Source organism: Methylobacterium sp. Leaf99, assembly GCF_001422375.1.
Taxonomy (GTDB): domain Bacteria; phylum Pseudomonadota; class Alphaproteobacteria; order Rhizobiales; family Beijerinckiaceae; genus Methylobacterium.
The window spans coordinates 54,830-166,644 of record NZ_LMMU01000001.1 but is presented as its reverse complement, the minus strand read 5'-3'; the positions used below and the strand labels follow the sequence as shown (position 1 = coordinate 166,644).

Genomic DNA, 111,815 nt, shown 5'->3' with positions numbered 1-111,815 from the left:
GTGGCGAGGCGGGCCGAAGTTACGGCAGGCGACGTGCGGTCGCACACGAGCCGGTTCGCCGACCGGGGCACCCGGGGACGATGCGGCGCCCGGCGCCGTGCTGTATGCCGGACGGAAAGACCGGTCCCCGTCGCAAAGCAGCCCGCATGCCCGCATCGAAGCCGTCCACCGACTCCCTCGACAGTCTCACGGCCGAGCGTGCCCGGGCCGAACACGCGGCGCTCTCCAAAAGGATCGCCGAGGCCGACCGGCTCTATCATCAGGAGGACGCGCCCGAGATCTCGGACGGCGAGTACGACGCCCTGCGCCGCCGCCTGGAGGATATCGAGGCCCAATTCCCCGACCTCGCCGGTACGGGTGCGGCGAGCGCATCGGTCGGCGCCAAACCCTCCGAGAAGTTCGCCAAGGTCCGGCACGCGGTACCGATGCTGTCCCTGGGCAATGCCTTCGCGGACGAGGAGGTAGAGGAGTTCGTCGCCCGCGTGCGCCGGTTCCTGAACTGGCCGGAGGCGGAGCCGCTGGCCTTCACCGCCGAGCCGAAGATCGACGGACTGTCCCTGTCCCTGCGTTACGAGGGGGGGCGCCTCGTCACGGCCGCGACCCGGGGCGACGGCGAGACCGGCGAAGACGTCACCCGCAACGCTCGCACGGTGGACGACATCCCCGAAACCCTAACCGGCGACGACGTGCCCGAGGTGTGCGAGGTGCGCGGCGAGGTCTACCTGTCGCACGCGGATTTCGCAGCCATCAATGCGCGCCAGGAGACCGCCGGCAAGGCCCTCTTCGCCAACCCGCGCAACGCGGCGGCCGGATCGCTGCGCCAGCTCGATCCCGAGATCACCCGTTCGCGGCCACTCAAGTTCTTCGCCTACGCCTGGGGCGAGTTTTCGCATGTTCCCGAGGCGACCCAGCACGGGATGATGGAGGCGTTCCGGCGCTGGGGTTTTCCAGTCAACGCACTCACCATCCGCTGCACCGAGGCAGCCGAGATGATCGCGCATTACCGGCGCATCGAGGCCGAGCGGGCGAATCTCGGCTACGACATCGACGGCGTCGTCTACAAGGTCGACGACCTCGCCCTCCAGCGGCGCCTCGGTTTCGTCTCGCGCTCGCCGCGCTGGGCGCTGGCCCACAAGTTCGCCGCCCAGAAGGCCCTGACGGTGGTGGAGGGGATCGAGATCAATGTCGGCCGCACGGGCTCGCTCAATCCCCTGGCGAAGCTCCGTCCCGTGACGGTGGGCGGCGTCGTGGTCTCGAACGCCACGCTCCACAACGAGGGCTACGTGCAGGGCGTCGGCGGTGACGGAGAGCCGATCCGCGACGGCCGCGACATCCGCGTCGGCGACACGGTGGTGGTGCAGCGGGCCGGCGACGTGATCCCGAAGGTCATGGACGTGGTGCTCGACAAGCGCCCGACGGACGCGAAGCCGTTCGTCTTCCCCGATCATTGCCCCGCCTGCGGCAGCCGGGCGCTGCGCGAGATCAACCCGCGCACGGGCAAGCCCGACGCCGTTCGGCGCTGCACCGGCGGGCTGATCTGTCCGGCGCAGGGGGTCGAGCGCCTGAAGCACTTCGTCTCGCGCAACGGCTTCGATCTCGAAGGCTTCGGGCAGACCTACATCGAGGTCCTGTTCGAGGCCGGGGTGATCAAGCAGCCGGCCGACCTGTTCCGCCTCGATTTCGACGAGCTGAAATCCGCTATCGTCGCCCGCCGCGAGGCCCTGTCCGCCGAGCGCCGGGCCGAGGGCGTGCCGGCACCGAAGAAGCCGACGAAGAAGAAGGGCGAGGAAGAGGACAAGGCGATCCACAACCTGATCTCCGCCGTCGAGGACCGCCGCCGTCTGCCCCTCAACCGTTTCCTGTTCGCCCTGGGGATTCCCGACATCGGCGAATCGACGGCAAAAGCCCTGGCCAAGCGCTTTCCGGACATGGCTGCCCTCATGGCCGGGGTCGCCGCCGCCGCCGGGGCCAAGGCCGGGCCGGACTGGATCGAACTTTCGTCCCTCCCGCGCATCGGCCCGACGACCCGCGATCGCCTGCTGGAGGTCGGCTACCCGCGCGAAGTCTCCGAAGCGGAGGAGGGCGAGGCAGAAGCCGAGCCCACCGAGCCGCCCGGCCGCATCCGCCTGTCGGCGCCGCAGCGCGCGAGCCTGCTCGCCCATTACGGTGATGCCGATGCGGCCGCCGCCGGGATCGCGCGGGCCGCGTCCCAGCGCCCCGGCGATGCCTACCGTCACTTCGCCGACGACGGCGAGATCGGGCCGGTCGCCACGGATTCGCTGATCGCGTTCTTCAACGAGCCCCACAACGACGCGGCCGTGCGGGCACTTCTCGATGCGGTCACCACGGAGCCCATGGCCGCGCCCATGGCGGCGACGGCGTTCGCCGGCAAGACCGTGGTGTTCACCGGCTCCCTGGAGCGCATGACCCGCTCCGAGGCCAAGGCCACGGCCGAGCGGCTCGGGGCCAAGGTCTCGGGTTCGGTCTCGGCCAAGACCGATCTCGTCGTGGCTGGCCCGGGCGCCGGATCGAAGCTCAAGGACGCCGAGAAGCACGGCGTCGAAGTCGTGAGCGAGGACACCTGGCTTGCCCTCGTGGCCAGCGCTTGAGCTGTCTTTTCGTCGGGGGTAGTTGAAGCGGGCCGCGCGCGGAGACCCATGCAGCAGATCATCGCCCTCGACTTCGAGACCGCCAACGAGCGGCGCGACAGTGCCTGCGCCGTCGGTTTGGCCTGGATCGCGGACGGCGCCGTGGTGCGTCGGGAATCGCGGCTGATCCGGCCGCCGGAGCTGCGGTTCTCGCCCGGCAACATCCGGGTCCACGGCATCGTGCCGGCGGATGTGCGGACGCAGCCGACGTTTCCGGAGGTGATAGCCGAGTTCCTGCCCGACCTCGCGAGCGGCCTGGTGCTGGCCCACAATGCCGGCTTCGACATGGGGGTCCTGCGCGCGTCGCTCTCCGCCTACGGCCTGCGCCCGCCGGCCTTCTCCTATCTCTGCACCCTCCAGATCGCGCGACGGGTGTTTCCGGCGGAAGAAGGCTGCGGACTCGGCAAGGTCGCGGCGCGCCTCGGCATCCGCTTCGAGCACCATGACGCCGGCGAGGATGCCTATGCGTGCGCCGAGATCGCCCTGGCGGCCGTGCGCCGGACGGGGGCGCCCGATGTCTTCGGTCTGTCCCGCGCCATCCGTCTGCCGGTCACGACAGTGCCGGAGGGACCGGACCGTGCCATGCCGCCGCGCGCCGTTCCAGGGGGGGTGCCGGACCGTACCGGCTCGGCGGCGCGACGGGTGCAGGCGCTCAGTTTTGCCGTGAAGGGCCGGCGCGGCGACCGCTACGCCGTCACCCTGGAGGACCGGGCGACGGGTCTGCGCCTGCGCTGCACCTGCATGGCGGGGCGCTACGGCACCAACTGCCGTCACGTCGCGGCCCTGCTCGACGGCGACATCACCGATCTGTTGTCCGGCAACCACGATGACGTCGAGCGCCTGCGCCTGCGGATGCAAGCGGCCGCCGAGTCCTGACGCTCAGGACCGCTCGAGGCGGGCCGTCAGCCGGCGCACCGCCACCCGCCGGACGAAGCGCGGGCCGGCGAGCAGGCGTTCGCGGCGGACGAGGTCGCCCGGACGGGGCGCGCCGACGCCGATGACGCCCTCGCCCCGGGCGGCGAGGCGGGCCGGCAAACCCGTATGCGGGCGGCGCAGGCGGGCCAGGGTCACGTCGGGCCGGGCGGTCCCGATGAAGCGGTCCAGGATGCGGATCCAGCCCTCGGCCGGCACGTCGCCGGCCTCCAGGCACAGGACCCATTCGCGCCGTGCCGCCTTGGCGCCGGCCGACCACGCCGAGCCGCCGCGCGGGTGCAGGACCAGCTTGGCACCCGTGGCCTCCGCGACGGTGTCGATGGCCGCGCTGTGGCTCGATGCGACGATGACCGCGTCGCCGACGAGCCCGGCGGCGACGCCGGCCACGAGGGCGCCGAGGGTGTCGGCGAGCCGGTCGACCACATCGGGATCGGCCGGCCGCGCCACATGGATCAGAGCGGAGATCATGCCCGCGCATACCGTATTTTCGCGCCGACTGAAGCTGTCGGCGGGGCCGGTTTGCTGGCGGAAGCGCGCAGGCCGGGACTCAAACCGGTCTTTGCCTGGATTATGTGCAGCCCCTCCGAGCTGTGTTCATGATATGTTCCTTGCGTGACGTGACGGAGGACTGGCAGGGTGCGGGGATCGGCGGGTCAAGGGGCATCGGACGCCGCGCGCCGCCTCGCCGGCACGACGCGTCCGGGCGAGGCGCGGCGCGGGCGCGGTGCCACGGCCAATCCGGATGGGCGGTTCGAGGCGACGCGGCGCGAAAGCTTCGACGACGGCTGGGAGACCGAGGCCCCGGTCCCGTTGCGGACGGTGGTGACGGCCGAGCACGCCCGCACGATCATCAGCCGCAACACCTCCCCCGACATTTCCTTCGACCGCTCGATCAACCCCTATCGCGGCTGCGAGCACGGCTGCGTCTATTGTTTCGCCCGGCCCAATCACGCCTATGTCGGCCTTTCGCCCGGCCTCGATTTCGAGACGCGGCTGTTTCACAAGCCGGAGGCGGCCAAACTCCTGACGGCCGAATTGTCTGCGCCGGGCTACCGGCCTGCCACCATCGCGCTGGGAACGGCGACGGACCCGTACCAGCCCATCGAGCGCGAGCATCGCCTCACCCGGAGCGTCCTCGAAGTGCTCGCGCGGTTCCGGCACCCCGTGGGAATCGTCACCAAGTCGAACCTCGTGGTGCGCGACCTCGATCTTCTCACCGACCTCGCCCGGGACGATCTCGTGAAGGTCGCCGTTTCGGTCACCACCCTCGATCCCGACCTCGCCCGCCGCCTGGAGCCGCGCGCGCCGCATCCGAAGAAGCGCCTCGAGGCCATCGAGCGCCTGAGTGCGGCGGGAATTCCCGTCATGGTCATCGCCGCCCCGGTGATCCCGTCGCTGAACGACCATGAGATCGAGGCGATCCTGACCGCCGCCCGCGAGCGCGGCGCGCGGGAAGCGAACCACGTGCTGCTGCGCCTGCCCCTGGAACTCGACGCCCTCGTGGACGACTGGTTCGCCGAGCATTATCCGGGGCGCCGCGCGCACGTGATGTCCCTGGTGCGCCAAGCCCGCGGCGGGCGTGCCTACGATGCGGAGTACGGCCGCCGCATGGTCGGGGCCGGGCCCTACGCCGACCTCATCGTCCGCCGCATGCGCCTCGCCCGGCGTCGCCTCGGCTACCCCGAGGAGCGCTTGAAGCTCAGGACCGACCTGTTCGCCCGGCCGACGGCGCAGCTGTCGCTGTTCTGAGGGCGGACTCGGGCCCGTGGATGCGGGCCTCCGGCGCGTGGGCGCGGGTTTCGGGTGCGTAGGCGCGGGTGAAGCTGCAGCGGTGATGCGCCGAGCGTCCGAGGGTCGCCAAGCCGGCGAGGTGGGTCTTGGTGCCGTAGCCGACGTTGCTGTCCCAGCCATAGGCCGGGTGGCGCCGGGCGAGCGATCGCATCACCGCGTCCCGCACGGTCTTGGCGACGATGGAGGCGGCGGCGATCTGCGGCACGATGCGGTCGCCGCCGATGACGGGACGGCAGAGGGCGAGGCCGGGGATCGCGTCGCGGCCATCGACCAGCACCGGGGCATCGAGGCCGAGGCGGCGGACGGCGCGCGCCATGGCGTCGAGGGTGGCGCCGCGCACGTTGATCCGATCGACGAGGGCCCGCGACCCGGCCGCCAGGGCTACCCGGGCATGGGCGCGGATGAGGGGGGTCAGACGCTCGCGCTCCGCCCGCTTCAGGCGCTTCGAATCGTCGAGCGCCGCCAGGATCTCCCCCGGAATCGCCCGGGGGTCGAACCACACCGCCGCGACGACCACGGGTCCGCACAGCGCCCCGCGCCCGACCTCGTCGCACCCGATCACGGCCGGATAATTGTTCGCCTGAGCGGCATCGAACGGAAGCATACGGGGGACACGCGGCGTCGGGGCTGGGGGCGGACCCTGCCAGTCCGGCCCGGCCGAGTCACCACGCCGGGGCGCTGCGTCCCGTGTTCACACCGAGACGATCGCCGCGGGGGCCGGGGCGCGTGCGGGGGCCGGGCGTGCCATGGGCCTCGGCGATGTTGCCGTAGAATTGCCGCGCGCTCTCGGCCCAGGTGTAGCGCAGGGCCTGCGCCCGGCACCGGTCGCGCGGGACGTTCAGGGCCGCGAGGGCCGCCCTGCGGAGATCGTGGTCGAGCACCCCCGCATCCGTGCCGCCGATGACGTCGAGGGGACCGGTGACCGGATAGGCCGCCACGGGCACGCCGCAGGCGAGCGCCTCCAGGAGGACGATGCCGAACGTGTCGGTGAGACTCGGGAACACGAAGACATCGGCGGCGGCATAGACCGCCGCCAGGGCCGCCCCCGTGCGGGTGCCGAGGAAATGTGCGTCGGGGGCGAGGGAAGCGAGGCGCGCCCGGTCCGGCCCGTCGCCCACCACCACCTTTGAGCCGGGCAGGTCGAGGCTGAGGAAGGCGGCGATGTTCTTCTCGACGGCCAGGCGCCCGACGAACAGGAAGACCGGCCTGGGCAGGCCGGCGAGGGGATCGACGTCGCCGGATTTGGGTTGGAAAACGTCGGTATCGACGCCGCGCGTCCACCGCATGAGGTTGGTGAAGCCGCGCGCCGAAAGGTCCCGCTCCAAGGACGGCGTGCTGACCATGGTCCCGTTGGCCGCCCCGTGGAACCGGCGCAGCCAGGCGTAGCTCCAGGATTCCGGCACCGGCGCGCGGGCGGCGAGGTATTCGGGGAAGCGGGTGTGGTAGCTCGTGGTGAACGGCCGGCGATGGCTCAGGCAGTAGCGGCGGGTGGCGTAGCCGACGGTGCCCTCCGTGGCGATGTGGACGTGCGTGGGGCGTAGACCTTCCCAGCGCCGGGCCACCGCCCCGCGCGTCGCGCAGGACAGGCGGATCTCGGGGTAGCCCGGCAGGGGCACCGAGGCGAAGTCCTTGTGGGTAAGGAACACCGTGTCGATCCCGAGGCCCACGCCGGCGGCCGCCATGTGCTCCAGGGAGCGCACGACGCCGTTGACCTGCGGGTGCCAGGCATCCGTGGCGATGAGGAGCCTCACGCGACCGCCCGCGCGCCGTCGGGCCGCCGTCCGGCGAGGGCGTCGTCCCGGGCATCCCGGGCGCGCACGATGCTCGGATAATGCAGCACCTCCATGGTGCCGTCGTAGTGTTCGACGATGGCGGTACAGGATTCCACCCAGTCGCCGGTGTTGAGGTAGGTGAGACCGCCGATGGTCCGGTTGGCGGCGTGATGGATATGGCCGCAGATCACCCCGTCGGCCCCGACGCGCTTGGCTTCCGCCGCGAGCAATTCCTCGAACTTGCCGATGAAGTTGACGGCGTTCTTCACCCGCAGCTTGGCCCAGGCCGAGAGCGACCAGTAGGCGAGCCCGAGGCGCCGGCGCAGGGTGTTGAGGTGGGTGTTGACGAAGAGGGCCGCCGTGTAGGCGCCGTCGCCGAGATAGGCGAGCCAGCGGGCGTGGCGCACCACCATGTCGAACTGATCGCCGTGGATCACGAGGTAGCGCTTGCCGTCCGCCGCCACGTGGAGGCGCTGGTCGGCGACCTCGATGCCCCCGAAGGTCATGCCGATGTAGTCGCGCAGGAACTCGTCGTGATTGCCCGGCACGTAGATCAGGGTCGACCCCTTGCGCACCTTGCGCAGGAGTTTCTGGACCACGTCGTTGTGGCTCTGCGGCCAGTACCAGCCGGACTTGAGCTGCCAGCCATCGACGATGTCGCCGACGAGGTAGATTTCGTCGGCATCGTAATCGCGCAGAAATTCGAGCAGCAACGCCGCCTGGCAACCCTTGGTCCCGAGGTGCATGTCCGACAGGAACAGGGTTCGGACGCGGATGGTCTTCTCCGAATCTTCGCCCATGGTGGTCTCCGAACGCATCTGCATCGGACCGAGCCAAACCGGATTCCCGTATCACTTTGATGACGCCGGCCGGCCGCCGGGAAGCGTCGTCGCGCCGTGCGGCACCGCATCGCGAGCCTTGCGCGGCTATAAAATTATTTGACGTTTCGCGAAGTTTTTCGGGTTTTCCTTCCTGCGCGAAGGAAGGCATAGTCGCCTCCAAGGTGCCCCACCGGACCGCGCGGGAAATCGCGCGTCCGGAGCCCTGCGAGGTGAAGAAGGGCAGCGACATACGGGGCAGCATGGCGCCTGCACGGCCTGGGGCGGCGCGGTTCTTCGAGCGCGCCCCGGCCTGGAGAACGGCTTGAGATCGTCGGACCCGTCCACGGACGTCCGCGCGCTTCGATGCGTCCGCGCATCGCGGCGTGGGTCTCGAACGCCCTGCAGCCCATCGACAGCACGGCGCCTCGCTCCCGATGGGATCGGGGTTTCCGCCGTAGGGCGAGGCCGTCGAATTCCCTCGGGCAATATTGCCTGAGGGCAAGTGGAGCGGGCCGGGTATCCGGCCGATCCGCAAGCGCGTAGGAGCCTGCCCACCCGAGAGGGCGGCCCGACCGGGCCGACGTCTCGTCATCGATCCCACCCGGAAGGGCGGCCCCATGGGGCAGACCTTCCGCCACTGAACCATCGCGTCGCACGTGTCGCGCGCACTTACTTTGAGAACCGGAGACATCATCATGGCGGCAACGAAACGGCCGGGTCGCAACCACCTCTTCGTTCCTGGCCCGACGAACATCCCCGATCGCGTCCTGCGATCGATGGTGGTGCAGTCCGAGGACCATCGCTCGGTGGACTTCCCCGCCCTGACCAAGCCCCTGTTCGAGGACACCAAGGCGGTGTTCGGCTCGACCAAGGGCACGATCTTCCTGTTCCCGGCCTCCGGCACGGGCATCTGGGAATCGGCGCTCACCAACACCCTGGCCCGCGGCGACAAGGTGCTGACCTCGCGCTTCGGCCAGTTCAGCCTGCTCTGGGTCGACATGGCCGAGCGCCTCGGCCTCGACGTCATCGTGCAGGACGAGGAGTGGGGCACGGGCGCAGACCCGGAGAAGATCGGCGAGGCCCTGCGCGCCGACAAGAACCACGAGATCAAGGCCGTCATGGTCGTCCATAACGAGACCGCCACCGGCGTCACCTCGGATATCGGCGCCGTGCGCAAGGCCATCGACGCCGCCGGCCACCCGGCCCTGCTGTTCGTCGACGGCGTGTCGTCGGTGGGCTCGCTCCCCTACAAGATGGACGAGTGGGGCGTCGATTGCGCCATCGCCGGCTCCCAGAAGGGCCTGATGCTGCCCGCCGGCCTCGGCGTGATCTGCGTCAGCGAGAAGGCCCTCAAGGCCGCCGAGGCGTCCGCCGGCAAGAACGACCGTCTCGCCCACGTCTACTTCGACTGGGCCGACCACCAGAAGCAGAACCCGGCCGGCTACTTCCCCTACACCCCGTCGCTGCCGCTGCTCTACGGCCTGCGCGAGGCGCTCGCCTGCCTCAACGAGGAAGGCCTCGAGAACGTCTACCACCGCCACCACGTCCTCGGCGAGGCGACCCGCCAGGCCGTGGCGGCCTGGGGTCTCAAGACCTGCGCCAAGGAGCCCAAGTGGAACTCCGACACGGTCACCACCATCGTGGTGCCCGAGGGGATCGACGGCGCGGCGATCATCAAGCACGCCTACGTCCGCTACAACCTCGCCCTCGGCGCCGGCCTGAACAAGCTCGCCGGCAAGGTGTTCCGCATCGGCCACGTCGGCGACCTCAACGAGCTGTCGCTGCTGGGCGCCATCGCGGGTGCCGAGATGGCCATGCTCGACCACGGCGTGAAGGTCACGCCCGGCTCGGGTGTCGCCGCCGCGTCGAGCTACCTGCGCGAGAATCCCCTGGCCAAGGCCTGACCTGACGACCGCCGGGGCGATCCTTCGCCCCGGCGACCCCATCGACCACCGTGCTGCCGGCGGTTCGGCCGGATCGACCTGAGGGATTCCATGACGAAGACAATCGTGTTCCTCGACCGCGAGTCCCTCGACGCCGAGGTCCGGGAGTTCAATTTTCCGCACGACTACGTCGAGTACGATTCGACCTGGACGCCCGAGGAGATCGTCGAGCGCCTGAAGGGCGCCGAGATCGCCCTCATCAATAAGGTGCCCATGCGCGCCGACGTGTTGAAGCAGCTCCCCGACCTCAAGCTCATCGCCGTGGCCGCCACCGGCACGGACGTGGTCGACAAGGCAGCCGCCAAGGAACTCGGCATCACCGTCGTCAACATCCGCAACTACGCCTTCAACACCGTGCCCGAGCACGTGATCGGCCTGATCTTCGCTCTGCGCCGGGCCATCGTGCCCTACGCCAATTCCGTGCGCCGGGGCGATTGGGCGAAATCCACCCAGTTCTGCTACTTCGACTACCCGATCCACGACATCGCCGGCTCGACGCTGGGCATCGTCGGCTACGGGGCGCTAGGCAAGTCCATCGCCAAGCGGGCGGAAGCGCTCGGCATGAAGGTCATCGCCTACGACGTGTTCCCCCAGGAGGGACTGGTCGACTTCGAGACCATCCTGACCCAGTCCGACGTCATCACCCTGCACGCGCCGCTGACGCCCGAGACCCGCAACATGATCGGCCGCGCCGAGCTGGCGAAGATGAAGAAGCACGCGCTTCTCATCAACACCGCGCGCGGCGGCCTCGTCGACGAGGAGGCCCTGGCCGAGGCGCTCCAGAACGGCACCATCGGGGGTGCGGGCTTCGACGTGGTCGTGACCGAGCCGCCGAAGAACGGCAACATCCTGTGCGAGCTCGACCTGCCCAACCTCATCGTCACGCCGCACGTGGCCTGGGCAAGCAAGGAGGCCATGCAGATCCTGGCCGACCAGCTCGTGGACAACGTCGAGGCCTTCGTCGCGGGCAAGCCGCAGAACGTGGTGTGACGGGCTTTCCCTCGCCGCACAGGGGAGGGATCGCGTCACGCCCCGCAGCGAGGCTGCGACCGGGAACTCAAAAATAAACGCCAGCCGCGCCAAGCGTGGAAACGACAGGGATCAAGAACAATGAAAAAACTGCTGTTCCAATTCGACACCGACGCCGTGCCGAGCGTGTTCGACGTGGTGGTGGGCTACGACGGCGGCGCCGACCACATCACCGGCTACGGCAACGTGACGCCCGAGAACGTCGGCGCCCTGGTGGATGGCACGATCTACACCCGCGGCGGCTCCGAGAAGAAGTCCACGGCGATCTTCGTCGGCGGCGGCAGCATGGCGGCCGGCGAGGCGGTGCTGAGCGCGGTGAAGAAGCGCTTCTTCGGCCCGTTCCGCGTCTCGGTGATGCTCGATTCCAACGGCTCCAACACCACCGCCGCCGCCGGCGTCGCCCTGGTGCAGAAGGCCGCCGGCTCGCTCCAGGGCAAGAAGGCCGTGGTGCTGGCCGGCACCGGCCCCGTCGGCATGCGCTCGGCCGCCCTCCTCGCCCAGGAAGGCGCCACCGTGATCCTGTGCGGCCGCTCCCTCGACAAGGCCCAGGCCGCCGCCGACCAGATCAACAAGCGCTTCAAGGTCGAGATCTCGGCCGCCGCGACGCCGGACGCCGCCTCCCGCGCCGCCATCGTCAAGGGCCAGAACCTCGTGTTCTCTGCCGGCGCCATCGGCATCGAGCTCCTGTCGGAAGCCGACTGGAAGGACGAGGCCAGCATCGAGTTCGTCGCCGATTACAACGCCCAGCCCCCCCTCGGCTTCGGCGGCATCGACGCCATGGACAAGGGCAAGGACCGCCACGGCAAGAAGGTGTTCGGCGCGCTCGGCATCGGCGGCCTGAAGCTGAAGCTCCACCGCGCCTGCGTCGGCCAGCTCTTCGACAGCACCGAGCAGGTGCTCGACGCCGAGGAGATCTACGCCCTCGCCAAGAAGATGGCCTGAGTTATGGCCGCCGACGCGACCATCCAGACCTTCCTCGACGGGCTCGCCAGCTCGGCCCCGACCCCCGGTGGCGGCGGCGCCGCCGCCATCCACGGCGCCATGGGGGCGGCGCTGCTCAGCATGGTGTGCAACCTCACCATCGGGAAGAAGAAGTACGTCGAGGTCGAGGGCGAGCTGAAGGAGATCCTTTCGCAATCCGAGGCGCTCCGGGCCGAGCTCACCGGCATGATCGCCGACGACGTCGCGGCCTTCGACGCGGTGATGGGCGCCTACGGGCTTCCCAAGACCACGGACGAGGAAAAGGCTGCCCGGGCGGAGAAGATCCAGGCGGCCCTCAAGGTCGCCACGGACGTGCCCCTCGAATGCTGCCGGGCCTGCCGCAAGGTCATCGACCTCGCCCAGCCCGTCGCCGACAAGGGCAACCTCAACGTCATCTCCGATGCCGGTGTCGCGGTGCTCTCCGCCCATGCGGGTCTGCGCAGCGCCGCGCTGAATGTCTACGTCAACGCCAAGGGCCTGGACGACCGCGCCTTCGCCGACGCGCGTCTCGCCGAGCTCGAGACCCTGCTCGGCTCGGCCGGTCCGCTCAACGAGTCGATCTACGAGATCGTCAAGGCCAAGGTGAACTGATGTTTTGCGATGCGGGACGGCTCTCGTTCCGCATCGCAAACAAGACCGGCGGGAAAGTCCTCGTTCGCAGCCTAACGCCAAGGTCAGCTGCCGAATCGGGTTGAATACGAAAAGCATTCCGACTGCCTTCAAGGCAGACTCAACGAGAATGTAAAAAAATATAAACGGCAGAGCCCTTTTCGCGAAGTGAAATTTACGAGAAGGTTCGCCCAAGGAAACGTCGAGGAGATCGCACATGGACGTTCACGAGTACCAAGCCAAGGAGTTGCTTGCGGGCTTCGGCGTGGCGGTTCCCAAGGGCGCGGTGGCCTTCAGCCCCGATCAGGCGGTCTACGCCGCCACCGAGCTCGGCGGCTCGTTCTGGGCCGTGAAGGCGCAGATCCACGCCGGCGCCCGCGGCAAGGCCGGCGGGATCAAGCTGTGCCGGACCTACAACGAGGTCCGCGACGCCGCCAAGGACCTGCTCGGCAAGCGCCTCGTCACCCTGCAGACCGGCCCCGAGGGCAAGCCGGTACAGCGGGTCTACGTCGAGACCGCCGATCCGTTCGAGCGTGAACTCTACCTCGGCTACGTGCTGGACCGGAAGGCCGAGCGCGTGCGCGTCATCGCCTCCCAGCGCGGCGGCATGGACATCGAGGAGATCGCCGCCAACGAGCCCGAGGCCCTGATCCAGGTGGTGGTCGAGCCGGCGGTGGGCCTGCAGCAGTTCCAGGCCCGCGAGATCGCGTTCCAGCTCGGACTGAACATCCGCCAGGTCTCGGCCGCCGTGAAAACCATCATGAACGCCTACCGGGCGTTCCGCGATTGCGATGGCACCATGCTGGAGATCAACCCGCTGGTGGTCACCAAGGACGACCGCGTCCTGGCCCTCGATGCCAAGATGTCGTTCGACGACAACGCCATGTTCCGCCGCCGCAACATCGCCGACATGCACGATCCCTCGCAGGGTGATCCGCGCGAGGCCCAGGCCGCCGAGCACAACCTGTCCTACATCGGTCTCGAGGGCGAGATCGGCTGCATCGTCAACGGCGCCGGTCTGGCCATGGCCACCATGGACATGATCAAGCACGCGGGCGGCGAGCCGGCCAACTTCCTCGATGTCGGCGGCGGCGCCTCGCCCGACCGTGTCGCGACGGCGTTCCGGCTGGTGCTGTCCGACCGCAACGTCAAGGCGATCCTCGTCAACATCTTCGCCGGCATCAACCGCTGCGACTGGGTCGCCCAGGGCGTGATTCAGGCGGCCAAGGAAGTGAAGATCGACGTGCCGCTCATCGTCCGGCTCGCCGGCACGAACGTCGAGGCGGGCCAGAAGATTCTGGCCGAGAGCGGCCTCGACCTTATCACCGCCAACAGCCTGTCCGACGCCGCCGCCAAGGCCGTCGAGGCCTGTGCCGCCGCCAAGTCCGCCACGGCCACGCGCGCCAACTGAGAACGGGGAGGATACGTCATGAGCATTCTGATCGACGAGAAGACCCCGATCATCATTCAGGGCATCACGGGCGACAAGGGCACGTTCCACGCCCGTGAGATGATGGAGTACGGCTCCAACGTCGTCGGCGGCGTCACCCCCGGTAAGGGCGGCAAGACCCATCTCGGCGTGCCGGTGTTCAACACCGTCAAGGAAGCGGTGGAGGCCACGGGTGCCACCACCTCCATCACCTTCGTCGCCCCGCCCTTCGCGGCCGACGCCATCATGGAAGGCGCCGATGCGGGCCTCGCCCTGATCTGCTCGATCACCGACGGCATCCCGGCCCAGGACATGATGCGGGTGAAGCGGTATCTCCGCCGCTACCCCAAGGACAAGCGCACCATGGTGGTGGGCCCGAACTGCGCCGGCATCATTTCGCCCGGCAAGTCGATGCTCGGCATCATGCCCGGCCACATCTACCTCAAGGGCAATGTCGGCGTGATCTCGCGCTCTGGCACCCTCGGGTACGAGGCCGCCGCGCAGATGAAGGAAGAGGGCATCGGCATCACCACCTCGGTGGGCATCGGCGGCGACCCCATCAACGGTTCGTCCTTCCTCGATCACCTCGCCCTGTTCGAGCAGGACCCCGAGACCAAGGCCGTGCTCATGATCGGCGAGATCGGCGGCCCGCAAGAAGCGGAAGCTTCCGCCTGGATCAAGGAGAACATGACCAAGCCCGTTATCGGCTTCGTCGCCGGTCTCACCGCTCCGAAGGGCCGCCGCATGGGGCATGCCGGCGCCATCATCTCGGCTACGGGCGACAGCGCCGCCGAGAAGGCCGAGATCATGCGTTCGTATGGTCTGACCGTGGCCCCGAGCCCCGGCGAGTTCGGCTCGACGGTGGCGCAGGTGATGCGCAAGCTGGCGGCGTGAGTGCATGAACCCTCCCCACTCTGCGGGGGAGGGTGCCCACGCAGTGGGTGGGGGGTGGACCTCTCCGGACCGGGCGCAGCCCCTCATCCGACCCGCTTCGCGGGCCACCTTCTCCCGCAGAGGGGAGAAGGAACCCGCGCCGGCGGTCATGCCCGAGAAAATCCGACCCTTGATCGTTCCGGCGGCGGTCCCATGCTACCGGGGCGGCCGCCCTCCCGTTGACCGCCTCCGTCGCGGTCGATCGGCACAAATTCCTTTCGAGGTGGCCTTGTCCATGACGGATACCCTTCACGCTCCGGTCGCAGCCATCGACCATACCTTCGCGCCGCCGGTCATCACCGGCACGTCGTCGAAGGAAGCCCTCGACATCCTGTTCCGCGCCCTCGTCGAGGTGGCGCGCCGGCACGAGCCCGAGTTGGAAGAGGTGCTGCATGGCCGCGCCAACATCTCGGCATTCTCGCCCGAGCTCCTTGCCCGTGCCCTTCAGGTGCAGGGCATCTGGTTCCAGCTGCTCTCCATCGCCGAGCAGAACGCCGCCATGCGCCGGCGCCGGCAGGTGGAGCGCACCAAGGGCCGCGAGGCCCTGAGCGGCAGCTTCAGCGCCGTCCTGGCCGAGGCCGCCCAGAGCGGCATCAAGGCGCCGGAGATCCACGCGCTGCTGAAGGATCTGCGCATCCGGCCGACCATCACGGCGCACCCCACCGAGGGCAAGCGCGTCACCGTGCTGGAAAAATTCCGCCGCATCTACCTCGTGCTGCGCGAGCTGGAGCTGCCGCGCTGGACCGAGCGCGAGCGCAACGGCCTGATGAACGAGCTGCGCGACCAGATCGAACTCGTGTGGATGACGGGCGAGCTCCATCTGGAGAAGGCCACCGTCGAGCGCGAGGTCGCCTGGGGCCTGCACTTCTTCGACGAGACCCTGTTCGAAATGCTGCCCGAGGTGCTGTATTCCCTCGAGGAAAGCCTCGCCCAGTACTACCCCGACGAGAAGTTCGAGGTGCCGCCGTTCTTCCAGTTCGGCTCGTGGATCGGCGGAGACCGGGACGGCAACCCCTACGTGACCTCGTCGGTCACCCGCGCCACCCTGCAGCGCAACGCGCTGGCGTCCCTCCGGCGCTATCGCGAAGGCGTCACCGCCCTCGGCCGCACCCTGTCGCTCACCGAGCGCTCCCTGCCGGTGCCGGCGACGTTCAAGGCCGAACTCGCGCAGCTCCTGGCCGAGAGCGGCGACGGCCGCGCCATCGCCAGCCGCAATCCCGGCGAGGCCTACCGCCAGTTCCTCACCTGCATCCTGCGCAAGCTCGAGGCCACCATCCGGCGCAACGAGGGCCAGCGCTCCACCGGCCCGGATTATCCGAGCGCCGACAATCTGATCAACGATCTGCGCACCCTGGAGCAGGGGCTGGCCGACGCGAAATGTCCGTCGCTCGCCACCGACCTCGTGCGCCCCGTCCGCCGCATGGTCGAGATCTTCCGCTTCTCCACCGTCCGCCTCGATCTGCGTGAGAACACCACGCGCACGACCAAGACGCTGCACGCCCTCTGGGCCGAGGCCAACGGCCAGAACAAGACGCCGCCCGACCTTGATTCGCCCGAGTGGAAGAAGTGGCTGCTGGACGAACTCGCGAAACCCCGCAAGGGCGAGCGCTCGTTCGAGAACCTGCCCGACGATGCCCGGGAGACCCTGGAGACCTTCGCCCTGGTGGGCGAGATGCGCGAGCAGCTCGACCGCGAGGCCTTCGGCTCGTTCGTCCTGTCGATGACCCGCTCGGTGCAGGACATCCTCGGCGCCTACCTGCTGGCCAAGGAGGCCGGCAACTTCCTCGACGCCACCGGCACCGAGATCTGCTGCCTACCCATCGTGCCCCTGTTCGAGACCATCGACGACCTGCGCGCGGCGCCGGCCATCATGAAGGAGCTGTTCTCCATCCCCGTGGTGCGCCGGTCCACCCGGTGGCAGGGCGGCGTGCAGGAGGTGATGATCGGCTACTCGGATTCGAACAAGGACGGCGGCTTCGTCGCCTCGAACTGGGAGCTCTACAAGGCGCAGGGCAAGCTGACCGACCTCGGCAACGCCTCGGGCGTGCCCATCGCGTTCTTCCACGGGCGCGGCGGCTCCGTCAGCCGGGGCGGGGCGCCCACGGCGCGGGCCATCGCGGCGCAGCCGCCGGGCTCGATCAACGGGCGTTACCGCACCACGGAGCAGGGCGAGGTCGTCTCGTTTAAGTACGCCAACCGGGGCACCGCCGCCTATCAGATGGAATTGCTCGCCTCCTCGGTGTTCGAGCATGCCCTGAAGTCGGAGCGGGAAGCCGCCAAGATTCCCCGCAACGAGTTCGACGATTGCCTGGAGGCCCTGTCCGGGGCCTCGCGCGCGGCCTACGTCAACCTGATCCAGCATCAAGACTTGGTCACCTATTTCGGCGCGGCCAGCCCCCTGGACGAGATCGCGCTCCTCAACATCGGTTCGCGCCCGGCCCGGCGCTTCGGCGCACGCTCGCTGTCCGACCTGCGGGCGATCCCGTGGGTGTTCGCCTGGTCGCAGAACCGCCACGTCATCACCGGCTGGTACGGCGTCGGCTCGGGGCTGAAAAGCTTCCTCGACGTCCGCGGGGCGCAGGGCGAGGCGCAGCTGAAGCGGCTCTTCGCCGAATCGAAGGCCTTCCGCCTGATTCTCGACGAGGTCGAGAAGACCCTGCTCATGGTCGATCTCGAGATCGCCCGCGACTACGCCGGCCTCGTCCACGACGAGGGCGCGCGCAACAGCATCTTCCCGCTGATCGAGGCCGAGTACGCCCTGACCCGGGAGATGTGTCTGCGGGTCAGCGGCGATTCCGAACTCGCCGCGCGCTTCCCCCTGTTCCGCGACCGCCTCAACGGGCGCCTGCCGACCATCAATCAGGTCAGCCGCGAGCAGGTGGAACTGCTGCGCCGCTTCCGCGCGGAGGAGGACGAGGACAAGCGCGAGGCGGTCAAATCCGCCCTGCTGCTGTCCATCAACTGCATCGCCGTCGGCTTCGGCGCAACGGGCTGAGAGATTTCATCAGGATCCCGGAGGCCGGCCACGGCCCTCGGACCGCGCGCGAGCGCACACCCCTCCGTCTGGTGCCCCGCGTCCGAGCGTTGCATCATCGGCCAGAACACCAACCCCACAGGAAGGAAACACCCATGAGCTTCACCCTGATCCAGCAGGCGACGCCGCGCCTCCACCGCTCGGAACTCGCCGTTCCCGGCTCCAACCCGACCTTCATGGAGAAGTCGGCATCCTCGAAGGCCGACGTGATCTTCCTCGACCTCGAGGACGCCGTGGCGCCCGACGACAAGGAGCAGGCCCGCAAGAACATCATCCAGGCGCTCAATGAGATCGACTGGGGCACCAAGACCATGATGATCCGCATCAACGGTCTCGACACCCACTACATGTACCGCGACGTGGTCGACATCGTGGAGGCCTGTCCGCGCCTCGACATGATCCTCATCCCCAAGGTCGGCGTCGCCGCCGACGTCTACGCCATCGACGTGCTCACCACGCAGATCGAGCAGGCCAAGAAGCGCGAGAAAAAGATCGGCTTCGAGGTGCTCATCGAGACGGCCCTCGGCATGGCCAACGTCGAGGCCATCGCCCAGTCCTCGCCGCGCCTGGAGGCCATGTCGTTCGGTGTCGCCGACTACGCCGCCTCGACCCGCGCCCGCGCCCAGGTGATCGGCGGCGTGAACCCCGACTTCTCCGTGCTCACCGACAAGGACGAGGCCGGAAACCGCCAGACCCATTGGCAGGACCCGTGGCTGTTCGCCCAGAACCGCATGCTCGTCGCCTGCCGCGCCTACGGCCTGCGCCCCATCGACGGCCCGTTCGGCGACTTCTCCGATCCCGATGGCTACGTCTCGGCGGCCAAGCGCTGCGCGGCCCTCGGCTTCGAGGGCAAGTGGGCGATCCACCCGAGCCAGATCGACCTCGCCAACGACGTCTTCACCCCGTCCGAGGCCGAAGTCACCAAGGCGCGCCGCATCCTCGTCGCCATGGAAGAGGCCGCCAAGGCCGGCCGCGGCGCCGTCTCCCTCGACGGTCGCCTCATCGACATCGCCTCGATCCGCATGGCCGAGGCGCTGATCGAGAAGGCCAACGCGATGGCGTCGAACTGATCCCATTCGGCTCGCGAAAGTCGAGAGACAGGACGGCCGCCCGGAGGGGCGGCCGTTTTGCCATCCGGCACGGAATGCCGCAGCATTCGCCGGCGGCGCCCGCGGACGCATCGCCGACGCGGCTCCGCGTCACGAACGACGAGAACGGAGAGAAACCACCATGCACGTGACCATCGAAGACGCCCACAAGGCCATCGAGGCGGCCCGCGCCAAGGCCGTCGAACTCGACACCCAGATGTGCATCGCCGTCGTCGATTCCGGCGGAAACCTCAAGGCGTTCTACCGGATGGACGGGGCCTGGGTCGGCTCCATCGACATCGCGCAGAAGAAGGCCAAGACCTCGGTATTCTTCGGCATGACGACCGGGCAGATCGGTGCGCTGTCGCAGCCGGGCGGCCCGCTCTACGGCATCGAGCATTCCAACGACGGGTTGATCACCTTCCCGGGTGGCATCCCCATCGTCGACAAGGACGGCGAGATGTCCGGCGCCATCGGCGTCAGCGGCTCGACGGTCGAGAACGATCACGCCGTGGCGCTCGCGGGTGCCAGCACCATCGGGGCGACGGAGCTGCCGGCCCACCCCTGGCGGACCTGACCGTCCCGTCCCATTCGGTCCCTGAAAGCAAGAAAGCCCCGCTCGTGAGAGCGGGGCTTTCTTTTGCGTCGAGTTCGGCGGTCCGGAAGGACCGCCGAACAATGGGGCTCAGAGGCCGCCGAACTTGTAGTTGAAGCCGGCCTTGACGATGCTGCCTTCGGTGTTGAAGCGCGAGGTGTACGAGCCGGTGGCGGCGGTGAGGCCGGTGGTGTTCACCGTGATGTTGCGGCTGCCGAGGTCGTAGCGCAGGTACTCGGCCTTCAGGGTCACGGCGCTGGCGCCGAGGAGACCGCCGAGGAAGTTGAAGCGGTTGAGGAAGCTGTCCGTGGGGATCGCGTACTCGATGCCGCCGCCGTAGACGTAGCCCGTCTCCATGCCGTTGAACTTGCCGGCATAGGCCAGGGTGCCGGCCGGGTTCAGGAAGCCGGCGCTGTAGTTGACGTTGCCGTAGGCGAAGCCGCCGGTCCCGTAGACGAGGAACCGGTCGAAGGCGTAGCCGAGGCGGCCCGTGACGGTGCCGAGGTAGTCGAGGCGTTGGCGCAGGTTGCTCGGATCGGCGGCGACGTTCACGCCGGGGATGACCGGGCCGAAGTAGGAATAGCTCTTGCTGATGTCGGTCCAGGTCACCTCAGTGGCGGCGCCGACGACCAAGCCCGAGCCCGGGGTGAACTGGTAGTTGTAACCGATGCCGCCACCGACGTTGCCGATGCCGTCCTGCTCGGAGCGGAAGTTGCCGGCGCGACGGCCCTGGGCAACGTTGAGCTGGGTGTTGGTGATGCCACCGAGGCCATTGTTGTTGCCGGTGGTGCGGATCGTCTGACGGTCGCTGAAGGCGTAGGAGCTGTGCGTGCCGAGGTAGAAGCCCGTCCAGGTGAACACCGGCACGGCGGTGAAGACGGGCGGCGGCGCAGCGCGACGCGGCAGGTCGGCGGCGGAAGCGCTCGACACGGCGAGGATTGCAGCGGTGCCGGCCAGGAGGAGCTTGGCGAACATGGGATTGGGTTCTCGACGAAGGGCTGAAGGCTGCGCCGAGCTTAATGTGGGGGTAGACGGTCACGCTATGCCCGCAGCGCAACACCTACGGTTGGAATGCGGTCGGACCCTCGGAATCGCTGCTCAAGCCTGTTTCCCCGATCACGAAACCGCTATCGACGGGACCGGCCTATCGCACCGCGACAACGCCCGGTTAAGCACGCCGCGCTATCAGGAGGCGGACACCCGGAGCGTGACAGGAGCGACGATGACACGGGACAAACTCGCCGCCGAACTGAAGCGTATCGTGACCGAGCAAGTCAGCGACATCGAGCGCGCGGTCAAGGACGGCCACAAGACCATCGCCCTCAACGAGATCGCCGCCCTCAATCGCCATCTCAAGGCCCTGGCGACGGCCGTGAAGGCCAAGCCGGCCCTGCGCGCCTAAGCGGTCGCGCCGTCGCGGAGGCGTCTCACCAGGGCTTCGACGTCGACCCGCGCCGCGTCGAGGGCCTGCGCATCCTTGCCCCGCACGACGATTCGGTTGGCGAAACCCGTCTGGGTCATCGACGGATAGGAGCCGATGGACACGCCCGGATGGGTCTTGGCCAGCTCCGAGAGATCGCCCGCATAGGTCCCCTCGGGGAGGTTCCCGGCCTCGATGGTGTGGGAGACAACGCGAACGCCCGTCTCGAGGGTCGGACCGATGGCGTCGAGCATCGCCTGCATGATCGTCGGGACGCCGGCCATGACGAAGACGTTGCCGAGGCGGAAGCCCGGCGCCTTCGAGACCGGGTTGGCGATGAGATCCGCGCCGGCGGGAATGCGGGCCATGCGCAGGCGCGCTTCGTTGAGATCCTCCGGCTTGTGCCGCTCCAGCAGCATCGCCTTGGCGCGCGGATCGACGTCAATGGACACCCCGAAGGCGGCGGCCACACTGTCGGCGGTGATGTCGTCGTGGGTCGGACCGATGCCGCCGGTGGTGAAGAGGTAGGTGTGGCCGGTACGAAGGGCGTTGACGGCCGCGACGATCCGATCCTGCTCGTCGGGGACGATTCGAACCTCGCGCAGGTCGATCCCGACGGCCGTGCAGTAATCGGCGATGGTGCCGATGTTCCTGTCCTTGGTCCGGCCGGACAGAATCTCGTCGCCGATGACGAGGATGGCGGCGGTGATGGGAGCGGTCATGGCGGTCCGGATGCGCGGATGGGCGGTACCGGATCGACCTAGGGCAGGGGAGGGCGAAGCACCACTCACGACAAAGGGGACGCCGTCGCCGGCGTCCCCTCGATCCCGTGCGCGACGGCCTACTTGTGGAAGTAGCTCGTGAGGGTCGAGATGCGCGAACCGACGATGTGCACCGCCTTGCGCAGACGGTCCTCGGACACGCCGAGACGGGCGGCCATGCTCGAGCGGGCGTGGGTGTCGTAGACGTCGAGGTGGGTCTTCTGGGCGGACTTGGCGGAGATCTGGTCGGCGATCATGGTCAAACCCTCGGGAAGGAAAAGCCGGCTCCGGTCTCTCGGAGATTGCAGTCTGAACGTGGGCCGAAGGGTTTTGTTTCCAGGACGTGACGGCGCGGCGCGGGTTTTTCCACAGGGGGGCCGGAGTTCAGACGAGGACGCCGGATTGGGCCGGCCCTGCGGCCAGGGACGCGTCCGTCGTCGTCCGCGTCGCCTCCGGTTCCGGTGCCGGGAGGGCGGCGGCACGGGCCTCCAAGGTCGAGACCGTGCGCAGGGCGAGGACGATGCCGGCGAGGCCGAAGAGGATCGCGCCGAGGCCGACCCCGGCGATGACCCCCTTGGGACCGTAGAGATGCGCGCCGAGCAGGGCCGGCGGCACGGTGCCGACGGTGGCCCGGCCCCAGTTCAAGACCGTCGAGTAGAACGGGAAGCCGAGATTGTTGAACGAGGCGTTCGAGAGGAACAGCAGCCCGGTGAAGAACCACACCCCGCCGCTGACGAGGCAGAAGAACCCGAACAGGTCGGCGGCCACCCCCTGGAGCTCGAACAGCCGCGTCAGCGGCTCGCGGGCGAGGACGAGGGCGATCCAGACCACGACGACGTAGGCGCCCGTGACCAGGGCGCCGTCACGCAGGACCCCGCGCATGCGGTCGAACCGGCCCGCGCCCCAGTTCTGGCCGAGGATCGGCCCGATGGAACCGGACAGGGCGAACAGGCCGCCGAAGGCCACGGGGGTGAGGCGGTCGATGACCACGTTGCCGGCGATGGCGACGGCGCCGAACTTCGCCAGGGCGTAGGCGATGAAGGCGCTGGCGACGGAGGGGGCGAGGTTGGTGAGCACCGCCGGCAGGGCGATGCGGAACACGATGGGCGCATCCGCGACGATGTCGGCCACGCGCGGCCGGGCGAGCATGCGGTGGCGCCGCACGCCCCACAGGCCGACGAGGGCGAAGGTGCCTCGCGCCACGCAGGTGGTGATGGCGGCCCCATCGACCCCGAGGCCGGCGCCAAAGATGAGGAGGGGATCGAGGCCGGCGGTGACGAGGGCGCCGGCGAGCGTCACCAGCATGGCCTGGCGCGCCGCGCCGACGGCGCGCAACAGTCCGGAGAACATCATGCCGGGCCCCATGAGGAGGTTCGACGGCAGGGTGATCCAGAGGAAGCGCGTCGCCACCGGAAGGGTGTCGGTATCGGCGCCGATGGCCGTGAGGAAGACCGGCAGGAACGGCAGCATCGCCACGACGAGGACGGCCGACACGATGATGCCGTGGATGGTGCCCGAGGTGGCGAGACGCCGGGCGCCCGCCTCGTCGCCCGCCCCGATGGCGCGCGAGACCAGGGCGCCGGCCGCGATCATCAGGCCGATATTGATGGCGATGGCGAAGAACTGGACGATGGTGGCGAAGCCCACGGCCGCCGTGAGCATGGGGTCGCCGAGCTTCGACACGTAGAGGAGCGACAGGAGATCGACGACGAACAGCGCCATCAGGCCGACGGAGCCCGTGGCGCTCATCACCACGACGTGGCGCAGGATCGACCCGTTGACGAAGCGCGCCGCCGCCGGATTCGAATCGGAGCCCCTCACGAAACTCCCATTCACCGGACCTTCCTGTTCGGGCTCGACAAGGCCTTTGGCGTTTCGTGAGGAAAGCTCAGGCATCGGAGGGAAGATCCCGGGCTTCGAGGGTGTGGGTGGCGGCTTCGCGCGCCCTGGTGCCGATGATGTCGCGGGTCTCGGCGTTGAGGGCACGCGAGGGGCGCTGGGGCTCGGTGAGGGGTTCGGGCTTGATCTGCGCGGCGCCGCGCATCCAGGCGGCGGCATCGGGGAGCGCCCCGGCCTGCTGCAGGACGAGGCGGGCGACATCGCGCTTGCGCACGTCCTCGGCGACGGCGGCGGCCACCTCCGGGGCGACGCCCAGACCCTCCAAGGTGGCGCGGCCGAAGCCGAGGGCGGAATCCACCGTCTCGCGCAGCTGGAAATCCACGTCGCGGTTCATGAGTTCGACGGCGTGCATGCGGTCGTAGGCCCGCACGTAGGTCCGCACGCTCGCGAACTCCTCGTGGACGATGTCGACGATCTTGAGGGCGGATTCGGGCTCGTCGACGCAGATGCAGAGCAGTTCGGCCCGGCCGATGCCGGCGGCGCGCAGGACGTCGAGGCGGGTGCCGTCGCCGTAGAAGATGCGGAAGCCGAAGCGCGAGGCGGAGCGGATCTGCTCCACGTCCTTGTCGATGACGGTCACGCTGATGCCCTCGGCGAGCAGCACCTGGGTCAGGATCTGACCGAAGCGGCCGAAGCCGACGACGAGGACGCGGGCTTCCGTGTTCTCCACCGTGTCGGGGGCGAGGTCGGGTTCGCCGCGGCGGCGCGCGAGGGCGCTGTCGAGGGCTTTCGCCGCCACCGGGCCGACCAGCATGGTCAGGGCCGCGAGGGCGATGGCGAAGCGACCGCTCGGCCCGTCGATGAGGCCGAGCTCCCCGCCGACGGGCAGGAGCACGAAGGCGAATTCGCCCGCCGGCGCCAGGATGGCGCCGCCGCGCACGGCGTCGAGCCAGGTCGAGCCGAACAGGCGGAACAGGCCGGCGACGAGGCCGACCTTGATGAGGATGGCGCCGGCGGTGGCGCCGAGGAGCCACGGCCACTCGGCCTTCAGCAGGCCGCCGTCGATGGACATCCCGACGCTCATGAAGAACAGGCCGAGGAGCATGCCGCGGAACGGCTCGATATCGGCCTCGAGCTGGTGGCGGAAGTTCGACTCGGCGAGCAGCACGCCGGCCAGGAACGCCCCCATGGCCATGGACAGGCCGACATGCTCCATGAGCATGGCCGTGCCGAGCACCACGAGAAGGGCGGCCGCCGTCATTACCTCGCGGGCGCCGCTGGCCGCGAGCAGGCCGAAGAACGGGTTGAGGCCGTAGCGCCCCACCAGCACCACGGCGAGGATGGCCGCGCCCACGGTGCCCGTCGATTGCAGGGCGGACACGAGCCAGCCATCCCCGCCGACGCCGCCCGTCGAGGCGAAGAGCGGCATCAGGGCGAGGATCGCCACCACGGAGATGTCCTGAAACAGCAGCACCGCGAAGGCGCGCCCGCCATAGGGCGTGCCGAGGTCGCCGCGCTCCTCCAGGAGCTGCAGGGCGACGGCGGTCGCCGACAGGGCGAGGGCGATGCCGATGACGAAGGCGGCCGATGGCTTCAGGCCGAACAGGAAGCCGATGCCGGCGAGGACCGCGGTGCAGACGAGGAGCTGCGCCGTGCCGAGGCCGAAGATATCGCGCCGCATGGAGACGAGGCGGGAGATCTGGAGTTCGAGGCCGACGATGAAGAGCAGCAGCACCACGCCGAGCTCGGCCACACTCGCCGCCGTCTCGGGCTCGGCGATGAGGGAGAAGCCGAATGGGCCGATGATCACGCCGGCGACGAGGTAGCCGAGGACGGCGCTCTGGCCGATGAGCCGGAAGATCGGCACGCCGATCACCGCCGCCGACAGGAACGTCAGCACGGGCGGCAGGAAGCTGACGTGGGTCGCGGCGCTCGCCATGAGAATCCTGGCTGGAGTGGAATCCTGGCGGGAGATGGCCGGTCGCGATCGCGGTGCTCACAGCGACCAGGGATGTCGGGACCGCGCCGTCTTAGACCACCTCCGCCTGGATCGCCATTCGGACCCCGGCCTCGAATGCAGGCCCCGGGCCGTCTCCGTGCGAATCAGCACCCGCGCGCCGGGCTCACCGATGCCGCGCGGGCTCACCGATGCCGCGCGGCCTTGCGCTCGTCGCGGCGGGACAGAAGCAGGCTCGTCGCATCACCGTCGAGCCGCAGGGCGGCCGCATCGAACAGATCCTGGCGGATGAGGCCGATATCCTTCAGTTCGCGTTCCGACATGCCCCCGAGTTGGCGCAGGACGCGGGCATTGATGGCGGCGCGAGACAGGCCGGCGGCCACGGGGGCGAGAAGTCCCGCCAGGATGCCGCGCGCCCTGCGCAGGCGGTTGCGCAGACGGCTGAAGGGGAGGGGAAGCGCTGCGCCCCCGGTGTCGCGGATCGTCGTGCCGGTCATGACCGTGCTCCTTGTCGATGACGCGACCATCGCCGCGATGGACTGGCCTCGACAGGGACAGTGCCGTACGGTTTCATTGAATTGTCCGGACGGCCGGACCGTACAGAGACAGGGACTGAAGCGATGAAGGCCCGCGCGCCGGCGATGCCGACCCTGGTCGAGACGGTGACGCAGGCCATCGCCGAGCGGATCGCCAGCCGGACCCTCGCCCCCGGCGCCCGGCTGCCCTCGGTGCGAAGCTTCGCCGAATCCATGGGCGTGTCGAAATCCACCGTGGTGGAGGCCTACGACCGGCTCGGCGCGGAGGGCGCCATCGTGGCGCGGCGGGGCTCGGGCTTCTACGTCGCCGGCAAGACCCGGCCACTCTGCCTCAAGACCGTGGGGCCGGAACTCGACCGGGCCGTCGATCCCCTCTGGATCACCCGCCAGTCGATGCAGTCCGGCCCGAGTCTGCTGAAACCCGGTTCCGGCTGGCTGCCCACGGACTGGATGCCCGGCGACGCCATCCGCCGGGGCCTGCGCCACCTGTCGCGGGAGGGGACCCGTGATCTCGTCTGCTACGACCAGCCCCTGGGGCTGGCCGCGCTCCGCGCCCAGATCGCGCGCCGCATGGAGGAGAAGGGCGTGGCGGCCGATGCCGACCAGATCCTGCTCGTCGATTCGGCGACGCAGGCCGTCGACCTCCTGTGCCGCTTCCTCCTGGCGCCCGGCGACACCGTGGTGGTGGATGACCCCTGCTACTTCAACTATCACGCGCTCCTGCGCGCCCACCGGGTGCAGGTGATCGGTGTGCCGTTCACCCCATCGGGGCCGGATCTGGCGGCCCTGGAGACGCTTCTGGCCGCGCACCATCCCCGATTCTACCTGACCAATTCGGCCCTCCATAACCCCACGGGCGCGACGCTCGCCCCGGCGACGGTCCACCGGGTGCTGAAGCTCGCGGAGGCGCACGACACCCTGATCATCGAGGACGACATCTTCGGCGACCTCGAACCGGAGCCGGCCCCGCGTCTCGCCGGATTCGACGGACTCCAGCGGGTGATCCAGGTCGGCAGCTTCTCGAAGACCCTGTCGGCCTCCGTGCGCTGCGGCTTCCTCGCCGTGCGGGCCGACTGGATCGAACCGCTCATCGACCTCAAGCTCGCCATGAGCCTCGGCAACGGGCACCTCGCCGCCGTGCTGATGCACCGCCTCATCACGGACGGGACCTACCGCCGGCACCTGTCCGAGATCCGCGAAAAACTCGCGCGCGACCGTGGCCTCGCGGCCCGGCGCCTGGAGGCGTGCGGGCTGAAACTGTGGACGGAGCCGCGCGGCGGCCTGTTCCTCTGGATGAGCCTGCCGGACGGCCTCGATTCGGGCGATGTCGCCCGCCGGGCGCTGGCCGAAGGGGTGGTGCTGGCGCCGGGCGCGGCGTTCAGCACCTCGGGCGCCGGCACGCGATTCCTGCGCTTCAACGTCGCCCATTGCGCCGATCCGCGCATCTTCTCGGTGCTGGAGGGGGCGATGGCGGGTGGGCCGACATGACGCGCCGACGGAGTTTGATACGCCGGCCCGTGCCTTTCCGACGGTTTTGGGCTATGACCGGTTGACAGGGGCGGCCCAGCCTCGCCACATCCCGGCTATCATGAGCGATGCACTCCCGACGACCCAGACCGCCCCCGTGGACGCTGAGAAGCCTCCCCTGGAGATTCTGCTGTGTGCCCCGCGCGGCTTCTGCGCCGGCGTGGTGCGGGCCATCGACGTGGTCGAACGGGCGCTGGCCATCTACGGACCCCCGGTCTACGTGCGCCACGAGATCGTCCACAACAAATACGTGGTCGAGAGCCTGAAGCGGAAAGGCGCCGTGTTCGTGCGCGAACTCGACGAGGTGCCGGACGGCTCGGCCCCGGTGATCTTCTCCGCCCACGGCGTGGCGAAGACGGTTCCCAACAACGCCGATTCGCGCGGGCTCACCACCATCGACGCCACCTGCCCCCTGGTGACCAAGGTTCACCGTGAAGCCGAGATCCACCACAAGCGCGGCCGCCACGTCCTCCTCGTCGGCCATTCCGGCCACCCGGAAGTGGTCGGCACCATGGGCCAGCTCCCCGCCGGCTCCATCACCCTGGTGGAGGATCTCGAGCAGATCGCCGCCCTCGAGCCCGAGAGCCGCGACAACCTCGCCTGGGTGACGCAGACGACCCTGTCGGTGGACGACACTCGGCACATCGTCGCGGCGCTGAAGGCGAAGTTCCCGACCATCACCGGTCCGCACAAGGACGACATCTGCTACGCCACCACGAACCGTCAGGAAGCGGTGAAGCAGGTGGCACCGCTCGTCGATGCCGTGATCGTCGTGGGGTCCTCGAACTCCTCGAACTCGCAGCGCCTGCGCGAGGTCGCCGAGCGCGTCGGCTGCCCGATCACCCGCCTCGTGCTCCGCGCCGAGGAGATCGACTGGGAGGCGTTCAAGGATGTACGCCGCCTCGGCCTCACCGCCGGCGCCTCGGCTCCGGAAGTGCTGGTGGAAGAGATCATCGATGCATTCGCGGCCCGCTACACCGTCACGGTGGACACGGTCTCGACGGTGGTGGAGGACATGTCCTTCCCGCTGCCGCGCGAACTGCGCAGCGAAGCCGCCGAATAGGCATCGGCTCCAAGCCCGGTTCGATCAGCAGGGGCGCCCATCGGCGCCCTTGCGCATTTTGACCCTCTCAACTGTTCGAGCGAAACGCCCGTGGCCGTCTACACCGAGGTTTCCGACGAGGCGCTGACCGACTTCCTCGGCGCCTACGACATCGGCACCCTGCTCTCCTACAAGGGCATCGCCGAGGGCGTCGAGAACACCAACTTCTTCGTCCACACCACGGCGGGCTCCTATATCCTCACCCTCTACGAGAAGCGGGTGCGGGCGGACGATCTGCCGTTCTTCCTCAACCTCATGGAGCATCTCGCCGCGCGGGGACTCGCCTGTCCGCAGCCGATCCGGAACCGGGCCGGCGTGAGCCTGGGCGAACTGTGCGGCCGGCCGGCTGTGATCGTCAGCTTTCTGGAGGGTGTCTCGGTCAAGCGGCCGACCCCCGACCATTGCCGGGCCCTCGGTCGGGCCCTCGCCGGTCTCCACGCCGCCGGCGGCGATTTCGGCATGCGCCGCGACAACAACCTCTCGGTTGAGGCGTGGGGCCCGCTGTTTCGAAGTGCGGACGCCCAGGCCGACACCGTCGCGCCGGGGCTGGCCGCGCGCGTGCGCGAAGACCTCACCGTCCTCGAAGCGGGCTGGCCGCGCGGCCTGCCCTCGGGCGTGATCCACGCCGATCTCTTCACCGACAACGTCTTCTTCATCGGCGACGACCTGTCCGGCCTCATCGACTTCTATTTCGCCTGCACCGACGCCTTCGCCTACGATCTCGCCATCTGCCTCAACGCCTGGTGCTTCGAGGCCGACGGCACCTTCCACCGCGACCGGGGCACGGCTCTTTTCGCGGGCTACGAGTCCGTCCGAGCCCTGACCGCCGAGGAAGTCGCGGCCCTGCCGATCCTGTGCCGCGGCGCGGCCCTGCGCTTCCTGCTCACCCGCCTCGTCGATTGGCTGAACGTGCCGCCGGGCGCCCTGGTCCAGCCCAAGGACCCCCTGGAATACGATCGCAGGCTGGCCTTCCACCGCACGGTGACACGGGCCGAGGATTACGGACGCGGTGCCTGATCGGGGCTGCCCGTCAGTTCCAGGTGTGCAGCACCGTCCGCCAGCCGTCGCCCTGGCGCTCCAGGACGTTGACCCAGTTTCCGCTGAACACCTTCCGGGCGCCACCGTCCCCCGGTCCACTGGCCTCCCAGCGTCCACTGGCGATGAGGAGGTCGCCCTTCGCCTTCGCCGACTGGACCGTGACCTTGTGGTCGGCGAACCCTTTCGACTTCAGGTTAGCAAAGTAGGTCTGGATGCCGGGGCCGTCCGCAAGCGGCGCGCCCTTGGTGACGACCTCCGCGTCGGGGCCGTACAGCCTGCTCAAGGCGTCCATGTCGCCGGCATTGAAGCTCTGATCCCAACGGTCGGCGGCCGCCTGCGCTGTAACCTTCGCGTCCTCCGCGATGGCGGGTGTCGTCACCGCCAGGGCAGCCACGAAGATGAGGACACGGGTGTGGGAACGAAAGGACATGACGTTCTCCCGGGCGAAATCTCGGATGATTCCCGAGGCGGCAATATCCACCAGAATTCGGTCCGATGAAAGCTTGATGAAGCGTTCGCCCGAATGTTTCGAAACTTCCGAATTCGGAGGGACTCACGAAAAAGCCCGGGGTTTTGCCCCGGGCTCGCAACGTCTCGACCGAAATGGGCGGTTCAGATGACCTTCAGCAGCGCGTCGACACCGGAAATCTCGGTCTTGGCCGGCGAATCCTCGATGTTGAGCACCCGCACCACGCCATCTTCCACCAGCATGGCGTAACGCTTCGAGCGCGGGCCGAGGCCGAAGCCCGTGCCGTCCATGTCGAGGCCCAGGGCCTTGGCGAACTCGGCGTTGCCGTCGGCGAGGAATTCGAGCCCCTCGGCGGCGCTGGCCTTCTGCCAGGCGTCGAGGACGAACACGTCGTTGACGGAGGTGATCGCCACGGCGTCGATACCGCGCGCCTTGATCTCGGCCAGCTTCTCGACGAAGCCCGGCAGGTGGTTGCGGTGGCAACTGGGGGTGAAGGCGCCCGGGACGCCGACGAGGACGACGCGGCGGCCCTTGAACACGTCGTCCGTGGTCCGGGCCTCGGGACCGTCCTTGCCGCTGACGCGGAACGTGACCTGGGGAAGATGGTCGCCAACCTGGATCGTCATGGGTGATCTCCTGTGGGCGTCGCGCCCGCGCGTGGAAGCCGTCTATCGCGCGGGGTCGAGCCTGTCGAGGCGAGGACGCGGGCCGTACACGCTCCCGTGAAAGCGATGCCGCGCCCCGCCCGACGTTTGGTTCTTGGACTAGGCCAGTGACGGGCGTAGCATGCCGCCATGCAGACCTCCCGATCCCGGACGGCCGATCCCGCCTACCTCGATGGCCAGTTCCTCATCGCCATGCCGGGGCTGACCGATGCACGATTCGCGCGCTCGGTGATCTACCTCTGCGCCCATTCCGCCGATGGGGCCATGGGCATCATCCTCAACAAGGCGATCCAGAATCTCGACATGCCGGATCTCCTGATCCAGCTCGAGATCGCCCAGGAGGCCGACGCCATCCGGCTGCGCGAGCGGGTCGGCCACATGCCCGTGCTCATGGGCGGTCCCGTGGACGCCAAGCGCGGCTTCGTCCTGCACACGGACGATTTTCACATCGATCAATCGACCCTGATCATCGACGACGGGATCTGCCTCACCGCCACCGTCGATATCCTCCGCGCCATCGCCGACGGCCAGGGTCCCGCCAGTGCCGTCCTGGCGTTGGGGTATGCCGGCTGGCAGGCCGGACAGCTCGAGAACGAGATCCTGGCCAACGGCTGGCTGACCTGCCCGGCCGATCCGGAGCTGATCTTCAACACGGCCCTGGAGTCCAAGTACGAACGGACCCTGCGCGGCATCGGCATCGATCCGGCCATGCTGTCGGTCAGCGCGGGTCACGCCTGACCCATCGAAAATTCTAATCCGGGAAGCCCGTCGCGCCGCCGGCATCCGGGTTCATGCCATCGACGGACGGCTGCGGCTTGCGGCGCGGGCGCGGGGTTGCCGACGCCGTCGGGGCGGCGGCGGTGTTGACGCCGAGGCGCGTGGCGAGCGCCAGGGCGCGGCCTTCGGTGAAACGCAGGTTGCAGAAGCCGTGGGCCCCCTCCCGCGCGTAGGTCCGGCAGAGTTGCTCACGATCGGAGGAGAACGCCGCCTGTTCGGTGACGATGGGGCGAACATCCTGGCCCCGCGCCCGCTGGGTCATCAGTTTGTAGTTCTCGCGCACCGCCCGGTCGGCCGTGCCGCGCGCACCGTCGAACTCGACGGAACGGGGGATCAGAGTCGCGGCGGCTGGGCCCCACAGGCCCGTCGGAGTGGTGGCGCAGTCGGCCGTCGTCACGGTGCAGATCCGGCTGGAGCCCAACGACGTCACGAGGACGCCCCCCTCGACCACCTCGAACCGGAGGGGGCACTCGCCGCCCGTCGCCTCGAAGCGGGGCAGACCGTCGGGACGGCCCTCCGAGGTAAGGGCCACGGGCGTGCCGCCGTTCCACGGGACCGTGCAGCTCTCGCTCGGCGCTGAAATCTTGGTGCCCGGCAGGGTGATGCGCGCCGTGGTCCCGGCGGCCGCCTTCTCCAGTTTCAGGGTGCCGCTGAGGCCGTTGTACATCAGCTCCTGGCCAATGACGTTGTCCTCCGCCGGGGCCTTCAGGACGACGGGCTGCTTCGGCGCGGCCGGCGCACGGGGCGCCTCGGCGGCCGGCGCATCGCCCGGCGCGCCGGGAGGCGGCGCCAGCGGCGTACCGGGCTGCATACCGCCCGGGACGCCGCGCGGCGGCACCGGTGGCTTGGCCGCGCGCCCGATCCCGAACAGCTCCTCGAAGAAGTTCTGCGCGCCGGCCGGATTCGGCATCGCGACGGCGAGCGGCAGCAGGAGGAGGACGCGGATCAACGGGGGCATCGAGACTTTCCGGCCGGTGAGCATGATGGAGGCGCGGCCAGTCGCCAGCCTACCATGCGGGCCATGGCTTGAACGTGGCGTCGATACAACAAGAACCTGGTCGCACGCGGCCGAAACCCATTCGCATGACGGGGATCGGCCAATCGGGAGAAGGGGATAACGCGGGCCCGTCCGATACGCTCCCGTGCTTTGCCGGATCGCCTTGCGGCTCCGCATCCCCCTTCTTATATCCGGCGGGACGCGGGATTAAGACCCGAGCTGGAGTGTTCTCGACGCTCGGTCCGGTCCCGGTTCCGCTCGACAATCTCAGTTTTTCCACCGCCATGGGCCGAGCTGCTTCGGGGCTCGGCGGTCTGCTTGACCAAGCGACAACAGAGGGATCCCACCATGGGTAAAGTTATCGGTATCGACCTCGGCACCACCAATTCCTGCGTCGCCGTGATGGAGGGCTCGCAGCCCAAGGTCATCGAGAACGCGGAAGGTGCCCGCACCACGCCGTCCATCGTCGCCTTCCTCGACGATGGCGAGCGCCTCGTCGGCCAGCCGGCCAAGCGTCAGGCCGTCACCAATCCGGAACACACGTTCTTCGCCATCAAGCGCCTCGTCGGCCGCACCTACGACGATCCGATGACGCAGAAGGACAAGGGCCTCGTGCCCTACAAGATCGTCCGCGGCGAAAACGGCGATGCCTGGGTCGAGGCCGACGGCAAGAAGTATTCGCCTTCGCAGATCTCCGCCTTCACCCTGCAGAAGATGAAGGAGACTGCGGAAGCCCATCTCGGCCAGCCGGTGACGCAGGCCGTGATCACGGTGCCCGCCTACTTCAACGACGCCCAGCGTCAGGCCACCAAGGATGCCGGCAAGATCGCCGGCCTCGAGGTGCTGCGCATCATCAACGAGCCCACCGCCGCGGCGCTGGCCTACGGCCTCGACAAGAAGAAGGCCGGCACCATCGCGGTGTATGATCTCGGCGGCGGCACCTTCGACGTGTCGATCCTCGAGATCGGCGACGGCGTGTTCGAGGTGAAGTCCACCAACGGCGACACCTTCCTCGGCGGCGAGGACTTCGACAACCGCGTGGTCGAGTACCTCGCGGCGGAGTTCAAGCGCGAGCAGGGCATCGACCTGACGAAGGACAAGCTCGCGCTCCAGCGCCTGAAGGAAGCGGCCGAGAAGGCGAAGATCGAGCTGTCGTCGGCGACGCAGACCGAGATCAACCTGCCCTACATCACGGCCGACGCGTCGGGTCCGAAGCACCTCGCCCTCAAGCTGTCGCGGGCCAAGTTCGAGAGCCTCGTCGACGATCTCGTCCAGCGCACCATCGAGCCGTGCCGCAAGGCCCTCAAGGATGCCGGCGTCTCGGCGTCCGAGATCGACGAGGTCGTGCTCGTCGGCGGCATGATCCGCATGCCGAAGATCCAGGAAGTGGTGAAGTCCTTCTTCGGCAAGGAGCCCCACAAGGGCGTCAACCCGGATGAGGTCGTGGCCATCGGCGCGGCGGTGCAGGCCGGCGTGCTGCAGGGCGACGTCAAGGACGTGCTCCTCCTAGACGTGACCCCCCTGTCCCTCGGCATCGAGACCCTGGGCGGTGTGTTCACCCGCCTCATCGACCGCAACACCACGATCCCGACGAAGAAGTCGCAGACCTTCTCGACGGCCGAGGACAACCAGAACGCGGTCACCATCCGGGTCTTCCAGGGTGAGCGCGAGATGGCGGCCGACAACAAGATGCTCGGCCAGTTCGACCTCATGGGCATCCCGCCGGCGCCCCGCGGCATGCCGCAGATCGAGGTGACCTTCGACATCGACGCCAACGGCATCGTCAACGTGACGGCCAAGGACAAGGCAACGAACAAGGAGCACCAGATCCGGATTCAGGCCTCCGGCGGCCTGTCGGACGCCGACATCGACCGGATGGTGAAGGACGCCGAGGCCAACGCCGAGGCGGACAAGAAGCGCCGCGAGCTCGTCGAGGTGAAGAACCAGGGCGAGAGCCTCGTGCACGCCACCGAGAAGTCGGTGAAGGAGTACGGCGACAAGGTCTCGGCCGACGACAAGGCCGCCATCGAGACGGCGATCACGGCGCTCCGCACGGCCCTCGACGGCGAGGATGTCGAGACCATCAAGGCCCGCACCACCGACGTGATGCAGGTCTCGATGAAGCTCGGCGAGGCCATGTACGCGGCCAACCAGGCCGGTGAGGCCGGGACCGAAGCGCCGGCCGGCGAAGCCAAGAAGGACGACGTCATCGACGCCGATTTCCAGGAAGTCGATGACAAGGACCAGAAGAAGCGGGCATAACGCCCCTTCGGGTACAAGGGGCCGGAGCGATCCGGCCCCTTGCCATGTCTGATGAGATGACGGTGCGGTCCTCGCTGGAGGTCGTTGCACCGAGGGACGTTGAGGGCGGGTATGTCGAAGCGGGACTATTACGAGATTCTCGGCGTCGCCAAGACCGCGACCGACGGTGAGATGAAGGTCGCCTTCCGCAAGCTCGCCATGACCTACCATCCCGATCGCAATCCCGGGAATGCCGAGGCCGAGGTCAAGTTCAAGGAAGTCAACGAGGCCTACCAGACCCTGACCGATGGTCAGAAGCGCGCCGCCTACGATCGCTTCGGCCATGCCGCCTTCCAGCAGGGCGGTGGCGGTCCCGGATTCGGCAACGAGTTCGGCGACTTCATGTCGGACATCTTCGACAATTTCTTCGGCGACGGTCGCGCGGCGCCGGGGGGCGCCCGGGCCGGGGCCGGGGCGCGCGGTGGCTCGACCCGCGAGCGCGGCGCGGACCTGCGCTACAACCTCGAGATCTCCCTGGAGGAGGCCTTTGCCGGCAAGGCCGAGACCATCAAGATGGCCACCGCCGTCACCTGCGAAACCTGCTCCGGCTCGGGCGCCAAGGCCGGATCGAAACCGCGCCCGTGCCAGACCTGCGGCGGCTACGGCCGGGTTCGGGCGGCGCAGGGGTTCTTCGCCATCGAACGGACCTGCCCGAATTGTCACGGCCGCGGCGAGGTCATCGACGACCCGTGCGGCACCTGCTCGGGCGCGGGACGGGTCACCCGCGAGCGGACCCTCTCCATCAACGTGCCGGCGGGTGTCGATGACGGTCTGCGCATCCGCCTCGCCGGCGAAGGCGAGACCGGCCTGCGCGGCGGCCCGGCCGGTGACCTCTACGTGTTCCTGTCGATTAAGCCGCACGAGTTCTTCCAGCGCGACGGCGCCGACCTGTTCTGCCGGGTGCCGATCAACATGGTGACGGCGGCGCTCTCGGGTGACATCACCGTGCCGGTCATCGACGGTTCGCAGACCCAGGTGAAGATTCCGGCCGGCACCCAGACGGCCAAGCAATTCCGCATCAAGGGCAAGGGCATGCCGGTCCTGCGGGCCCGCGACGTCGGCGACCTCTACATCCAGGTCTTCGTCGAGACGCCGCAGAACCTGACCAAGCGCCAGCGCGAACTGCTGCAGGAATTCGGCCAGTCGGCCTCCGACGAGAACCACCCCGAGAGCGCGGGCTTCTTCTCGAAGGTCCGCGAGTTCTTCGACGGCCTCGGCGGCACCGCCCGGCAATGACGCCGTGTGGGATCGAACCGCGCCGGTCCCGGTTATGATTGTGGCCGGGCGGCATCGCCCGATCGAACGCGCAGCCGGGCCACATGCGAAGTGCCGATGTCAGCTTGACTGTCCCCGGCCTTCGGCGTCTAGCCTTTCCTTCCCAAACCGTGATCTGAGGGCATAGGGTCTTGCCGCCGCTTCGCCGTCCCAGCACCAAGCTCCAAGCCGCGCCCGGCGCCTTGAATCCGCGGCGCGATCCCTTGGAGGACGAGGCGCGCTTCCTGCGTTCCTGGTTCGAGCGGCCCCTCGTCACGGGGTCGGTGACGCCCTCGGGCAAGATGCTCGCCCGCACCATGGCGTCCTACGTCGATCCGCGGATGGCCGGGCCGGTCATCGAACTCGGCCCCGGCACCGGCCCGGTGACCGAGGCCCTGATCCGGCGCGGGATCGAGCAGGAGCGCCTGATCCTCGTCGAGTACAATCCGGATTTCTGCCGGCTGCTGCGAACGCGCTTTCCCCGGGCCAACGTGGTGCAGGGCGATGCCTACGACATCGCCGCCACCCTCGGCGCCCTGGTGCAGGAGAAGGCCGCCGCGACGGTCTCGAGCCTGCCGCTGTTCACCAAGCCCCTGGAACAGCGCCTCGGCCTGCTCAACGCCGCGCATGCGATGATGCATCCCGGCGCACCCTTCATCCAGTTTACCTACGCGGTGGTGCCGCCGATCCCCGAGCGCTGCGATGCCGGCACCTATACGGCGAGCCGCTCCAACCGTGTCTGGCTCAACCTGCCTCCGGCCCGCGTCTGGGCGTATCGCCGTCCCTGACGCCGGGCTGAACGCGCCCGCCGGCTGGCATTCACGGCCGGGTCCTTAGAGTCTTCCTGGTTGGGCCGAGGTGTCCTCGGCCCGCTGCAATCGGAAGACCGTCATGGCTTTTCGCACCCCTTCGCTGCTCCCTCGCCTTCTTGCCACCGGTCTCGCCGTCGCAACCGGTCTCGGAATGACGGCGGCTCTCGCGATGCCGTTTTCGCAATCGCCCCATCCATCCGTGGTCGTCCCCGTTCACGACCACGATGGGTATGGCGACCGTGGCTATGGCCGCGGCCATCATCACCATCATCATCGCGGACACGACCGCGGCTGGGGCGGCGGTCATCGCGGGTGGGACCACGATCGCGGCCATGGCCGGCGCGGCTGGGGGCATCATCACCACCACGATCATCGCGGTGGCGGATATCGCGGCAACTATCCGTACTGACCGTCAGGCGATGCGGTCCCGCAACGGCGCGTCGGCTGCGCCCGGTGCGGGGCCGATGCCATAGGCGGCACGCAGGGCCGCCTCGGCGCGGTCGGCGGCCGCAGCATCGCGGGCGTGGATGACGGCGAGGGGCCGGTCGGGACCGACCGCATCGCCGGCCCGGGCGAGACCGGTGAATCCGACGGCCGGATCGATGCCGTCCTGCGGTCGCGTCCGTCCACCGCCGAGGCCGATGACCGCGAGCCCGATGTCGCGGGTCGCCACCCGCGCGACGTAGCCGGACTCCACCGGCACCGGTCGCACGACGTCGGCCTTGGCGAGATACCGCTCCGGGTGGTCGGCGAGATCGGCCGGGCCACCGAGGGCCGCGACCATCTGCGAGAAGATCTCCAGGGCGCGCCCCGAATCGAGGGCCCTCTCGAGGCGGGTGCGGGCCGTGGGCAAATCGTCGGCCAAGCCGCCGAGCGCCAGCATCTCGGCACCGAGTTCCAGGGTGACGGTGTGGAAGGCGGTCTCCCGCGCGCGTCCCGTCAGGTAGTCGAGGACATAGGCGACCTCCAGGGCGTTGCCGGCGGCCGAGGCGAGGGGGGAATCCATATCGGTGACCAGGGCGACGGTCCTGAGACCGGCGCCCGCCGCCACGCCGACGATGGCCTCGCCGAGGCCGAACGCCTCGTCCGGATCCGTCATGAACGCGCCCGAGCCGACCTTCACGTCCATGACGAGGCCGTCGAGGCCGGCGGCGAGCTTCTTCGACAGGATCGACGCGGTGATGAGATCGAGGGATTCCACCGTGCCGGTGACGTCGCGGATGGCGTAGAGGCGGGCATCGGCCGGGGCGAGCTCCGGCGTCTGCCCGATGATGGCGCAGCCGACCTCCCGGGTGACGCGCCGGAAGCGGTCGAGGTCCGGACGGGCGTCGTAGCCGGGGATGCTGGCCAGCTTGTCGAGGGTGCCGCCGGTGTGCCCGAGGCCACGCCCCGAGATCATCGGAACGTAGCCGCCGCAGGCCGCCACCATGGGCGCCAGGGCGAGGCTGACGGCATCGCCGACGCCACCCGTGGAATGCTTGTCGAGAACCGGCCCGGGCAGGTCCCAGGTCAGAACCGTGCCGGATCGGGTCATCGCCCGGGTGAGGGCGACGCGCTCGCCGACGGAGAGGCGCCGGAAGAACACCGCCATGGCGAAGGCCGCGGCCTGTCCCTCGGTGACGCGGCCATCCGTGAGACCGGCGATGAAATCGGCGATCTCTGCAGGCTCGAGTTCCCGTCCGTCGCGCTTGGCCCGGATCGTCTCCTGCGGCAGCCTCATGCGGCGGTCTCCAGGGCTGCGACGAGGGCGGCGTGCAGGCTGCTCGCGCCGATGCGGAAGGTTTTCGGGGTTGCCCAGTCCGGCCCCACGATCCGATCGGCGAGGGCGAGATACAGGGCGGCGTCGGCCACCGTCCTGATTCCACCCGAGACCTTGAGGCCGTGCGTCCCGCCCGCGTCGCGGATGGCGTGGAGCATGATCTCCGCCGCCTCCGGGGTCGCCGAGACGGCCGTCTTGCCCGTCGAGGTCTTGATCATATCGGCGCCGGCGGCGAGGGCGAGGCGGCTCGCCTGCGCGATCAGGTCCGGGGACCGGAGCATGCCCGTTTCCAGGATCACCTTGAGGCAAGCCGGGCCACAGGCCGCGCGCACGGCCGCGACCATGCCGTGCGCCGGCTCCGCCCGCCCGTCGCGGAGGGCCCCATAGGGCAGGACCAGATCGATCTCGTCAGCGCCGTCGCACAGGGCCGCGCACGTTTCACGGACGGCCCGTTCGACGTCCTCTCCCCCCGCCGGGAAGTTGACCACCGTGGCGACGGCCACCGTCGATCCGGCGAGCAGCCGGGCCGACTGGGCGACGAACCGGGGCCAGACGCACACGGCGGCGACGCCGCTGGCCCGGGCGGTTCGGCACAGGGTCTCGATGGCGGCCTCCGTGCCCGTATCACCGAGATCGGTGAGGTCGAGGAGGGGGAGGGCGCGCCGGGCGGTGAGGGATTCGGTCATGCACGGGGCTCCGGCAGGAGGCTGACGAACGCCTCGGCGAGGCGGGCGAGGTCGGTGGCGGCGCGCGCCGCCACGGCCTTGGTCTCGTCGTGGTGAGGGTCGCCGTCGCCGATCCCGGCGGCGAGGTTGGTGACGACGGAGACGGCCGCAACGGGCAGGCCGAAGAAGCGGGCCAGGATGGTCTCCGGCACCGTGGACATGCCGACGAGGTCGGCGCCGAGGATGCCGGCCATGCGGACCTCCGCCGGCGTCTCGAAGCTCGGGCCGGAGAACCAGGCATAGATGCCCTCGTGCAGGGCCACGCCGCAGGCCTGCGCCGCCGCATGGAGGGTTCTTCGCAGATCGGCGTCGTAGGCGCCCACCATGGGAACGAAGCGTCCGTCGCCGGCCTCGCCCACGAGGGGGTTGAAGCCCGACAGGTTGATGTGATCGCTGAGGGCCACGAGGCTGCCCGGACCGGCCTCGGGGCGGAGCGACCCGGCGGCGTTGGTGAGCAGGAGCGCGCGGGCGCCCAGCGCCCGGGCGATGCCGAGCGGCACCCGCATCACGCCGGAATCCCCCGTCTCGTAGGCATGGGCGCGGCCCTCGAACACCAGCACGCGGCGTCCCCCGAGCGAGCCGGCATGCAGTCGCCCGCCATGGCCGCTGACGCGCGGCGCCGGGAGGCCGGGGATTTCTCCGTAGGGCACCGAACGCGTCTCCGTCAGGCGCTCCACCATGGCACCGAGGCCGGTGCCGGTGACGATGGCGCAGGCGAACGGACCGCCGAGGCCCCTGGCCCGCAGGAGATCGGCGGTCGCCGCCATGAGCGGCGTGGGCTCAGGCATGACGCACCAGATTCTCGGGCCCGAACGATTCGGGCAGCAGGGCGCCCAGGGTGAAGCGTGCCAGGACCCCGTCGCCATCGGCCACATGGATCACGGTCTCGGGCGCGGCGAATTCACGGATGCGCTGGCGACACGCGCCGCAGGGCGTGACGAGGCCGGGGCCGGCCCCCATCACCAGCATTTCCCGGATGGTCCGGCCGCCGCCCGCCACCATGGCGGCAATGGCCCCGGCCTCGGCGCAGGTGCCGACGGGATAGGCGGCGTTCTCGACGTTGCACCCGGCATGGACCGTGCCCTCGGCGTCGCGAAGGGCCGCCCCGACGGTGAAGTGCGAATAGGGTGCGTAAGCCAGGGCGCGCACGGCCCGCGCGGCGTCGAACAGGCTTTGAAGATCGAGGTTCATGCACGATCATTGGCACCGATGCCGGAGCCCTGTCGAGGGATCATCGACATGGCCGTCCACGCCTCCTAGAAGGCGTCGGAAATCAAGTGGGCCGAAGGGGCTTTGACGGATGCTGGGTCGGTTTGAACGGGGCGCTTCGGGCGAGGCGACGGTCGAGTATGGCGACGGCACCATGCGGGTGGTCAAGCCCGGCCGTTTCGTGCGCTGCGCCGTGACGGGTGCATCCATCGAACTCGATGCCCTGCGTTACTGGAGCGCCGTGCATCAGGAGGCCTATGCCACGCCAGAAGCCGTGATGCAGCGTCTGCGCGAACGCGCCGTCGAGGCCTGACCGGCAAGGCCGTCGTAAGACGAGGACGCCCGGACATCGCACGGCCCGCGGCACGAGGGGCCGTCACGGACCCGCACGCGGACCGCTCATTCCCCGTCCAGGGCGGCCGGCGCGACGTTCCGCCAGGCCGCGAGCAGGACGGCGCGCAACGCCGCTTCGTCCACGTCCCACAGGTCGAGGCTGGTCCAGCCGCGTCGACCCCACGCGCCCGGAACCGGGGCGAACAGGTCCGGTGCATCCGCGAGGACCCGCGCCTGATCGTCGGGGGTGAGCCTGAGCACGACCCGTTCTTCCTCCACCCACAGGGTGGCGAAGATACGGCCGCCGAGGCGAAAGTCGGGATGTCCCTGATGCGCCGCCTCGACGACTTCGGGAAGTAACAGGGCAAGGGCTCGAACATCTTCGGGGCGCATGGCCCCTCGTCTATACGAGTGCCGTCGACGATGCACCGGCGCGGGACCGGCCACCGCGTGCTTCGGGACATGGCCTCGGCGTCGACCCGTCCCGTAACGACCTCGCAAGGATAACTTTTAACGTTAAGGGCGATTTAACCCCCTCGGGCGATGGTGTGATCGTCATCCGAGCCGGCGCCTCTCGCTCCCGGCAGACGGTCGAGTGAAGGACTGAATCCCATGCGCCGCTCCAAGCTGAATGCCTTGGCGCGCTCGTTCACGCTCCTTGCGAGCGTGGGAGCGCCCTGCCTCGGATACGCTGCCGACCTGCTTCCCCCGCTGCCGCCCGAGCCGCTGCCCCCGCCCGTCGAGATCGGCGGCGGCTGGTACCTGCGCGGCGATGTCGGTGTGGGCGCCGCGAGCTACGAGAAGGTCGTCACCACCGTCCCGGGCAAGTCCCTGCCGCCGGACTACGAGATCCACCAGAAGAGCATGGGTGACCAGTTCTTCGCCGGTGGCGGCGTCGGCTACCAGTTCAACGGCTTCCTTCGCGGTGACATCACCGGCGAGTACCGGGGCGGCGGCCGCTTCTCCTTCGTCGAGAAGTTCGACCTGCCTTACGGCAACGGCGTTCCGGCCAAGGGCCTGGACTTCGACCAGGGTCACCTGTCGACGGTTGTCGCGATGGCCAACGGCTACGTCGATCTCGGCACGTGGTACGGCGTGACCCCGTTCCTCGGCGCGGGCGTCGGTTCGGCTTTCCACACGGTGAGCGGATTCAACGACACCGGCGCCGGCTCGGCCGCCGGTGGCTTCGGCATCGCCGCCACCAAGCGCACCACGAACCTCGCCTGGGCCGCCATGGCTGGCCTCGGCTACAGCGTCACGCCCAACCTCAAGCTCGAAGTCGGCTACCGCTACATGAACCTCGGCCACGTCGGCACCGGCGCGGTGACCTGCTTCAACGACCCGGGCTGCGGCGGTGCGTCGTACAAGCTCAAGGAAGTCACCTCCCACGACGTGCGCATCGGCATGCGCTGGATGCTCGGCGGTGTCGTCGCCGCACCGGTCATTGCCGATTACCAGCCCGAGCCGATCATCCGTAAGTATTGATCGCTGTCTCATCGATGGAAGCGGCGCGAACCTTCGGGTTCGCGCCGTTTTTATTTTCAGCAATGCGATTGGGGTCTTAATCTTGGATTGTCTTAAGCTTAACGCGATCATAAGCTTCCGCGTGGATACTCCCTGACTATGGGATGAACGCTACGGGCCTCAGGCGAAGCGGCGTTCCCACCGAGTATCGGGGTTTCCGAGGACGATATGACGAGACATCGGTGCCCATCGCGTCGGGCTTCAACCCTGGCCATCGCGGCTCTGAGCCTGGCCGTCAGTCCCGCACTCGCACCCGCATGGGGGGCCGATCTGCTGCCTCCGCCGCCGGCGCCGGTACCCGTGGAAATCGGCAGCGGGTGGTACCTGCGCGCCGATTTCACCGAAAGCTTCTTCCTGCGTCCCACGGATGCGACGCTGCCCGATCCCAACGATCCGGGCATGCCGCCCCTGGTCCGGCGTACCCTCAGCCACGAACCCGGCTATGGCGGCGGCGTCGGCTATCGCGTCAACAACTGGCTGCGCGTGGACGCCACCATCGATCAGCGCGGCGCCTCGGATTACAGCGCGTACTCGTCGCGGACCAACTTCGCCACCGGCTACAACGTCGAGGCCGGCCGCGTCGGCGTCCTCACGGGCCTCGTCAACGTCTATGCCGATCTCGGTACCTGGTGGGGTCTGACCCCCTATATCGGCGGCGGCGTCGGCTTCGCCCAGAAGGAGTTCCGACGGGGCTATACCCAGACCACCTGCCTCATCGACGCCTGCGACGGGAGTGCGGGCACGGGGGCCCGCCCCGGCGTGGCACGCCCCAACCGCTCCGTCACCAGCCTCGCCTGGTCCCTCACGGGGGGTGTTTCCTACGCCCTCGGGGCCGGCTTCAGCTTGGATGCGAGCTATCGCTACATCGATCTCGGCCGCGCCAAATCGGGGCTCGACACCTACGGCTTCGGCAGTCGCCTGAAGGATCTGGCCGCCAACGAGGTTCGCGTCGGCCTGCGCTACGCCTTCGCGGATGGGTTCGCGGGAGGGCACAGCCTCCCCACCGTCTGGAGCAGCGGGAATCCCTACGAATGACGCCCGCGTCCACGGTGGAGCAACGGTCCATTAAGGTTACTCAAGTACACCTTCGTCAACGGGCTCAGTAAAGACCAGTCGGGCTGGCGCCTGGAGGACGACATCGATGCGGACCCTGACTTTCGCTCTCCTGACGACCCTCGCCCTGAATGCCGTCGCCGGCGCCCAGGCGGCGGACCTCGATTACGGCGTCCTGCGCGGCCCCGACTACGAGCAGGAGGCGCCGCTCATCGACTGGAACGGCGTCTACTTTGGTGGGCACGGCGGGTACACATCGGCCGCAATGGGTTTTGCCAACACGTTCCAGCCGCTCGTCGCCAACGCCCTCCGCGCCACGTCCGCCGAGACGATCATGGGGGCCTCGACGTTGCTTTCGCCACAGGCAGTGCGTGTCGGGGGCGGGAGCTATGGTGCCTTCGCGGGCTTCAACTATCAGTTCGACGAGGCCGTTGTCGGCCTTGAGGTGGACTATACGCGCTTTGAACGGGGTGGCACGACGACGGATGCCATTTCCCGCTTCCGGACGACGGGTGATGGCTTCCTCGAAACGGTGAGCTTGAGCGGACTGGCGTCGACGACGATCCAGGATTACGGCACCATCCGCGCACGTGGCGGCTGGGCTCTGGGTAATCTACTGCCATTCGTGACCGGCGGTCTCGCAATCGGGCGAGCTCAAGTTGTGGATCACGTCTCCATCAGCAACTACGGCTACGACCAAACGACGTACAAGGCAAACGCGGCCCTCACTACGGGTCAGCCGGCCTACGTGAACAACTTCGGCTATGCCTCCTTCAGCCAGACGAATCCGGCGGCCAGCCGCCCTGCGGCACCGATGATTGTCGGCAGAAGCACGACGAAGGTGGTTGGTGGCATCGCCCTCGGCGGTGGCATCGAGTATGCCTTGACGTCAAATATTCTCCTTCGCGGTGAATATCAGTACGTCCTCTTCAATGATTTCAATGGGCACAAGGTCAACCTGAACACCGTGCGCGGCGGCGCGGCGGTCAAATTCTGACGCACGATGAAACTGCATCAAAGCGGAATTGTTGAGCCGTCTCTCGCTTTCGTAGCGATAGGTTGGGCGAGTCAGTGCCTCGAGGCCTTCACCGCAGGACGGAACGCCCGAACGATGATCCGGCTCATCCTTACCGCTGTCCTTGTCGCGGCCAGCTTTCCTACCGCGAGCCTTTCGGTCCAGGCCAGAGGCGACCTGCGCCACCGGCCGCTCCCGCCGCCGGAGGTCGCCTACCGCGATCCCACCTACCTGCCGCCGCCCCCTCCCGTACCCGTCGCGCGGGTGCCGCGCTCCCTCAACCTGCCGCTCTACAACGAGCCGCCGCGCCGGTTCTGAAGGGGGTCAGTTCTCCAGTTCGGAATCCCAGTAGAGGTAGTCCACCCAGGTGTGGTGGTACTGCCGGTGGTCGAATTCCGGCTGGCGGCGATGCAACTCGTGCCGGGTCGGGCGGTGCGGCTCGTGCAGGAGCGGCATTTCGGCCTCGGCGGGCGTACGGTTGGCCTTGCGCAGGTTGCACGGCGAGCAGGCCGCGACGACGTTCTCCCAACTCGACAGGCCCCCGCGCGAGCGCGGCACGACGTGGTCGAAGGTGAGGCCGCCCGACGGTAGGCGCAGGCCGCAATACTGGCACGAGAACGTGTCGCGCAGATAGATGTTGTAGCGGGTGAAGGCCGGGCTGCGCGCCAGGGTCACGTAGCTCTTGAGGGCGACGACGCTCGGTACTTTCAGGGACCGGCTCGGGCTACGCGCCTCGACATCGTAGTTCGCCACCAGGGTGACCCGGTCGAGGAACAGGGCGGTGAAGGCGTCCTTCCAGGACCACAGCGAGAGCGGATTGTACGACAGCGGCCGGTAATCGGCGTTCAGCACGAGCGTTTGGAGATCCAGCATGGCGCACCCCTCTCGGCGGGTCGACACGGGGACAACGCGCGGGAATCGCCCGGCGCGCTGCCCCTGTCGGATGAAAGATCAGGATTTTTCTTGAATTTCGCCGGCGCGCCTGACCGGCGGGCTCGCACGGGGGAAGCCGTCGAAGCGGCGCGTGCGTGGCGCGATGGGGGGAGGGCTTTTGCCAAAAGCGGTCGCATCGGGCGAAAACGCCCGGCTGGTGGCAACGTCCCTCGACGCGGACGACCGTCACCACCTCCCCGCACCGATACGAAAAGGCATAGTCCATCGCGGCTTAGTCTAATATCAGCGTGACACGCTTGTGAAGGTCATGGCGCACCCGCGCGACGCCATGCCCACAGGGCGTCATGCCCACCGGCGTCATGCCCCAGGACGTCCTGCCCACGACCGGCACGCGGGCCATGCCGTGAGCGCGGAGGCGGCGTCAGCCTTTCGCCCCATTGATCGGTGATTGCGGCGGCTTCCGATCCCGTTGACCCGGCCCGACTGGTGCGATCCCGTTCCTTCCGGCGGGCGGAAGCGCGGTGCGGGATCGGCGAGGGGCTCTGAAACTTCCGAGGACGGCATCTTGCAGGACATCAACGCCCGAACCGCCCATCGCGCCTCCGCGGAGGGGATGCGTCGCAGGCCCGTCAGGAACGGATATGGGACGCGTCGGGCCGGGATTCTGACGGCGGCGTGGTTCGGCTTCGCCGCCCTCGTCCCCGGTACGGTTCTGGGACAGGCAGCAGCTCCTCCGACCCCGGCCGCCCAGACGGCGCCGGCCAATCCGGCACCCGCCGCACCGCCCGCTCAGCCCGCGGCCCCCGCGAAACCCCCGGCGCCGAAGCCCGTGGTGTCGGAAGAGATCAAGACCGTCCGCGACACCCTCGACAAGGCCAAGGACGACCTCGAACACCGCGAAAAGATCCTGACCGGCCAGAACGTCGGCAGCGGCGACCTCACCCGCGCCCGCGACGGCGTCGATGGCATCGCCGACCGCATTCGCCATGTCATCGAGATCACCACCCCGCGCCTGGAGGCGGCCCGCGAGCGCCTGACCCAGCTCGGACCCAAGCCCAAGGAAGGGGCGGAAGGCGAGGACGTCGCCCGCGAGCGGACCGAGCGCGAGCAGGCGGTCGCCGAGATCGACGAGACCCAGCGGCTGGCGAAATCCCTCCTGGTGCAGAGCGACCAGATCGTCGATCAGGTCACCAACAAGCGCCGCGCCGATTTCACCCGCGGTCTGTTCGAGCGCTCCACCGCCCTCGTCACGCCTGACCTGTGGATGCGGATCGCCGCCGACATTCCACGCGACCTCCGCGCGCTTCAGAACGTCGTCGCGGATACCGCCGACCTGTTCGCCCGCAACGGCACCCTCGGCAACCTCCTCTTCCTCGGGATCGCCTTCGGCATCTCCATCGCCCTGTATTTCGGCCGCCGCAACATCGCCCCGCGCCTCGGGCGGCGCGACGCCAAGGCCGTCGATCCGTCCCAGCGCAAGAAGTTGCTCGCCGCCTGGCGCGTCTTCCTTCTCGGCACCGTGCCGGCGGTGGTGGGAAGCTATGCGGTCTACTACGCCCTCGACGTCACGAATCTCCTGCCCATGCGCCTGCTGCCGGTGGCCGGGGCGATCCTCCTCGGTCTCGCCTTCATCGCCTTCGTCGAAGCCCTGGCCGACGCCCTGCTGTCGCCCGACAAGCCGTCGTGGCGCACCACGACGATGACCGATGCCGCCGCCTCGCGGATCACCACCCTGGCGGTGAGCATCGCCGTGGTGATCACGGTGGTGAAATCCGTCGAGGCCCTGAATTCGGCGATCTCGGCGGCGCTGCCGATCTCCATCGCCACCCGCGGCATCGGGGCCATCGCCACGGCCCTCATCCTTGCGATCGGTCTGCACCGGTTCGCCGATACGGCGGAGAAGGAAGAAGCGTGCTTCGGTCCCTACGTGGCCCCGGAGGCCGTCACGGGTATTGGCGGGCCGGCCCGGCTCCTCGGCTGGGCGGCAGTGGCGGTGATCGGCGCGGCCGCGCTCTTCGGCTACGTCGCGTTCGCCACCTTCCTCATCGACCAGCTCGTGTGGACCGCGAGCCTGTTCGTGCTGCTGTTCCTGTTCATCGGCAGCGCCGACACCTTCATCGGCGGCACCCTCCGCGACGACACCAAGATCGCCACCGCACTTCAGGCCAATACCGGCCTGCGCAAGCGCTCCCTGAACCAGATCGCGGTGCTGGCCACGGGCTTTGCCCGCGTCGTCCTCATCCTCGTCGCGGCCCTCCTGGCCCTCGCTCCCTGGGGCCTCGATTCCACGGATGTGTTCACCTCCGTGCGCAGCGCCTTCTTCGGGTTCAAGGTCGGCGACGTCACCATCTCGCTCTCCACCATCGCCCTCGCCATCGGCCTGCTCGTGCTCGGCATGGCGGTCACCCGGGCGATCCAGCGCTGGCTCGAGAGCACCTATCTGCCGGCCACCGACCTCGACGCCGGCCTGCGCAACTCGATCTCGACCATCGCGGGCTATTGCGGGTTCCTGCTCACCCTGGCGCTCGCCTTCTCGTATCTCGGCCTGAGCCTGGAAAAGCTCACCATCGTGGCCGGCGCCCTCTCCGTCGGTATCGGTTTCGGACTGCAATCCATCGTCAACAATTTCGTCTCGGGCCTGCTGCTCCTGTGGGAGCGCCCGATTCGCGTCGGCGATCAGGTGCTCATCGGCGACAGCGAGGGCATCGTGAAGCGCATCTCCGTGCGCTCCACGGAAATCCAGACCTTCGACCGCTCGGCCGTCATCGTGCCGAACTCGAACCTGATTTCCGGCATCGTCAAGAACCGGGTCCGGGGCGACCGCACCGGTCGGGTCTCCATCACCGTCAATGTCCTGCGCAATCAGGATCCGGTTCACGCCGCCGAGTTGCTGGTGTCCTGCGCCAGTGCGCATCCCGACGTCCTGAAGGAACCCGCCCCCCGGGTGGTCTTCCGCAAGATCGGCGACCCGTTCCTGGAGTTCGAGCTCATCGCCATGATCGTCGACGTGAGTCTCGGCCTGAAGGTGCAGAACGATTTGAACTTTGCGGTGTTCAAGACCTTATCCGGGGTCGGGATGATCCCGGCCATGGGGCCGGCCTCCAGCAATGTCGTGGTGCAGGGGCTGGAACCGTTTCAGGAGGCCATGGGCCGGATCGCCAGCACGCTGTCGGAGCCGAGGGGCGACGCCAGCGGCGGGGCGGGGCGGCAGGCCACCGAGATGCCGAAGGGATGAGCGGGTGAGGCGAGGATTCTTGAGCCGGCGCGGAATCGGTGCAGGGTTGGGCCTGATGGGAAGCCTGACGCTCGCGGGCTGCGCCACGCAGCAGCCCGTGGAGACCGCCACGGGCCTGCCCAGCCTGTACTGGCCGATGACCACCGCCTCGGCGCAGGTCGACGCCGGGACCGCCCGCGACATGATCTCGGCCTACCGTGCCCGCTCGGGCGGCGCGGCACTCCAGCTCGACCCGGAACTGCAGAAGCTCGCCGAGGCGGAGGCCGCCGCCATGGCGGCCGCCGATCGGCCGAGCCGCGCCCAGACCGTGCGCGTCGCCATGGAGCGCCTCGGCCACCCTTCGGCCGGGGCCAACCTCTCGGCCGGCTATCACACCCTGGCGGAAGCGTTCTCGGGCTGGCGCGACAGCCCGGCCCACAACGCCGTGATGCTGGCGCCCGAGGCCACGCGCATGGGCATCGCCACGGCCTACGCGCCGAACTCGAAGTACCGGGTCTACTGGGCGCTGCTGGTCTCGAAGTAAGGGCTCCCGTCAGGGAAACTTCATCTTTCGCGCGATGGTCGGCGCCTCCGCAAGAAGCGTCACCGTCACCCTTCGGTTGGCGGCCAGATAGGGGTTGTCGGGAAACAGCGGCTCGGTGTCGGCCTTGCCCGTCACCGAGGCGAAACGGTCGTCGGGGACGCCGCTTCCGGCGAGGATCTCACGCACGGAGATGGCGCGGTTGGCGGAGAGCTCCCAAGGCGGGGCAGCGGCGCGCGCACCGGGCCGCTCCGAGGCGGTGAAGCCCGCGATGGCGATGCGGTTGGGCATCTTGCGCAAAGTCGGCGCGAGGCGTTCCAGCAGGCGCCGGGTGCGGTCGTTGGGCCGGCTCGATCCGTCGGGGAACATCGAGGCGCCGTCCTGATCGACGATGGCGATGTCGAGACCCTTGGCGGTCGGGGTCACCATGATGTTCTTCGACGCCTCGGCGATCTCCGGCATGTCCTGCAGGGCCTGACGCAGGCTGGCGGCGGCCAGACCGAACGCCTCCGGCAGGCCGGTATCGGGCGCGCCGTCCTCGGCCGTTCCCTCGATATCGGGCGGATTGGTGTGGTCGGTGGATTGCTCCGGCGGGATGTCGCGCTTGTGCTTGACGAAGTTCGCCGTGGGCAGGCCGTCCTTCTCGATGATGCCGGCGAAGCGCGACTCCTTGTTGACGCCGAAGGCGTCGCGCATGGAGCCGGCCACCGCCTGCATCTTCTTCTGATCCTGCGTCGAGTAGGCGGCGATCATCACGAAGAAACTCATGAGCAGCGCCATCAGATCGGCGAAGGTCACGAACCAGCCGTGGCCGCCATGCGCGCCGCGCTTCTTCTTGGCCACGACTCGTCCCCCTCCCGCCCCTTGGGCCCCTTCCGCCCGTCAGGCCGGCTCGGCCCCGACCTCGTCGCGGTGATTGTGCGGCAGGTAGGCGATGAGCATCTCGCGCACGAGGGACGAGCTCTTCGAGTCGCGGATGAGCAGGATGCCGTCGATGATGAGCGAGCGCGACACGTCCTCCTCCTCCAGCTTGACGTGGAGTTTGTCGGCGAGCGGCAGGGCGACCATGTTGGCGATGAGCGCGCCGTAGAGGGTGGCGAGCAGCGCGGTTGCCATGGCGGGCCCGAGCTTCGACGGGTCGGACATGTTGGCGAACATGGTTACCATGCCGAGAATCGTGCCGATCATGCCCCAGGCCGGCGCGCAATCCCCGAAGGCACGGTAGATCTTCGAGCCCTCGTCGAGGTGCATGAGGAAATTGTCGCGGTCGCGTTCCATGGTGTCGCGGATGAAGTCACGGTCGTAGCCGTCGGCGATGTAGCGTGCGCCCTGCGCCAGGAACGGATCGGAGATCTCCATGCTCTCGAGGGCCATCGGGCCGGATTTCCGCACCACGTCGGCGATCCGGGTGATCTCCTCGATGAGTTCGCGCGGCTTGATCGCCCGCATGGAGAATGCGTAGCGCAGACCCATGGGCAGGCCGTGCAGCATGGTCGAGAATGGGAAGCGCATCGTCGTCGCCGCGGTGGCGCCGCCGAAGATCACGATGACCGCATGCTTGTCGAAATAGGCGGCGAAATTGCCACCGTCGATCATGATCAGGGTGAAGACGACACCCATGCCGCCGACGAGCCCGATACCGGTTGCGAGGTCCATGATCACCGAGCCTGGGCGGCCGCCGGAGGCCGCGAGAGCGCCACAGGACGAGGCGCCGTCCCCACGTTGGCGGATTCAGCGTGAATGAACCGTAAAAGCCCTCGCACAGCGTGGCCGATCGTGTCATTCGCCGTTCAGGGAGCGAACGCCATAAGCGCGTCACGTCAAGGATTTGGCCGACCCCGCACGATGCGGGAAGGAGGCCGAACCGGCGACGCGTCACGGCGCATCCGCCCCATGCGGGGCCGCGCCAGGATCGGCACTCGGAGCGAACGGTATCATGTCGTTGATTCGTCTCTATGCCCGGGTCATGGGTCTGCTCGGGGCGGACAAGCGCCTCGCGATGGTCCTGGCCACGGCGAATGTCGCGCTCGCCGTCGCGGCCTTCGCCGAGCCCCTGTTGATGGGCCGGATCATCGACCAGCTCACGCACCTGAACGCGAAATCCAACGCCTTCACGACTCTGGCGCCCCTCATCGGCGCATGGGTGGCCTTCGGTCTGTTCACCATTGCGGCGGGCGTCACCATCGCGCTTCACGCCGAGCGCCTGTCCCATCGCAGCCGCCTCACCTCCATGGCGAAGTACTTCGAGCACGTCCTCGAACTGCCGCTCGCCTTCCATTCCACGAACCATTCCGGCCGCGTCCTCAAGGCGATGCTGGAGGGTTCGAACGGCATGTTCTGGCTGTGGCTCGGCTTCTTCCGCGACCATTTCGTCGCCTTCGTTTCGCTTGCCGTCCTCCTGCCCATGACCCTGTTCGTGAATTGGCAGCTCGGCTCGATCCTGGTCGTCCTGGTGCTCGCCTTCACGGTGCTCACCACCCTGGTCATGCGCCGCACGGAAACCCTGCAGGGCCGCGTCGAGGAATATCAGTCGGGCTTGGCCGAGCACGCCTCGGACGCGCTGGGCAACGTCGCCGTCATCCAGTCCTTCACCCGCGCCAAGGCGGAGAAGGACGCCATGCACGGCATCATCCGCAACCTGCTCGCCGCGCAGATCCCGGTCCTGTCGTGGTGGGCGCTCGCCAACGTCGCCACCCGCGCCTCGGCGACGCTCACCATGACCGCCATCTTCATCACCGGCATCTTCCTGCATCAGCACGGCCAGGCCACCGTCGGCGAGGTCGTGGCGTTCATGAGTCTCGCCACCATGCTGGTCTCGCGCCTCGAGCAGGTGTCGAGCTGCATCAACGGCCTGTTTCAGCAGATGCCCAAGATCGCCGAGTACTTCGAGATTCTCGACACCACGCCAGCGGTGCACGACCGTCCCGGCGCGGCCCAGGTCGCCCGCTTCGAGGGTGCGGTCTCGTTCGATGGCGTCGGCTTCTCGTACAATTCCCGCCGCAAGGCCCTGGAGGACGTGTCCTTCACGGCCGAGGCCGGCGAGACCATCGCGCTGGTCGGCACCACCGGTTCCGGCAAGTCGACGACGCTGGGCCTGCTGCACCGCGCCTTCGATCCCGACCACGGCGCCATCCGCATCGACGGCACCGACATCCGCGACATCGGCCTGTCCAGCTTGCGTCACAACATCGGCGTGGTGTTCCAGGAGCCGATGCTGTTCGCCCGCTCCATCCGCGAGAACCTCCTCGTCGGCCGTCCGGACGCGACGGATGCCGAGATGATCGATGCCCTGGATCGGGCCCAGGCCACGGAGTTCATGGCACGCCAAGCCGACGGCCTCGATACGGTCATCGGCGAGCGCGGACGCTCCCTGTCGGGTGGCGAGCGCCAGCGCCTGTCCATCGCCCGGGCGCTCCTCAAGAATCCGCCCGTCCTCATCCTCGACGAGGCGACCTCGGCCCTCGATGCCACCACCGAGCGCAAGCTCCAGGGTGCCCTGGAAGCCGTGATGGAAGGCCGCACCACCTTCGTCATCGCCCATCGTCTCGCGACGATCCGCAACGCCGACCGCATCCTCGTCTTCCACGAGGGCCGGATCGTCGAATCGGGCAGCTTCGACAGCCTCGTGGCCCAGAACGGCCGCTTCGCTGATCTGGCCCGGGCGCAGTTCATGGCGGCGGAAGAGCCGGTGGAGATGCAGCTCGCGGCGTGAGGTTTCGTATCCTCCCCCCTCTGCGGGGAAGGGCGATCGCGAATGGCGTTCGGGGACCGTTGGACGTCCCACAACCCCGTGTCATCCCGGGGCCACGCAGCGAAACCCGGGACCCAGAAACACCGGTTTCGCAGAGTTTTGCACTGTCAGCGGCTCTAGATTGCACGCCTCCGGCGCGGCCCTCCGGGTCCGGGTTCGCCTGCGGCGCCCCGGAATGACATCGGTGGTCTTATGCGATCGCCCTGCCTGAAAGGAGAGTGGCCCTAGCAGGGCGCACGATGTGCGAATATGGCAGCCAGAACGGGCGGGAAGGGATCGTAAAATCGATCCGATCAATCCCGATGCGGCAGCGCCGCGTCCTCCGCCCAGACCCGGAACTTCGTCAGCCGGTTTCCCCCGAACGTATGTGTCAGCGGCACGTCCGCCGCGTCCCGCCCCCGGGCGACGAGAATGCGGCCCCGGCGCGGGGCGTTGTTGCGCGGATCGAAGACGTGCCAGCTGCCACCGAGGTAGCATTCCGTCCAGGCGGCGAAATCCCCCGGCCCGTGCGGTTCGGGTTCGCCGATGAAGCTGAGATAGCCGGTGCAGTAGCGCGTCGGGATGTTGAGTGCCCGGCACAACGCCACGAACAGGTGGGCGTAGTCCCGACACACGCCGCGCCCACCCGCCAGGGCATCGGCCGCCGTGCGGTCGACATGGGAGTAGGCGTAGCCGAAGGTGATGTGGTGGTGGACGAAGTCGCACACAGCTTGCGCCCGCGACCAGCCCGATCCCAGATGCCCGAACCGGTCCCAGGCTTCGTCCGAAAGGAGGTCGGATTCGCAGTAGCGGCTCGCCACGAGGAAGGGCAGGGCCTCTTCCGGAAGATCCTCGACGGGGTGTTCGATGGCGTCCGCCACGATCGGATCGAGGCCCCCGTCATCGGGTATTTCGGCATGAACGCTCAAGGTCACGGCACCGGCGGGCGCGAGGAAGCGCACGGTCCGGTTGCCGAAGACATCGCGAAAGGTCTTAACCGGCACCGGCGGGTCGACCTGCAGCACATCGGGCGGAACGGCGGCGAGGCCCTTGACCGGATAGGTGTTGAGGCGGGCGATCAGCGGGGTCGGATGGGGAAAGTCGTAGCCCATCTCGCAACCGAACCTGATCCGCATCGAAGTCCCCCCGGGCCGGCCGGCGCGCCGACCCTGGCCCTATGCCCGGCCCCGGTTGGGACGAATAGGCCGCCGAGGTCACACGCCCACGTCAATGCACACTCTGTGCGCAGATGAATCGGACGGGTCAGGCACCAGGGTCCTACACACCATGGGCCCTGGCCTGTTTCTCCCGCATCCGCGCCTGGAGGCGCACCCGTCGCGCTGCAATGACGGTGCCATTGATCTCGCCGCCGAACAGGAACATCGCCGCGAGCCAGTACAGGAACACCAGGGCCACCATGGCGGTGGCGAGACTGCCGTAGGTCGAGACGTAGGCGTTGGAGAACCGGTCGAGATAGTAGCCGAAGCCGAGGCCGGCGAGGAACCACAGCAGCAGGGTCACGGCGACGCCCGGGATCACCGCGAGGAACGAGCGCCGCCCGGTGGCGACGAATTTGTGGGCGATGACGAGGACGCCCACCAGCAGGAAGGCCGTGATGCCGATGCGCCCGATGGCCACCGTCAGGCTCAAGGGCTCCAGACCGGGGGCGACGTTGAGGACGTTGCGCCAGATCAGCGGCCCGAGCACCACCAGGAGGGCGAAGGCCAGCATCGCGAGGGCGCCGCAGATCACGTAGGCGATGGATTCCAGCCGCGTGAGCCACCACGGCCGCTGCTCGCGCAGGCCATAGGCGCGGTTGAGCCCGACCCGCAGGCTCTCGACGCCGGCCGAGGAGAAGTACAGGGCCAGCACAGCGCCGACGGTGAGCACGCCACCGCGTTGCTCGGTCAGCACCCTGTGCATCTCGTTCACCACGGGCTTCGCGATCTCGCGCGGCCACGCATCGAAAATCAGCACGCCGGCCTCATCGGCGAGCGACTTGGTACCGAAAAGGCCGGCGAGCGCGGCCAGGAGGATGAGAAACGGGAACAGCGCGATGAGGATCGAGAGCGCGATGTGGCTGGCGATGGCCCAGCCGTCATGGGCGATGAAGCGCCGGGCTGCGACGTTCGCAATCTCGATGGGCTTGCTGAGGCGGCTCACGGGGGCAGGCTTTTCCTCGCGCGATGGATCGGCTGCCTTCTAAACGCGAGGGCGGGTTCCGGCGCAACGCGGAAGGGTGCCCGCGCGGAGGCCTCCCCCGATGCGGGTTGTGTTCCGTGCCGCACTGTGGTGCCTGCGCCACCAGCATGACCACCCCATCCCCTACCGCGCCGACCGCCGCCGTGCCGGCCATCTTCGTGCTCATCTGGGCGACGGGCTTCGTCGCGGCGCGCTTCGTGGCGCCGCACGCCGACGCGGTGACCTTCGTGGCCCTGCGCGTCGTCTGCGTCGCCGGGGTGCTGGCGGCGCTGGCCTGGGCGCTTGGTGCGCGCTGGCCGCGCGGCGGCCGGGAATGGACCGATGCCCTCGTCGCCGGCATCCTGATGCAGGGCATCTACGTCATCGGCGTGTTCTGGTCGGTCCAGCACGGCTTGCCCGCCGGCATCGCCGCCCTCGTCGGCAGCCTGCAGCCCCTGCTCACGGCTCTCCTTGCCGGCCCGGTGCTGGGCGAGCGGGTCAGCCCGCGCCGCTGGGCCGGGATCGGCCTCGGATTCGCCGGCGCCGGCCTCGTGCTCGCCCCCAAGGTCGGGGCCACCGGCGCTTCGGGCATCCCTCTGGCGGCGCTGGCCGCGTGCCTCGCCGCCATGGTCGCCATGACCATCGGGACCCTGTGGCAGAAGAGCCGGGGCGGTGCGGCCGACCTCCTGTCTAACGCCACGATCCAGTTCGTCGGAGCCGCCGCCCTGGCGATCCCGGTGGCCCTGCTCATCGGCACCGGCCGGTTCGATGCCAGCCTCCCGGCCTGGTTCGGCCTCGCCTGGTCGGTCCTCGTCAATTCCGTGGCGGGAATCCTGCTGCTGCTGGTCCTCATCAGGCGCGGAGCGGTGGCAGGGGTCGCGTCACTGCTGTTCCTCGTACCGCCGGTTTCGGCCCTGATGGCCTACGGCCTGTTCGGCGAGGCCCTGGCGCCGGTACAGCTCGCCGGCATGGCGCTCGCGGCCGCCGGGGTCGCGTTGGCGAGCCGGGGCTGATGTTTTTCTTTTCAGGGCTCTGCAATTAAATTAGTGACCGCGTCCTTCATCAGGGACAACGGGGGATTTTCTCTCGAAGAATAATGAATTCAGGCGGGAAAGTGCCACTCTGCGGCGAGACGCCTCTACAGGCCAGACGAACCTGTCTATAATGAGCGGCAACCCATTCTCTTTTTTGGAAAGAGTTGCCGCATGTCCGCTTCTCCCGTCGCGACCATCGAACCGCAGGATCTCCTGACCCTCGCCCGTGACGCCGGCGAAGCCGCCAAGAGCCTGGTTGCCGAAGCCACACGCCGGGTCCGCACCCGCGTGCTCTCGCCCGAGGGCAAGATTTCGGCGGAGAAGATGGAGCTCGAGCAGCACGCCACCCACGGGCTCGCCTGGATCGCCACCTACGCGGAGGGCGTGCGCGAGCTCGGCGCTTACGCCGCCCGGCTCACGGAAACGGGTGAGTTCGGCGAGACCGAAGCGCTCCTGGTGAAGATCGGTCTCGGCGAATACCTCGACCAGATGTTCTCGGGAATCCCCATGAGCCAGGGCGAGATGGTCCGCCCGACGGGCTCGCTCGGCCTCGGCGCCCGCGAGGTCGCGCAGTTCCGCAACGATGCCGTCGAGACGCTGATCGCCGAGGGCAACACGGCGGAGAACCGCGCGGCTTTGGTCGCCCGCATCCGCGACAACGGCGGCTCGGCCACCATCGGCAAGTCCGGCCTCGACGAGGACATGGAGGCGATCCGCTCCGAGATGCGCCGCTTCGGCCTCGCCGAGGTGGTTCCGCACGCCCACGAGTGGCACAGCCAGAACGCCTACATCCCCATGGAGATCGTGACGAAGATGGCCGAGCTCGGCGTCTTCGGCCTGACCATCCCGGAGGAGTACGGCGGCATGGGCCTGCCGAAGATCTCCATGTGCGTGGTCTCCGAGGAGCTGTCGCGCGCCTATATCGGCGTCGGTTCGCTCGGCACCCGCTCGGAGATCGCCGCCGAACTCATCCTGTGCGGCGGCACCGAGGAGCAGAAGCACCGCTTCCTGCCGGGCATCGCGTCGGGCGACACGCTCCCCACCGCCGTCTTCACCGAGCCGAACACCGGCTCGGATCTGGCCTCGCTCCGCACCAAGGCGGTCAAGGACGGCGACACCTGGAAGATCTCGGGCAACAAGACCTGGATCACCCACCCCGTGCGCGCCGACATCATGACCTGCCTCGTGCGCACCAAGCCCGAGGAGAAGGGTCACAAGGGCCTGTCGCTGCTCATCGCCGAGAAGCCGCGCGGCACCGACGCCGACCCGTTCCCCGTCGCCGGCCTGTCCGGCGGCGAGATCCACGTGCTCGGCTATCGCGGAATGAAGGAATACGAGCTCGCCTTCGACGGGTTCGAGGTTCCGGCCGCGAATCTCCTCGGTGAGGTCGAGGGCAAGGGCTTCACCCAGCTCATGCAGACCTTCGAATCCGCGCGCATCCAGACCGCCGCCCGCGCCATCGGCGTGGCGCAGAACGCCCTCGACCTCGGCCTGCGCTACGCCGAGGATCGGGTGCAGTTCGGCAAGGCGCTGATCAACTTCCCCCGCGTGGCCGACAAAATCGCCATGATGGCGGTGGAGATCAACATTGCCCGCCAGCTCACCTACTTCTCGGCCCGCGAGAAGGACGAGGGCAAGCGCTGCGACCTCGAAGCCGGCATGGCCAAGCTGCTCGGCGCCCGCGTCGCCTGGGCGGCGGCCGACAACGCCCTGCAGATCCACGGCGGCAACGGCTTCGCCCTGGAATACGCCGTGAGCCGCGTCCTGTGCGACGCGCGCATCCTCTCGATCTTCGAGGGCGCGGCCGAGATCCAGGCCCAGGTCATCGCCCGCCGCCTGCTCGAAGCCGCCTGAACACCGTGCGTGTCGCTCCCCCACGGGAGCGGCATCGCCTGAAACGAACAACGCCGGGGCCATGGGCTCCGGCGTTGTTCGTTTCAGGCCGGCAAAAGCGCTACTTGGTGATCTTCACCGACACCGGATCGCTCGACGGAAAGGTCTCTTCCAAGGCCTCGTCGAGGCGCTCGCTGAGTTCGCCTTGGCTGTTCTCGGGTCGGCTCTTGTCGGACCCCTTCGGTGCGGGTTGGCCCGTGGTAGAGATCGTGTCGGCGTCCGACGTCTTGGTATCCTCGGCCATGGCGGCGTTGCTCCGATTTCCGTCGCCCGCCGCGTCGGGCGAGCCTCGCGAGATCAACGCGGGTGACCCGCCCCCGTATCCACCGTCGCGCGGCCACGGGGCAGGGCAGCGACGGTTGGCCGTCCGGCCGCGCGGCCGGGAACCGGCACCTTGGACGCGGCCTCGCGCAGAACCGTTTCATAGACCTGCGTCACCCGGTCGAGATGCGCGTCGAGAGTGAGGGGGGCGGCCCAGTAGCGTGCGTGCGCCGCCTGGCTCATCCTGGCTGCGAGACCGTCATCCTTGAGCCGGACGAGGTGCGCGGCCAGGGCCTCGGGATCGCCCGAGCGGAACCAGAACCCGGTCTCGCCGTCCTCCACCGCCTCGCGACCCGCACAGGCGTCGCTGACGATGACGGGCGCGCCGCAGGCAAGGGCCTCGTAGACCGTCAGGGGCTGACCCTCGTACCAGACGCTCGGGAACACAAGGGCGCGCGCGTCGCGCATGAGGGCGTGGACGGCGGCCTCGTCCTTCCAGCCGAGCATCAGCGCCTCGGGGTAGCGCGCGGCGAGATCCGCGGCGGCGGGACCGTCGCCGACGAAGACCGGCCGCACCCCGGCCCGGCGCGCGGCCTCGGCGAAGACCGGCGCACCCTTCTCGGTGGAGATGCGCCCGACGAACAGGAACTCCCCCGGCGGGCCGGAGCGCGGCGGCGCTTTCGTCACGGCGATGGGGTTGTCGACCCGGTGGAACACGGTCGAGGCCGGCAGGTGTGGTCTGATCACCGTCTCCTGCAGGGCGCTGATGGTGACGATGTGGGGAAACAACCGACGCATCCCGGCGACATGGTCGAGGGCGGCATGGCGCACCACCCGCAGGAGCTTGCGAGGATAGCTCCGCGCGTCGCAATTCGTCGTCAGGCAATCCCGCGACATGGGCGTGCGATGGCAGATGCTCTGCGTTGGGTACTCGTAGAAGCCGCCGTTGGGACAGACGAGGAAGAACTCATGCATGGTGTAGAGCAGGGGCAGACCCGAGGCCCGCAGGCTCACGCCGATGGACGGCGACAGGGCCTTGGCGAAGGCGTGGACGTGGACCACCGTGTGGTGCGGGTCGAGCCCAGACAATTCCTCGGCGAGGCGCCGGGCGGCCTTCGCGTTCCAGATCGCCTGGACGGCGAAGGCGAGCTTGTTCGTGGTCGAGGCGATGTCGTCCTGACCGAGGCAGACCACGCGGATACCGGCGGCTTCCAGGCGCGGATCGGCCGGACCGACGGCGGCGAACACGGTGACGTCGTGGCCCCGCGCCCGCAGACCCAAGGCGGAATCCAGCGCCACCTTGGCCTGTCCGCCGTTGATGAAGGCGTGATCGACGACGAGAACGACGTGCATGGCGGGCGCTTTCGTCGAGGGCGATGAGCAGTCCACGTTTACCGCTCGTGCGTTGATCGCCGGTAAACTGATCCCGCTTCGGATCTCCGCTCGGGAGGTGGCGCGGGGGACCGGCATGAACATCGTCATCCTCGCCGAATTCGCCGTGGCGAGCGGAGGGGCCGAGAAGGTGGCGGTGGAATCCGCCCGTGGCCTCGCCGAGGCCGGACATGCCGTCACCTACATCCAGGCCATCGACGGGCCAACCGACCCCCTACTCGATCATCCGGGCATCGCCCGGATCGGCCTTCACAACGCCGATATCTGGAACCGGCCGGCGCACCGTGCCGCGATCTCGGGCGTCTGGGACGGGCCGTCCGCCGCCCGCCTCGGCGCAGCCCTCGACGGCCTGCCGGCACGGCCGGACCTCGTCCACATCCACCAATGGACGCGCAGCCTGTCGCCGAGCGTGTTCCCCGCCCTGTTTTCCCGTGACCTGCCCGTGGTCGTGACCCTGCACGACTACTTCATGGCCTGCCCGAACGGGGTCTACTACCGCTTCGACACAGAGGCGCCCTGCACCCTCACGCCCCTGTCGCCGAGTTGTCTCGCCGCGCCCTGCGATGGGAAGAGCCGCCTGCACAAGCTCGTCCGGGTCGGGCGCAACGCGGTCCTGCGCACGACCCTGCGTCGCCACCCCCTCGACGTGATCCACGTCTGCGACGCCAGCGTCGCGCGGATGGGAGACCTGCTGGGCCACCTCGACCTCACCCATCACCGGGTCGACAACCCCGTGCGTGCGGCGCGCGCCGAGCCCGGCGATCCGGCGCGCGCCGATTCCGTGGCGTTTGTCGGCCGGCTCACCCGGGAGAAGGGCGCCGACCTCGTCGCGGCCGCCGCCGCCCGCGCCGGCCTGCCGGCCCTGTTCATCGGCGCCGGTCCCTTGGAGGCGGAACTGCGCGCCTATCCCAACGTCGAGATCCTGGGCTGGCAAAGTCCCGAAATGGTCTGGGAGTCGATCCGCACCCGGGCCCGCGCCCTCATCGCCCCGTCGCGCTGGTACGAGACCGGTCCGCTCACGGTCTACGAGGCCCTGGCGCATGGCGTGCCGGTCATCACCTCGACCCGGGCGGGTGCCGGCGAAAAGCTCGTCGATGGCGTGAACGGGTTCGTCGTGGAGCCGAACGTCGAGGCCTTGGCGGGGGCCATGCGCCGTCTCTTCGACGATTCGAGCCTGCGCGCCCTCGGCCAGGCCGCGAGCGCCCGATACTGGGCGGCGCCGATGACCCTCGCCGCCCACGCCACCGCCCTCGGGGCGGTCTACGCACGCATCCTCGCGGGTCGGACCGGCCGGAACCGGGCGGCTTGAGGGCGACGGAGGATCGATGCGGAATGCCCCGCCGGACCGGAATTTTCTTTCTTCCCCAGGCTTGACGTTCATGTTGCACCGCAACATAAAGCTCTCGCGGCGCGACGATTCGTAGCGCTCCCTCAGATAGAGAGATACATCATGAGCGGCCAGACCTTCGAGATCCCGACCGAAATGCGCGCCTTCGCCGAGAAGAGCGTCGATCAGGCCCGCAGCGCCGTCGGCAACCTGATCGGGACCGCGATGAAGACCGCCGAGCAGATGCAGACCTCGTCGAAGACCGTGCAGGATTCGATGCAGACGGCCATCGCCAAGAGCTTCGACCACGCCCAGGAGAACGCCAGCGCCACCTTCGATTTCGCTCAGAAGCTCGTCCGCACCCGCGACCTGCGCGAGGCCTTCGAGCTCCAGTCCGAGTTCGTGCGCAGCCAGATCGCCAGCCTGCAGACCCAGGCCAAGGATCTCGGCGCCCTCGCCCAGAACACCCTGCGCCCGTCGGCCTGAGTCCGACCCGGCGATTCGCCCGCCAGGACGGATCGCTTCGCCCTTCGGCGCACCCCCGCGACACCGGCCGGAGGCCGGATTTCGGCAGGGGGCGCCGGTTCGGGTAGGATGCATCCGAACGGATCGAGGAGAAGATGGCCATGGTGAAACGGCGTAAGGGGCCGCCCGCGCGATCGAGCGCGGTGCGGCGCAATCCGGAGAGGGCTGAGATGGCCACCGAGTCCCGCCCTCCTGAGAACGTCTCCGAGCCGGAGAATGACGTGCCGGCCCTGGAGACGGAGGTCCACACGGCGTCGGTTCACGATGCCCTTCTGGAGACGGTGTCCGCCGACGCCCTCGAGGCCGGCACAGGGCAGCACGCCACCGAGGACTTGCCTCCGCAGGATTTGTCTCCGCAGGACTTGCCTCCGCAGGACTTCACGGCCCAGGACGCCCCCGTGCAGGACTCTGCCGTGTATGAGCCGGTCGAAGCGGCCGAGACCGTGGAAGCCATCACCGATGAGGCCGAGCCGGCAGCCGTGATGCAGCCGCCCGAAGCCCTGGAAGCCACGCCGGACGCGATCGCGATCCCGGACGTCACGCCCGAGCCCGAAGCCGTTCCGGCGGCCGGGACGATTCCCGAGGCGGTCGCCGTCGCGGCGGTCGAGACCATTCCGGCCCCCGTCGCCCTGCCCGTCGCCGTGACCCCGGACGCGATCCTGCGTCCGACCACGGCGTCCTTCGATGTGATCGGCGAGATCACCGAGGTGAACGCCACGATCCTCGCGTTCCTGCGCAACGAAGGCAGCGCCGCCATGGCGCATTGGCAGAGCCTGTCGGGCGCCAGGACGCCGGCCGACGCCATCCGCATCCAGGTCGACGAGATGCAGCGGGCGGCCGACGCGTCGCTGACCTGCTTCAACGTGCTGGCCCGCCGCGCCGGGCGCCTGGCTGCGGGGATGGGCCGGGCCTGACACGGCCCTCGCGCGGAACCCCATGGGCGTCTAGATAACCCGATATCCCCGCATTGCCCCCACCACCCTCTGCCGGTGGGGGCAATGCGGTTCGCACTTTCGGGAGTCCTCGATGCCGCGCTCGCCCCTGATGATCGTTCCCCTCGCGGTGGCCTGGCTCGCCGCCGGGCCGGCCGTCGCGCAGATGGCGCAGACGCCGGACAAAGCCGCCTCGGACAAGGCCACCCCCGACAAGGCGCCGGACATCGCCGAAAAGACGGTGCCGCAGGCCAAGGGTCAGGTGCAGCTTTCCTTCGCCCCCGTGGTGAAGCGGGCGGCCCCCTCCGTGGTCAACGTCTACGCCTCCCACGTCGAGACGCGGGGAGCGAGCCGCAGCGCCATGGACGAGTTCATGCGCCGTTTCTTCGGTGAGAACGGCAGCGGTCGCGGCCGAGGCGGCGCACCGGGCGAACGGGCGCAGAAATCCCTCGGTTCGGGCGTGATCCTCGACGAATCCGGCCTCGTCATCACCAACAACCACGTCATCGAGAACATGAACGAGGTCCGCATCGCGCTGGCCGACCGGCGTGAGTTCGAGGCGACCATCGTGTTGCGCGATCCCCGAACCGACTTGGCCGTGGTCAAGATCAAGAGCCCGACGGGGGGCCTCGTGGCGATGCCGTTCGGCGATTCCGAAGCCCTGGAAGTCGGCGACTTCGTCATGGCCATCGGCAATCCGTTCGGCGTCGGCCAGACGGTGACGCAGGGCATCGTCTCGGCCCTGGCCCGCACCCAGGTCGGCTCCTCGGACTACCAGTTCTTCATCCAGACCGACGCGGCGATCAATCCGGGCAATTCGGGCGGGGCGCTCGTCGACCTCAAGGGGCACCTCGTCGGGATCAACACCGCCATCTACTCGCAGTCGGGCGGCAGCCACGGCATCGGCTTCGCGATTCCGGCCAGCATGGTCCGCGCCGTGGTGGAGACCGCCAAGGGCGGTGCGACCTCCGTGCGCCGGCCCTGGCTCGGCGCCCGGGTCCAGAGCGTGACGCCGGACATCGCCGAGAGCATGGGCCTCGACCACCCCACCGGCGTCCTCGTGGCGAGCCTGCAGCCCAAGAGCCCCGCCGAGGAGGCCGGGCTGAAGCGCGGCGACCTCATCCTCACCGTCGACGGCAAGACCGTCGACGATCCGGAGGCCTTCGGCTACCGCTTCGCCCTGAAGGGGCTCACCGGCACCACCAAGTTCGGCATCCTGCGCGGCACCAGCCGCACCACCGTGGCGGTGAAGCTCAACCCCGCGCCGGAGACGCGCCCGCGCGACACCCTCAAAGTCCGCACCCGCTCGCCGTTCATGGGCGCCACCCTGGTCAACACTTCGCCGGCCGTGGCCGAGGAGATCCAGCTCGATCTCCCCGCCGAGGGCGTGGCGGTGGCGGGCGTCGACGAGAATTCCATCGCGGCCCGGGCCGGCCTGCAGAAGGGCGACATCATCGTCGCCATCAACGGCGCACCGATCTCCAGCACAAAGGATCTGGAGCGGATCACCCGCAACAGCCTCAACATGTGGGAGGTCTCCATCAACCGCGGCGGCGAGGTGCTGACCTCGGTGTTCGGGGGATAAGGGTCGGCGCGAATCCCCGGTTCGGGGTTCGCGCGCGGTTCCGGGTTGCGAAGCCGCGTGCCCCGCGTCTTGATGCGTCCATGTCCGACCTCTTCGCCTCCGCCGGCCTCCAGAACGCCGCGCCGCGCCCCCTCGCAGACCGGCTCCGGCCCCAGACCCTGGCCGAGGTGGTGGGGCAGGAGCACCTCACCGGGCCGGACGGAGCGCTGACCCGGTTGCTCGCCGGAAAATCCTTCGGCTCCCTCGTCTTCTGGGGGCCGCCCGGGACCGGCAAGACCACCGTCGCGCGGCTTCTGGCCCACGAGACCGATCTGCATTTCGAGCAGATCTCGGCGATCTTCTCCGGCATCGCCGACCTGAAGAAGGTGTTCGAGGCCGCCCGCCAGCGCCGGACCCTGGGGCAGGGGACCCTGCTGTTCGTGGACGAGATCCACCGCTTCAACCGCTCGCAGCTCGACGCTTTCCTCCCGGTGATGGAGGACGGTACCGTGACGCTGGTCGGCGCCACCACGGAAAACCCGTCCTTCGAGCTCAATGCCGCGCTCCTGTCGCGCGCCCGCGTCCTGCTGTTCCGGGCCCTCGACGACGCGGCCATCGCCAAGCTGATGGTTCGCGCGGAGGCCCTGACCGGGCGGCCCCTGCCCCTCGACGAGGAGGCGCGCGGCGTCCTCGTCCGCATGGCGGATGGCGACGGACGCGCTTCCCTGACCCTGGCGGAGGAGGTCTGGCGCTCGGCGAAAGCCGGCGAAGTCTTCGATGCCGAGGACCTGCAAAGGATCATCCAGCGCCGGGCGCCGATCTACGACAAGTCCCAGGAGGGCCACTACAATCTCATCAGCGCGCTGCACAAGACCGTGCGCGGCTCCGACCCGGACGCGGCCCTGTACTACCTCTGCCGGATGCTCGACGGGGGCGAGGACCGGCTGTTCATCGCCCGCCGCCTCGTGCGCATGGCGGTGGAGGATATCGGCCTCGCCGACCCGCAGGCCCTGGTGGTCGCCACCGCCGCCAAGGACGCCTTCGATTTCCTCGGTTCGCCGGAGGGCGAACTCGCGCTCGCCCAGGTCACGGTCTATCTCGCCTGCGCACCGAAATCGAACGCCGTCTACAGCGCCTACAAGGCCGCGACCCGCATCGCCAAGGAGCACGGCTCCCTGCCGCCGCCGCGCACGATCCTCAACGGCTCCACCAAGCTCATGCGCAAGATCGGCTACGGCGAGGGCTACCGCTACGACCACGACGAGCCGGATGCGTTCTCGGGCCAGGACTATTGGCCGGAAAAGCTCGGCCGGCAGCATTTCTACTCTCCGACCGACCGGGGCATGGAGCAGCGCTACGCCGACCGCCTTGCCCACTGGGAGGCGTTGCGCCGGCGGCGGCAGGATGAAGGGTAGAACGACCGCTCCACCTGCCGTCCCGTTGTGAGGCGCCGGCGGTCGATCAGGCGGCCATCACCCTGCGGGATGCGGCGGCACGATTGAGTTCGTCGATGATCGGAACGTCGCGGGCCGACGGGACCGGGCGGCCGAGGAGGTAACCCTGGACCTCCGTGCACCCTTCGGCCTTGACCAGATCGAGATGCGCCTGCGTTTCGACGCCCTCCGCCACCGTCGTCACCCCGAGGCGCCTGCCGAGATCGGCCACGACGCCGACGATGGCCGCGCAATCCGCGCGCCGCACGGCGTCCTGCACGAACGATCCGTCGATCTTGATCTTGTCGAAGGGAAACGAGCGCACGTGCGCCAGCGACGAGAATCCGGTCCCGAAATCGTCCAGCGCCACGCGCACCCCGAGGTCGCGGACGCGCCGCAAATCGGCGAGGCAATCGAGTTCGTCGGCCAACAGGGCGCTCTCGGTGATCTCGATCTCCAGACGGCTCGGCTCGAGCCCGGCGCTGACCAGCGCATGAAGGACGTTCGTCGCAAGCGTCCCCTTTCCGAGTTGCTTGGCGGAGACGTTGACGGCGACACGGGCATCGTCGTCCCAGGACGCGGCATCCTGACAGGCGCGGTTCAGGACCCAGATGCCGAGTTCGTCGATCAGCCCGCTATCCTCGGCGACGCCGATGAACTCGCCGGGCGGGATCCACCCCCGGATATGGTGGTGCCAGCGGATCAGCCCTTCGCGGGCCGTGACGCGGCCGGTCGCGAGGTCGATGATCGGCTGGTAGAACAGGAACAGGCTGTCCTTGTTGCCGAGCGCTTGGCGCAGCTTGAGCTCGAGGCGCACGCGCTCGTGCAGCCGCGTCTCCAGTTCGGGCGTGAAGACCCGGAACGTCTTCTTGCCGGCGGCCTTGGCGGCATAGAGCGCCATGTCGGCACGCGACAGCAGCAGTTCCGAGTCGCTCCCATGCTCCGGCGCCGCCACGACTCCGATGGAAGCACCGATCTCGAGGCGACGCTCGGCCTCGATCTGGTAGGGGGCGACGATTTCGAGGACCAGCGCTTCGGCAAGCTCGGTCGCCTCGGTGATGCCCGCGTTCGTGATCAGGATGGCGAACTCATCCCCCCCGAGGCGGGCGACCATGATGTCGGGATGGGCGCAGCGTGTCCGCAACCGATCCGCCACCCGGGTGAGAAGCAAGTCACCGACGAGGTGGCCATTCGAGTCATTGATGAACTTGAAACCGTCGAGATCGATGAACAGCAATCCCAGTCGGGGATCCGGACGCGACAGGCTGGCCTTGAGGTGCTCGCGGAAGGTATTGCGGTTGGCGAGGGTTGTCAGCGTGTCGTAATGTGCGAGCTGCTGGATCCGTGCTTCGGCCGCGACCTGCTTGGTGATCACCGACCAGGTCAGCATTGGACCGAGATAAGTTCCGTCGGTGCCCGTCACCGCCGAGACCTGAAGGTCCAGGACCTCGGCACCGAGCTTGATCCGTGCGTGGTGAGGAAGATTGGCCGGATCGGACAGCAGTCGGCGCTGGTGTTCCGGGTGGCGATGGAACACGTCGATGGAGGCGCCGAGTAGTTCGGATGGCTTGATGGGCAGGAGATCCTTGATCTCGCCGAGGGTCTGCTTCGAAGTCTCGTTGAGATAGGTGATGTTGAAGGTTACGGGGTCGACCGTCATCACCGCGACCGGCATGTCGTCGATCATGCGCAGCAGGCGATACTCTTCCTGTTCCTTGGCCACCTCCGCGGTGGCGATGGCCCAGACCAGGAGGGCGCGGCTGATCCGCCCCGTGGAATCCGGCAGGGGGTGAATGTGCAGATCGAGCCATTCCTTCCCGAAGCAGATGCGGGCCTTGTGCGGCAGCCGGGCACGGTCCGACAGCAGGGTGCGCTGATGGAGCGGGTCCTTATGAAAGACGTCGATGGACGTGCCGACGATCTCGTTCGGGTCGAAGCCGAGGGTTTGACGGATCGACTGCAACAGCTCGATCGAGCACGGATTGGCATAGTCGATCACGAACGTATCGAGACTGCAGGTCATCGCCCCGACCGGAAGCGCATCGAACATGCGTTCGAAGGACAGTGGCTCGATCGGGCCGAAAGAGCCGGGCGGTGCCTTCCTGAGCGACGGACAACCCGACATCGACTTCCATCCTGTCCAGAGCGATATGCCCGATCACCGACCAATCGGGCTGCCGGCAGCTGTTGCTCCACAAGGCGAGCGACCTCGTCCGGGCGAACGTCGCGTGAACCCGCGACACCGACCTACATATGGGCCGAGAAAACTAAATTTAAGTGAAAATCAGAATCGAGGACCAGAAGCAAAGGGGTCGGTGCTTTCTTAGACTGACTTATAACAAGATATTCTATTATGAAATTTGCTATTGATTGAATAGTATTACCCTTTGTCTATCGGAAAATTTCTGGCTTTTGACGAGAAACGTCCTGGATGCGATTTCAACAAACCGCAGTAATGTCGATCCTCGACCACAAGATTCATGCGTCGGCGTTTTGGCGAAGATCTGATGTGGCGTTTCGCTTTCTCATCGACCGGATGCTTCGATCCATTGGGTGGGCGCCATCGAGACGCGATTCACCTGGGACGCGTATGGCAATCATGGCGCAACTGAAGTTTGCAGGTGCGAGCCGTTCCGTTTCGGGGGGGCACGACCGCACCGCACAAAAGCCGGTGGACCTCGCGGAAGCGAGCCTGTAGGTGAGCCGGCCCAATCATCCAGCGCTGATGCCGGAGACCCATCATGGCGGCCTGCGGCCTCGACTTCGGCACGTCGAACACCACCCTCGGCCTCGTCACGGAGCATGCACCGGCCCTGGTCCCCTTGGAGGGCCGCCACGTCACGATTCCGAGCGCGATCTTCTTCCCGCCGGGGCAGGCCGCCTATGTCGGCCGGGCCGCCATGATGGAATACGTCGAAGGCACGCCGGGGCGGCTGATGCGCAGCCTCAAGTCGGTGCTCGGCTCCTCGCTGCTCGAGGAAACCACCCCCGTCGGCCGCGAGCGCATCAAGTTCCGCGATGTCATCGGACGCTACCTCTCCGCCGTGAAGGCCCGCGCCGAGGCGGAGACGGGTGCGAGCCTCGACACGGTGGTGCATGGCCGCCCGGTGCACTTCGTCGACGGCGACCCCGAGGGTGATGCCCGGGCCGAGGACGCCCTGCGGGAAATCGCAAACAGCATCGGCTTCCGGCACGTCTCCTTCCAGTTCGAGCCCATCGCGGCCGCCCTCGACTACGAGCAACAGGTGCGCTCGGAGGAAATCGCCCTCATCGCCGATATCGGCGGCGGCACCTCGGACTTTTCCATCGTGCGCCTGTCGCCCGAGCGCCATGCCAAGGCGGATCGGGCCGAGGACATCCTGGCCAATGACGGCGTGCGCATCGGCGGTACCGATTTCGACCGGCGCCTCAGCCTCGGCACGGTGATGCCGCTGCTCGGCCTCGGCAGCCCGATGAACCGCGGCGACATCGACGTGCCCAACGCCTACTTCCACGACCTCGCCACGTGGTCGAGCATCAACCGCCTCTACAATGCCCGGACCCTCCGGGAGATCGAGGAGGTCCGCCGCGACGCCCGCCGCCCCGAACTGATCGACCGGCTCTACAGGGTGGTGGAGGCCGAGCGCGGACATTCCCTCGCCATGGAGGTCGAAGGCGCCAAGATCGCCACCTCGGATGCGGGCCGCGGCAGCGTCGGTCTCGACTGGGTCGAGCGCGGGCTCTCAGCCGAGATCGACCGGACCGGCCTCGTCACCCACACGGACGAGCTCGCCCGGCGCATCGCCGAGCGGATCGGACGCTGCCTCGCCCAGGCCGGTCTGACCGCCGACCGCATCGACGCCCTGTTCCTCACGGGCGGATCCACCGGCCTGCCGCATGTCCGCGCGGCGCTGACGGCGGCCGTGCCCGGGGCGCGGACCGTCGATGGCGACACCTTCGGCTCCGTCGGCACCGGCTTGACCATCGAGGCGGCCCGGCGGGCGGCCTGATTGCCTGTTGGCAGGCAAGGCCCTGCGCCCGGCACGCTATGCCGCGACGGGTGCGGGTGGTACGAGCGGAGCATGACCACACGACCACCTTCACGCGGCGGCGGCGGACGCAAGGGCTCCGGCGTCGGGGCGAGCAAGCGACCCGGGCGCGGCCCCGGCCCCGCCGGCAGGAGCCCGTTCGGTGCCAAGAGCCCGTTCGGTGCCAAGCGGCCGTTCCGCAACGCCAAGGACCCCGAGCGCGAGCGCACGGGTCCGCGGACCAGCGCCCTCGACGCGGCCCAGCGGGCGGCGTCCATGCGCGGCGAAGCCGACAAGCGGGCACCCTGGCGCCCCGGCGACGCGCCGGATGCAGAGGCCGAACATCGCGATCAGCAGGACCTGCCGACGCGCGTCCGCAGCCCGCGGCCGCAGGCGTCCGAGGAGAGGCCCGAGGAATCCCCGCGCCGCGCCCGCGCTCCCCGTCCCGAGGCGGCCGCGGCGCTCGTGGAGGGCCCGACCCGGCGCGAGCAGCGCGCTGCCGCCTCCGCCACCCTGGCGTCCGGCGTGCAGACCCTTGTCGTCGAGGAGGACGAGGCCGAGATGCGCATCGACCGCTTTCTGACGACGCGGTTTCCGCAGCTGCCGTTCACCCGCGTCCAGAGCATCGTCCGCAAGGGCGAATTGCGCGTCGATGGCAAGCGCGCTAAGCCCAACGACCGGCTTCTGCCCGGCATGAGCGTGCGCGTGCCGCCGCTCAAGCTCGACGCCGTGGGCGAGCGTCCGCGCAGCGCCCAGCGCGACGCCACCGATGCCGACTTCATCCGCTCGCTGATCCTCTACGAGGATGCCGAGATGATGGTTCTGAACAAGCCCTTCGGCCTCGCGGTCCAGGGCGGTTCGGGCACCGTGCGGCACGTCGATGGATTGCTGGAAGCGCTGGCCGGTCCGGACGGGCAGAAGCCGCGCCTCGTCCACCGCCTCGACAAGGACACCGCCGGCTGCCTCATCGTGGCGAAGACCCGGCTCGCCGCCGCGACGCTGGCCAAAAGCTTCCGCTCGCGCTCGGCCCGCAAGGTCTATTGGGCGCTCACCGCCGGGGTGCCCCGCGTGCATCAGGGCCGAATCTCGACCTATCTGGCCAAGGAGGAGCCCACGGATGCCGACGCGCGCATGCGGGTGGCTCAGCACGGTGACGACGGCGCGGCGCACGCGCTGACCTACTACGCCATGGTGGACAACGCGGCCCAGAAGCTGTCCTGGCTCTCCCTGAAGCCGGTGACGGGCCGTACGCACCAGCTGCGCGCGCACGCCGCCCATATCGGCCATCCCATCGTCGGCGATCCGAAGTATTTCAGCATCGAGAACTGGGAATTGCCCGGCGGCATCCAGAACCGCCTGCACCTGCTCGCCCGCCGCATCGTGATTCCGCATCCGCGCACGGGCAAGCCCGTGGATGTCACGGCTCCGCTTCCGCCGCACATGGCACAGAGCTGGAACCTCCTCGGGTTCGACGCCGCGCGCTACGATCCCATCGTCGAGGCCCCTGAAGCCTAAAGCCCTCGGGGAGCCGAGACCTCCCGCGGGACGGGCGAGCGGAGAATGCGACGGTGTCGCACGCCGTGACCTTGGCAATCCCTCGACATGCCTTATCCTCGTGAACAACCTTGGGTGCGCGCCGCGTCTCGGCGAGACCGCATCGCGCCAAGCCGTCTCGAAGGTCACGCCCATGAACCCCGCGACTGTCGCCTGTAGCGCACTCCTGGCCCTGTCCGTCCTGGCCTTCGCGCCCGGGTCGATGGCGCAGACTGCGCCTTCGTCCGCTCCGCAGACCCGCCCGACGCCGGCCGCGACGCCCCCGGCCGCTCCGGGGGCCCGTCAGGCGAATTCCCCCCAACCGGGCCAGACGCAGGCGACGCCGCCTTCCGCGCAACGCCCGGCCAGTCCGGCGCAACCCACCCCGGCACAGGCGGCGCCGACGCCCGGCGGACGCGGCGCCGGGGCTGCGCGGCGGCCCCGATCATCGTATGCGAGCTGTAATCGGCTCGCCCATGCGCGCGGCCTGCGCGGGGGGGCGCGGCGCCGTTTTCTCATCCGGTGCAAGCTCGGCTACGAGCGTCCGCGCCCGCCGCAGGCCGCTCCGGCCCGCCAGCCGTGACGGGCGCGCGCCCGTGACGCTCATCGTCTTCGACGTCGATGGCACCCTCATCGACAGCCAGCACCTCATCGTGGCGGCGCAGGGACTCGCCTTCGCCGAGCACGGCCTCGCAGCGCCGAGCCGGGTCGAGTCCCTGTCCGTCGTCGGCCTGTCCCTGCCGCAGGCGTTCCGGCGCCTCGTCGGCGATCACGGTCCGGTGGAGGGCCTGTCGGAGAGCTACCGACGGGCGTTCAATCTCCTGCGCCTCGATCCGAACTACGAGGAGCCGCTGTTTCCCGGCATGGAAGCACTCCTCCAGCGCCTGCACGCCCGTGACGACATCCAGCTCGGCATCGCCACCGGCAAAGCCCGGCGCGGGGTCGACCGCCTCATCGAGACCCATGGCTGGCAGGATTGGTTCGCCACCACCCAATCGGCCGACGATGCACCGTCGAAACCCGACCCGACCATGCTGCGCCAGGCCATGGCGGAGGCCGGTGCCACGCCCGAGACCACGGTGATGATCGGCGACACCACCTACGACATGGAGATGGCGGTCAGCGCCGGCGCCGTCGCCATCGGGGTCGGCTGGGGCTACCACCCGGCCGGTGCCCTGTTCGGGTCCGGCGCGGCCACGGTGGTGGAGAGCGCGAGCGCCCTTGGCGAGCTTTTCCCGGGTGCTGGTCCCGTGTTTCCCTGATCCTATGATCCAGGACGGCGGCGGGTCTCGCGAGCGCTGCGCCGATAGGCTATTGCGGCACCCATGAGCGACGATCCCAAATCCGACTGGCTCGGCGGCGCCGATGCCGCGAAACCGAAGCCGGTGGTCGATCCGACCGCCTCCGCCCGCGGCCCTGGCAAGCCGGCCCTGCCGAAGCGGTTCTACGCCGCGGCGGGCCTCGCCGAAGCGGAAGGTGGCCTGCGCCTGACCCTCGACGGTCGCCCCGCCCACACGCCCGCGCGCAACCCGCTCGTCCTGCCGACCCGGGGCCTCGCCGAGGCCGTGGCGGCGGAATGGGAGGCGCAGGTGACGGTCATCGATCCGGCGACCATGCCGCTGACACGCCTGGCCAACACCGCCATCGACGGCGTCGCCCCCCGGCGTGACGCGGTGATCGACGATCTCTCGGCCTATGCGGGCACCGATCTCCTGGCCTATCGGGCCGGCGAGCCCGAGCGCCTCGTGGCCGCGCAATCCGCCGCCTGGGACCCCGTCCTCGACTGGGCCCGCGGGGCTCACGGCGCCCGCTTCATCCTCGGCGAGGGGGTGATGCACGTTGCCCAGCCGGACGACACCGTCGCGGCCCTGCGCCGGGCGATCGCGGCGACGGACGGTCCGTTCCGGCTGGCGGCCTTGCACACCCTGACGACCCTCACGGGCTCCCTCGTCCTGGCACTCGCCGTGCTGGACGGCCACCTTACGCCGGCCCAAGCGTGGGCCGCCGCCCACGTCGACGAGACCTATCAGGCGAGCGTGTGGGGCACGGATGCCGAGGCGGCGGCGCGCCATGCCCTGCGCACGGCCGAATTCGAGGCCGCCGCCCGCCTCGCCGCCCTTGCGCGCTGAAAGATCCGGGCGCGTTCCGAGGATGACTTGAAATCCATTTTCGCTGAAAGCGCCGCATGCTAAGGGCGCTTCAAACCGTGGCCGTCACGATTTCGTCGGCGCGGGTCCCGTCATCTCTCCAAGGCAAGGCGTTCCCCGCATGAAGGACATTCTCGAACGGCTCGAGGAGCGGCGCGCCCAGGCCCGCCTCGGCGGCGGTGAGAACCGCGTCGTGGCCCAGCACAAGCGCGGCAAGCTGACCGCGCGCGAGCGCATCGAGCTCCTCCTCGACCATGGGTCGTTCGAGGAATTCGACATGTTCGTGCAGCACCGCTCGACCGATTTCGGGATGGAGAAGCAGAAGATCCCCGGCGACGGCGTCGTCACCGGCTGGGGCACCATCAACGGCCGGACGGTGTTCCTGTTCTCGAAGGATTTCACCGTGTTCGGCGGCTCGCTCTCGGAGACGCACGCGGCCAAGATCGTCAAGGTCCAGGACATGGCGCTGAAGATGCGCGCCCCGATCATCGGCATCTTCGATGCCGGCGGCGCCCGCATCCAGGAAGGTGTCGCGGCGCTCGGCGGCTACGGCGAAGTCTTTCGCCGCAACGTCGCAGCCTCCGGCGTCATCCCGCAGATCTCGGTGATCATGGGACCGTGCGCGGGCGGCGACGTCTACTCGCCGGCCATGACCGATTTCATCTTCATGGTCCGCGATACGAGCTACATGTTCGTCACCGGCCCCGACGTGGTGAAGACCGTCACCAACGAGGTCGTGACCGCCGAGGAACTGGGTGGGGCCAAGGTCCACACCACGAAGTCCTCCATCGCCGACGGCTCGTTCGAGAACGACGTCGAGGCGCTCCTGCAGATCCGCCGCCTCGTCGACTTCCTGCCCGCCAACAACATCGACGGCGTGCCCGAACTCGAGAGCTTCGACGATCCCCTGCGCCTCGACATGAGCCTCGACACGCTCATCCCCGACAATCCGAACAAGCCCTACGACATGGGCGAGCTGATCCGGCGGGTGGCCGACGAGGGCGATTTCTTCGAGATCCAGGCGACCTACGCCCGCAACATCATGACGGGGTTCGGCCGCATCGAGGGCCGCACCGTCGGCTTCGTCGCCAACCAGCCCATGGTGCTGGCCGGCGTGCTCGATTCGGATGCCTCCCGCAAGGCGGCCCGCTTCGTGCGCTTCTGCGACGCGTTCTCGATCCCGATCGTGACCTTCGTCGACGTTCCGGGCTTCCTGCCGGGCACCGCGCAGGAATACGGCGGCCTGATCAAGCACGGCGCCAAGCTGCTGTTCGCCTACAGCCAGGCGACGGTCCCACTCGTGACCATCATCACGCGGAAAGCCTTCGGCGGCGCCTACGACGTGATGGCCTCGAAGCATGTCGGTGCCGACCTCAACTACGCCTGGCCCACGGCCCAGATCGCCGTGATGGGCGCGAAGGGCGCGGTGGAGATCATTTTTCGGAGTGAGATCGGCGACAGCGACAAGATCGCGGCGCGGACGGCTGAGTACGAGGATCGCTTCCTGTCGCCGTTCGTGGCCGCCGAGCGCGGCTACATCGACGAGGTGATCATGCCCCACTCCACCCGCAAGCGCATCGCCCGGGCGCTCGGCATGCTGCGCACCAAGGAGATGGAGCAGCCCTGGAAGAAGCACGATAACATCCCGCTTTGAACCGGAGATGCAACCGGTAGCATGCCGACCCGGAATCTTCGGGCCGGCATGGCTGCGATCCACGCTGAGCTATCCGTGATCGCCGGTTTGGCTCGCCGCGAGAACCGGCTTGTCGGCGACGAGGCGTCGTTTGAGACGCACCAGCGCCTCGCGCTGCAACTCGCTCGGCGCCGAGTGAGCCGAGGCGACCGACCGCACCATCTCGACGAACTGAAGGCGCTCGGCCTCCGTCAGGCGTGCCTTCAGCAGCGGCACGAGCGGATCGGCGATTTGCGAGAAAGGGTAGCGCGGCCGGGTGTAGGCCCAGGCCCGCTCGAACGTCTGGGAGATCCTCTCGATCTCCAGGGGTGTCTCCATCAGTTCGAGGATGCGGGTCTTCTCGGCGGCGGTGATCGGACTGCCGGTGCGCACGATCTGGATCAGCAGGATCACGGCGGCCAACCGCACGTCGCTGACCCGTTGGAGGGCTGATCCGAAAAAATCGTCGAAGGCCGCGCGGGCGCGCCGTTGCAGACCTTTGGTATCCCGGTCGACTTCACGAAGCCGTGTGACCGTGCCATGCGCTCGCAGGACCCAGAACACGACGCCGGTCAGCACGGTCGCGGCGAGGATGAGGATCGGCACTCGACAGGCTTCGCGAACGACGAATCAAATCGAGCAGGAATGCAACATAGACCGAGATCGGGGTCAAATTGGCCGCGGGCGCGAATGACCTAGCCGCGACTTCCCCTCGATTCGACGACATTCGTATTCGCGCGCCGCAGGGGACCCGTCACTTTCCATGCCGCCATTCCGGAAAGTCGTGCGATGATCGGTCCTCGACGGAACGAGGAGACACCCATGGCGACCGAAAACAAACGCGGCAGTCGCGAAGCCAAGAAGCCGAAGAAGCCTGTGGTCAAGACCATCGCGGCGGCGGCCTCAACGAAGGACATGGTCAGCGCAGCGGTGAAGAACGCCAAGAAATAAGGTTCGGGACCCTCGCGCCTCAACCGGGCCGGCGTCCGTCATCCGGGACGGTGCGGCCGGGCACGAGATCGACCGATGCGGCCGGATGCCCGAGTTCGAGCAGCACGATCTCCGGGGGTACGCCGAGGCGCACCGGTACCCGGCTGACGCCGAATCCGCCCGACACGATCATGTGGCGGTTCTTCAGGACCACGTGGCCGTAGGCGAAGTCGTTGCCCCGTTGCGACGGGATCACCGGCGAGTAGCCGAACAGGCGGATCTGCCCGCCATGGGTATGGCCGGCGAGCGTCAGGGACACCCGGTCTGGCACGTCGAGGAAGATATCGGGCTCGTGCACCATGAGGAGCACGGGCGCGGAATCTGTGATCCGCGCCAGGGTGCCGGACAGGTCGTCGCGGCCCTCGTAGTTGCCGACCTTCACGAACGGTTCCTGGTCCCCGAGGCCGGCGATCCAGAACGGGTGACCGTCCTTCTCGAGGCGGAGCACCGTATTCTCCATCACCGGAATGCCGCGGGCCTCAAGTACGCGTTGCGCCTCGGTGACGTCACTGAGCCCCGCCTGTGCCTCCGCGTCGTCCCACCAATCGTGGTTGCCCAAGATGGCATGGACGCCGAGGGGCGCACGCAGGCCCTCGACAACCCGCGCGAATTCCAGGAGCGGCACCTTGCGGAAGGTGACGCTCGGCCCGGCCGGATAATCGCCGAGCATCAGGGTGAGATCGGGCGCCAGGGCATTGGTGGCATCGACGATCTCGGCAATGCGGTCGAGGGGCATGAATGGCTCCCCGACGTGGAAATCCGCTAGGACGGCGACACGCAGGCGCAGGCCCGGCGTCCAGCGTGGCAGCACCGGCGCATAGCGCGTCACGACCAAGCGGTAGCGCGGCTCGAACAGCGCGTAGGCACCCGTGGACAGACCGAGCGCGGCGCCTGCACCGATGCCGCCCAGAACTTGCCGCCGGCTTGGCAGGATCAACATCGGTGCCAGCCCTCGGGTCGCAGGTCGATCCCGTCTCCCTCGCCGCCAATGGTGACGAATTGACGACGCGGTTCGGCCGATGCCCGGCACCACCCGCCGAGGGACGTCCCGCGAGGACTCGGTGGGGATCAGACCAGCGGTGCGTCCTCGTGCTCGAAGCGCGCCGCGATCCGCGCGGCCTTCGCCCGGGCGGCCACCGCCTTGCCCGCCACCGCCGAAACGAGAACCGCGGCGGCGAGCGCCGGCAGGGCCACGGGCCGGAAGCCCTCGGTCAAACGGCCGGACGCGGTGGAGCGACGGTCCAGGGCAGGGGCGGCGCTCTGGTTCTGATCGGGGGCGTACATGAAACGGGTGTCCTGCTTAAGGCTCTCTCGAAGGCCGGCGGGTTGTCCTGACCCGATCGGCCGACCCACGCGGCACGGGCACCTTTCGGTTCGACCCGGACGCGCATCGAGCATCACAGCAACCATAAAGGTGGTCGCAATATGAATGGAGGATTAAGACTACGCGGGTGCCTCAAATGGCGGCAGCCTTGTTTCTCATCACGGACGCGCGAGCCAACATCTCGATGATCGACGTTGCGGCATTGCAATAACTGCTATCGCAATGCGGCCTTTGCTTGAATGCGGGTGGCGTGTGGCCGGTCAGCCACGAGCCGCGGGAAGGGCTTCGAGGCCTTCCGAGGCGATCCAGGCCTGGGTTCGGTCGAGCGCCCGGATGAGGCGGTCGAACAGGGTATCGATCTCGTCGGGTGCGATGACGAGGGGCGGGCACACGGCCACGCGGTCTCCAGCGAGGAACCGGACGATCAATCCCTCGGCCTGCGCGAAGGCGACGCAGCGGGCCGCAACACCGGCCCTGGGGTCGTACTGGCGCTTGCTCGCCTTGTCGGCGACGATCTCAAGGCCGCCGATGAGGCCCAAGCCCCGCGCCTCGCCGACGATGGGGTGGTCGGCGAGCGCGGACAGGCGAGCCTGGAAGTGAGGGGCCTTGCGGGCGACGCCTTCGATGATGCCGTCGCGGCGGTAGATGGCGATGGTCTTGAGGGCCACCGCGCAGGCGACGGGATGCCCGGAATAGGTGGTGCCGTGGCCGAAGGTGCCGAGCTTGGCGCTCTGCGAGACCATGTGGCGATACAGCGGCTCGTCGATGGAGATGCCGCCGAGCGGCATGTAGCCCGATGTCACCGCCTTGGCGAAGGATACACTGTCGGGCCGCATTCCCATGGCCTCGGAGCCGAACCAGGTGCCCAGGCGCCCGAAACCGCAGATCACCTCGTCGGCGATGAAGCGCACGTCGTGGCGGTCGAGCACCGCCTGGATCTTGGCGTAGTAGCCGACCGGCGGCACGATGGCCCCACCGGCGCCCAGCACCGGCTCGGCGACGAAGGCCGCGACGGTGTCCGGGCCCTCGCGCTGGATCAGGGCTTCGAGTTCATGGGCCAGACGCGTGGAGAACGCCTCCTCGGTCTCGCCCGTCTCGCCATACCGGTAATGGTGCGGGCAGCCCGTATGGAGGAAGCCCGGCAGGGGCAGATCCCAGTCGGCGTGGTTGGCCGGCAGCCCGGTCATGGAGGCGGTGGCCACCGTGACGCCGTGGTAGCCCTTCACATGGGAGATGATCTTCTTTTTCTTCGGCCGGCCGAGGGCGTTGTTCAGGTACCAGGTCAGCTTGACCTGGGTGTCGTTCGCTTCCGAGCCCGACGAGGTGAAGAAGATCTTCGAGGTCGGGACAGGCATCAGCTCCTTGAGGGTTTCGGCGAGCTCGATGGCCGGGTCGTGGCTGCGGCCCGAGAACAAGTGGGTGAACGGCAGGCGCGACATCTGCTCCTTGGCCGCGTCCACCAGCTCCTCGTTGGAATAGCCGAGCGCCGTGCACCACAGGCCGGCCATGCCCTCCAGGTAGGGCCGACCGTCGCTGTCGTAGACCCAGACACCGTGGCCGCGCTCGAGTACGAGCCCCCCGGTCTCGCGGAACGTCGCAAGGTTGGTGTAGGGGTGGATCAGGGTCTCGACGTCGCGGGCCGCCAGGTTCGAGAGCATCGGGTATCCGTTCGTTGAGATGGGCCGGGCAGGCCCTCGCAGGGCAGCCACACTAACGGCCCGATGCCCGGGCACAAACCCGTTCACCGTCGCACCGGACGCTCCCCCTCATGCTCGTCCCCGCCACCCTTGATCCCGCGAGCGTCATCGCGACGCCGGCTCCCGGCCGTGCCTGCGGTCCCTGCACCCTGTGCTGCAAGGTCTATGACGTGCCCGCCGTCGAGAGCGTCGCCGGGCAATGGTGCCGGCACACCAAGCAGGGCCGGGGCTGCGCCATCCACGCCACCCGGCCCGACCATTGCCGGGCCTTCCACTGCCTGTGGATGACGGAGGCGTGGCTCGGCCCGGAATGGAAACCGGACCGCGCCAAGATGGTGCTCAGTCTCGACCCCGTGTCACGGCACATGAACGTGCAGGTCGATCCCGGCCAGCCCAACGCCTGGCGGCGCGAGCCGTACTACGGCCAGCTCAAGCGCTGGGCCGCGTCCTCCCTGCCCCAGAAGCGCCACGTCCTCGTCCACCTCAACAAGGTGACCACCGTGGTGCTCCCCGACCGCGACGTGAACCTCGGTGTCTTCGAGCCCGGCGACCGGATGGTGGCGCGCGAGCGCATGACACCCGCCGGCCCCGTCATCGAGGTCGAGAAGATCTCCCATGCGGCGTGAGGGGACTCGGCTGCGCGGCATCCTGTTCGACAAGGACGGGACGCTCATCGACTTCGACCGGACCTGGGGGCCCGCCGCCCATGCCGTCATGGCGACGCTCGCGGGTGGCGACCGCGCACGCTTCGAGGCCCTGATGCGGGTGAGCCACTACGTCGAGGACGAGCGGCGCTTCCTCGCGACTTCGCCGCTCCTGGCCGGCGCCTCGTCCATCTACGGACCACTTTGGGCCCAGGTACTCGACCGGCCTGCGGGGCCGGACCTCTACGCCGAGATGGACGGGCTGTTTCGCGAGGCGGCCCTGCGCTCGCTCCTTCCCATCGGCGCACCGGCGGACCTCGCCGCGCAACTGGTCGGAGCGGGCTATGCTCTCGGCATCGCCACCAACGATGCGGAAGCCTCGGCGCGGGCCCAGGCGGAGGTGCTGGGCTTGACCCAACATCTCGGGTTCATCGCCGGCTACGATTCCGGCCACGGCGCCAAGCCCGAGATGGTGCTGGCCTTCGCCGCGCATCTCGGCGTCGCACCGTCCCGCGTCGCCCTGGTGGGTGACACCCTCGCCGATACCAGCGCGGCGCGGGCGGCGGGGGCCGTCGCCATCGCGGTCCTCAGCGGCCCCGCGGGGGAGGTCGCCCGCGAGGCCATGGCGGCACACGCCGATCACGTCATCGGCTCGATCCACGACCTGCCTGCGCTCCTGGCCGAGATCGACGCTTAGGGATCGATCAGGCGCGCAGCTGAATCCTCCCGCGCGACATCGCGCCAGCGCAGGACAAGACGCTCGAACCCTGCGATGTCCTCGGGCGGCAGGCGACCGAGGGTGCGGGCGACGTAGGCCTTCTGAGCCGCGATGCCGCGGGCGGCGAGATCCGCGCCGATCCGCGTCAAATGGAGGGCATGCGAGCGCCGGTCCCCGGGGATCGCGCGGCGCTCGACCCAGCCGGCCTCGACGAGGCGATCGACGAGTCCCGAAACGTTGCCCTTCGTGACATAGAGCCGCGCCGCCAAATCCTGCTGGGTCAGGCCCTCGCGCTCGGTCAAGGTCGAGAGCGCATCGAATTGCGGGATCGAGAGCCCGAGCGCGCGCAGTTCGGCACCCATGGCGGCGGTGACGCGACGGTTGAGGCGGATGAATCGGAACCAGACCCGGAGCGGGTCCGGGCCGTCGGCGTCCGGCAAGGCCTCGGCTCGGTCTTGGGCGGTGACACTCATGGTGAGGCCGCTATAGCAGAACCGTCCGGCGGCGGAAGCGCGGGGGTACCGGGTGGCGTGCCGTCCCCGTGCCCGGTAAAGCTCGACCGCGCGCTCGCCGGCCTGAGCGACCTCGCGTGCCGGACAGGGATCGTTTGTAGGCTCATGCGTCGTCTGCCCTTCGAGGAGCCCGTCACCCGCGCCGGCCCGCTCGCCCGCTCGGTGGCGGTCCTCGCCCTCCTCGTTACCCTGTTCGCCCTGGTCCTGGTGCGCGATCCGCGCGCGGAGGCCGGCCCGGCCCTCGTGACCCTCGGTGCCGGGCTCGTCCTGGCGGCGGCGGCCGTGGCGCTCGCAGCGTTCGCTTTCGTGCGGGTGTGGCGGGAGGGCGCGCGCGGCCTCGGCGCGGCCGTGGCCGGCCTGTTCACGGCCCTCCTGATTCTGGCCTATCCGGCCTTCGCGGGCCTGCGGGCCGTGCGTCTTCCGGCTTTGACGGATGTCACAACCGACATCGACAACCCCCCCGCCTTTTCGCGCTCGCGGGCGGCCTTCGCGGCCCGGGATGGACGCTATCCGCCCGAACCCGGCCCGGCGGCACGGGCGAGCCAACGCGCGGCTTACCCGCAGATCGCTCCCCTGACCGTCGACCTCGACGCCGACGTCGCATTCGAACTCGCGCGCAAGGCGGCGCTGAACCGGCGCTGGCAGATCGTCGAGGCGATCCGCCCGGGCGGTCGAGTCGGCAACGGCCGGATCGAGGCGGTCTCACGCGGCCTCGTCCTCAACCTCGCGGACGATGTCACCGTGCGGGTGCATCCGCGGGCGGATGGAGCGCGCATCGACGTGCGGTCGGCCTCACGCCTCGGTGGCCACGATCTCGGTGGCAATGCCGACCGCATCCGTGCCTATCTCGACGAAGTCGCCAACCTCGCCATCGCGGTGAAGTAGGGAATCAGGCGGGTCCGTAGCGTCCCTCGAGGCGCGGCGGTCCGTCGGTCACGACGACGCCGCGCTCCACCAGATCCTCCAGATGGGCGAAGACCGACAGGGCGGCGGCCCCGTGTAGCACCGGATTCAAACCCTGGTAGATCGCCGCCACGATGGCGCGGATATCGCGATCGCCGGCGTCGATGCGGGCGCGGATCGTGGTCTCGCGCTGGCGGCGGTGGGCGGCGAGTCCCCGCACGAACCGGCGCGGGTCGCGCACCGGCCCGCCATGGCCTGGCCAATACACCGTCTCGCTGCGCGCCCGCAGCTTGTCGAGGGAGGCCATGTAGGCGCGCATGGAGCCGTCGGGCGGTGCCACGATGCTCGTCGACCACGCCATGACGTGGTCGCCGGAAAACAGGGCCGCCTCCTGCGGCAGGGCGAAGGCGAGGTGATTCATGGTGTGGCCCGGCGTCTCCACCGCCTCGAGGGTCCAGCCGTCGCCCGTCACCGTATCGCCCTCGCGCAGGACGCGATCCGGTTCGTGGACGCGGTCGGCACTGGCGTCGAGGTGAGGGAATTCGCCTTCGGCGAGGTCACGGGCGGCCCGGTGCGGGCCGCAGCCGACGATGGGGGCTCCCGTGCGGGCCTGGAGCAGGCGCGCGCCCGGCGAGTGGTCGCGATGGGTGTGGGTCACCACGATGGCGGACACCCGCTCGCCCGGGATCGAGGCGAGCAGCGCAGAGACATGATCGGCATCCTCCGGACCTGGGTCGATGACCGCTACGTCACCCATCCCGACGATGTAGGTGCAGGTCCCGCTGGCCGTGAATGGGCTGGCGTTGGGGCAGATGCGGCGCCGGATCAAGGATGAGAGCCGTTGCGTCACGCCGCTGATCGGGGCGCCCGTGTCGAAGACCGGATCGTCTTGCGTTTCGCTCATGCCGGCTCCGCCGAGTCGTGGGTTGCTTCGGCCCCTACGCCATCGCCAAGCCCCCGACAACGCCAACCGAATTAAGCCTTTTATTTTCAATATAGCAGATGCTATATCGCACGGGACGAGGCGGAAGCGCTGCCCTGCCGGCCGGCGCACGAGGATATCTGGTACGATGGGGCATCACGAACCCGCTTGGCGGTTCCATCGCGACACGCAGGAGCAGCCGAGCCTCGGCGCCTTGAACGGCAGCGTGCCGGTGTTGCAGACCGGCTCATGGCTGCGCCGGCTGCTCGGCTTCATCGGGCCGGGCTACATGATCTCGGTCGGCTACATGGACCCGGGCAACTGGGCCACCGACATCGCCGGGGGCGCCCAGTTCGGCTATACTCTGCTGTCGGTCATCCTGCTCTCGAACCTCATGGCGATCGTCCTGCAGGCGCTTTCCGCGCGGCTCGGCATCTCCACGGGCCGCGACCTCGCCCAAGCCTGCCGCGATCACTATTCGCGCCCGGTGGGCTTTGTCCTGTGGGTCGCCTGCGAGGCGGCGATCATCGCCTGCGATCTCGCCGAGGTGATCGGCACCGCCATCGCCCTCAAGCTCCTGTTCGGCATCCCTCTCATCGTCGGGGCGACGATCACGGCCCTCGACGTCTTCCTGATCCTGCTGCTGATGCGCCGGGGTTTCCGTGCCCTCGAAGCCTTCGTCATCGCCCTGCTCGGGGTGATCTTCGTCTGTTTCGGGGTGCAGATCGCACTCGCACACCCGCCGCTCCAGGCGGTGCTCGGCGGCTTCCTGCCGACGGCGGAGATCGTGACCAATCCGGCCGCCCTCTACATCGCCATCGGCATCATCGGCGCCACGGTGATGCCGCACAACCTCTACCTCCACTCCTCCATCGTCCAGACCCGGGCCTACCCGCGCACCGACGCGGGCAAGCGCGCGGCGGTGCGCTTCGCCGTCACGGATTCGACGATCGCGCTGATGCTGGCGCTGTTCGTCAACGCCGCGATCCTGATCCTGGCCGCCTCGGTCTTCCACGCCAACGGACGCACGGACGTGCAGGAGATCGAGCAAGCCTACGAGCTGCTGTCGCCGCTGCTGGGAGCCGGCATCGCCTCGACCCTGTTCGCCGTCGCCCTCCTCGCCTCCGGCCTGAATTCCACCGTGACGGCGACGCTCGCGGGCCAGATCGTGATGGAGGGCTTCCTGCGGCTGCGCATCCCCGACTGGGCACGTCGCCTCATCACCCGGGGCATCGCCATCGTGCCCGTCGTGGTGGTGACCGCGCTCTACGGCGAACAGGGCACCGCCCGGCTCCTCGTCCTGAGCCAGGTGGTGCTGTCCATGCAATTGCCCTTCGCGGTGATCCCCCTGGTCCGGTTCGTCTCCGACCGGGGAAAAATGGGTGCCCTCGTCATTCCCGGATGGCTCAAGCTCCTGTCCTGGACGATCGCGGGGCTCATCGTCGCCCTCAACGTAAAACTCCTCGTCGACACGGTGACCGGCGCCTGACCTGGCGGCGCTCTGCCTGACCGGGCCGCGCGCCGCCGCCACCGATCTTCGACCCGAGGCAACCGAACGGACCTGGCCAACAGCCGGGCGCCGGTGGGCCGACACGTGCCTTGATTATAGCCATGGCTTACTTTTTCAGCGGGTGCTCCATGTCGTCTGCGAAACCAAAAGTCCGATGCGTCTTGAGCGGTCTTCTTGCGATGATCGGGGGCCTGTCGAGTGCGGGTGCGCAGACTCCAGGGGATGTTCCCGAACGCCCGTCGCAGTCGGCCGCCGCTGAACCCCAGGGCGATTTCCCGGTATCGATCCGGTCATCACTGGGAGAGTTCGGCGATCCCGGCGGCGTACGGGCTGCCCTGGGCGCGCGCGGGATCAACCTCACGTTCCTCTCCACCAACGAGGTGCTGGGCAATCCCTCCGGCGGCGTCCGCAGCGGCCCGATCTATGCCGGCAAGCTCGAGGGAATCCTGACCGTCGATCTCGGCAGGCTCGCCGGCCTCGACGGCGTCACCGCCTTCGCCAACGCCTTCCAGATCCACGACACCGGCGGTCTGCGCGACCGGAGCTTCGAGCGACTCATCACCGTCAGCAACATCGAGGCCTATCCCACCACGCGGCTGTCGGAGCTGTGGTTGGAACGGCGTTGGGCCTCGGGCTTCGCCGTCAGGATCGGGCAAATCGCCGCCGACGGCGAATTCTTCGCCTCGGAGACGGGCAAGCCGTTCCTCAGCAACGATTGGCCGACCATCACCGGGGCCAACCTGCCGAGCGGCGGCCCGGCCTATCCCCTCGCCACCCCGGGGGTGCGCCTGCGCTATGATCCGAACGCCGATCTGTCCGCCCTGGTCGCCGTCTTCAACGGCGATCCCGGCGACCAGCGCGTGGTCAACCGTCACGGCATCAATTTTCGCACCGGCGATCCACCCCTGGTGATGGCCGAGATCCAGCGGCGGTGGAATCAGGAGCCGGACTCACGCGACCTTGCAGCGAGCTTGAAGTTCGGGGGGTACCGCCATTTCAGCCGCTTCGATCACTTGCGCTTCAGCGCGGACGGGCGACGCCTCGCCGATCCGTCCAGCGACGGCACCGCACGACGCCTGCGCGGCACCGGCGGTCTCTACGTGGTCGCCGATCGGCAACTCTATCGCCCCGAGGGGGGCGGGCCCTCGAGCGGAATTTCGGCCTACGCCAGACTGTCGGGGAGCCCATCCGACCGCAATCTCATCGACCTGTGGGCGGATGGCGGCGTCGTCGTCGCCGGGCTGGTGCCGGGACGCCCGGACGATCTCTTCGGTGCGAGTTTCACCTACGCGCGGATCAGCGACACCGCCCGGGCATTCGACCGTGACCGCTCGCTCCTCGATCGATCCCATCCGATTCGGACCGCCGAAGCGACGATCGAACTGTCGTATCAGATGCAAATCGTTCCGGGCTGGACCGTGCAGCCGGACATTCAATATGTCTTCAACCCGGCCGGTGGAGCCGAACACCCATCGCGACCGGAAACGCTCATCAATGGGGGGTTTGTCTTTGGACTCCGTTCGACCGCGGTCTACTAAATCCACCGATCAGGATCTGCGGCGGTTGGCACGCACCCGCACGGGAACGAGTTGAGGCGCAGGCGCCGAACCTTCGACCAGGGCGTCGAGACCACGGGATGCAGCATCTCCTGCCGACGCCACGATCTTCACGAGGCGCCGCACGATCGAGCCGACGAACGATTCCCGCATGACGGACTCCTTGACCAGCGATGGACGACGAACGCTGCCGGCCTCACGCCGGTTCCAGCAACGGTTAAAGCGAAGATAACGACGCGATTCCCCTCTGCGAAGGACCGGATGTCATTCAGCCGCACCGGGACGCCGTCCCACCTTCACAGTCGCTGCCAACCACCAAATGAGTGGGAACTCTGCCACGCTGATCGCACCGCTTTCAAGAGGCTCCATCGAGAACGGAAACCTGCCTGCGAACATCGGTGCGGAACCCGTCAGCCGCCTCCCTGACGGCGCAGCGAATCGAGCGCAAAAGTGCCGGAACCGCGGCGAAACCTTGACGTTATTGATGCAATGAGGTCGCAGCCGACGCTGCACCAGATCTTTCGGAAGGGTAGAGTCAGATGCTCGGTTGGGCCGTAACATTTCTCGTCGTCGCCCTCGTGGCGGCCCTCCTCGGGTTCGGTGGAATCGCCGGGACCGCGATGGAAGCCGCGAAGCTCGTGTTCTTCGTCGCGATCGTCCTGTTCGCCATCTCCGCCGTCATTGGCCTGATGCGCGGGCGTTCGCCGACCCTCTAGATGAAACCTTGAACGGAGAGGCGAGCCGACGACGCTCCCTTGAACGAAGAAGAGGGTCGCCGGCATCAGCCGGCGGCCCTCTCCGATTTGGACAGCCATCGAACGAAAAAACGAAACTCACAGTGTGGTTTCGTCGGGCGGCAAGGCTTCGAGGCGGGCGATCAGATCACGAAACCTGTCGGGAACAGGCTGCTGTACAACGGCATCGTACATCGTTCGAAGATGAACACCGATCCGTTTTTGGGTGTGATCGCTCAGACCCTGCCCCCGGATGTTCTGCTCGGCACGCACGGCACGATCCCCGGATATGGGACCGCCCTGGTCGTGTTCGGTCATGCGTCGATTCCCCTTGATGCCGCGTACCGGCACCACCGCGATTGTTTTGCGGCTTGACATAGGTCATGGCTGCGACTGCAACGCTGAAACACACCGGCGGTTCCCGCCCGGCGGAACGGAGCCCGTCAAACCGCGTTGTGGCGGGAGCGGCCAAGCACGGCAAAGCCAAGGGGATAGTATGTCGACAGCCCAACTCGTGGTGCAGCACCTGCCGTATCTGCGCCGCTACGCACGGGCGCTGACGGGCAGTCAGGTCGCCGGTGACGCTTACGTCGCGGCCACACTCGAGACCCTCGTGAACGAGCCGGAAACGCTCGGCCGCAGCGCCAATGTCAAAGCCGATCTCTTCCGCGTCTTCACGCGCATCTGGAACTCCCTTTCGGTGAACGGCCAGAGCGATCAGGTACAGCACGATCTGCCGGCCGAGGTCAGGCTCGGCCAGATCACGCCGCTGCCGCGCCAAGCCTTCCTCCTCTCGTGCCTCGAAGGTTTCTCCGAGGAAGACGCGGCCATCATCCTCGACGTCGATGTCAGCCAGGTCCGCGACCTCGTCGACGAGGCAGGCCGTGAACTGGCTGCCGACATGGCCACCGAAATCCTCATCATCGAGGACGAGCCGCTGATCGCCATGGATCTCGAGGCGTTGGTCGAAGGGCTCGGCCACAACGTCATCGGCGTGGCGAGGACCCGCACGGAAGCGATCAAGATCGCATCCGAAGGCACCCGTCCGGGCCTCATCCTCGCCGATATTCAGCTCGCCGACGGCAGCTCGGGCTTGGATGCGGTGAACGACCTGCTGAAGACGTTCGAGGTTCCGGTGATCTTCATCACCGCCTATCCGGAGCGCTTCCTCACGGGCGAGCGTCCGGAACCGGCCTTCCTCATCGCGAAGCCGTTCCAGCCCGCCAATGTCTCGGCGGTGATCAGTCAGGCGCTGTTCTTCCAGCAGAGTGCCCGTCGGCGTGAGATCAAATCGGCCTGAGGCCGCGGACCGGATCGGCCTGCACCCCGAACGGAACGAGAAGCCCCGGCAGCACCGGGGCTTTTTTGTGCGCTATCGGCCGAGACCCACCCACGAAAAAACGGGCCGGAGATCACTCTCCAGCCCGTCGAAAAGGTTCCGGCCTATGCACAAGGGGATGCGGGGGGAGGACCAGGCGGCCGGGGTATCCAAGAAACGATCGGGCGCCTATCCCGTTCCAAACGCGCAACCTTGGCCGTGAATTTTTCTGGGCGAGATGGCTTTTTCGTCACAGTCCCCCACGGGCAACCCTTCTAATTTTCGTCAAATGCGAATGATCCCTAACAGTCAAACTACTCGCTCCGGATCAATTCGGAACAGTGGAGGAACCGACAACTCAGATCCGCGTTTGACCAATATCCTGTCAAGCTCCTTTCGGAGATTACGACGATGTTTCGGTCAGGCTTCCTTCTCAGTGTCAGCGGACCTGCGGCGCTCTTGACCGTCCTGATCCAGCCGACCGTGCAGCAGGCGGCCGACTCTTGGTCGCCCTCCCTCCCTCACGCGGTCTCATCGGCCAAAGTGCAGGACCTGCCCGGGCAACGCGCTGCCTCCCTCGCCATAAGCCCGGTCCATGTCGCGTCGGTAACGCGTCCCGACGTGCGGTCGAATCCCTCCATGGCGCAGCAGGGCGGTCGGACGGCGAGTGAGAAGGATCAGCCCAAAGTACGACGCTTGATGCGGGAAGGTTGCGAAGGGGCAATCAGCTCCCTGGCCGGGCCCGAGGCTCGGCGCATGCTTCCTGGCCGCTGCATCTCTTGATGCATCACAGGTATCTGCTCGTTTTATCTCTACAATACACTTCGTATGAAAAAGGGCTCCTTCAGAACAGGAAGGAGCCCTTTTATTCGTTTTGATTGTCGTGAAAAAATGGGGCTCCATGCGGAGCCCCAAGGGTATGGGCCTTAGTCGTCGCCTGGACGGCCGGTACCGGTGGATTGTCCGCCTTTACGACCGGCCGACGAAGCGAGTTCTCGGTCCTGGGAGAACGAACGCTTCTCCGCCGGCACGCTCCGCCCGCCCTTGCTCGCGATCTCGCGCTGCCGTTCCAAATCCATTGAGGCAAAGCCCCGCTTCGAGGTGGAATTTCCTGATGGCATCAGCGCCTCCTCAACATTGCTCTCGCTACCGGGACAACCTTTGCCAATATCGATTGTTCCTCCGCCAAGATCGGCAGCCAAGTTCAGCGGGTTTCACCATCGCCCCGAACTAAGCGTGGCCGTACAAGCGTGGCTGTAGAGGTGGGCGTCGGAAATGATCGGGTGCCGGTTCCCTAGTCACGCAGGGGCGTCATCCCGCCCCGAACCGGCGCCGGGGCTGGACAATCCCCACGCAAATCGCGTGGATAGGAAGCGCCCATCGATCGCCCGCGCGAGGGGGAGAGCGCTGAAAGATCTTCCGATGCCGATCAGCACGTTGCGCCGCCGATGACTCTCGACACCGAGGTCTCCTCCTTACGTCAGGTCCCGCTGTTTCGTGGCGTCGAGCCGTCGCGTCTGAAGCTCCTCGCCTTCACCAGTGAGCGGGTTCATTTCGAGGCCGGACAGGGGCTGTTCGCGCGCGGGGATGCGGCCGATGCCGCCTACCTGATCCTGGAGGGCGAGGCCGAGGTCTCCATCGACGGGCCGCAGGGACCGTTTCGTCTGGCACTGCTCGGCGCCAATGCCTTGCTGGGCGAGATGGGAATTCTTGCCGATCAGCCGCGCTCGGCCACGGTGGCAGCGCTCAGCCCGATTACCGCCCTGCGAATCGACCGCACCGTCTTCCTCGAGCTGCTGGCGCAGTTCCCCCAGATCGGGATCGCCGTCATGCGAGAACTCGCCCTTCGCCTGGAGCAGACCAACCAGCAGCTCGCCCAGAGTCGGGGCTGATCACGCTTCCGGGTAGGTGATGAACTCCATCAGCGAGCCGTCGGGATCCCGGAAATACACGCTGATGCCCGCGCCCGCCGCGCCGCTGCGCTCCACCGGCCCGAGTTCCACCGGCACGCCATGGGCGGCCAGGTGCGCGATCGCCCCCTCGATGGGGCCGGACCAGCGAAAGCACAGGTCGCTGTTGCCCGGCATCACCGGCCTGTCCGCCAGCGGCATCGCTTCGACGCCGGGGCCGTGGACATTGAGCTGCACCCCGCCGAAGCGATAGGCGGCTCCGACGGGACGGGCCAGGATCTCGGCCCCGAGCACGTCACGGTAGAAGGCCGTCGAACGCGCCCAGTCCGAGACGTGGATCACGCAATGGTCGAGATGGATCGCAGGGCCGAGTTCCTGAATCACCTCCTCGATATCCGAAACCGGGAGAGTTTGGGTGGCGGCCATTGGGCTATCCTCGTTGTCCAAGCCGGACGGTATGGCCGGGATCGGCGCCGGATCAACGCGCTTAACGGTCGGTGGTCGCCCTCGGGCAAGGTGCGAAACCACCGCGACAGGGCAGATCCACCCGCGCGATTGTCCTGAAGCTCGCGACGGCGTCCCTGCTGCTTCCCGGTACCTGCGGCTGGAAAGATACACCCTCCATGGCCCGGGGCGGTTAGTCAGGACATCAGAATTCGACGCCGCCCATCATGGAGCCCGCCATGTCCACCCGCCGCCTCATCCTCGGCCTGCTCCTCATCGCCCCCCTGGCCGCCTGCAACGCGCGCGGGCCGGTCAACGTCGCCGCCGATGACGATGCGGCCTGGTACACCGGGACAATGCCGGACAAGCCGTTCGACGTGCCCATCGTCGACAAGTCGCGCCTCGATCCGAAGTACCGCCGCCAGATCGTGCGCTACACCGGTCCCGAGAAGCCCGGGACCATCGTGGTCGATATCGACAACCGGCAGATCGCCCTGGTGCAGGAGGATGGCACGGCGGTGCAGTACGGCGTCGGCGTCGGCAAGGCGGGGTTCTCGTGGAAGGGCGAAGCTCGCATCGCCCGCAAGGGCGTGTGGCCGGATTGGAGCCCCACCACCACCATGGTCTCCCTCAACCCGGACCTGCCGCGCACCCGCAAGGGCGGTCTCGACAATCCCCTCGGTGCCCGAGCGCTCTACCTCTACCAGGGCAACCGCGACACGCTCTTCCGCATCCACGGCACCAACGAGCCCTGGAGCATCGGCGAGCAGCTCTCGTCCGGTTGCGTGCGGATGCTGAACGAGGACATCGTTGACCTCTACGAGCGTGTTCCGGTCGGGACCCAGGTGCTGGTGAAGCGCAACGGCAAGTATCGGGTCTGAGCCAAGGACGGATTCTGAGCCAAGGACGGATTCTGAGCCAAGGACGGATTCTGAGACATGACCATCACCATCGCGCATCTGCAGCCCCTCGTCGCCCTCGCGGCGGGGGTGCTCATCCTGCTGATCCCCCGGCTGCTGAATTTCATCGTCGCGGCCTACCTCATCCTCGTCGGGCTGATTGGCCTCGGGGTGTTTCGGGCGCTCTCCTGAGCCGGCGCGACGACCGCCGGTGACAGACCGGGGAAACCGTCATGCGGGCCTGCGCTCCATGCCGCGTTCATCTTGCGTTGCAGCAGGAGATGGTCCAACCCGCCCGGTACGGTAGGCGCGTGGTTCGCGTTTCAATCTGCAACCGGATGGGTGACGATGGGCAAGTGGGTCTATTCCTTCGGGGACGGCAAGGCCGAGGGCCAGTCGTCCATGCGCAACCTCCTCGGAGGCAAGGGCGCGAACCTCGCCGAGATGTCGAATCTCGGCCTGCCGGTGCCGCCGGGCTTCACCATCACGACCGAGGTCTGCACGGCCTACTACGACAACGCACAGACCTATCCGGCCGAGCTGAAGGCCGAAGTCGCAGCGGCCCTCGACGCCGTCGGTAAACTCACTGGCCGCGGTTTCGGCGATCCGAAGAACCCGCTCCTCGTCTCCGTGCGCTCGGGCGCCCGCGCTTCGATGCCCGGCATGATGGACACGGTGCTCAATCTCGGCCTCAACGACGTCACCGTCGAGGCGTTGGCCGAGGGTGCCGGCGACCCGCGCTTCGCCTACGATTCCTATCGTCGCTTCATCACCATGTATTCCAACGTGGTGCTGGGCGTGGAACACCATGCCTTCGAGGAAGCCCTGGAGCATTACAAGGACGAGAAGGGCGTCAGCCTCGACACCGAACTCGGTGCCGAGGACTGGAAGCAGCTCGTGACCAAGTACAAGGCCATCGTGAAGGCCGAGCACGGTTCGGACTTCCCACAAGGGGCCGAAGATCAGCTCTGGGGCGCCATCGGCGCCGTGTTCGATTCGTGGATGATCCCCCGCGCCAAAAAGTATCGTGAGCTGAACAACATCCCGGAGAGCTGGGGCACGGCCGTCAACGTCCAGGCCATGGTGTTCGGCAACATGGGCGACACCTCGGCCACTGGAGTCGCCTTCACCCGCAACCCGTCCACCGGCGAACGCGCTCTCTACGGTGAGTTCCTGATCAACGCCCAGGGCGAGGACGTGGTGGCGGGCATCCGCACGCCGCAGGACATCACCGAGAAGGCTCGGCTCGAGGCCAAGTCGGAAAAGCCGTCCATGGAGCGGGCGATGCCCGAATCCTACGCCGAGCTCGTGCGGATCTACGGTCTCCTCGAGACCCACTACCGCGACATGCAGGACATGGAATTCACCATCGAGAGCGGAAAGCTCTGGATGCTCCAGACCCGCAACGGCAAGCGCACGGCCAAAGCCGCGCTCCGCATCGCCGTCGATCTCGCGGCGGAAGGCCTGATCACCCAGGAGGAGGCCATCGGCCGGATCGAGCCGGCGGCCCTCGACCAGCTTCTCCACCCGACCATCGATCCGAAGGCCGAGCGCAAGGTCATCGCCTCGGGCCTTCCCGCCTCGCCGGGTGCCGCCACGGGCGAGATCGTGTTCAACTCGGAGGATGCCGAGGCTGCCCGCAAGGCCGAACGCAAGTGCATTCTCGTGCGGATCGAGACGAGCCCTGAGGACATCCACGGCATGCACGCGTCGGAGGGCATCCTGACGACGCGCGGCGGCATGACCTCCCACGCCGCGGTGGTGGCGAGAGGCATGGGCAAGCCCTGCGTCTCGGGCTGCGGCACCGTCCGGGTCGATTACAAGGCCGGCACCCTGTCGGTGGCCGGCACGGTGCTGAAGGCCGGCGACAGGATCACCATCGACGGCTCCACCGGTCAGGTGCTGCTCGGCGAGGTGGCGATGCTTGAGCCGTCCCTCTCGGGCGAGTTCGCCACCCTGATGGGGTGGGCCGACGCGGTCCGCACCATGAAGGTCCGTACCAACGCAGACACCCCCACCGACGCCCGCGCCGCGCGCAATTTCGGCGCCGAGGGCATCGGCCTGTGCCGCACCGAGCACATGTTCTTCGAAGGCGACCGCATCGTCGCCGTGCGCGAGATGATCCTGGCCGACGACGCCGAAGGGCGCCGCTCGGCGCTCGCCAAGATCCTGCCCTACCAGCGCCAGGACTTCGCGGAGCTGTTCACGATCATGTCGGGTCTGCCCGTCACGATCCGCCTGCTCGATCCGCCGCTGCACGAATTTCTCCCGCACACGGACGAGGAGGTGCGGGATGTGGCGACCAGCATGGGCGTGTCGGAGGACAAGCTGCGCCGCCGGATGACGGAGCTGCACGAGTTCAACCCGATGCTGGGCTTCCGTGGCTGCCGCCTCGCCATCGCCTTCCCGGAGATCGCCGAGATGCAGGCCCGCGCCATCTTCGAGGCCGCCGTCCAGGCCGCCAAGGAGACCGGCGCCCCGGTGACGTCGGAGGTCATGGTGCCGCTGGTCTTCACCAAGATGGAGTTCGACATCGTCAAGGCACGTATCGACGCCATGGCGAAGGCCGTTTCCGAGGAAACCGGCAGCGCCGTCGTCTATCAGGTCGGTACGATGATCGAGTTGCCCCGCGCGGCCCTGCGGGCGGGCGACATCGCCGAAACGGCGGAGTTCTTCTCCTTCGGCACCAATGACCTGACCCAGACGGCCCTCGGCATTTCCCGCGACGATGCGGCGACCTTCCTCGGAGCCTACACCCAGAAGGGAATCCTGGCGGCCGACCCGTTCATCTCCATCGATCAGGAGGGGGTGGGTGAACTCGTGCGTATCGGCGTCGAGCGCGGTCGAGCCGTCCGCCCGGACATCAAGCTCGGCATCTGCGGCGAGCATGGCGGCGACCCCGCCTCCATCGCCTTCTGCCAGGAGGTCGGCCTCGACTACGTGTCGTGCTCGCCCTACCGCGTTCCGATCGCCCGTCTGGCCGCCGCGCAGGCGGCCCTGGCCGCCCGCGATAAGGCCAAGAAGGCCTGACGCAAAGGCTTGATCTCGCCCCTCCCGGGTGGTTCCACGCCGCTCAGGAGGGGCAGGGCAAATTCCGTTCAACAAATTGTCGAAAACGCGGCGAACCGATTTCGTGCCGGCACGTTCAGTGCTAGTGCCGAACCGTTGCGCGGGGATTCCAGCTCATTGTGGCGGCTGCCATCGCGTGGGAACGCCGGCCATGATCGATACGACGCCCACACCCTTGTTTCTCAACGAAAATCCCGCCGCCGTCCCGATTCCCAGGGTGGTCCAACAGGTCTATCTCTGGGGATTTGGCGGCCTTGCGACGCTCGCGCTTCTGGTGTTCGCCGTGGCTACCCAGAGCGGTGCCGATGCCGAGCGGATTGCCGGTATGCGGAACGGTGGCGACACTGCTCCAGCCGCCCTGGTGAAGGCTTTCGCCGTGATACATGGGCGACCCGGAACATTTTGAACCAAGCGTTGCGAAGCGAGCTTAACCGCTCCGCAACCATGCCACGCGATCATGCCGGAACCGGATGCCGCACACGGAAGCCTTTCGCAGGTGACGTGAACGCCAGGCCGGACCAGTGTTGCGGTGCGTGGAACGGTTGGCGTGGGCACGAAACGGGTTAGACGGGATTCGAGCCTGCGCTGGCTCAGCGCTGCCATGGCGCCCTGGGCCGCCGGCATCGGCTTCCTGGTGTCATTCACGGCAACCGCCGGTACGGAGGGCACGATACGGCTGATCGTGCGGGACGCACGCATCGCGCCGGTTCTGCCGCCGGGCACACCGTTGTTCGGCCGCGGCGGGAAGCTGCATGCCGATGTGGTGAGGGCAGCTCTCTACGCCGATCCGGAGATACAGGGCGCGGGTTCGGTCCTGACCGCGACTCTCCCCGGTTCGGTCAGCGGCGTGCTCTCGCCCGGCCCGGCCATCTGGAACCCCGATCTTGAACCGGATCTCGGCTTCGTCCCGCCGCGGGCGGACGGGGAGGGGGCCATCGAGACCGGTGACGGATCGACGCCGGCGATTCCGCGCGCCGTCGCCCTGTCTTCGACCACCCCGGCCCCGGCCGACGCGACGCCCATCGAAGTCGCGGCCGCGAACCTCGCCATTCCGGGCTTCTCGCCGCGCCGCGATGCCACCGAACTCGCCATGCCCGACAGCGCCCGCCATCGCTACGCCGACCTCATCGGCCCCGACGCCCTCGACCGCGAGCAGCGCTGCCTCGCCGAGGCGGTATATTTCGAGGCCCGCAGCGAGCCCGAGGACGGCCAGGCGGCCGTCGCGCAGGTGGTCCTCAACCGGGTGAAAAGCGGGCTCTATCCGAGCAATGTCTGCGGCGTCGTCTATCAGAATCGCCACCGCTACATGGGATGCCAGTTCTCCTTCGCCTGCGAGGGAAAATCGCTCCGCATCACCGACGGTCCGTCATGGCAGTCGGCCACCCGCATCGCCAGCGCGGTGATCGAGGGGCGGACCTACCTCAGTGAGGTGGGAGGCGCGACGCATTACCATGCGGATTACGTGAAACCCGGCTGGTCCCGACGCCTGCGCAAGATGGATGTCATCGGGCGGCACATCTTCTACCAGCTCAAGCGTGGGCAGACTTGAACCCGCTCTGGTTCCATCGATTTTTACCTAAGTAGCGCAAACCCTAAGTAGTCCTAAGCTTAGGTTAACTTTACCCTGAATCTCAATTCGGCTTGCTCCGAGGGCAACTTGGCTGCCTCTGATACGTCGAGATGCGCGCACCCGAATGGCGCCATTTCGCCCGTATCCGCCTTTCAGCCCGAGGAAACCCGCATGACCGCGCCGGTCACCCGACTCATTCCGCTCGCCACCGCCATCGCCGGCGCCGTCCTGCTCGCTTCCTCCGCCCAGGCGGGGGGCTGCGGCGGGGCCGAGTGCTACCGCCACGTCTCGACGCCCCCGGTCTACGGCGCCGTATCCGAGCGCGTTCTCGTTCGCCCGGCCGAGACGGTCTACCGGACGGTGCCCCCCATCTACGAAACCGTGTCGGAACGCATCGTCGTCAGCCCCGGCGGCCGGGTCTGGCAGACCAGCCGTGACGCCTACGGCGAGCTCGTCGGCTGCTGGGTGAACGTGCCGCCGCAATATTCCGTGCGTCACCGCCGGGTGCTGGTTCAGCCCGCCCAGTCGATCCCGGAGACGATTCCGGCCGAGTACGCGAGCGTGCGCCGCCGCATCCTCGTCCAGCCCGCCCGCGCGGGCTGGGTGCCGGCGAATGACGGCACCGGCGGCGGTTATCCCGGCGTCTATGGCCCCCGGATCGGATCGATTCCGGATGCCGTCGGCATCGCCGGCGCCAGCTCGGCCGACATCGGCGTCGGCCTCGGCTTCTCATCGGGCAGCATCTACGACGGCTATTGAGATGGACGGCGCCCCGGCGGGCCTTTCCGGCCGGGGCGCTTGATTCGAGGCGGGTTCGCCACACCTCCCTGATGTAACGGGAGGCGCGCATGGACCGATTCAAGGCGTGGGTGGTCGAGAAGACCGAGGCGGGACAAGCCCTGACGTTCCGCGATTTCGACGCGGCCGACCTCATGGACGGCGACGTCACCGTCCGGGTCACCCATTCGACGGTGAACTACAAGGACGGACTCGCCATGACCGGGCGCTCGCCCGTGGTGCGCCGCTTCCCCATGATCCCGGGCATCGATTTCTCAGGGATCGTCGAGACCTCGTCTCACCCCGACTACACCTCCGGCGACGCCGTGATCTTGACGGGTTGGGGCGTGGGCGAGAGCCACCTCGGGGCCTATGCCGAGCGGGCGCGGGTGAAGGGCGACTGGCTCGTACCCCTGCCGGGTGGTTTGGGCGCCAACGAGGCCATGGCCATCGGCACGGCCGGCTACACGGCCATGCTCTCCCTCATGGCTCTGGAGCACCACGGCGCGAGACCCGGCGATGGACCCGCTCTGGTCACCGGTGCGTCGGGTGGCGTCGGCTCCGTCGCGGTGGCGCTGCTCGCCCGAGCGGGATGGCACGTCATCGCGTCCACGGGCCGGACCGACGAAGCGGACTACCTGTGCGGGCTTGGCGCCGCCGAGATCCTCGACCGCACCGAACTCTCCGCTCCGGGCAAGCCGCTCGCCAAGGAGCGCTGGGCCGTCGCCATAGACGCCGTCGGCTCGGTCACCCTCGCCAACGTGCTCGCCGGCACGAAATCCGATGGCGCCGTGGCCGCCTGCGGCTTGGCCCAGGGCATCGATCTGCCGACTTCCGTGGCGCCGTTCATCCTGCGCGGCGTGTCACTCCTCGGCATCAACAGCGTGACGACGCCCCTGCCGAAGCGCCGCGAGGCCTGGACGCGCCTCGCCCGAGATCTCGACCGTGCGGCCCTCGCCGCCATGACCACGACGGTGCCCTTGGCCGAGGTCGATCGCCTTGCCGAGCGGATTCTGGCCGGCGCGGTGCGCGGCCGGACCGTGGTAACGGTCCCTTGAGCGGAACTTAGCCGTGCCGGGATGCATTGCTGGTTTCATGAGCAGTGCATTTGTCAAAGAGACCGAGGGCGGCGAAGCCTTCGAGGATCTTCCCGATCGCCCCATCTCCGAGCATCCGAATTTCGTCACCCCCGAGGGATTGGCGCAGATCGAAGGCGAGGTCGCACGCCTGCGCGACGCGTTTTCGGCCCTGACGCCCGATGCCAAGGCGGACGAGTCCCGCGTGACCCGCGACCTGCATTACTGGACGGCGCGGCTGGGTTCGGCCCAGCTCGTCGAAGTCGAGCCCGGCGACGTGGTGCGGTTCGGCTCCACGGTGACCATCGCCCGTGAGGACGACAGCCGCCAGACTTTTCGTATCGTCGGCGAAGACGAGGCCGATCCGACCAAGGGCAGCCTGTCCTACGTTTCCCCCATGGCGCGCGCTTTGACGGGCAAGGGCGTGAGCGACACCGTCACGGTAAATGGTCAGGACATCGAGATCATTGAGACGAAGTAGATCTCCCCTCGATCCGGGGGCGTAGGGCGACGATTTCCTCCGTCATGAAATCCATGAAGGCCCGGACCCGCGCGGCGTGGCGCAGGTCCGGATGGGTCAGGAGCCATAGGCCGGCGGACAGCTCCGGCATGTGGTCCGACAGCTGAACGAGGTCCGGACGCCCGTGGGCCGACCAACAGGGCAGGGGGCCGATGCCGATGCCCGCTTCCACTGCCTCGCGCAAACCCAAGACCGTATTCAGGGTGAGGACCACCCGCTCGGCGGGCGCACGCCCTTCGAGAAAATGTGCGAAACGTCCGCCCGCCACACCGTCGCCCGGCACGACCCACGGGCACCCATCCATCGGTTTGCCGGTGAAGTCCGACCGTCCATAGACCGCCCAGGCGATGGTCGCGAGGCGACGCCCCACCAGGGATGCGGACGGCGCGTCGCTGGCGCGCAGGGCCACGTCGGCGTCGTGGCGGGATAGGTTGAGGGTTTCCTCCGCCACAAGGAGGTGGAGGCGAATGCGCGGATGGCGTGCGGAGAAGCGCGCCAGGATCGGCATCAGCATGTCGGCGACGAGGCCCGCCGGGGTCGTGATCCGAAGGTCACCGGCGGGGCTGCGATCCTGCCCAGCGAGTTCGCGCGTAAAGCGCGCGACTTCGGCCTCCATGCGGACGGCGGCCTCCACCATGACGACCCCCGGCGCCGTCGGCACGTAGCCGGCGCGGTGGCGGTCGAACAGGATGATACCGAGGACTGCCTCGATCCCGGCGAGGCGGCGGAACGCCGTCGAGGGGTTGATACCGAGATGCTCGGCCGCCCGCGTCAGGCCGCCATGTTCGGCGACGCTGCGTACGAGGCGGAAGTCGTCCCAGTCCATTAGGCGTGCTCAACTCGTGCATTTTTGCAAAGATCGTTTTGCAGAACGGGGCGTTTTCGCAAGGGTGCTTCTAGGCGATAAGGCCTGGTGAAACGTAAGCCGGCCCCGATGGGGTCGGACCATGCCAACCGTCGGGAGACGACGCGATGACCAAGGTTCTGGTGCTGTACTATTCGTCGTGGGGCCACGTGGAAAAGATGGCAGAGGCCGTTGCCGAGGGTGTCCGCGAGGCCGGCGCCGAGGTGACGATCAAGCGCGTGCCGGAACTGGTGCCCGAAGAGGTCGCCCGCCAATCGCACTACAAGCTGGATCAGGCCGCCCCCATCGCCACCGTGGACGAGTTGCCGGACTACGATGCCATCATCTTCGGCACTCCGACCCGCTACGGTAACATGGCCGCACAGATGAAACAGTTCATCGACCAGACCGGCGGCCTGTGGGCCAAGGGCGCCCTTGTCGGGAAAGTCGGCTCGGCCTTCACCTCGACGGCGAGCCAGCACGGCGGTCAGGAAACGACACTGACGAGCTTCCACACGGTACTCTTGCACCACGGCATGGTGGTGGTCGGCTTGCCCTACGCCTTCCAGGGCCAAATGGGGGTCGACGAGGTGAAGGGCGGCTCGCCCTACGGCGCCACCACCCTTGCGGACGGGGACGGCTCGCGTCAGCCGAGCGCCGCGGACTTGGCCGGTGCCCGCTATCAGGGCCGTCATGTCGCCGGCATCGCCGGCAAGCTCGCCGGCTGAGCGTCCAAGAAAAAAGGCTCGGATCACTCCAAGCCTTGTAAGGGAAAAGGCCATTTGGGGGCTGAACTGGCCTTCGTAATCAGCGAACGGGCCATCACTGCGATAAGTTCCGGTCCGGTGAAAAAATTTATCGCGGCGCAGCGGCCCTGCGCAGACGGTCGTTGATCGCCTCGCCGAGGCCCGTCTCCGGGATCGACGCCACGGCGATGGAGGCGGCTCCCGACGCATCGAGGGAGCGCAGGGCCGAAAATAGGTTCGCAGCGGCCTCGGCGAGATCGCCCGCCGGGCTGAGATCGAGCCGAGCCAGAACCTCTACGGTCTCGGGGATTCCACCGAACGCCAGTACCGCTTCGTCCGGCGCGGCACTCACGGCGTGAAGTCGGACGCGGGCACGGGGCGCGTAGTGAGAGGCGAGGAGCCCCGGTCCGATGGGAACCGGGGCGGTGCCCGGGTCCGCGCCGGCAAGATGGTATCCCAGCACCCGTTCCAGCGCGGCCCGCGTCACGCCACCCGGCCTCAGCAGGCGTGGGGGGCCTCCAAGACACGCAACCACCGTCGATTCCACCCCCACCGGCGCCGTCCCGCCATCGAGGACGGCGGAAATCCGCCCGTCGAGGTCGGCCAGCACGTGCGCCGCGCAGGTAGGACTCACCCGGCCGGACCGGTTGGCGGACGGCGCCGCCACCGGGCGGCCAACTCGAGCGAGGAGATCGCGGGCGACGGCATTATCGGGCACCCGGAGCGCAACGCTTGCAAGGCCGGCACGGGCGAGGTCGCAAACGGTGCAATTGGGCCCCGCCGGGACCACGAGGGTGAGGGGACCGGGCCAGAACGCTTTGGCCAGGGCCAGGGCAGCATCATCGAACACGCCCTGCGCCTGCGCGGAAGCGAACTCCGCCACGTGCGCGATGAGAGGATTGAAGCGCGGTCGCTCCTTAGCGGCGTAGATGCGGGCCACGGCCACCGGATCGGAGGCGTCGGCGCCGAGCCCGTAGACGGTCTCCGTCGGGAAAGCGACGGTGCACCCGGAGCCGAGGAACCGCGCGGCCTCCGCGATCCCAGCCGCGTCAGCCAGGAGGCGAAGGCTTGACCCGAGATCGTTCATATCTAAACTATCCCTGGAAACCGACCGGGCGCTCCGCGTCCCACGTCTACGGAGCGAACGTAAGTCGTTGCGTGTTCGAGGCTTACCCGCGCGTGGGGCTGCGTCGACGCCAGGGGGTGCTCTAGCGCCGGGCCGGCCGTTGCGTCAAACCGGGTCCCGAACGAGACGCCAAGCGCGCAAAGCGCAACACAAGAAGACGGTTCGAGGGAGCCCCATGACCTACCGCGCCCCGGTTTCCGAGATGCTGTTCGCCCTGCGCCACGTCGCCGGGCTCGATACGGTACTGGGGGACGACCTCACCCCCGACGACGCCCGGACGATTCTCGACGAGGCGGCCCGCATCGCCGACGAAGTCATTGCACCGTTGAACCGGTCCGGCGACCGCCACGGCACGCCGTTCGTGGACGGGGCGATCACGACGGCGCCGGGCTGGCGCGACGCCTACCGGACCTGGACGCAGGGCGGCTGGAACGGTCTCTCGGCCGATCCGGACCACGGCGGCCAGGGCCTGCCGCTGCTGCTCAACGCCGCCTGCACCGAAATGTGGAATGCGGCCAGCATCGCGTTCGGCCTGTGCCCGCTGCTCACCGCCGGCGGTATCGAGGCCCTGGCGCAGCACGGCTCCGAGGATCTGAAGGCGCGCTACCTCGGCAGGCTCGTCTCGGGCGAATGGACCGCGACCATGAACCTGACGGAGCCGCAGGCGGGCTCGGATCTGGCCCTTCTGCGCAGCCACGCGGAGCCCGTCGGCGACGGCCGCTACCGCATCGTCGGCTCGAAGATCTACATCACCTACGGCGAGCACGATCTCACCGACAACATCGTCCACCTCGTGCTCGCCCGGCTCAAGGACGCGCCGGCCGGCACGCGCGGGATCTCGCTGTTCCTCGTGCCGAAGATCCTGCCCGACGGCAGTGGCAACGACCTGCGCTGCTCCGGCATCGAGCACAAGCTCGGCATCCACGGCTCGCCGACCTGCTCCATGGCCTTCGGCGACCAGGGGGGCGCCATCGGCTGGCTCATCGGCGAGGAGAACCGCGGGCTCGCCTGCATGTTCACGATGATGAACTCGGCCCGTCTCAACGTCGGCCTTCAGGGCGTCGGTATCGCCGAGCGGGCAACGCAGGGCGCCTTGGCCTATGCCCGCGAGCGCCGTCAAGGAAGAGCGCCGGGCGCGCAAGGCCCGAGCGCCATCGTCGAGCATGCCGACGTCCAGCGCATGCTGCTCACCATGAGGGCCTACACGGCGGCGGCGCGCGGCATCTGCTATCTCACGGCCGCGGCCCTCGACGGGGCGAAAGGGCCGGAGGGGCAGGCCGCCCACGACCGCGCCTCCCTCCTGACCCCCGTCGCCAAGGCGTTCTCCACGGACATCGCCAACGAGGTCACGTCGCTCGGGGTGCAGGTCCATGGCGGCATGGGCTTCGTCGAGGAGACGGGCGCGGCCCAGCACATGCGCGACGCGCGCATCCTCGGGATCTACGAGGGCACGAACGGCATCCAGGCCATCGACCTCGTCACCCGCAAACTGCCGCTCAAGGGCGGCGCCACGGTCCGCGCCCAGATCGCGTCCCTGCGCCGGGTGGCGGAGGGGCTCATGAAGGATGCCGACCCGGCCTACGGCCATCTGGGTGCGCGCCTGCGCGCCGGCATCGAAAGCCTCGACCGGGCGACAAGCTTCCAGCTGGCGGCGCTGGCCTCAAACCGGCCGGAAACAGCGCTCGCCGGGGCGACGCCGTACCTGCGCCTGTTCGGCCTCGTCCAGGGTGGAGCCTGCTTGGCGCTGGAAGCCCGCGCCGCGCGGGCCGCCCTCCAGGCCGGCGAGACCGACCCGGCCCATGCCGGGCGCATCGCCCTGGCGCGGTTCTTCGCCGAGAACGAGCTGACGGCGGCGGCCGGCCTCGCCGACAGCGTCATCGACGGCGGTGCCTTCACCGAGGCGGCGGCCCTGGCCCTGGCGGGTTAGCGCGAAACCCCTTTCCCTCTGCGGGAGGGGCACGCAGCGGACGGCGAGACCAGCAAGGAACCATCATGACCGAGCACGTTGTCATCGAGGATACCGGCAGTGTCCGCCTCATCCGCCTCGACCGGCCCGACAAGCTGAACGCGCTGACCAGCGCCATGTATGACGCCCTGCGCGAGGCCTTGGCGGAGGCCGACGGGTCGGAGGCCATCGGCGCCGTCGTGTTTTCGGGGGCGCCCGGGGCATTCAGCTCCGGCAACGACCTGTCGGACTTCGTGGAGGCGTCGCGGCATCCGTTCGAGAACTCGCCCGCCCTGCACTTCATCCGCCAGCTCGCCCGGACCCGGACGCCCATGGTGGCGGCCGTGGACGGGGTCGCGGTGGGCATCGGCGCGACGCTGACCCTGCATTGCGACCTCGTTTACGCCAGCCCGGCGGCGCGCTTCCGCATGCCGTTCGTGGAACTCGGCCTCGTGCCGGAGGCCGGTTCGAGCTACCTGCTGCCGCGCCGCATTGGCTTGCAGCGGGCGACGGAGATCCTGCTGTTCTCCGAACCCTACGATGCCGACGAGGCCGTGCGCCTCGGCCTCGTCAACGCCGTCATCCCGGCCGATCTACTCCTCGACCACGCCCTCACCAAGGCCGGCCGCCTCGCCGCCCTGCCGAAGGGGCCGATGCAAGCCACCCGCGCGCTCATCCGCGGCGATCAGGCCGCCCTGGAGGCGGCGGTCGAAACCGAGGCGGTGGCATTCGAGACGCGCCTGCGCTCGCCCGAAGCTCAAACCGCTTTCGCGGCCTTCCTCAACCGGTCCCGCAAGACGTGACCCTGGCCCCCGACCTCCGAACGAAGATCTGCCTCGTCGCCGGGGCCTCGCGGGGCGTCGGGCGCGGGATCGCGCAGGCGCTCGGCGAGGCCGGCGCCACGGTGATCGTCACCGGCCGCTCCAGCGAGACCGGGCCGCGCACGGACGGACGGCCCGAGACCATCGAGGACACCGCCCGGATCGTCGACGCCGCCGGTGGCACCGGCCACCATTACCTCTGCGATCACACCAGCGAACGCGCCGTCGACACCCTGGTCCACTGGGCCCTGCGCCGCTTCGGCCGGATCGATGTGGCGGTCTCCAGCGTCTGGGGCGGCGCCGAAGGTTACGACGGCGAGCGCTACCCCGATGGCGCCGCCTGGGGCACGCCGTTCTGGCGCCGCTCGGCCGAACCGCTTTCGGAGTTCTTCGGCAGTGGGCCTTACCCTGGCCTCCTGCTCGCCCGCGCCGTGGCGCCCGCCATGGTGGCGGCGAAGGCCGGCCTCGTCGCCTTCGTGTCGTTCGACACCGGCCCCGGCTACCTCGGCGACGTGTTCTACGATCTCGCCAAGGCGACCACCAACCGTCTCGCCTTCGCCTGCGCCCAGGAACTGGCGCCCCACGGCGTCACGGCACTGGCCCTGTCGCCGGGCTTCGTCCGCACGGAGCGGGTGGTCGATCTCGGGCACGCCGATCGGGCCACGGAGACCCCGCTCTATGCGGGTCGGGCGCTTGCGGCACTCGCCGCCGACCCGGACATCGCGGCCCAGGCCGGGCGCATCCTGCACGCGGGCGATCTCGCTGCCCATTACGGCTTCACAGACGCTGACGGCACCCGGCCGGCGCGCTTCCAGATCGGCCCTTGAGAGGACGTCCGCCATGACAGGATCATTGAAGGGCAAGACACTGTTCATCACCGGCGCCTCGCGCGGCATCGGCCTCGCCATCGGCCTGCGAGCGGCCCGGGACGGTGCCAACGTCGCCATCGCGGCCAAGACCGATACGCCGCATCCCAAGCTCGAAGGCACCATCCACACGGCCGCCGCCGCCATCGAGGCGGCCGGGGGGAGGGCGCTGCCCCTGCTGGTGGATGTCCGCGACGAGGTCAGCGTCGCCGCCGCCATCGAGAGAACCGCGAAAACCTTCGGCGGGATCGACATCGTCGTGAACAACGCCAGCGCCATTTCGCTGACCCGCACACCCGAGACCGAGATGAAGCGCTTCGACCTGATGCATCAGATCAACACGCGCGGAACCTACATGGTCTCGAAATACGCGATCCCGCATCTGGAAAAATCCGAGAACCCTCACATCCTGATGCTGTCGCCGCCCCTCGACATGGCGGAGAAGTGGTTCGCGCCGCATCTCGCCTACAGCATGGCGAAGTTCGGCATGTCACTCTGCGTCCTGGGGCTCGCCGGCGAACTCCGGTGCCAGGGCATCGCGGTGAACGCCCTGTGGCCGCGCACCACCATCGCGACGGCGGCCGTGCAAAATCTTCTCGGCGGCGAGGCCCTGATGCAGGCGAGCCGCACGCCGGAGATCATCGCCGATGCGGCCCACGCCCTTTTCAGTCTCCCCGCCCGCACAAACTCCGGCCGTTTCCTCATCGACGACAGTTTCCTGGCGGAGCAGGGTGTCACGGACTTTACAAAATACCGCGTCACACCCGACATCCCCCTTGCTCCGGACTTCTTCGTGCCGGATGCGAGTCCACCGCCTCCCGGGGCCTTCGCCTGAGACGTAACGCGTGATCTTCATTCACCAGCCGGTCGCCGGCGCCGGGCAGACTCTGCTCGAGCGCCGTTCCCTCGAACTGCAGGACCCGATCCCCGACGACACCGTGTGGCTCGACATGATCCGCCCGACCCGGGAGGAGGATCTCAAGGTCGAAGCGTTCATGGGCATCTCCGTGCCGACCCGCGAGGAAATGAAGGACATCGAGCCCTCCGAGCTCCTCTACGTCGAGGACGGCGCGCGCTACATGACCGGCCGGGTGCTGAGCAAGGTCAGCGACGGCGACGAGCCGGGGCTTGCCGGCATCACCTTCATCCTGCGCGGCAACCGCCTCGTCACCGTGCGCTACGAGGAGCCGCAGGCGTTCCGGATGTACACCCAGCGCGCCGGGCGCTCCACGGGCAACGGCCCCTCCGCCGTGCCGTCGGGCGAGACCATCCTGGCCGGTCTCATCGAGACGGTCATCGACCGGGCCGCAGACGTGCTCCAGCTCCAGGGCGAGCGCATCGATCGCCTCTCGGGCAAGATCTTCGAGGAGAAAGCCGACCCGTCGGCCCGCAACACCGCCCTGCAGGACACCTTGCGCGCGCTCGGGCGCCACGGCGACCTCATCTCGAAGCAGCGCGAGAGCCTCGTCTCCATGGAGCGCATCCTGCTCTCGCTCTCGGCCACCTACCGCACCGCCAAGGCACCGCGCGAGCTGCGCGAGGACGTGCGCTCGACCCTGCGCGACCTTCAGTCGCTCGAGGAGCACGCCACCTTCCTGTCCTCGAAGATCCAGTTCCTCCTCGACGCGACCTTGGGCCTCGTGAATCTCGAGCAGAACAACATCATCAAGCTGTTCTCCGTCATGGCGGTGGTGTTCATGCCACCCACCCTCATCGCCTCGATCTACGGCATGAACTTCAAGGCGATGCCGGAACTCGATTGGAGCTTCGGCTATCCGATGGCCGTGGTGATGATGGTCGTCGCCGCCGTTCTGCCGTACGTGTTCTTCCGCTGGAAGAAATGGCTTTAGGCAATCTGGCGTCGTATCTGTCCGTTAACCGCGATCGGGCTACGCCGGACACGCCGTCAGCTTGACCACACCGGTGGATTCACGGCTGCCTTCGGAGAGCCGAGCATGCCGTTCAGGTCCACGACCATCCGCACGAAGCTGGTTGCGACGTTTGCCGTCGTCACGCTCTTCATCCTGGCCATCGGCATGCTCGGCCTTTCCGGCGTCGACCGGATCAACGGCCTGCTCACCGCCGTGCAGACCAATTGGCTGCCGAGCGTCCGGACGAGCGGGGAGATCGACGTCTCCATGGCCCGCTACACCACGAGCCTGCTGCGGGCGACGCAGACGACGGATGCCGGCGACCTTGCGAAGATCGAGGCGGATCTCGCCAAGCGACGTCAGCAGGTCTCCGAACGGTCCGACGCCTACGAGCCGCTGATCAGTTCGCCCGAGGAACGGGCGTTCTACGATACGTTCCGACGTGAGGCTAAAAGCTTCTTCGAGGCGGCCGACCGCATCGTGGGCGCGGCACGCGGTGCCGAACAGGGCAAGGCTTACGGGCTGTACACCTCCACCGCCGTCGAACCCCGTCGCCGGGCTTCCCTTGCCCTCGAGCAGATCATCGCCCTGAACAACATCGGTGCCGCCCAGGCGGAGTCCGAGGGCGCGGCCATCGCCGCCCGGACCCGGACCATTGCCATCGCGGCGGTGGCGGCGGCCGTCGTCATGGCCATCGGATTGGCGGCCCTCATCATCCGGGGCATCGCGAGCGGTATCGAGTCCGTGGTCCGCCCGATGACGGCCCTCGCACACGGCGACCTCGGGGTCACCATCCCGCATCAGGGCACCGGCACCGAGATCGGTCGCATCGCCGACGCCGTACAGCTGTTCAAGGACGGGCTCGTCCGGATGAAGGCGCTTGAGGGTGAAACGGCACTGGCCCGTGCCGGAGCGGAAGCCCAGCGCCGGCAGGGCATGCGCGACATGGCGGACGCCTTCGAGCGCTCGGTGGGCGGAATCGTCGGCTCGGTCGGTGCCGCTGCGACGGAATTGCAGGCCACCGCTCAGGCGATGACCGCGACGGCGACGCAGACCGGCGGTCAATCCGTTTCGGTCGCGGCCGCCGCCGAGGAAGCCGCCATCAACGTCCAGACCGTGGCGGCGGCGGCCGAGGAACTCGGTTCGTCCGTCCATGAGATCGGCCGGCAGGTTCAGGGCTCGGCAAGTCTCGCGGAAGCTGCCGTCCGCGAAGCCGGTGCCACCGCCGCCCTGGTTCAGGACCTCAGCAGTGCCACGGCGCGCATCGGCGACGTGGTCAAGCTCATCGCCGACATCGCCTCGCAGACCAACCTCCTGGCCCTCAACGCCACCATCGAGGCGGCGCGGGCCGGCGAGGCCGGACGGGGCTTCGCCGTGGTCGCGGCCGAGGTCAAGGAACTCGCGAGTCAGACTGCGCGCGCAACCGAAGAAATCGGCAGCCAGATCGCACGCATCCAGGGCGCGACGGGTGAGAGTGTCACCGCCATCGCAGCCATCCGCGACCGCATCGGTGAGATCAGCACCGTCGCCACCTCACTCGCGGCCGCCGTGGAGCAGCAGGGGGCGGCAACCCAGGAGATCGTCCGCAACGTGTCCCAGGCCGCGGCGGGAACGAGCGAAGTGACGATCAACATCAACGGCGTCGCGGCGGCAGCCGAGGAGACGGGAGCGGCGGCGTCCCAGGTGCTCGCCTCGGCTTCCGAACTGTCGCGCCAGTCGGAATTTCTTGGCGCCGAGATGAGCCGCTTCCTCGCCACCGTCCGCGCTGCCTGACCGACGTTCACGGGAAAGCTCGCAGAACGGGGAGTCCTGCTGAGAGACCGGAGTTGCTCCCGAACAGGATCAGCTCCCGAGCAGGACTTGCCCCATCGGCGCGGATTGCCGATGGTTCGCGCCATGTGCGGTCGCTACTTCGCCCTCCAGGCGCCGGAAATCCATCGACTGTTCTACGGGTATGCCGAGGTGCCGAACTTCCCGGCCCGGTACAACATCGCGCCGACGCAGCCGGTGCCGATCGTGATCTCCGAGCGCGGGCGCCGGCATTTCCGCCTCGTGCGCTGGGGCCTGTGGCCGAGCTGGCTCAAGGACCCGAAGGGCTTTCCCCTCGTCATCAATGCCCGTGTCGAGACGATCCAGGAGAAACCGACCTTCCGCGGGGCGCTCCGTCACCGCCGCTGCGTTTTCCTTGCCGACGGCTTCTACGAATGGCGCCGCGAGGGTACCGGCAAGACCGCGACGAAGACGCCGTTCATGATCCGCCGCGCCGACGGCGCCCCCATGGCGCTTGCCGGCCTGTGGGAGAACTGGCTCGGGGCCGACGGGTCCGAGATCGACACGGCGGCCATCGTCACCACGGGAGCCAACGGGATGATGGCGGCGGTTCACGATCGGATGCCGGCGATCCTGTCGCCCAATGAGATCGAGCCCTGGCTCGACACGCGGGGCGTCGAACCGGGCCCGGCCGCCGCCCTGTGCCGGCCCTGCCCCGACGACTGGCTGACGCTCGACCCCGTGAGTTCGCGGGTGAACGATGCCCGCAACGACGGGCCTGACCTTGTCGTACCGGTTGCCAAGCCGAAGGGGACGCGGGAGCTTCCCGGAACCCCGGCCGCGGATCGACCGCGATCCAGCGACGAGGACGCGCAGGGCGCTCTGTTCTGACGGGACCCGCGAGATAGCCGTCGGGCGAAAGCCGGCCCGTCATTCGGACGTTGCGTCGATGGCTCAAAGGCGGCATCGCTCATGCGCTGCGTGAGGCGCCGAGCGGTCCACCGGCCGGTCCGGCCCCGTGCGAGCCTTTGAGGGAAGACGAGACCATGACGCCCGAGGAAATCACCGACCTGAACCGGGCGCGTGCCAGTCTGGCCCGGCAGCGCAGCGCCCTGTCGAAGCGCATCGGCGCCAGCGAACTCGCGGCTGCTTCGGCGGCGGAGGATCTGATGCGTATCCTGCTGGCCATCGAGGCCGTGGACCGGGCGCTGACCGATGCCGGCCAGCCCTACACACCATCTATGGCCTGAGACGAAACGAAAATGGACGACACGAAGGATTCCAACGGCACCAAGCTGGCCGATGGCGATTCGGTGACCCTGATCAAGGATCTCAAGGTGAAGGGTACCTCGACGACCCTGAAGCGCGGGACGCTGATCAAGAACATCCGCCTGACCGGCGATCCCGGCGAGATCGAATGCAACGCCGAGAAGGTCAAAGGACTGGTGCTGAAGACGCAGTTCCTGAAGAAAGCCTGACGCATCTTCCATGAATCCGCCGGACGATTCGCCCGGCGGGTGACGGATATCAGTCGCCCGTCACCGCGCTCGGCACGCGGATCGGCGAACGGGTCAGGCTGCGGATGGGCTTCAGGGGCCGGCCGGACTTCTCTGCGATGGCCCGGTCCTGCTCCTCGATGATCTCCCGAGCCGGCGCATCGCCGTCGAGGCCACCGAGGATCTCCATGGGGACGCGCCGGTTCGAGGCGCGGGACTCGTCCTCGTAGAGGACGTCGAACAGGACGGAGCCACGCTCCTGCGGTTTCGACTTCGTGCGCTTGGCCATGACGGAACGATGCTCGGACGATGGGAAGGGGACGGGCAAAAGCCAACGGCCACGGAGGGGCCGGAGGTGCGCGTACATCCGGCGTCACCCCAAACCGTCATCGTGGCCGTCTCCGGTCAAGCGACAGGAGTCGCGACCGGCATGACCCTCAAATGGGATCGCGGGAGGCGATTGGCAACCCGTCCGATCTCTGGCGGCACTTGGCACGCCGCATGCCGAGCGTCAGGATCACGCGCCGTGACAAGGGCGCGACTTCCGGGAGCCGGCATGACCGACAGACGACCATTGACCCGTTTCTCCGTCGCGCCCCTGAGTACCATGACCCGGCACCTCGCGGCGGTGGCCTCCGGGCGAGCCGAGCCCGACCGTGTCCTCACCGGTGCGCGCCTGCTCTCGACCTATTCCGAGCGCGTCCTGCTCGAGCGCGAGGTGTGGATCGCTGGCGGGCGGATCGCGGCCGTGATGCCGGCGGGCACCTACCGGGGCGCGGCCGAGCGCGTCGATCTCGGCGGCGGCCTCCTGGCGCCGGGCCTCGTCGATCCGCACCTGCACATCGAGAGCAGCATGGTGACGGCCTGCGCCTACGCTGAAGCGGCGCTCCTCAACGGGACCACCACCATCGTGTGCGACAGCCACGAGATCGGCAACGTGCTCGACGTGGACGGCATCACGTGGATGCTGGAGGACGCCCGCCAGGCTCCGCTCAACATCTACCTCACGGTGCCCAGCACCGTGCCGGCGACCTCACCCGCGCTCGAGACGGCCGGTGGTGACCTTACGGCGCAGAAGATTTCAGGCCTTTTCGACACTTGGCCGGAAGCGATCGGCTTGGGCGAAAAGATGGATTTCGTCGCCGTGTGCGAGGGCGATCCGCGCGCCCATGCCATCATCGCGGCATCCCTTGAGCGTGGACGCCCGGTCTCCGGCCACATCTACGGACGCGGCTTCGTCGCCGCTTACGCCGCCAGCGGCGTGACCGATACCCACGAGGCCATCGACCGGGACATCGCCGACGATCTTCTCGAGGCCGGCGTATGGATCTACCTGCGGGGCGGTCCGCCGACGACGCCGTGGCACAGCCTGCCAAAAGCCATCGGCACAGTGCTCGACTACGGCGCATCGGCCAAGCGCGTCTGCGTCTGTACCGACGACCGCGATGCACAGGACCTCCTGGCGTTCGGCCTCGATTGGGTCGTCCGCGAGGCCGTGCGCCTCGGCATCCCCAAAGCCCAAGCCTGGGCGATGGGGTCGCTTCATCCGGCGACCCGTTATGGCCTCGACGGCGAGATCGGCGGGCTCGGAGGCGGGCGGCGCGCCGACCTCGTGCTCCTCGATGACGATCTCGTACCGCAAGCGACCTGGTACGGCGGGGAATGCGTGGTGAAGGACCGGGCGATCACCCCGCTCCTCGACGCGGCCCTTTCGGCCCCCTACCGCTATCCGGCCCCCGCCTACGCCACGGTGCACCTGCCCGATCCGCTGCCGGCCCTGACCCCCGCGCTCCCAACGGGCCCCGTCCGGGTCAACGCCATCCGTACCACGCTGCCGGGCATCGAACTCACCCACGAAGTGTTCGACCTCGCACCCGGCGCAGACTGGCCCGCGACGCTCGCCGACAACGATCTCACCTTCGTCACCGTGATCGAGCGTCACGGCCGGGCGGGCAACGTCGCGCACGGGCTCCTACGGGCGTTCGGGCTGAGGCGCGGCGCCGTGGCGAGCAGCGTCGGACACGATTCCCACAACATCATCGTCGCCGGCCTCGATCCGGTCGACATGCACGTGGCGCTCGATGCGATCCGCGGCATTCAGGGTGGGGTCTGCGTCGTTGAGGACGGCAGGGTCGTCGCCCTGGTACCCCTTCCGGTGGCCGGCCTCCTCTCCGACAAGCGCGTCACGGCGGTGGCCGAGGAGGTGCGTATCCTCAAGGAAGCCTGGATACGGGCAGGCTGCACCATCCCGTACATGGGCTTCAACCTGATCCCACTT

108 protein-coding genes (1 of these 108 cut by a window edge) are annotated in these 111,815 nt (G+C 68.4%); 69 read left to right on the top strand and 39 right to left on the bottom strand.

Features of this window, described 5'->3' with window-relative positions; all coding sequences use genetic code 11:
- Positions 1-146: 146 nt before the first annotated feature.
- Positions 147-2,609 (top strand): NAD-dependent DNA ligase LigA, encoded by a 2,463-nt coding sequence (gene ligA / locus ASF28_RS00800; RefSeq protein WP_056086356.1) that lies wholly within the window; start codon positions 147-149, stop codon positions 2,607-2,609.
- 48 nt (positions 2,610-2,657) lie between these two features.
- Positions 2,658-3,524, top strand: a complete 867-nt coding sequence (locus tag ASF28_RS00795) for a 3'-5' exonuclease (protein WP_056086353.1) — start codon at positions 2,658-2,660, stop codon at positions 3,522-3,524.
- Positions 3,525-3,527: 3 nt separating this feature from the next.
- Here the strand turns inward: ASF28_RS00795 and ASF28_RS00790 are convergent, their stop codons facing one another.
- The gene (locus ASF28_RS00790; RefSeq protein ID WP_056086348.1) at positions 3,528-4,049 is read right to left on the bottom strand and encodes a hypothetical protein; all 522 of its coding nucleotides are present in this window, start codon (positions 4,047-4,049) and stop codon (positions 3,528-3,530) included.
- A gap of 168 nt (positions 4,050-4,217) precedes the next feature.
- Here ASF28_RS00790 and ASF28_RS00785 point away from each other — a divergent pair, with 168 nt between their 5' ends.
- Positions 4,218-5,330: a PA0069 family radical SAM protein gene (locus tag ASF28_RS00785; RefSeq protein WP_056086345.1), complete on the top strand. Its 1,113-nt coding sequence runs from the start codon at positions 4,218-4,220 to the stop codon at positions 5,328-5,330.
- Here the strand turns inward: ASF28_RS00785 and ASF28_RS00780 are convergent.
- The 3 genes from ASF28_RS00780 to ASF28_RS00770 are packed head-to-tail and all read right to left on the bottom strand — an operon-like array spanning position 5,281 to position 7,944.
- Positions 5,281-5,976, bottom strand: a complete 696-nt coding sequence (locus ASF28_RS00780) for a ribonuclease HII (protein ID WP_082475933.1) — start codon at positions 5,974-5,976, stop codon at positions 5,281-5,283. The genes ASF28_RS00785 and ASF28_RS00780 overlap by 50 nt on opposite strands.
- A gap of 58 nt (positions 5,977-6,034) precedes the next feature.
- Positions 6,035-7,123 carry a glycosyltransferase family 4 protein gene (locus tag ASF28_RS00775; RefSeq protein WP_056086343.1) on the bottom strand — a complete coding sequence of 363 codons (1,089 nt, stop codon included), beginning with the start codon at positions 7,121-7,123 and terminating at the stop codon, positions 6,035-6,037.
- Entirely contained in the window at positions 7,120-7,944 is an 825-nt protein-coding gene (locus ASF28_RS00770; protein WP_056090993.1) for a UDP-2,3-diacylglucosamine diphosphatase, read from the bottom strand. The genes ASF28_RS00775 and ASF28_RS00770 overlap by 4 nt, the downstream gene beginning before the upstream one ends.
- A gap of 716 nt (positions 7,945-8,660) precedes the next feature.
- On the opposite strand from ASF28_RS00770, the gene ASF28_RS00765 reads away from it, so the two are divergent.
- From ASF28_RS00765 to ASF28_RS00725, 9 genes are all read left to right on the top strand, one after another.
- Entirely contained in the window at positions 8,661-9,869 is a 1,209-nt protein-coding gene (locus tag ASF28_RS00765; protein ID WP_056086340.1) for an aminotransferase class V-fold PLP-dependent enzyme, read from the top strand.
- Positions 9,870-9,959: 90 nt separating this feature from the next.
- Complete coding sequence (locus ASF28_RS00760) at positions 9,960-10,898, top strand: D-2-hydroxyacid dehydrogenase (protein ID WP_056086336.1); 939 nt, start codon at positions 9,960-9,962, stop codon at positions 10,896-10,898.
- Between the two features lie 120 nt (positions 10,899-11,018).
- Entirely contained in the window at positions 11,019-11,879 is an 861-nt protein-coding gene (locus tag ASF28_RS00755; RefSeq protein WP_056086334.1) for an NADP-dependent methylenetetrahydromethanopterin/methylenetetrahydrofolate dehydrogenase, read from the top strand.
- Between the two features lie 3 nt (positions 11,880-11,882).
- Positions 11,883-12,509 (top strand): methenyltetrahydrofolate cyclohydrolase, encoded by a 627-nt coding sequence (fchA, locus tag ASF28_RS00750; protein ID WP_056086331.1) that lies wholly within the window; start codon positions 11,883-11,885, stop codon positions 12,507-12,509.
- 235 nt (positions 12,510-12,744) lie between these two features.
- A complete protein-coding gene (locus ASF28_RS00745) occupies positions 12,745-13,938 on the top strand; it encodes a malate--CoA ligase subunit beta (RefSeq protein WP_056086328.1) in 1,194 nt (397 codons plus the stop codon).
- Positions 13,939-13,956: 18 nt separating this feature from the next.
- On the top strand, positions 13,957-14,850 hold the full coding sequence (gene sucD / locus ASF28_RS00740; RefSeq protein ID WP_056086325.1) for a succinate--CoA ligase subunit alpha: 894 nt from the start codon (positions 13,957-13,959) through the stop codon (positions 14,848-14,850).
- 274 nt (positions 14,851-15,124) lie between these two features.
- Positions 15,125-17,884, top strand: coding sequence for a phosphoenolpyruvate carboxylase (locus ASF28_RS00735; RefSeq protein WP_056086321.1), 2,760 nt, complete (start codon positions 15,125-15,127; stop codon positions 17,882-17,884).
- 134 nt (positions 17,885-18,018) lie between these two features.
- A complete protein-coding gene (locus ASF28_RS00730; protein WP_056086317.1) occupies positions 18,019-18,993 on the top strand; it encodes an HpcH/HpaI aldolase/citrate lyase family protein in 975 nt (324 codons plus the stop codon).
- A 160-nt stretch (positions 18,994-19,153) separates the two neighbouring features.
- Positions 19,154-19,588: a GlcG/HbpS family heme-binding protein gene (locus ASF28_RS00725; RefSeq protein ID WP_056086314.1), complete on the top strand. Its 435-nt coding sequence runs from the start codon at positions 19,154-19,156 to the stop codon at positions 19,586-19,588.
- 108 nt (positions 19,589-19,696) lie between these two features.
- On the opposite strand, the gene ASF28_RS00720 is transcribed toward ASF28_RS00725, so the two are convergent.
- Positions 19,697-20,581: an outer membrane protein gene (locus tag ASF28_RS00720; protein WP_056086311.1), complete on the bottom strand. Its 885-nt coding sequence runs from the start codon at positions 20,579-20,581 to the stop codon at positions 19,697-19,699.
- Between the two features lie 247 nt (positions 20,582-20,828).
- Here ASF28_RS00720 and ASF28_RS00715 point away from each other — a divergent pair, with 247 nt between their 5' ends.
- Positions 20,829-21,008, top strand: coding sequence for a hypothetical protein (locus ASF28_RS00715; RefSeq protein ID WP_056086309.1), 180 nt, complete (start codon positions 20,829-20,831; stop codon positions 21,006-21,008).
- Here the strand turns inward: ASF28_RS00715 and ASF28_RS00710 are convergent.
- The 5 genes from ASF28_RS00710 to ASF28_RS00690 form a co-directional block, all read right to left on the bottom strand.
- Complete coding sequence (locus ASF28_RS00710; protein ID WP_056086306.1) at positions 21,005-21,748, bottom strand: competence/damage-inducible protein A; 744 nt, start codon at positions 21,746-21,748, stop codon at positions 21,005-21,007. The genes ASF28_RS00715 and ASF28_RS00710 overlap by 4 nt on opposite strands.
- Positions 21,749-21,867: 119 nt before the next feature.
- Positions 21,868-22,044 (bottom strand): DUF3606 domain-containing protein, encoded by a 177-nt coding sequence (locus ASF28_RS00705; protein ID WP_244474855.1) that lies wholly within the window; start codon positions 22,042-22,044, stop codon positions 21,868-21,870.
- 127 nt (positions 22,045-22,171) lie between these two features.
- The gene (locus ASF28_RS00700; protein ID WP_244474854.1) at positions 22,172-23,608 is read right to left on the bottom strand and encodes an MATE family efflux transporter; all 1,437 of its coding nucleotides are present in this window, start codon (positions 23,606-23,608) and stop codon (positions 22,172-22,174) included.
- Between the two features lie 67 nt (positions 23,609-23,675).
- A complete protein-coding gene (locus ASF28_RS00695; protein WP_056086299.1) occupies positions 23,676-25,565 on the bottom strand; it encodes a monovalent cation:proton antiporter-2 (CPA2) family protein in 1,890 nt (629 codons plus the stop codon).
- A gap of 203 nt (positions 25,566-25,768) precedes the next feature.
- Positions 25,769-26,080, bottom strand: a complete 312-nt coding sequence (locus ASF28_RS00690) for a DUF1127 domain-containing protein (protein ID WP_056086295.1) — start codon at positions 26,078-26,080, stop codon at positions 25,769-25,771.
- A gap of 123 nt (positions 26,081-26,203) precedes the next feature.
- Here ASF28_RS00690 and ASF28_RS00685 point away from each other — a divergent pair, with 123 nt between their 5' ends.
- The 3 genes from ASF28_RS00685 (at position 26,204) to thrB (ending at position 29,765) form a co-directional block, all read left to right on the top strand.
- Positions 26,204-27,607, top strand: coding sequence for an aminotransferase-like domain-containing protein (locus ASF28_RS00685; RefSeq protein ID WP_056086292.1), 1,404 nt, complete (start codon positions 26,204-26,206; stop codon positions 27,605-27,607).
- 100 nt (positions 27,608-27,707) lie between these two features.
- Complete coding sequence (gene ispH, locus ASF28_RS00680; protein WP_056086289.1) at positions 27,708-28,709, top strand: 4-hydroxy-3-methylbut-2-enyl diphosphate reductase; 1,002 nt, start codon at positions 27,708-27,710, stop codon at positions 28,707-28,709.
- 90 nt (positions 28,710-28,799) lie between these two features.
- Entirely contained in the window at positions 28,800-29,765 is a 966-nt protein-coding gene (gene thrB, locus ASF28_RS00675; protein WP_056086287.1) for a homoserine kinase, read from the top strand.
- 13 nt (positions 29,766-29,778) lie between these two features.
- Here thrB and ASF28_RS00670 read toward each other — a convergent pair whose 3' ends face one another.
- Positions 29,779-30,216 (bottom strand): YybH family protein, encoded by a 438-nt coding sequence (locus ASF28_RS00670; protein WP_056090991.1) that lies wholly within the window; start codon positions 30,214-30,216, stop codon positions 29,779-29,781.
- Between the two features lie 182 nt (positions 30,217-30,398).
- Positions 30,399-30,881 carry a peroxiredoxin gene (locus ASF28_RS00665; RefSeq protein WP_056086284.1) on the bottom strand — a complete coding sequence of 161 codons (483 nt, stop codon included), beginning with the start codon at positions 30,879-30,881 and terminating at the stop codon, positions 30,399-30,401.
- A gap of 168 nt (positions 30,882-31,049) precedes the next feature.
- Between ASF28_RS00665 and ASF28_RS00660 the strand changes: the two genes are divergently transcribed.
- Positions 31,050-31,658 carry a YqgE/AlgH family protein gene (locus ASF28_RS00660; RefSeq protein WP_056086281.1) on the top strand — a complete coding sequence of 203 codons (609 nt, stop codon included), beginning with the start codon at positions 31,050-31,052 and terminating at the stop codon, positions 31,656-31,658.
- A 13-nt stretch (positions 31,659-31,671) separates the two neighbouring features.
- Here the strand turns inward: ASF28_RS00660 and ASF28_RS00655 are convergent, their stop codons facing one another.
- Positions 31,672-32,655, bottom strand: a complete 984-nt coding sequence (locus ASF28_RS00655) for a hypothetical protein (RefSeq protein ID WP_056086278.1) — start codon at positions 32,653-32,655, stop codon at positions 31,672-31,674.
- Between the two features lie 387 nt (positions 32,656-33,042).
- On the opposite strand from ASF28_RS00655, the gene dnaK reads away from it, so the two are divergent.
- The 4 genes from dnaK (at position 33,043) to ASF28_RS22130 (ending at position 37,470) form a co-directional block, all read left to right on the top strand.
- Positions 33,043-34,956, top strand: coding sequence for a molecular chaperone DnaK (gene dnaK, locus ASF28_RS00650; protein ID WP_056086275.1), 1,914 nt, complete (start codon positions 33,043-33,045; stop codon positions 34,954-34,956).
- A 111-nt stretch (positions 34,957-35,067) separates the two neighbouring features.
- Positions 35,068-36,231 carry a molecular chaperone DnaJ gene (gene dnaJ, locus ASF28_RS00645; protein ID WP_056086271.1) on the top strand — a complete coding sequence of 388 codons (1,164 nt, stop codon included), beginning with the start codon at positions 35,068-35,070 and terminating at the stop codon, positions 36,229-36,231.
- Between the two features lie 170 nt (positions 36,232-36,401).
- Entirely contained in the window at positions 36,402-37,037 is a 636-nt protein-coding gene (locus ASF28_RS00640) for a class I SAM-dependent methyltransferase (RefSeq protein ID WP_056086268.1), read from the top strand.
- Positions 37,038-37,140: 103 nt separating this feature from the next.
- Positions 37,141-37,470: a hypothetical protein gene (locus ASF28_RS22130; RefSeq protein ID WP_157085256.1), complete on the top strand. Its 330-nt coding sequence runs from the start codon at positions 37,141-37,143 to the stop codon at positions 37,468-37,470.
- 3 nt (positions 37,471-37,473) lie between these two features.
- On the opposite strand, the gene deoA is transcribed toward ASF28_RS22130, so the two are convergent.
- From deoA to cdd, 4 genes are read right to left on the bottom strand one after another with little or no spacing between them, the layout of a single operon-like run.
- Positions 37,474-38,781 (bottom strand): thymidine phosphorylase, encoded by a 1,308-nt coding sequence (gene deoA, locus ASF28_RS00630; RefSeq protein WP_056086262.1) that lies wholly within the window; start codon positions 38,779-38,781, stop codon positions 37,474-37,476.
- Positions 38,778-39,506, bottom strand: a complete 729-nt coding sequence (gene deoC / locus ASF28_RS00625; protein ID WP_056086260.1) for a deoxyribose-phosphate aldolase — start codon at positions 39,504-39,506, stop codon at positions 38,778-38,780. Before deoC ends, deoA begins: the two co-directional genes overlap by 4 nt.
- On the bottom strand, positions 39,503-40,333 hold the full coding sequence (locus tag ASF28_RS00620) for a purine-nucleoside phosphorylase (protein ID WP_082475931.1): 831 nt from the start codon (positions 40,331-40,333) through the stop codon (positions 39,503-39,505). The genes deoC and ASF28_RS00620 overlap by 4 nt, the downstream gene beginning before the upstream one ends.
- Complete coding sequence (gene cdd / locus ASF28_RS00615; RefSeq protein ID WP_056086253.1) at positions 40,326-40,736, bottom strand: cytidine deaminase; 411 nt, start codon at positions 40,734-40,736, stop codon at positions 40,326-40,328. Before cdd ends, ASF28_RS00620 begins: the two co-directional genes overlap by 8 nt.
- Before the next feature lie 109 nt (positions 40,737-40,845).
- Here cdd and ASF28_RS00610 point away from each other — a divergent pair, with 109 nt between their 5' ends.
- Positions 40,846-41,067 carry a DUF2093 domain-containing protein gene (locus ASF28_RS00610; protein ID WP_056086250.1) on the top strand — a complete coding sequence of 74 codons (222 nt, stop codon included), beginning with the start codon at positions 40,846-40,848 and terminating at the stop codon, positions 41,065-41,067.
- Between the two features lie 86 nt (positions 41,068-41,153).
- Here the strand turns inward: ASF28_RS00610 and ASF28_RS00605 are convergent, their stop codons facing one another.
- Positions 41,154-41,480: an MmcQ/YjbR family DNA-binding protein gene (locus tag ASF28_RS00605; RefSeq protein WP_056086246.1), complete on the bottom strand. Its 327-nt coding sequence runs from the start codon at positions 41,478-41,480 to the stop codon at positions 41,154-41,156.
- 219 nt (positions 41,481-41,699) lie between these two features.
- On the opposite strand from ASF28_RS00605, the gene ASF28_RS00600 reads away from it, so the two are divergent.
- The 4 genes from ASF28_RS00600 (at position 41,700) to ASF28_RS00585 (ending at position 44,997) form a co-directional block, all read left to right on the top strand.
- A complete protein-coding gene (locus tag ASF28_RS00600) occupies positions 41,700-42,572 on the top strand; it encodes an outer membrane protein (protein WP_056086243.1) in 873 nt (290 codons plus the stop codon).
- 207 nt (positions 42,573-42,779) lie between these two features.
- Positions 42,780-43,646, top strand: coding sequence for an outer membrane protein (locus ASF28_RS00595; RefSeq protein WP_056086240.1), 867 nt, complete (start codon positions 42,780-42,782; stop codon positions 43,644-43,646).
- A 106-nt stretch (positions 43,647-43,752) separates the two neighbouring features.
- A complete protein-coding gene (locus tag ASF28_RS00590) occupies positions 43,753-44,661 on the top strand; it encodes an outer membrane protein (protein WP_056086238.1) in 909 nt (302 codons plus the stop codon).
- A 114-nt stretch (positions 44,662-44,775) separates the two neighbouring features.
- Entirely contained in the window at positions 44,776-44,997 is a 222-nt protein-coding gene (locus ASF28_RS00585; protein ID WP_056086235.1) for a hypothetical protein, read from the top strand.
- Between the two features lie 6 nt (positions 44,998-45,003).
- On the opposite strand, the gene ASF28_RS00580 is transcribed toward ASF28_RS00585, so the two are convergent.
- The gene (locus tag ASF28_RS00580) at positions 45,004-45,552 is read right to left on the bottom strand and encodes an HNH endonuclease (protein ID WP_056086232.1); all 549 of its coding nucleotides are present in this window, start codon (positions 45,550-45,552) and stop codon (positions 45,004-45,006) included.
- 634 nt (positions 45,553-46,186) lie between these two features.
- Between ASF28_RS00580 and ASF28_RS00575 the strand changes: the two genes are divergently transcribed.
- Positions 46,187-48,808, top strand: a complete 2,622-nt coding sequence (locus ASF28_RS00575; RefSeq protein ID WP_082476103.1) for a DUF3772 domain-containing protein — start codon at positions 46,187-46,189, stop codon at positions 48,806-48,808.
- Positions 48,809-48,863: 55 nt separating this feature from the next.
- A complete protein-coding gene (locus ASF28_RS00570) occupies positions 48,864-49,331 on the top strand; it encodes a CAP domain-containing protein (protein ID WP_082476102.1) in 468 nt (155 codons plus the stop codon).
- A 9-nt stretch (positions 49,332-49,340) separates the two neighbouring features.
- Here ASF28_RS00570 and ASF28_RS00565 read toward each other — a convergent pair whose 3' ends face one another.
- Positions 49,341-50,171, bottom strand: coding sequence for an OmpA/MotB family protein (locus ASF28_RS00565; protein ID WP_056086229.1), 831 nt, complete (start codon positions 50,169-50,171; stop codon positions 49,341-49,343).
- A 39-nt stretch (positions 50,172-50,210) separates the two neighbouring features.
- Positions 50,211-50,984 carry a motility protein A gene (locus ASF28_RS00560; protein WP_056086226.1) on the bottom strand — a complete coding sequence of 258 codons (774 nt, stop codon included), beginning with the start codon at positions 50,982-50,984 and terminating at the stop codon, positions 50,211-50,213.
- A gap of 280 nt (positions 50,985-51,264) precedes the next feature.
- Here ASF28_RS00560 and ASF28_RS00555 point away from each other — a divergent pair, with 280 nt between their 5' ends.
- Entirely contained in the window at positions 51,265-53,040 is a 1,776-nt protein-coding gene (locus tag ASF28_RS00555; protein ID WP_056086223.1) for a glucan ABC transporter ATP-binding protein/ permease, read from the top strand.
- Positions 53,041-53,372: 332 nt separating this feature from the next.
- Here ASF28_RS00555 and ASF28_RS00550 read toward each other — a convergent pair whose 3' ends face one another.
- Together ASF28_RS00550 and ASF28_RS00545 are read right to left on the bottom strand one after the other, a co-directional pair.
- Complete coding sequence (locus ASF28_RS00550; RefSeq protein ID WP_056086221.1) at positions 53,373-54,194, bottom strand: transglutaminase-like domain-containing protein; 822 nt, start codon at positions 54,192-54,194, stop codon at positions 53,373-53,375.
- A gap of 142 nt (positions 54,195-54,336) precedes the next feature.
- Positions 54,337-55,221 (bottom strand): YihY/virulence factor BrkB family protein, encoded by an 885-nt coding sequence (locus ASF28_RS00545; protein WP_056086218.1) that lies wholly within the window; start codon positions 55,219-55,221, stop codon positions 54,337-54,339.
- Between the two features lie 146 nt (positions 55,222-55,367).
- Here ASF28_RS00545 and ASF28_RS00540 point away from each other — a divergent pair, with 146 nt between their 5' ends.
- On the top strand, positions 55,368-56,252 hold the full coding sequence (locus tag ASF28_RS00540; RefSeq protein WP_056086214.1) for a DMT family transporter: 885 nt from the start codon (positions 55,368-55,370) through the stop codon (positions 56,250-56,252).
- 192 nt (positions 56,253-56,444) lie between these two features.
- A complete protein-coding gene (locus ASF28_RS00535) occupies positions 56,445-58,127 on the top strand; it encodes an acyl-CoA dehydrogenase family protein (RefSeq protein WP_056086212.1) in 1,683 nt (560 codons plus the stop codon).
- Between the two features lie 100 nt (positions 58,128-58,227).
- Here ASF28_RS00535 and ASF28_RS00530 read toward each other — a convergent pair whose 3' ends face one another.
- Both ASF28_RS00530 and ASF28_RS00525 read right to left on the bottom strand, forming a co-directional pair.
- Entirely contained in the window at positions 58,228-58,410 is a 183-nt protein-coding gene (locus ASF28_RS00530; RefSeq protein ID WP_056090985.1) for a hypothetical protein, read from the bottom strand.
- A 53-nt stretch (positions 58,411-58,463) separates the two neighbouring features.
- Complete coding sequence (locus ASF28_RS00525; RefSeq protein ID WP_056086210.1) at positions 58,464-59,780, bottom strand: glycosyltransferase family 4 protein; 1,317 nt, start codon at positions 59,778-59,780, stop codon at positions 58,464-58,466.
- Positions 59,781-59,895: 115 nt separating this feature from the next.
- Between ASF28_RS00525 and ASF28_RS00520 the strand changes: the two genes are divergently transcribed.
- The 5 genes from ASF28_RS00520 (at position 59,896) to ASF28_RS00500 (ending at position 65,582) form a co-directional block, all read left to right on the top strand.
- Positions 59,896-61,128: a glycosyltransferase gene (locus ASF28_RS00520; RefSeq protein ID WP_056086207.1), complete on the top strand. Its 1,233-nt coding sequence runs from the start codon at positions 59,896-59,898 to the stop codon at positions 61,126-61,128.
- Between the two features lie 141 nt (positions 61,129-61,269).
- Positions 61,270-61,632, top strand: a complete 363-nt coding sequence (locus tag ASF28_RS00515; protein WP_056086204.1) for a phasin — start codon at positions 61,270-61,272, stop codon at positions 61,630-61,632.
- Between the two features lie 209 nt (positions 61,633-61,841).
- On the top strand, positions 61,842-62,585 hold the full coding sequence (locus ASF28_RS00510; RefSeq protein WP_056086201.1) for a hypothetical protein: 744 nt from the start codon (positions 61,842-61,844) through the stop codon (positions 62,583-62,585).
- 112 nt (positions 62,586-62,697) lie between these two features.
- A complete protein-coding gene (locus ASF28_RS00505; RefSeq protein WP_056086198.1) occupies positions 62,698-64,188 on the top strand; it encodes a DegQ family serine endoprotease in 1,491 nt (496 codons plus the stop codon).
- Positions 64,189-64,268: 80 nt separating this feature from the next.
- Positions 64,269-65,582: a replication-associated recombination protein A gene (locus ASF28_RS00500; RefSeq protein ID WP_056086196.1), complete on the top strand. Its 1,314-nt coding sequence runs from the start codon at positions 64,269-64,271 to the stop codon at positions 65,580-65,582.
- A 46-nt stretch (positions 65,583-65,628) separates the two neighbouring features.
- Here the strand turns inward: ASF28_RS00500 and ASF28_RS00495 are convergent, their stop codons facing one another.
- Positions 65,629-67,725, bottom strand: a complete 2,097-nt coding sequence (locus tag ASF28_RS00495; protein WP_056086193.1) for a putative bifunctional diguanylate cyclase/phosphodiesterase — start codon at positions 67,723-67,725, stop codon at positions 65,629-65,631.
- Between the two features lie 616 nt (positions 67,726-68,341).
- On the opposite strand from ASF28_RS00495, the gene ASF28_RS00490 reads away from it, so the two are divergent.
- From ASF28_RS00490 to ASF28_RS00470, 5 genes are all read left to right on the top strand, one after another.
- Entirely contained in the window at positions 68,342-69,589 is a 1,248-nt protein-coding gene (locus ASF28_RS00490) for an Hsp70 family protein (RefSeq protein WP_056086189.1), read from the top strand.
- A gap of 72 nt (positions 69,590-69,661) precedes the next feature.
- On the top strand, positions 69,662-71,122 hold the full coding sequence (locus ASF28_RS00485; protein WP_056086186.1) for an RluA family pseudouridine synthase: 1,461 nt from the start codon (positions 69,662-69,664) through the stop codon (positions 71,120-71,122).
- A 614-nt stretch (positions 71,123-71,736) separates the two neighbouring features.
- Complete coding sequence (locus tag ASF28_RS00480) at positions 71,737-72,402, top strand: HAD-IA family hydrolase (RefSeq protein WP_056086184.1); 666 nt, start codon at positions 71,737-71,739, stop codon at positions 72,400-72,402.
- 63 nt (positions 72,403-72,465) lie between these two features.
- On the top strand, positions 72,466-73,269 hold the full coding sequence (locus tag ASF28_RS00475) for an ATP12 family chaperone protein (protein ID WP_056086182.1): 804 nt from the start codon (positions 72,466-72,468) through the stop codon (positions 73,267-73,269).
- A gap of 139 nt (positions 73,270-73,408) precedes the next feature.
- On the top strand, positions 73,409-74,941 hold the full coding sequence (locus tag ASF28_RS00470) for an acyl-CoA carboxylase subunit beta (protein ID WP_056086179.1): 1,533 nt from the start codon (positions 73,409-73,411) through the stop codon (positions 74,939-74,941).
- 69 nt (positions 74,942-75,010) lie between these two features.
- On the opposite strand, the gene ASF28_RS00465 is transcribed toward ASF28_RS00470, so the two are convergent.
- A complete protein-coding gene (locus ASF28_RS00465) occupies positions 75,011-75,565 on the bottom strand; it encodes a hypothetical protein (RefSeq protein ID WP_056086176.1) in 555 nt (184 codons plus the stop codon).
- Between the two features lie 216 nt (positions 75,566-75,781).
- On the opposite strand from ASF28_RS00465, the gene ASF28_RS23515 reads away from it, so the two are divergent.
- On the top strand, positions 75,782-75,910 hold the full coding sequence (locus tag ASF28_RS23515) for a hypothetical protein (protein WP_274533103.1): 129 nt from the start codon (positions 75,782-75,784) through the stop codon (positions 75,908-75,910).
- 19 nt (positions 75,911-75,929) lie between these two features.
- On the opposite strand, the gene ASF28_RS00460 is transcribed toward ASF28_RS23515, so the two are convergent.
- The 3 genes from ASF28_RS00460 to ASF28_RS00450 all read right to left on the bottom strand — a co-directional run bounded on the left by ASF28_RS00460 (position 75,930) and on the right by ASF28_RS00450 (position 78,931).
- The gene (locus ASF28_RS00460) at positions 75,930-76,889 is read right to left on the bottom strand and encodes a metallophosphoesterase (protein WP_056086173.1); all 960 of its coding nucleotides are present in this window, start codon (positions 76,887-76,889) and stop codon (positions 75,930-75,932) included.
- A gap of 128 nt (positions 76,890-77,017) precedes the next feature.
- Positions 77,018-77,233 carry a hypothetical protein gene (locus tag ASF28_RS00455; RefSeq protein ID WP_056086170.1) on the bottom strand — a complete coding sequence of 72 codons (216 nt, stop codon included), beginning with the start codon at positions 77,231-77,233 and terminating at the stop codon, positions 77,018-77,020.
- Between the two features lie 300 nt (positions 77,234-77,533).
- Positions 77,534-78,931, bottom strand: a complete 1,398-nt coding sequence (locus ASF28_RS00450; protein ID WP_056086167.1) for an aminotransferase — start codon at positions 78,929-78,931, stop codon at positions 77,534-77,536.
- 110 nt (positions 78,932-79,041) lie between these two features.
- Here ASF28_RS00450 and ASF28_RS00445 point away from each other — a divergent pair, with 110 nt between their 5' ends.
- Both ASF28_RS00445 and ASF28_RS00440 read left to right on the top strand, forming a co-directional pair.
- Positions 79,042-79,596, top strand: a complete 555-nt coding sequence (locus ASF28_RS00445; RefSeq protein ID WP_056086164.1) for a hypothetical protein — start codon at positions 79,042-79,044, stop codon at positions 79,594-79,596.
- On the top strand, positions 79,586-80,311 hold the full coding sequence (locus tag ASF28_RS00440; protein ID WP_056086160.1) for an HAD family hydrolase: 726 nt from the start codon (positions 79,586-79,588) through the stop codon (positions 80,309-80,311). The genes ASF28_RS00445 and ASF28_RS00440 overlap by 11 nt, the downstream gene beginning before the upstream one ends.
- On the opposite strand, the gene ASF28_RS00435 is transcribed toward ASF28_RS00440, so the two are convergent.
- Entirely contained in the window at positions 80,308-80,694 is a 387-nt protein-coding gene (locus tag ASF28_RS00435; RefSeq protein WP_443189721.1) for a MarR family winged helix-turn-helix transcriptional regulator, read from the bottom strand. The two genes, ASF28_RS00440 and ASF28_RS00435, sit on opposite strands and share 4 nt — an antisense overlap.
- 255 nt (positions 80,695-80,949) lie before the next feature.
- On the opposite strand from ASF28_RS00435, the gene ASF28_RS00430 reads away from it, so the two are divergent.
- A complete protein-coding gene (locus ASF28_RS00430; protein ID WP_056086154.1) occupies positions 80,950-81,729 on the top strand; it encodes a DUF1499 domain-containing protein in 780 nt (259 codons plus the stop codon).
- Between the two features lie 4 nt (positions 81,730-81,733).
- Here the strand turns inward: ASF28_RS00430 and ASF28_RS00425 are convergent, their stop codons facing one another.
- Positions 81,734-82,651 carry an MBL fold metallo-hydrolase gene (locus ASF28_RS00425; RefSeq protein ID WP_056086151.1) on the bottom strand — a complete coding sequence of 306 codons (918 nt, stop codon included), beginning with the start codon at positions 82,649-82,651 and terminating at the stop codon, positions 81,734-81,736.
- A gap of 166 nt (positions 82,652-82,817) precedes the next feature.
- On the opposite strand from ASF28_RS00425, the gene ASF28_RS00420 reads away from it, so the two are divergent.
- Positions 82,818-84,158: an Nramp family divalent metal transporter gene (locus tag ASF28_RS00420; protein ID WP_056086148.1), complete on the top strand. Its 1,341-nt coding sequence runs from the start codon at positions 82,818-82,820 to the stop codon at positions 84,156-84,158.
- 182 nt (positions 84,159-84,340) lie between these two features.
- On the top strand, positions 84,341-85,717 hold the full coding sequence (locus tag ASF28_RS00415; RefSeq protein ID WP_244474853.1) for a carbohydrate porin: 1,377 nt from the start codon (positions 84,341-84,343) through the stop codon (positions 85,715-85,717).
- Positions 85,718-85,726: 9 nt separating this feature from the next.
- Here the strand turns inward: ASF28_RS00415 and ASF28_RS22125 are convergent, their stop codons facing one another.
- On the bottom strand, positions 85,727-85,888 hold the full coding sequence (locus ASF28_RS22125) for a hypothetical protein (RefSeq protein ID WP_157085254.1): 162 nt from the start codon (positions 85,886-85,888) through the stop codon (positions 85,727-85,729).
- 386 nt (positions 85,889-86,274) lie between these two features.
- Here ASF28_RS22125 and ASF28_RS21295 point away from each other — a divergent pair, with 386 nt between their 5' ends.
- Positions 86,275-86,451 (top strand): DUF1328 domain-containing protein, encoded by a 177-nt coding sequence (locus ASF28_RS21295; protein ID WP_003599466.1) that lies wholly within the window; start codon positions 86,275-86,277, stop codon positions 86,449-86,451.
- Between the two features lie 117 nt (positions 86,452-86,568).
- Here ASF28_RS21295 and ASF28_RS23645 read toward each other — a convergent pair whose 3' ends face one another.
- Positions 86,569-86,664, bottom strand: coding sequence for a NepR family anti-sigma factor (locus ASF28_RS23645; protein ID WP_338011687.1), 96 nt, complete (start codon positions 86,662-86,664; stop codon positions 86,569-86,571).
- A gap of 301 nt (positions 86,665-86,965) precedes the next feature.
- Between ASF28_RS23645 and ASF28_RS00410 the strand changes: the two genes are divergently transcribed.
- On the top strand, positions 86,966-87,769 hold the full coding sequence (locus ASF28_RS00410) for a response regulator (RefSeq protein ID WP_056086145.1): 804 nt from the start codon (positions 86,966-86,968) through the stop codon (positions 87,767-87,769).
- Between the two features lie 944 nt (positions 87,770-88,713).
- On the opposite strand, the gene ASF28_RS21280 is transcribed toward ASF28_RS00410, so the two are convergent.
- Complete coding sequence (locus ASF28_RS21280; protein ID WP_082475924.1) at positions 88,714-88,908, bottom strand: general stress protein; 195 nt, start codon at positions 88,906-88,908, stop codon at positions 88,714-88,716.
- Between the two features lie 327 nt (positions 88,909-89,235).
- On the opposite strand from ASF28_RS21280, the gene ASF28_RS00405 reads away from it, so the two are divergent.
- The gene (locus ASF28_RS00405) at positions 89,236-89,679 is read left to right on the top strand and encodes a cyclic nucleotide-binding domain-containing protein (protein WP_056086141.1); all 444 of its coding nucleotides are present in this window, start codon (positions 89,236-89,238) and stop codon (positions 89,677-89,679) included.
- Here ASF28_RS00405 and ASF28_RS00400 read toward each other — a convergent pair whose 3' ends face one another.
- A complete protein-coding gene (locus ASF28_RS00400) occupies positions 89,680-90,123 on the bottom strand; it encodes a VOC family protein (protein WP_056086139.1) in 444 nt (147 codons plus the stop codon).
- Positions 90,124-90,380: 257 nt separating this feature from the next.
- Here ASF28_RS00400 and ASF28_RS00395 point away from each other — a divergent pair, with 257 nt between their 5' ends.
- The 8 genes from ASF28_RS00395 to greA all read left to right on the top strand — a co-directional run bounded on the left by ASF28_RS00395 (position 90,381) and on the right by greA (position 98,013).
- Positions 90,381-91,022: a L,D-transpeptidase gene (locus ASF28_RS00395; RefSeq protein ID WP_187272946.1), complete on the top strand. Its 642-nt coding sequence runs from the start codon at positions 90,381-90,383 to the stop codon at positions 91,020-91,022.
- Between the two features lie 57 nt (positions 91,023-91,079).
- Positions 91,080-91,232: a DUF3096 domain-containing protein gene (locus ASF28_RS21275; protein WP_082475923.1), complete on the top strand. Its 153-nt coding sequence runs from the start codon at positions 91,080-91,082 to the stop codon at positions 91,230-91,232.
- Between the two features lie 156 nt (positions 91,233-91,388).
- A complete protein-coding gene (gene ppdK / locus ASF28_RS00390) occupies positions 91,389-94,070 on the top strand; it encodes a pyruvate, phosphate dikinase (RefSeq protein ID WP_056086133.1) in 2,682 nt (893 codons plus the stop codon).
- Positions 94,071-94,260: 190 nt separating this feature from the next.
- Entirely contained in the window at positions 94,261-94,515 is a 255-nt protein-coding gene (locus ASF28_RS22115) for a hypothetical protein (RefSeq protein ID WP_157085250.1), read from the top strand.
- Positions 94,516-94,656: 141 nt separating this feature from the next.
- The gene (locus ASF28_RS00385) at positions 94,657-95,658 is read left to right on the top strand and encodes a cell wall hydrolase (RefSeq protein WP_056086130.1); all 1,002 of its coding nucleotides are present in this window, start codon (positions 94,657-94,659) and stop codon (positions 95,656-95,658) included.
- Positions 95,659-95,850: 192 nt separating this feature from the next.
- Positions 95,851-96,438, top strand: a complete 588-nt coding sequence (locus tag ASF28_RS00380; protein WP_056086126.1) for a hypothetical protein — start codon at positions 95,851-95,853, stop codon at positions 96,436-96,438.
- An 89-nt stretch (positions 96,439-96,527) separates the two neighbouring features.
- On the top strand, positions 96,528-97,514 hold the full coding sequence (gene acuI, locus ASF28_RS00375) for an acrylyl-CoA reductase (NADPH) (protein ID WP_056086123.1): 987 nt from the start codon (positions 96,528-96,530) through the stop codon (positions 97,512-97,514).
- 37 nt (positions 97,515-97,551) lie between these two features.
- Positions 97,552-98,013, top strand: a complete 462-nt coding sequence (gene greA / locus ASF28_RS00370) for a transcription elongation factor GreA (protein WP_056086120.1) — start codon at positions 97,552-97,554, stop codon at positions 98,011-98,013.
- Here greA and ASF28_RS00365 read toward each other — a convergent pair.
- Positions 97,997-98,878: a LysR family transcriptional regulator gene (locus ASF28_RS00365; protein ID WP_056086118.1), complete on the bottom strand. Its 882-nt coding sequence runs from the start codon at positions 98,876-98,878 to the stop codon at positions 97,997-97,999. The two genes, greA and ASF28_RS00365, sit on opposite strands and share 17 nt — an antisense overlap.
- A 146-nt stretch (positions 98,879-99,024) precedes the next feature.
- Between ASF28_RS00365 and wrbA the strand changes: the two genes are divergently transcribed.
- The gene (gene wrbA / locus ASF28_RS00360; RefSeq protein WP_056086113.1) at positions 99,025-99,624 is read left to right on the top strand and encodes an NAD(P)H:quinone oxidoreductase; all 600 of its coding nucleotides are present in this window, start codon (positions 99,025-99,027) and stop codon (positions 99,622-99,624) included.
- Positions 99,625-99,751: 127 nt separating this feature from the next.
- Here wrbA and ASF28_RS00355 read toward each other — a convergent pair whose 3' ends face one another.
- Positions 99,752-100,729, bottom strand: a complete 978-nt coding sequence (locus tag ASF28_RS00355; protein WP_056086108.1) for an L-threonylcarbamoyladenylate synthase — start codon at positions 100,727-100,729, stop codon at positions 99,752-99,754.
- A 214-nt stretch (positions 100,730-100,943) separates the two neighbouring features.
- Here ASF28_RS00355 and ASF28_RS00350 point away from each other — a divergent pair, with 214 nt between their 5' ends.
- The 9 genes from ASF28_RS00350 (at position 100,944) to ASF28_RS00310 (ending at position 109,519) form a co-directional block, all read left to right on the top strand.
- On the top strand, positions 100,944-102,695 hold the full coding sequence (locus tag ASF28_RS00350; RefSeq protein WP_056086106.1) for an acyl-CoA dehydrogenase: 1,752 nt from the start codon (positions 100,944-100,946) through the stop codon (positions 102,693-102,695).
- Positions 102,696-102,760: 65 nt separating this feature from the next.
- Positions 102,761-103,516 (top strand): enoyl-CoA hydratase-related protein, encoded by a 756-nt coding sequence (locus ASF28_RS00345; protein WP_056086103.1) that lies wholly within the window; start codon positions 102,761-102,763, stop codon positions 103,514-103,516.
- Positions 103,517-103,518: 2 nt separating this feature from the next.
- A complete protein-coding gene (locus ASF28_RS00340; protein WP_056090981.1) occupies positions 103,519-104,361 on the top strand; it encodes an SDR family NAD(P)-dependent oxidoreductase in 843 nt (280 codons plus the stop codon).
- A 13-nt stretch (positions 104,362-104,374) separates the two neighbouring features.
- On the top strand, positions 104,375-105,235 hold the full coding sequence (locus tag ASF28_RS00335) for an SDR family oxidoreductase (protein WP_056086100.1): 861 nt from the start codon (positions 104,375-104,377) through the stop codon (positions 105,233-105,235).
- A gap of 10 nt (positions 105,236-105,245) precedes the next feature.
- Complete coding sequence (locus tag ASF28_RS00330) at positions 105,246-106,250, top strand: magnesium transporter CorA family protein (RefSeq protein WP_056086097.1); 1,005 nt, start codon at positions 105,246-105,248, stop codon at positions 106,248-106,250.
- Between the two features lie 105 nt (positions 106,251-106,355).
- Entirely contained in the window at positions 106,356-108,044 is a 1,689-nt protein-coding gene (locus tag ASF28_RS00325) for a methyl-accepting chemotaxis protein (protein WP_056086093.1), read from the top strand.
- A gap of 123 nt (positions 108,045-108,167) precedes the next feature.
- Entirely contained in the window at positions 108,168-108,932 is a 765-nt protein-coding gene (locus ASF28_RS00320) for an SOS response-associated peptidase (RefSeq protein ID WP_056086091.1), read from the top strand.
- Positions 108,933-109,087: 155 nt separating this feature from the next.
- Positions 109,088-109,291 carry a hypothetical protein gene (locus ASF28_RS00315; protein ID WP_056086088.1) on the top strand — a complete coding sequence of 68 codons (204 nt, stop codon included), beginning with the start codon at positions 109,088-109,090 and terminating at the stop codon, positions 109,289-109,291.
- Between the two features lie 12 nt (positions 109,292-109,303).
- Complete coding sequence (locus ASF28_RS00310; protein WP_056086086.1) at positions 109,304-109,519, top strand: alkylphosphonate utilization protein; 216 nt, start codon at positions 109,304-109,306, stop codon at positions 109,517-109,519.
- 49 nt (positions 109,520-109,568) lie between these two features.
- Here ASF28_RS00310 and ASF28_RS00305 read toward each other — a convergent pair whose 3' ends face one another.
- Complete coding sequence (locus ASF28_RS00305) at positions 109,569-109,826, bottom strand: hypothetical protein (protein ID WP_056086082.1); 258 nt, start codon at positions 109,824-109,826, stop codon at positions 109,569-109,571.
- A gap of 267 nt (positions 109,827-110,093) precedes the next feature.
- On the opposite strand from ASF28_RS00305, the gene ASF28_RS00300 reads away from it, so the two are divergent.
- Positions 110,094-111,815, top strand: the 5' portion of a protein-coding gene (locus tag ASF28_RS00300; RefSeq protein ID WP_056086080.1) for an adenine deaminase C-terminal domain-containing protein. The gene runs 87 nt beyond the window's last position; the window shows 1,722 of its 1,809 coding nt (coding positions 1-1,722); the start codon lies at positions 110,094-110,096; the stop codon falls past the right edge of the window.

Coding starts and splice junctions, on each gene's coding strand:
- ligA (WP_056086356.1), top strand. CDS start 147: ATGCCCGCATCGAAGCCGTCCACCGACTCCCTCGACAGTCTCACGGCC.
- ASF28_RS00795 (WP_056086353.1), top strand. CDS start 2,658: ATGCAGCAGATCATCGCCCTCGACTTCGAGACCGCCAACGAGCGGCGC.
- ASF28_RS00790 (WP_056086348.1), bottom strand. CDS start 4,049: ATGATCTCCGCTCTGATCCATGTGGCGCGGCCGGCCGATCCCGATGTG.
- ASF28_RS00780 (WP_082475933.1), bottom strand. CDS start 5,976: ATGCTTCCGTTCGATGCCGCTCAGGCGAACAATTATCCGGCCGTGATC.
- ASF28_RS00770 (WP_056090993.1), bottom strand. CDS start 7,944: ATGGGCGAAGATTCGGAGAAGACCATCCGCGTCCGAACCCTGTTCCTG.
- ASF28_RS00765 (WP_056086340.1), top strand. CDS start 8,661: ATGGCGGCAACGAAACGGCCGGGTCGCAACCACCTCTTCGTTCCTGGC.
- ASF28_RS00760 (WP_056086336.1), top strand. CDS start 9,960: ATGACGAAGACAATCGTGTTCCTCGACCGCGAGTCCCTCGACGCCGAG.
- ASF28_RS00755 (WP_056086334.1), top strand. CDS start 11,019: ATGAAAAAACTGCTGTTCCAATTCGACACCGACGCCGTGCCGAGCGTG.
- fchA (WP_056086331.1), top strand. CDS start 11,883: ATGGCCGCCGACGCGACCATCCAGACCTTCCTCGACGGGCTCGCCAGC.
- ASF28_RS00745 (WP_056086328.1), top strand. CDS start 12,745: ATGGACGTTCACGAGTACCAAGCCAAGGAGTTGCTTGCGGGCTTCGGC.
- sucD (WP_056086325.1), top strand. CDS start 13,957: ATGAGCATTCTGATCGACGAGAAGACCCCGATCATCATTCAGGGCATC.
- ASF28_RS00735 (WP_056086321.1), top strand. CDS start 15,125: ATGACGGATACCCTTCACGCTCCGGTCGCAGCCATCGACCATACCTTC.
- ASF28_RS00730 (WP_056086317.1), top strand. CDS start 18,019: ATGAGCTTCACCCTGATCCAGCAGGCGACGCCGCGCCTCCACCGCTCG.
- ASF28_RS00725 (WP_056086314.1), top strand. CDS start 19,154: ATGCACGTGACCATCGAAGACGCCCACAAGGCCATCGAGGCGGCCCGC.
- ASF28_RS00720 (WP_056086311.1), bottom strand. CDS start 20,581: ATGTTCGCCAAGCTCCTCCTGGCCGGCACCGCTGCAATCCTCGCCGTG.
- ASF28_RS00715 (WP_056086309.1), top strand. CDS start 20,829: ATGACACGGGACAAACTCGCCGCCGAACTGAAGCGTATCGTGACCGAG.
- ASF28_RS00710 (WP_056086306.1), bottom strand. CDS start 21,748: ATGACCGCTCCCATCACCGCCGCCATCCTCGTCATCGGCGACGAGATT.
- ASF28_RS00705 (WP_244474855.1), bottom strand. CDS start 22,044: ATGATCGCCGACCAGATCTCCGCCAAGTCCGCCCAGAAGACCCACCTC.
- ASF28_RS00695 (WP_056086299.1), bottom strand. CDS start 25,565: ATGGCGAGCGCCGCGACCCACGTCAGCTTCCTGCCGCCCGTGCTGACG.
- ASF28_RS00690 (WP_056086295.1), bottom strand. CDS start 26,080: ATGACCGGCACGACGATCCGCGACACCGGGGGCGCAGCGCTTCCCCTC.
- ASF28_RS00685 (WP_056086292.1), top strand. CDS start 26,204: ATGAAGGCCCGCGCGCCGGCGATGCCGACCCTGGTCGAGACGGTGACG.
- ispH (WP_056086289.1), top strand. CDS start 27,708: ATGAGCGATGCACTCCCGACGACCCAGACCGCCCCCGTGGACGCTGAG.
- ASF28_RS00670 (WP_056090991.1), bottom strand. CDS start 30,216: ATGTCCTTTCGTTCCCACACCCGTGTCCTCATCTTCGTGGCTGCCCTG.
- ASF28_RS00665 (WP_056086284.1), bottom strand. CDS start 30,881: ATGACGATCCAGGTTGGCGACCATCTTCCCCAGGTCACGTTCCGCGTC.
- ASF28_RS00660 (WP_056086281.1), top strand. CDS start 31,050: ATGCAGACCTCCCGATCCCGGACGGCCGATCCCGCCTACCTCGATGGC.
- ASF28_RS00655 (WP_056086278.1), bottom strand. CDS start 32,655: ATGCCCCCGTTGATCCGCGTCCTCCTCCTGCTGCCGCTCGCCGTCGCG.
- dnaK (WP_056086275.1), top strand. CDS start 33,043: ATGGGTAAAGTTATCGGTATCGACCTCGGCACCACCAATTCCTGCGTC.
- dnaJ (WP_056086271.1), top strand. CDS start 35,068: ATGTCGAAGCGGGACTATTACGAGATTCTCGGCGTCGCCAAGACCGCG.
- ASF28_RS22130 (WP_157085256.1), top strand. CDS start 37,141: ATGGCTTTTCGCACCCCTTCGCTGCTCCCTCGCCTTCTTGCCACCGGT.
- deoA (WP_056086262.1), bottom strand. CDS start 38,781: ATGAGGCTGCCGCAGGAGACGATCCGGGCCAAGCGCGACGGACGGGAA.
- deoC (WP_056086260.1), bottom strand. CDS start 39,506: ATGACCGAATCCCTCACCGCCCGGCGCGCCCTCCCCCTCCTCGACCTC.
- ASF28_RS00620 (WP_082475931.1), bottom strand. CDS start 40,333: ATGCCTGAGCCCACGCCGCTCATGGCGGCGACCGCCGATCTCCTGCGG.
- cdd (WP_056086253.1), bottom strand. CDS start 40,736: ATGAACCTCGATCTTCAAAGCCTGTTCGACGCCGCGCGGGCCGTGCGC.
- ASF28_RS00610 (WP_056086250.1), top strand. CDS start 40,846: ATGCTGGGTCGGTTTGAACGGGGCGCTTCGGGCGAGGCGACGGTCGAG.
- ASF28_RS00605 (WP_056086246.1), bottom strand. CDS start 41,480: ATGCGCCCCGAAGATGTTCGAGCCCTTGCCCTGTTACTTCCCGAAGTC.
- ASF28_RS00600 (WP_056086243.1), top strand. CDS start 41,700: ATGCGCCGCTCCAAGCTGAATGCCTTGGCGCGCTCGTTCACGCTCCTT.
- ASF28_RS00595 (WP_056086240.1), top strand. CDS start 42,780: ATGACGAGACATCGGTGCCCATCGCGTCGGGCTTCAACCCTGGCCATC.
- ASF28_RS00590 (WP_056086238.1), top strand. CDS start 43,753: ATGCGGACCCTGACTTTCGCTCTCCTGACGACCCTCGCCCTGAATGCC.
- ASF28_RS00585 (WP_056086235.1), top strand. CDS start 44,776: ATGATCCGGCTCATCCTTACCGCTGTCCTTGTCGCGGCCAGCTTTCCT.
- ASF28_RS00580 (WP_056086232.1), bottom strand. CDS start 45,552: ATGCTGGATCTCCAAACGCTCGTGCTGAACGCCGATTACCGGCCGCTG.
- ASF28_RS00575 (WP_082476103.1), top strand. CDS start 46,187: ATGCGTCGCAGGCCCGTCAGGAACGGATATGGGACGCGTCGGGCCGGG.
- ASF28_RS00570 (WP_082476102.1), top strand. CDS start 48,864: ATGGGAAGCCTGACGCTCGCGGGCTGCGCCACGCAGCAGCCCGTGGAG.
- ASF28_RS00560 (WP_056086226.1), bottom strand. CDS start 50,984: ATGGACCTCGCAACCGGTATCGGGCTCGTCGGCGGCATGGGTGTCGTC.
- ASF28_RS00555 (WP_056086223.1), top strand. CDS start 51,265: ATGTCGTTGATTCGTCTCTATGCCCGGGTCATGGGTCTGCTCGGGGCG.
- ASF28_RS00550 (WP_056086221.1), bottom strand. CDS start 54,194: ATGCGGATCAGGTTCGGTTGCGAGATGGGCTACGACTTTCCCCATCCG.
- ASF28_RS00540 (WP_056086214.1), top strand. CDS start 55,368: ATGACCACCCCATCCCCTACCGCGCCGACCGCCGCCGTGCCGGCCATC.
- ASF28_RS00535 (WP_056086212.1), top strand. CDS start 56,445: ATGTCCGCTTCTCCCGTCGCGACCATCGAACCGCAGGATCTCCTGACC.
- ASF28_RS00530 (WP_056090985.1), bottom strand. CDS start 58,410: ATGGCCGAGGATACCAAGACGTCGGACGCCGACACGATCTCTACCACG.
- ASF28_RS00525 (WP_056086210.1), bottom strand. CDS start 59,780: ATGCACGTCGTTCTCGTCGTCGATCACGCCTTCATCAACGGCGGACAG.
- ASF28_RS00520 (WP_056086207.1), top strand. CDS start 59,896: ATGAACATCGTCATCCTCGCCGAATTCGCCGTGGCGAGCGGAGGGGCC.
- ASF28_RS00515 (WP_056086204.1), top strand. CDS start 61,270: ATGAGCGGCCAGACCTTCGAGATCCCGACCGAAATGCGCGCCTTCGCC.
- ASF28_RS00510 (WP_056086201.1), top strand. CDS start 61,842: ATGGCCACCGAGTCCCGCCCTCCTGAGAACGTCTCCGAGCCGGAGAAT.
- ASF28_RS00505 (WP_056086198.1), top strand. CDS start 62,698: ATGCCGCGCTCGCCCCTGATGATCGTTCCCCTCGCGGTGGCCTGGCTC.
- ASF28_RS00500 (WP_056086196.1), top strand. CDS start 64,269: ATGTCCGACCTCTTCGCCTCCGCCGGCCTCCAGAACGCCGCGCCGCGC.
- ASF28_RS00495 (WP_056086193.1), bottom strand. CDS start 67,725: ATGTCGGGTTGTCCGTCGCTCAGGAAGGCACCGCCCGGCTCTTTCGGC.
- ASF28_RS00490 (WP_056086189.1), top strand. CDS start 68,342: ATGGCGGCCTGCGGCCTCGACTTCGGCACGTCGAACACCACCCTCGGC.
- ASF28_RS00485 (WP_056086186.1), top strand. CDS start 69,662: ATGACCACACGACCACCTTCACGCGGCGGCGGCGGACGCAAGGGCTCC.
- ASF28_RS00475 (WP_056086182.1), top strand. CDS start 72,466: ATGAGCGACGATCCCAAATCCGACTGGCTCGGCGGCGCCGATGCCGCG.
- ASF28_RS00470 (WP_056086179.1), top strand. CDS start 73,409: ATGAAGGACATTCTCGAACGGCTCGAGGAGCGGCGCGCCCAGGCCCGC.
- ASF28_RS23515 (WP_274533103.1), top strand. CDS start 75,782: ATGGCGACCGAAAACAAACGCGGCAGTCGCGAAGCCAAGAAGCCGAAG.
- ASF28_RS00460 (WP_056086173.1), bottom strand. CDS start 76,889: ATGTTGATCCTGCCAAGCCGGCGGCAAGTTCTGGGCGGCATCGGTGCA.
- ASF28_RS00455 (WP_056086170.1), bottom strand. CDS start 77,233: ATGTACGCCCCCGATCAGAACCAGAGCGCCGCCCCTGCCCTGGACCGT.
- ASF28_RS00450 (WP_056086167.1), bottom strand. CDS start 78,931: ATGCTCTCGAACCTGGCGGCCCGCGACGTCGAGACCCTGATCCACCCC.
- ASF28_RS00445 (WP_056086164.1), top strand. CDS start 79,042: ATGCTCGTCCCCGCCACCCTTGATCCCGCGAGCGTCATCGCGACGCCG.
- ASF28_RS00440 (WP_056086160.1), top strand. CDS start 79,586: ATGCGGCGTGAGGGGACTCGGCTGCGCGGCATCCTGTTCGACAAGGAC.
- ASF28_RS00435 (WP_443189721.1), bottom strand. CDS start 80,694: ATGGGTGCCGAACTGCGCGCGCTCGGGCTCTCGATCCCGCAATTCGAT.
- ASF28_RS00430 (WP_056086154.1), top strand. CDS start 80,950: ATGCGTCGTCTGCCCTTCGAGGAGCCCGTCACCCGCGCCGGCCCGCTC.
- ASF28_RS00425 (WP_056086151.1), bottom strand. CDS start 82,651: ATGAGCGAAACGCAAGACGATCCGGTCTTCGACACGGGCGCCCCGATC.
- ASF28_RS00420 (WP_056086148.1), top strand. CDS start 82,818: ATGGGGCATCACGAACCCGCTTGGCGGTTCCATCGCGACACGCAGGAG.
- ASF28_RS22125 (WP_157085254.1), bottom strand. CDS start 85,888: ATGCGGGAATCGTTCGTCGGCTCGATCGTGCGGCGCCTCGTGAAGATC.
- ASF28_RS21295 (WP_003599466.1), top strand. CDS start 86,275: ATGCTCGGTTGGGCCGTAACATTTCTCGTCGTCGCCCTCGTGGCGGCC.
- ASF28_RS23645 (WP_338011687.1), bottom strand. CDS start 86,664: ATGTACGATGCCGTTGTACAGCAGCCTGTTCCCGACAGGTTTCGTGAT.
- ASF28_RS00410 (WP_056086145.1), top strand. CDS start 86,966: ATGTCGACAGCCCAACTCGTGGTGCAGCACCTGCCGTATCTGCGCCGC.
- ASF28_RS21280 (WP_082475924.1), bottom strand. CDS start 88,908: ATGCCATCAGGAAATTCCACCTCGAAGCGGGGCTTTGCCTCAATGGAT.
- ASF28_RS00405 (WP_056086141.1), top strand. CDS start 89,236: ATGACTCTCGACACCGAGGTCTCCTCCTTACGTCAGGTCCCGCTGTTT.
- ASF28_RS00400 (WP_056086139.1), bottom strand. CDS start 90,123: ATGGCCGCCACCCAAACTCTCCCGGTTTCGGATATCGAGGAGGTGATT.
- ASF28_RS00395 (WP_187272946.1), top strand. CDS start 90,381: ATGTCCACCCGCCGCCTCATCCTCGGCCTGCTCCTCATCGCCCCCCTG.
- ASF28_RS21275 (WP_082475923.1), top strand. CDS start 91,080: ATGACCATCACCATCGCGCATCTGCAGCCCCTCGTCGCCCTCGCGGCG.
- ppdK (WP_056086133.1), top strand. CDS start 91,389: ATGGGCAAGTGGGTCTATTCCTTCGGGGACGGCAAGGCCGAGGGCCAG.
- ASF28_RS22115 (WP_157085250.1), top strand. CDS start 94,261: ATGATCGATACGACGCCCACACCCTTGTTTCTCAACGAAAATCCCGCC.
- ASF28_RS00380 (WP_056086126.1), top strand. CDS start 95,851: ATGACCGCGCCGGTCACCCGACTCATTCCGCTCGCCACCGCCATCGCC.
- acuI (WP_056086123.1), top strand. CDS start 96,528: ATGGACCGATTCAAGGCGTGGGTGGTCGAGAAGACCGAGGCGGGACAA.
- greA (WP_056086120.1), top strand. CDS start 97,552: ATGAGCAGTGCATTTGTCAAAGAGACCGAGGGCGGCGAAGCCTTCGAG.
- ASF28_RS00365 (WP_056086118.1), bottom strand. CDS start 98,878: ATGGACTGGGACGACTTCCGCCTCGTACGCAGCGTCGCCGAACATGGC.
- wrbA (WP_056086113.1), top strand. CDS start 99,025: ATGACCAAGGTTCTGGTGCTGTACTATTCGTCGTGGGGCCACGTGGAA.
- ASF28_RS00355 (WP_056086108.1), bottom strand. CDS start 100,729: ATGAACGATCTCGGGTCAAGCCTTCGCCTCCTGGCTGACGCGGCTGGG.
- ASF28_RS00350 (WP_056086106.1), top strand. CDS start 100,944: ATGACCTACCGCGCCCCGGTTTCCGAGATGCTGTTCGCCCTGCGCCAC.
- ASF28_RS00345 (WP_056086103.1), top strand. CDS start 102,761: ATGACCGAGCACGTTGTCATCGAGGATACCGGCAGTGTCCGCCTCATC.
- ASF28_RS00335 (WP_056086100.1), top strand. CDS start 104,375: ATGACAGGATCATTGAAGGGCAAGACACTGTTCATCACCGGCGCCTCG.
- ASF28_RS00325 (WP_056086093.1), top strand. CDS start 106,356: ATGCCGTTCAGGTCCACGACCATCCGCACGAAGCTGGTTGCGACGTTT.
- ASF28_RS00320 (WP_056086091.1), top strand. CDS start 108,168: ATGTGCGGTCGCTACTTCGCCCTCCAGGCGCCGGAAATCCATCGACTG.
- ASF28_RS00315 (WP_056086088.1), top strand. CDS start 109,088: ATGACGCCCGAGGAAATCACCGACCTGAACCGGGCGCGTGCCAGTCTG.
- ASF28_RS00310 (WP_056086086.1), top strand. CDS start 109,304: ATGGACGACACGAAGGATTCCAACGGCACCAAGCTGGCCGATGGCGAT.
- ASF28_RS00305 (WP_056086082.1), bottom strand. CDS start 109,826: ATGGCCAAGCGCACGAAGTCGAAACCGCAGGAGCGTGGCTCCGTCCTG.